Source organism: Spirosoma areae (assembly GCF_054781775.1).
In genome coordinates, this window is record NZ_BAAGTT010000056.1 from 1 (window position 1) to 115,343 (window position 115,343).

90 protein-coding genes (1 of these 90 running past the window's edge) are annotated in these 115,343 nt (G+C 51.1%); 36 read left to right on the top strand and 54 right to left on the bottom strand.

Features of this window, described 5'->3' with window-relative positions; all coding sequences use genetic code 11:
* The first annotated feature begins 378 nt into the window (after positions 1-378).
* The 14 genes from ACYVI1_RS31600 to ACYVI1_RS31665 all read left to right on the top strand — a co-directional run bounded on the left by ACYVI1_RS31600 (position 379) and on the right by ACYVI1_RS31665 (position 24,275).
* Complete coding sequence (locus ACYVI1_RS31600) at positions 379-2,364, top strand: tetratricopeptide repeat-containing sensor histidine kinase (RefSeq protein WP_460915692.1); 1,986 nt, start codon at positions 379-381, stop codon at positions 2,362-2,364.
* A 100-nt stretch (positions 2,365-2,464) separates the two neighbouring features.
* The gene (locus ACYVI1_RS31605; RefSeq protein ID WP_460915989.1) at positions 2,465-5,731 is read left to right on the top strand and encodes a two-component regulator propeller domain-containing protein; all 3,267 of its coding nucleotides are present in this window, start codon (positions 2,465-2,467) and stop codon (positions 5,729-5,731) included.
* A 2-nt stretch (positions 5,732-5,733) separates the two neighbouring features.
* A complete protein-coding gene (locus ACYVI1_RS31610) occupies positions 5,734-7,704 on the top strand; it encodes a tetratricopeptide repeat-containing sensor histidine kinase (RefSeq protein WP_460915694.1) in 1,971 nt (656 codons plus the stop codon).
* A 674-nt stretch (positions 7,705-8,378) separates the two neighbouring features.
* Positions 8,379-9,251, top strand: coding sequence for an AAA family ATPase (locus ACYVI1_RS31615; protein ID WP_460915696.1), 873 nt, complete (start codon positions 8,379-8,381; stop codon positions 9,249-9,251).
* On the top strand, positions 9,217-10,200 hold the full coding sequence (locus tag ACYVI1_RS31620) for a DUF3871 family protein (RefSeq protein WP_460915698.1): 984 nt from the start codon (positions 9,217-9,219) through the stop codon (positions 10,198-10,200). The genes ACYVI1_RS31615 and ACYVI1_RS31620 overlap by 35 nt, the downstream gene beginning before the upstream one ends.
* Before the next feature lie 664 nt (positions 10,201-10,864).
* Positions 10,865-11,164, top strand: a complete 300-nt coding sequence (locus tag ACYVI1_RS31625; protein ID WP_460915700.1) for a hypothetical protein — start codon at positions 10,865-10,867, stop codon at positions 11,162-11,164.
* A gap of 356 nt (positions 11,165-11,520) precedes the next feature.
* Positions 11,521-13,479: a site-specific DNA-methyltransferase gene (locus ACYVI1_RS31630; protein WP_460915702.1), complete on the top strand. Its 1,959-nt coding sequence runs from the start codon at positions 11,521-11,523 to the stop codon at positions 13,477-13,479.
* Complete coding sequence (locus ACYVI1_RS31635; RefSeq protein ID WP_460915704.1) at positions 13,476-15,782, top strand: DEAD/DEAH box helicase; 2,307 nt, start codon at positions 13,476-13,478, stop codon at positions 15,780-15,782. Before ACYVI1_RS31630 ends, ACYVI1_RS31635 begins: the two co-directional genes overlap by 4 nt.
* A gap of 35 nt (positions 15,783-15,817) precedes the next feature.
* Entirely contained in the window at positions 15,818-17,518 is a 1,701-nt protein-coding gene (locus tag ACYVI1_RS31640) for a GmrSD restriction endonuclease domain-containing protein (RefSeq protein ID WP_460915706.1), read from the top strand.
* A 12-nt stretch (positions 17,519-17,530) separates the two neighbouring features.
* Positions 17,531-17,746, top strand: coding sequence for a DNA modification system-associated small protein (locus ACYVI1_RS31645; RefSeq protein WP_460915708.1), 216 nt, complete (start codon positions 17,531-17,533; stop codon positions 17,744-17,746).
* Positions 17,747-17,748: 2 nt separating this feature from the next.
* Entirely contained in the window at positions 17,749-19,749 is a 2,001-nt protein-coding gene (locus ACYVI1_RS31650) for an AAA family ATPase (protein WP_460915710.1), read from the top strand.
* Between the two features lie 21 nt (positions 19,750-19,770).
* Positions 19,771-21,360, top strand: a complete 1,590-nt coding sequence (locus tag ACYVI1_RS31655) for an ATP-binding protein (RefSeq protein ID WP_460915712.1) — start codon at positions 19,771-19,773, stop codon at positions 21,358-21,360.
* A gap of 483 nt (positions 21,361-21,843) precedes the next feature.
* Positions 21,844-22,989 (top strand): cysteine desulfurase family protein, encoded by a 1,146-nt coding sequence (locus ACYVI1_RS31660; protein WP_460915714.1) that lies wholly within the window; start codon positions 21,844-21,846, stop codon positions 22,987-22,989.
* A gap of 164 nt (positions 22,990-23,153) precedes the next feature.
* Positions 23,154-24,275 (top strand): XdhC family protein, encoded by a 1,122-nt coding sequence (locus tag ACYVI1_RS31665; protein WP_460915716.1) that lies wholly within the window; start codon positions 23,154-23,156, stop codon positions 24,273-24,275.
* Positions 24,276-24,578: 303 nt separating this feature from the next.
* On the opposite strand, the gene ACYVI1_RS31670 is transcribed toward ACYVI1_RS31665, so the two are convergent.
* Positions 24,579-24,983, bottom strand: a complete 405-nt coding sequence (locus tag ACYVI1_RS31670; protein ID WP_460915718.1) for an Hsp20/alpha crystallin family protein — start codon at positions 24,981-24,983, stop codon at positions 24,579-24,581.
* A gap of 279 nt (positions 24,984-25,262) precedes the next feature.
* On the opposite strand from ACYVI1_RS31670, the gene hemC reads away from it, so the two are divergent.
* The 3 genes from hemC (at position 25,263) to ACYVI1_RS31685 (ending at position 27,966) form a co-directional block, all read left to right on the top strand.
* Positions 25,263-26,192: a hydroxymethylbilane synthase gene (hemC, locus tag ACYVI1_RS31675; RefSeq protein ID WP_460915720.1), complete on the top strand. Its 930-nt coding sequence runs from the start codon at positions 25,263-25,265 to the stop codon at positions 26,190-26,192.
* Complete coding sequence (locus ACYVI1_RS31680) at positions 26,189-26,626, top strand: GNAT family N-acetyltransferase (protein ID WP_460915722.1); 438 nt, start codon at positions 26,189-26,191, stop codon at positions 26,624-26,626. The genes hemC and ACYVI1_RS31680 overlap by 4 nt, the downstream gene beginning before the upstream one ends.
* A 131-nt stretch (positions 26,627-26,757) precedes the next feature.
* A complete protein-coding gene (locus tag ACYVI1_RS31685) occupies positions 26,758-27,966 on the top strand; it encodes an ABC transporter permease (RefSeq protein ID WP_460915724.1) in 1,209 nt (402 codons plus the stop codon).
* A gap of 77 nt (positions 27,967-28,043) precedes the next feature.
* Here the strand turns inward: ACYVI1_RS31685 and ACYVI1_RS31690 are convergent, their stop codons facing one another.
* The 4 genes from ACYVI1_RS31690 to ACYVI1_RS31705 form a co-directional block, all read right to left on the bottom strand.
* Entirely contained in the window at positions 28,044-29,090 is a 1,047-nt protein-coding gene (locus ACYVI1_RS31690) for an adenylate/guanylate cyclase domain-containing protein (RefSeq protein ID WP_460915726.1), read from the bottom strand.
* On the bottom strand, positions 29,087-29,464 hold the full coding sequence (locus ACYVI1_RS31695) for a response regulator (protein ID WP_460915728.1): 378 nt from the start codon (positions 29,462-29,464) through the stop codon (positions 29,087-29,089). The genes ACYVI1_RS31690 and ACYVI1_RS31695 overlap by 4 nt, the downstream gene beginning before the upstream one ends.
* Positions 29,465-29,662: 198 nt before the next feature.
* Entirely contained in the window at positions 29,663-31,033 is a 1,371-nt protein-coding gene (locus tag ACYVI1_RS31700) for a sensor histidine kinase (RefSeq protein ID WP_460915730.1), read from the bottom strand.
* A complete protein-coding gene (locus tag ACYVI1_RS31705; RefSeq protein WP_460915732.1) occupies positions 31,030-34,212 on the bottom strand; it encodes a cyclic nucleotide-binding domain-containing protein in 3,183 nt (1,060 codons plus the stop codon). The genes ACYVI1_RS31700 and ACYVI1_RS31705 overlap by 4 nt, the downstream gene beginning before the upstream one ends.
* A gap of 201 nt (positions 34,213-34,413) precedes the next feature.
* Here ACYVI1_RS31705 and ACYVI1_RS31710 point away from each other — a divergent pair, with 201 nt between their 5' ends.
* Entirely contained in the window at positions 34,414-37,203 is a 2,790-nt protein-coding gene (locus ACYVI1_RS31710) for a 2-oxoglutarate dehydrogenase E1 component (RefSeq protein ID WP_460915734.1), read from the top strand.
* Positions 37,204-37,295: 92 nt separating this feature from the next.
* On the top strand, positions 37,296-38,954 hold the full coding sequence (odhB, locus tag ACYVI1_RS31715) for a 2-oxoglutarate dehydrogenase complex dihydrolipoyllysine-residue succinyltransferase (RefSeq protein WP_460915736.1): 1,659 nt from the start codon (positions 37,296-37,298) through the stop codon (positions 38,952-38,954).
* A gap of 52 nt (positions 38,955-39,006) precedes the next feature.
* Here the strand turns inward: odhB and gpmI are convergent, their stop codons facing one another.
* The 4 genes from gpmI to eno form a co-directional block, all read right to left on the bottom strand.
* Entirely contained in the window at positions 39,007-40,584 is a 1,578-nt protein-coding gene (gene gpmI, locus ACYVI1_RS31720) for a 2,3-bisphosphoglycerate-independent phosphoglycerate mutase (RefSeq protein ID WP_460915738.1), read from the bottom strand.
* An 83-nt stretch (positions 40,585-40,667) separates the two neighbouring features.
* Positions 40,668-41,144 carry a low molecular weight protein-tyrosine-phosphatase gene (locus ACYVI1_RS31725; protein WP_460915740.1) on the bottom strand — a complete coding sequence of 159 codons (477 nt, stop codon included), beginning with the start codon at positions 41,142-41,144 and terminating at the stop codon, positions 40,668-40,670.
* 80 nt (positions 41,145-41,224) lie between these two features.
* Positions 41,225-41,536 (bottom strand): septum formation initiator family protein, encoded by a 312-nt coding sequence (locus ACYVI1_RS31730; protein WP_460915742.1) that lies wholly within the window; start codon positions 41,534-41,536, stop codon positions 41,225-41,227.
* 43 nt (positions 41,537-41,579) lie between these two features.
* Complete coding sequence (eno, locus tag ACYVI1_RS31735) at positions 41,580-42,860, bottom strand: phosphopyruvate hydratase (protein ID WP_460915743.1); 1,281 nt, start codon at positions 42,858-42,860, stop codon at positions 41,580-41,582.
* 270 nt (positions 42,861-43,130) lie between these two features.
* Between eno and ACYVI1_RS31740 the strand changes: the two genes are divergently transcribed.
* Positions 43,131-43,637 (top strand): hypothetical protein, encoded by a 507-nt coding sequence (locus ACYVI1_RS31740; RefSeq protein WP_460915746.1) that lies wholly within the window; start codon positions 43,131-43,133, stop codon positions 43,635-43,637.
* Positions 43,638-43,812: 175 nt separating this feature from the next.
* A complete protein-coding gene (recA, locus tag ACYVI1_RS31745; RefSeq protein ID WP_460915748.1) occupies positions 43,813-44,910 on the top strand; it encodes a recombinase RecA in 1,098 nt (365 codons plus the stop codon).
* A 62-nt stretch (positions 44,911-44,972) separates the two neighbouring features.
* Here recA and ACYVI1_RS31750 read toward each other — a convergent pair whose 3' ends face one another.
* The 4 genes from ACYVI1_RS31750 to ACYVI1_RS31765 form a co-directional block, all read right to left on the bottom strand.
* Positions 44,973-45,551, bottom strand: a complete 579-nt coding sequence (locus tag ACYVI1_RS31750; RefSeq protein WP_460915751.1) for a hypothetical protein — start codon at positions 45,549-45,551, stop codon at positions 44,973-44,975.
* Between the two features lie 249 nt (positions 45,552-45,800).
* Entirely contained in the window at positions 45,801-47,084 is a 1,284-nt protein-coding gene (locus ACYVI1_RS31755) for a citrate synthase (protein ID WP_460915753.1), read from the bottom strand.
* 136 nt (positions 47,085-47,220) lie between these two features.
* Positions 47,221-48,450 (bottom strand): metal-dependent hydrolase family protein, encoded by a 1,230-nt coding sequence (locus ACYVI1_RS31760; RefSeq protein WP_460915990.1) that lies wholly within the window; start codon positions 48,448-48,450, stop codon positions 47,221-47,223.
* Between the two features lie 20 nt (positions 48,451-48,470).
* The gene (locus ACYVI1_RS31765; protein WP_460915756.1) at positions 48,471-48,881 is read right to left on the bottom strand and encodes a hypothetical protein; all 411 of its coding nucleotides are present in this window, start codon (positions 48,879-48,881) and stop codon (positions 48,471-48,473) included.
* A gap of 119 nt (positions 48,882-49,000) precedes the next feature.
* Between ACYVI1_RS31765 and ACYVI1_RS31770 the strand changes: the two genes are divergently transcribed.
* Positions 49,001-49,570 (top strand): Uma2 family endonuclease, encoded by a 570-nt coding sequence (locus ACYVI1_RS31770; protein WP_460915758.1) that lies wholly within the window; start codon positions 49,001-49,003, stop codon positions 49,568-49,570.
* A gap of 14 nt (positions 49,571-49,584) precedes the next feature.
* On the opposite strand, the gene uvrA is transcribed toward ACYVI1_RS31770, so the two are convergent.
* Complete coding sequence (gene uvrA, locus ACYVI1_RS31775) at positions 49,585-52,443, bottom strand: excinuclease ABC subunit UvrA (RefSeq protein WP_460915760.1); 2,859 nt, start codon at positions 52,441-52,443, stop codon at positions 49,585-49,587.
* Between the two features lie 583 nt (positions 52,444-53,026).
* Here uvrA and ACYVI1_RS31780 point away from each other — a divergent pair.
* Positions 53,027-53,887: an SDR family oxidoreductase gene (locus ACYVI1_RS31780; protein ID WP_460915762.1), complete on the top strand. Its 861-nt coding sequence runs from the start codon at positions 53,027-53,029 to the stop codon at positions 53,885-53,887.
* A 199-nt stretch (positions 53,888-54,086) separates the two neighbouring features.
* Here the strand turns inward: ACYVI1_RS31780 and pcaF are convergent, their stop codons facing one another.
* The 11 genes from pcaF to ACYVI1_RS31835 form a co-directional block, all read right to left on the bottom strand.
* Entirely contained in the window at positions 54,087-55,292 is a 1,206-nt protein-coding gene (gene pcaF, locus ACYVI1_RS31785; RefSeq protein ID WP_460915764.1) for a 3-oxoadipyl-CoA thiolase, read from the bottom strand.
* A 95-nt stretch (positions 55,293-55,387) separates the two neighbouring features.
* Positions 55,388-56,731, bottom strand: a complete 1,344-nt coding sequence (locus ACYVI1_RS31790; protein WP_460915766.1) for a 3-oxoacid CoA-transferase — start codon at positions 56,729-56,731, stop codon at positions 55,388-55,390.
* Between the two features lie 7 nt (positions 56,732-56,738).
* Entirely contained in the window at positions 56,739-58,820 is a 2,082-nt protein-coding gene (locus ACYVI1_RS31795) for a glycoside hydrolase family 3 protein (RefSeq protein ID WP_460915768.1), read from the bottom strand.
* Positions 58,821-58,853: 33 nt separating this feature from the next.
* Positions 58,854-60,050 (bottom strand): 4-hydroxybenzoate 3-monooxygenase, encoded by a 1,197-nt coding sequence (locus ACYVI1_RS31800; protein ID WP_460915770.1) that lies wholly within the window; start codon positions 60,048-60,050, stop codon positions 58,854-58,856.
* A gap of 89 nt (positions 60,051-60,139) precedes the next feature.
* Positions 60,140-61,270, bottom strand: coding sequence for a bifunctional 3-oxoadipate enol-lactonase/4-carboxymuconolactone decarboxylase PcaDC (gene pcaDC, locus ACYVI1_RS31805; protein ID WP_460915772.1), 1,131 nt, complete (start codon positions 61,268-61,270; stop codon positions 60,140-60,142).
* Position 61,271: 1 nt separating this feature from the next.
* Positions 61,272-62,447 (bottom strand): 3-carboxy-cis,cis-muconate cycloisomerase, encoded by a 1,176-nt coding sequence (gene pcaB, locus ACYVI1_RS31810; protein ID WP_460915774.1) that lies wholly within the window; start codon positions 62,445-62,447, stop codon positions 61,272-61,274.
* 115 nt (positions 62,448-62,562) lie between these two features.
* A complete protein-coding gene (gene pcaG / locus ACYVI1_RS31815; protein ID WP_460915776.1) occupies positions 62,563-63,168 on the bottom strand; it encodes a protocatechuate 3,4-dioxygenase subunit alpha in 606 nt (201 codons plus the stop codon).
* The gene (gene pcaH / locus ACYVI1_RS31820; protein WP_460915778.1) at positions 63,165-63,872 is read right to left on the bottom strand and encodes a protocatechuate 3,4-dioxygenase subunit beta; all 708 of its coding nucleotides are present in this window, start codon (positions 63,870-63,872) and stop codon (positions 63,165-63,167) included. The genes pcaG and pcaH overlap by 4 nt, the downstream gene beginning before the upstream one ends.
* Before the next feature lie 49 nt (positions 63,873-63,921).
* On the bottom strand, positions 63,922-65,214 hold the full coding sequence (locus ACYVI1_RS31825) for an MFS transporter (RefSeq protein WP_460915779.1): 1,293 nt from the start codon (positions 65,212-65,214) through the stop codon (positions 63,922-63,924).
* A gap of 115 nt (positions 65,215-65,329) precedes the next feature.
* Positions 65,330-65,788 carry a hypothetical protein gene (locus tag ACYVI1_RS31830; protein ID WP_460915780.1) on the bottom strand — a complete coding sequence of 153 codons (459 nt, stop codon included), beginning with the start codon at positions 65,786-65,788 and terminating at the stop codon, positions 65,330-65,332.
* A 33-nt stretch (positions 65,789-65,821) separates the two neighbouring features.
* On the bottom strand, positions 65,822-65,965 hold the full coding sequence (locus ACYVI1_RS31835; protein ID WP_460915782.1) for a hypothetical protein: 144 nt from the start codon (positions 65,963-65,965) through the stop codon (positions 65,822-65,824).
* Between ACYVI1_RS31835 and ACYVI1_RS31840 the strand changes: the two genes are divergently transcribed.
* A complete protein-coding gene (locus ACYVI1_RS31840; RefSeq protein ID WP_460915784.1) occupies positions 65,959-66,483 on the top strand; it encodes a hypothetical protein in 525 nt (174 codons plus the stop codon). The two genes, ACYVI1_RS31835 and ACYVI1_RS31840, sit on opposite strands and share 7 nt — an antisense overlap.
* A gap of 156 nt (positions 66,484-66,639) precedes the next feature.
* Here the strand turns inward: ACYVI1_RS31840 and ACYVI1_RS31845 are convergent, their stop codons facing one another.
* The 17 genes from ACYVI1_RS31845 to ACYVI1_RS31925 all read right to left on the bottom strand — a co-directional run bounded on the left by ACYVI1_RS31845 (position 66,640) and on the right by ACYVI1_RS31925 (position 89,372).
* Entirely contained in the window at positions 66,640-67,773 is a 1,134-nt protein-coding gene (locus ACYVI1_RS31845; protein ID WP_460915785.1) for an FAD-dependent oxidoreductase, read from the bottom strand.
* 144 nt (positions 67,774-67,917) lie between these two features.
* Complete coding sequence (locus ACYVI1_RS31850) at positions 67,918-68,679, bottom strand: cyclase family protein (protein WP_460915787.1); 762 nt, start codon at positions 68,677-68,679, stop codon at positions 67,918-67,920.
* Between the two features lie 109 nt (positions 68,680-68,788).
* Complete coding sequence (locus ACYVI1_RS31855) at positions 68,789-69,085, bottom strand: antibiotic biosynthesis monooxygenase family protein (RefSeq protein ID WP_460915789.1); 297 nt, start codon at positions 69,083-69,085, stop codon at positions 68,789-68,791.
* Positions 69,082-69,996: a fumarylacetoacetate hydrolase family protein gene (locus tag ACYVI1_RS31860; RefSeq protein ID WP_460915791.1), complete on the bottom strand. Its 915-nt coding sequence runs from the start codon at positions 69,994-69,996 to the stop codon at positions 69,082-69,084. The genes ACYVI1_RS31855 and ACYVI1_RS31860 overlap by 4 nt, the downstream gene beginning before the upstream one ends.
* A gap of 154 nt (positions 69,997-70,150) precedes the next feature.
* A complete protein-coding gene (locus ACYVI1_RS31865; RefSeq protein WP_460915792.1) occupies positions 70,151-70,909 on the bottom strand; it encodes an SDR family NAD(P)-dependent oxidoreductase in 759 nt (252 codons plus the stop codon).
* Positions 70,893-72,200 carry a histidinol dehydrogenase gene (gene hisD, locus ACYVI1_RS31870; RefSeq protein WP_460915794.1) on the bottom strand — a complete coding sequence of 436 codons (1,308 nt, stop codon included), beginning with the start codon at positions 72,198-72,200 and terminating at the stop codon, positions 70,893-70,895. Before hisD ends, ACYVI1_RS31865 begins: the two co-directional genes overlap by 17 nt.
* A 2-nt stretch (positions 72,201-72,202) precedes the next feature.
* On the bottom strand, positions 72,203-73,381 hold the full coding sequence (locus tag ACYVI1_RS31875) for an alpha/beta hydrolase family protein (RefSeq protein WP_460915795.1): 1,179 nt from the start codon (positions 73,379-73,381) through the stop codon (positions 72,203-72,205).
* A gap of 101 nt (positions 73,382-73,482) precedes the next feature.
* Positions 73,483-73,839 carry a four helix bundle protein gene (locus ACYVI1_RS31880; RefSeq protein ID WP_460915796.1) on the bottom strand — a complete coding sequence of 119 codons (357 nt, stop codon included), beginning with the start codon at positions 73,837-73,839 and terminating at the stop codon, positions 73,483-73,485.
* A 98-nt stretch (positions 73,840-73,937) separates the two neighbouring features.
* Complete coding sequence (locus tag ACYVI1_RS31885) at positions 73,938-74,930, bottom strand: VOC family protein (RefSeq protein ID WP_460915798.1); 993 nt, start codon at positions 74,928-74,930, stop codon at positions 73,938-73,940.
* Between the two features lie 59 nt (positions 74,931-74,989).
* Positions 74,990-75,886 carry an alpha/beta hydrolase gene (locus ACYVI1_RS31890; RefSeq protein WP_460915801.1) on the bottom strand — a complete coding sequence of 299 codons (897 nt, stop codon included), beginning with the start codon at positions 75,884-75,886 and terminating at the stop codon, positions 74,990-74,992.
* Positions 75,887-75,904: 18 nt separating this feature from the next.
* Positions 75,905-79,291: a glycosyl hydrolase gene (locus tag ACYVI1_RS31895; protein WP_460915803.1), complete on the bottom strand. Its 3,387-nt coding sequence runs from the start codon at positions 79,289-79,291 to the stop codon at positions 75,905-75,907.
* Between the two features lie 39 nt (positions 79,292-79,330).
* Positions 79,331-81,538: a glycoside hydrolase family 3 C-terminal domain-containing protein gene (locus ACYVI1_RS31900; protein ID WP_460915805.1), complete on the bottom strand. Its 2,208-nt coding sequence runs from the start codon at positions 81,536-81,538 to the stop codon at positions 79,331-79,333.
* Between the two features lie 107 nt (positions 81,539-81,645).
* Positions 81,646-83,364 carry a GH35 family beta-galactosidase gene (locus tag ACYVI1_RS31905; protein WP_460915806.1) on the bottom strand — a complete coding sequence of 573 codons (1,719 nt, stop codon included), beginning with the start codon at positions 83,362-83,364 and terminating at the stop codon, positions 81,646-81,648.
* Positions 83,365-83,473: 109 nt separating this feature from the next.
* Positions 83,474-86,374 carry a TonB-dependent receptor gene (locus ACYVI1_RS31910; RefSeq protein WP_460915807.1) on the bottom strand — a complete coding sequence of 967 codons (2,901 nt, stop codon included), beginning with the start codon at positions 86,372-86,374 and terminating at the stop codon, positions 83,474-83,476.
* Between the two features lie 84 nt (positions 86,375-86,458).
* Positions 86,459-87,394, bottom strand: a complete 936-nt coding sequence (locus ACYVI1_RS31915; RefSeq protein WP_460915808.1) for a helix-turn-helix domain-containing protein — start codon at positions 87,392-87,394, stop codon at positions 86,459-86,461.
* Positions 87,395-87,508: 114 nt separating this feature from the next.
* The gene (locus tag ACYVI1_RS31920; protein ID WP_460915810.1) at positions 87,509-88,339 is read right to left on the bottom strand and encodes a ceramidase domain-containing protein; all 831 of its coding nucleotides are present in this window, start codon (positions 88,337-88,339) and stop codon (positions 87,509-87,511) included.
* 145 nt (positions 88,340-88,484) lie between these two features.
* Positions 88,485-89,372, bottom strand: a complete 888-nt coding sequence (locus ACYVI1_RS31925; RefSeq protein WP_460915812.1) for a Nif3-like dinuclear metal center hexameric protein — start codon at positions 89,370-89,372, stop codon at positions 88,485-88,487.
* 215 nt (positions 89,373-89,587) lie between these two features.
* Here ACYVI1_RS31925 and ACYVI1_RS31930 point away from each other — a divergent pair, with 215 nt between their 5' ends.
* From ACYVI1_RS31930 to ACYVI1_RS31940, 3 genes are all read left to right on the top strand, one after another.
* Positions 89,588-91,636 (top strand): alpha/beta hydrolase domain-containing protein, encoded by a 2,049-nt coding sequence (locus ACYVI1_RS31930; protein WP_460915814.1) that lies wholly within the window; start codon positions 89,588-89,590, stop codon positions 91,634-91,636.
* 119 nt (positions 91,637-91,755) lie between these two features.
* The gene (locus ACYVI1_RS31935; RefSeq protein ID WP_460915815.1) at positions 91,756-94,389 is read left to right on the top strand and encodes a PAS domain-containing sensor histidine kinase; all 2,634 of its coding nucleotides are present in this window, start codon (positions 91,756-91,758) and stop codon (positions 94,387-94,389) included.
* 48 nt (positions 94,390-94,437) lie between these two features.
* Positions 94,438-95,157 (top strand): MBL fold metallo-hydrolase, encoded by a 720-nt coding sequence (locus ACYVI1_RS31940; protein WP_460915817.1) that lies wholly within the window; start codon positions 94,438-94,440, stop codon positions 95,155-95,157.
* A 50-nt stretch (positions 95,158-95,207) separates the two neighbouring features.
* Here ACYVI1_RS31940 and ACYVI1_RS31945 read toward each other — a convergent pair whose 3' ends face one another.
* The 8 genes from ACYVI1_RS31945 to ACYVI1_RS31980 form a co-directional block, all read right to left on the bottom strand.
* Entirely contained in the window at positions 95,208-95,393 is a 186-nt protein-coding gene (locus tag ACYVI1_RS31945; protein WP_460915818.1) for a cupin domain-containing protein, read from the bottom strand.
* A gap of 129 nt (positions 95,394-95,522) precedes the next feature.
* Positions 95,523-95,924, bottom strand: a complete 402-nt coding sequence (locus ACYVI1_RS31950; RefSeq protein WP_460915819.1) for a putative quinol monooxygenase — start codon at positions 95,922-95,924, stop codon at positions 95,523-95,525.
* A gap of 16 nt (positions 95,925-95,940) precedes the next feature.
* Positions 95,941-96,837 (bottom strand): helix-turn-helix domain-containing protein, encoded by an 897-nt coding sequence (locus ACYVI1_RS31955; protein WP_460915821.1) that lies wholly within the window; start codon positions 96,835-96,837, stop codon positions 95,941-95,943.
* A gap of 123 nt (positions 96,838-96,960) precedes the next feature.
* Positions 96,961-97,878, bottom strand: a complete 918-nt coding sequence (locus ACYVI1_RS31960) for an MBL fold metallo-hydrolase (RefSeq protein ID WP_460915823.1) — start codon at positions 97,876-97,878, stop codon at positions 96,961-96,963.
* Between the two features lie 146 nt (positions 97,879-98,024).
* Positions 98,025-98,237 carry a hypothetical protein gene (locus ACYVI1_RS31965; RefSeq protein ID WP_460915824.1) on the bottom strand — a complete coding sequence of 71 codons (213 nt, stop codon included), beginning with the start codon at positions 98,235-98,237 and terminating at the stop codon, positions 98,025-98,027.
* Between the two features lie 6 nt (positions 98,238-98,243).
* Complete coding sequence (locus tag ACYVI1_RS31970; protein WP_460915825.1) at positions 98,244-99,242, bottom strand: aldo/keto reductase; 999 nt, start codon at positions 99,240-99,242, stop codon at positions 98,244-98,246.
* 282 nt (positions 99,243-99,524) lie between these two features.
* Positions 99,525-101,558 (bottom strand): M13 family metallopeptidase, encoded by a 2,034-nt coding sequence (locus ACYVI1_RS31975; protein ID WP_460915827.1) that lies wholly within the window; start codon positions 101,556-101,558, stop codon positions 99,525-99,527.
* 201 nt (positions 101,559-101,759) lie between these two features.
* Positions 101,760-102,710, bottom strand: a complete 951-nt coding sequence (locus ACYVI1_RS31980; RefSeq protein ID WP_460915829.1) for a helix-turn-helix domain-containing protein — start codon at positions 102,708-102,710, stop codon at positions 101,760-101,762.
* A gap of 254 nt (positions 102,711-102,964) precedes the next feature.
* Here ACYVI1_RS31980 and ACYVI1_RS31985 point away from each other — a divergent pair, with 254 nt between their 5' ends.
* The 4 genes from ACYVI1_RS31985 (at position 102,965) to ACYVI1_RS32000 (ending at position 105,709) form a co-directional block, all read left to right on the top strand.
* Positions 102,965-103,423 carry a cupin domain-containing protein gene (locus ACYVI1_RS31985; RefSeq protein WP_460915831.1) on the top strand — a complete coding sequence of 153 codons (459 nt, stop codon included), beginning with the start codon at positions 102,965-102,967 and terminating at the stop codon, positions 103,421-103,423.
* 38 nt (positions 103,424-103,461) lie between these two features.
* Entirely contained in the window at positions 103,462-103,947 is a 486-nt protein-coding gene (locus ACYVI1_RS31990; protein ID WP_460915833.1) for a nuclear transport factor 2 family protein, read from the top strand.
* 14 nt (positions 103,948-103,961) lie between these two features.
* Positions 103,962-105,038 carry an aldo/keto reductase gene (locus ACYVI1_RS31995; RefSeq protein ID WP_460915836.1) on the top strand — a complete coding sequence of 359 codons (1,077 nt, stop codon included), beginning with the start codon at positions 103,962-103,964 and terminating at the stop codon, positions 105,036-105,038.
* An 89-nt stretch (positions 105,039-105,127) separates the two neighbouring features.
* Entirely contained in the window at positions 105,128-105,709 is a 582-nt protein-coding gene (locus ACYVI1_RS32000; RefSeq protein WP_460915837.1) for an SMP-30/gluconolactonase/LRE family protein, read from the top strand.
* A gap of 364 nt (positions 105,710-106,073) precedes the next feature.
* On the opposite strand, the gene ACYVI1_RS32005 is transcribed toward ACYVI1_RS32000, so the two are convergent.
* The 4 genes from ACYVI1_RS32005 to ACYVI1_RS32020 all read right to left on the bottom strand — a co-directional run bounded on the left by ACYVI1_RS32005 (position 106,074) and on the right by ACYVI1_RS32020 (position 110,667).
* Positions 106,074-107,678: a Na+/H+ antiporter gene (locus ACYVI1_RS32005; protein WP_460915839.1), complete on the bottom strand. Its 1,605-nt coding sequence runs from the start codon at positions 107,676-107,678 to the stop codon at positions 106,074-106,076.
* 99 nt (positions 107,679-107,777) lie between these two features.
* Positions 107,778-108,677, bottom strand: coding sequence for a helix-turn-helix domain-containing protein (locus ACYVI1_RS32010; protein WP_460915841.1), 900 nt, complete (start codon positions 108,675-108,677; stop codon positions 107,778-107,780).
* A gap of 56 nt (positions 108,678-108,733) precedes the next feature.
* Positions 108,734-109,507 (bottom strand): hypothetical protein, encoded by a 774-nt coding sequence (locus ACYVI1_RS32015; protein WP_460915843.1) that lies wholly within the window; start codon positions 109,505-109,507, stop codon positions 108,734-108,736.
* Positions 109,508-109,779: 272 nt separating this feature from the next.
* Positions 109,780-110,667, bottom strand: coding sequence for a dienelactone hydrolase family protein (locus ACYVI1_RS32020; protein WP_460915992.1), 888 nt, complete (start codon positions 110,665-110,667; stop codon positions 109,780-109,782).
* Between the two features lie 314 nt (positions 110,668-110,981).
* On the opposite strand from ACYVI1_RS32020, the gene ACYVI1_RS32025 reads away from it, so the two are divergent.
* The 5 genes from ACYVI1_RS32025 to ACYVI1_RS32045 all read left to right on the top strand — a co-directional run.
* Positions 110,982-111,653, top strand: a complete 672-nt coding sequence (locus ACYVI1_RS32025) for a response regulator (protein WP_460915845.1) — start codon at positions 110,982-110,984, stop codon at positions 111,651-111,653.
* 95 nt (positions 111,654-111,748) lie between these two features.
* Complete coding sequence (locus ACYVI1_RS32030) at positions 111,749-113,104, top strand: sensor histidine kinase (RefSeq protein WP_460915848.1); 1,356 nt, start codon at positions 111,749-111,751, stop codon at positions 113,102-113,104.
* Positions 113,105-113,380: 276 nt separating this feature from the next.
* On the top strand, positions 113,381-113,686 hold the full coding sequence (locus tag ACYVI1_RS32035; protein ID WP_460915849.1) for a hypothetical protein: 306 nt from the start codon (positions 113,381-113,383) through the stop codon (positions 113,684-113,686).
* A 37-nt stretch (positions 113,687-113,723) separates the two neighbouring features.
* Positions 113,724-114,824 (top strand): efflux RND transporter periplasmic adaptor subunit, encoded by a 1,101-nt coding sequence (locus ACYVI1_RS32040; RefSeq protein ID WP_460915851.1) that lies wholly within the window; start codon positions 113,724-113,726, stop codon positions 114,822-114,824.
* A 125-nt stretch (positions 114,825-114,949) separates the two neighbouring features.
* Positions 114,950-115,343 carry the start of an efflux RND transporter permease subunit gene (locus tag ACYVI1_RS32045; RefSeq protein WP_460915852.1) on the top strand. It continues 2,810 nt past the right edge of the window, so the window shows 394 of its 3,204 coding nt (coding positions 1-394); it begins with the start codon at positions 114,950-114,952; the stop codon falls past the right edge of the window.

The window sequence follows — 115,343 nt, forward strand, 5'->3', positions numbered from 1 at the left end:
GACGCGGTTTTTTTGGTTGAATTGGACATAACCAAGGTGATTTGAGTGAAACAATTTACTGAATTCTCTCTTCCCATTTTCACCCCTTTTGTCCACTTTCATTTGACGACGTACAGTATTCGCTGTTATCCGTTGTGGAACAAAGAATTTAGTGAAGCTCGGATTGAAATGGCTCAGCATTCACCCAAAAAACGGCCTCTCAGTTCTCCTAAAAGGAGGCTGTTATTTATGGGCTTCACCAATAAAATTGCGGCTTGGTTTAGTCTTCTGTGCGAGTTGCTATTTTACGACGAAAACCAGTACATATGAAGCTAATAATCAGGAAGATAAGTTTAATGAATTTGTCATTACTTTGCTCTTTTCCCGCCCTTCCTGACCATGAAACTCTATCTCCCCACTTTATTGCTCCTCCTGGGTAACACCACCCTTGCCCAAAACCCGCCAGACCTCAATAGTCTACGGCACCAACTCGCCCAAACCCAGCAAGACACCAGCCGAGTACTGTTATTAGCTGAATTATGTAAGCAGTATCGTTGGGTAAATCCAGATTCAGCCATGCTCTATGGAGAACAAGGCTTGTCATTATCCCGACAGATTCACTATCCGAAAGGAGAAATTCGCGCCCTGTCTAATGTTGGGCGCGTTATCCATGATTTAGGCAATCTGCCCAAAGCCTTACAAATTCAATTCAGCGCCCTGCTACTGGCGGAGAAAAACGAGCTACCTGCTGAAACCGCCTGGCCTCTCAATCGAATAGGCTCTATCTACAGCAGCTTAAACGATGTGCAGAAAGCTTATGCGTATCATCGAAAGTCCATGAGCGTTTTCTTGGCGTCTAATGACGAATTAGGGGTAGCTACCACACAGATGAATGCTGGCTTGATGTTCATACGAATGAATCGTTTAGATTCAGCTCTGTATTATGAGAACCTAGCGTATGAGAAGATAATTCGATTAAACTACACCTCATTGCTTCCACTAATCTTAGGCAACTTAGGACAGCTCCAGGTAAAAAAGGGTAACAGGCAACTGGCCTTAAAGTATTTACAGCAGGAAGTTCAAGTGGCTTTTGCCCTTAAAGATCATCGAAGCAGCAGTGGTGCCTATACTCAAATGGCCAGCCTGTACAAACAGGAAAACCAACTCGATTCTTGCATTTATTATGCTCAAAAAGGCCTTGAGGAAGCAAACGTGATCGCTTACCGACAAGGCATTCTGGCCACCAGCTTGCTACTGACCCAAGCTTATCAATCAAAAAGCGATTTTAATAAAGCCTTTGCCTACCAGCAACTTATGGTAGCGGCTAAAGACAGCCTGTATAGTACGGGCAATATCCAGGCCATTGAACAGATGGTCGCTGATGAAGAGGAACGCCAACGAGAAATTGAAACTACCAAAATTGCTTATCAGAATCAAATCCGGCAATATGGGTTACTGGCTGGCTTAGGTATTTTCCTGCTAATCGTCCTGGTTTTGTATCGCAACAACCTCCAAAAGCAGAAAGCCAACACGCTGCTACACCAGCAAAAAGAGGAAATTAACCTCCAGCGAAGCAAAGCTGAACAAGCCTTGACCGAACTTAAAGCGACCCAAGCCCAACTGATTCAGCGGGAAAAGATGGCCAGTCTGGGCGAACTGACAGCAGGTATTGCCCATGAGATTCAGAACCCCTTAAACTTCGTCAATAACTTCTCGGAGGTGTCTGCCGAACTGGTGGGCGAGTTGAAAGATGAACTCCAGGCCGACCACAAAGCCGAAGCCCTCGAACTGGTCGACGATCTGAGCAAAAACTTAGAGAAAATTACCCTGCATGGTCGCCGGGCCTCCTCGATTGTCAAGGGCATGCTGGAGCACTCCCGGAGTTCAACCGGCCAGAGCGAACCGACGAACCTCAACGCGTTAGCGGATGAGTATCTGCGGCTGGCCTATCAGGGCCAATTAGCCAAAGACAAATCGTTTAAGACCGAACTCAACACCCATTTTGACCCCGAAGTAGGTCCGGTTAACATCATTCCTCAGGAGATCGGCCGGGTCTTGTTAAACCTGTTCAGCAATGCTTTCTACGCCGTGCGGGAACGCCAAAAGCAAGGCGATTCCGATTATTACCCCATCGTTACGGTCACTACCTCAAAGGCAAAAAAAAGCACTGAGATTCGGGTAGGCGACAACGGTACAGGTATGTCAGAAGCTGTGCAACAGAAAATCTTCCAGCCTTTCTTCACCACCAAGCCTACTGGAGAAGGCACGGGGCTGGGTCTCTCACTGAGCTATGACATTGTCACCAAAGGGCATGGCGGAATGCTGACCATGAAAAGCTACCAGGGTGAGGGAACTGAGTTTGTTATTTCACTGCCTGAAAGCTAACTAGTTGCTTCTCCTTTGAATCACCTGTGACTACCCCCTTCCTAAAACTATGAAATGGACTAGTTATTTTCTGGCATATGCCCTTTACCTGACCCTAGCAATGGCTACTGCTTTCGGCCAAACCGAGTTTCAGTTTGAGCATATTTCTACTCGCCAAGGACTCTCACAACGAACCATATATAGCATGTGCCAGGATCGGGAGGGGTTTATATGGTTTGGAACCGAAGACGGACTGAACAAATTCGATGGCTATCGTTTTGTGGTCTTTAAGCCCAACCCGCGAGACCCTACTCATTCGCTACGGCACAACATCATCAGTGCCCTCCATGAAGACCGCAAAGGTCGCTTATGGGTGGCTACACTAGGAGGAGGACTCCATCAGATCGATAAGCGCACAGGCAATGTAACGGCTTTCTCTATCAACCCGGTGTCAAAACCCACCTGGAATGTTATATCAGGTATCTATGAAGACCCCGAAGGTATGCTCTGGTTATCCTCAAATGGATTGGCCCAATTTAACCCAGACACCAAGCAGTACAAATTGTTTCCAATGACGAGATTTTTAATTCATTTGATTGCAGGCGACCCCCAGGGGCGGATTTGGTACTCTTATAATGGTAAACTCTATCGATTTGACCCGAAAACAGGGACGTCTCGTTCCTTTCCGCTTCCATCTGCTACCACTATTGTCCGCACCAGTTACATCGACACTAAAGGCATTCTCTGGGTGGGAACAACTCATCAGGGCTTGTTTTGGGCCAATACCCGAACGAATTTACTGAGATTCAGGCCCTTCACTCCGAACACGCCGAATACCAGGATGGCCACCCTGTCCCGGTGCCAGACTATCTACGAAGACCGCAACAATGTGCTGTGGGTGGCAACCGATGAAGGATTGCTAAGAATCAATCGCAAAAACAATGAGGTCTTGACCATTCCCTCAGCTCCCTGGCGGTCAGGGGGGGTAGGCGAAAATTTATCAGCAAAGCTATTCTCTGACCGGACCAGTAATTTATGGATTGGCGGCTACAATGGTATTTATAAGCTGACAGCCTACCCCAAACCCTTTAACTCCTACCAACTTCACCCAACTCCGTCGTCAGTACAATTGGGTAGCAACCGGCTAACCAGCTTACTCCAGGACCATACTGGCTCGGTTTGGCTGGCAAACACCGGTGATGATTTGACTGGATATTCCTTAACCAGCGGATTATATCGGACTGATTCAGTGGGCAAGCCAATGAACCGAATTTTGCTTAATCCCATAAATCAACAGGGTCTGGCCAGTGACACCGTGACGGCGCTTTACGAAGATCACACCGGACGGGTTTGGGCCGGTACGGCAAGCGGCCTGCTAATGTATAATCGAACGACCAGTCTGTTTACTCATTTCCCTGCGCCGTACCTAATCCGCCGTATTAAAGAAGATTTGGAGGGTAAGCTATGGTTTTCCATTGAAGCACCGGAAAAGCGCGGAATTGCGTCGTTCGATCCTGTGACTCAACACTTCAACTATTATTTGTTTAACCCCCAAGACACGACCGGCTTGAAAGGGGGGTCTGTGCGGAACATCCTTGTTAGTCAAACCAACGAGATTTGGCTGGCTTACGGTGGGGCCGGGATCGCTCGCTTGAATCAGCAGACGAGTAAGTTTACCAGTTACCAGGCTAGCCCAACGTTTCAGGCAGGCCATTTGAATGATAAAGATACCCGAGCACTGTACGAGGACTCTACGGGCATAATTTGGATAGGAACGAATCAAGGGGGCTTAAATCGTCTGGATCCGAAAACCGGTAGATTTACCTATTTCTCCACTCAGGATGGTCTACCAAGTAACCACATCGTCAGCATTGTTAGCGATGATCATGGCCACCTTTGGTTAGGCACCAACAATGGCCTCTGCCGATTCACGCCCAGCTCGAAAACCTTCCGCAAATTCGATGTCAGCGACGGCCTGCCTGACAATGAATTTACCTTAGGGACGGTCCAGAAGCATAATGGTCAACTGCTGTTTGGGACTCTGAATGGCTACATGGTCTTCAGCCCCGACAGTATCCGAGATAACATGACCCTTCCGCCCGTTTACATTACCCGCCTGAACGTGCTGGATAAACCCAGAGAGCTATCTTCCGATCACCTCGAACTGCCTTATACAGACAATTACCTCTCGTTTGAGTTTGTTGCCCTCAATTACAATTCGCCTGAAAAAAACCAGTATGCTTACCAGTTAGAAAGGGTCGATAACGCTTGGGTATATAGCGGTACCCGACGATTTGCCAGCTATACCGAGCTAAGTCCGGGTGAGTATGTGTTCCGGGTAAAAGCTTCCAATAACGATGGGGTTTGGAATAAAAAAGGAACGGCTCTGTACATCACCATTCATCCCCCCTGGTGGCGCACCTGGTGGGCCTACGCCTTCTATGCGCTTGCTTTTGCCGGGGCATTACGGGCGTATATTGTTTTCCGTTCGCGGGCCTTCCAGCGGGAAAATCAACTCTTAGAAGAAAAGGTCGTCTTGCGAACGGATCAGCTCAACCGCAAATCGCATGAACTCGAGCACTCCCTTATCAAGCTCCGCAGCACCCAAACCCAACTTATCCAGCGGGAGAAGATGGCCAGTCTGGGTGAGCTTACAGCTGGTATTGCCCATGAGATTCAGAACCCCTTGAACTTCGTCAATAATTTCTCCGAAGTGAGCACGGAGTTGGTAGCAGAACTGGAAGCCGAAGCCCAGGCTGGCCGAATCGATGATGTGTTAGCCATCGCCGGTGACCTGACTCAAAATCTTCAAAAAATAACCCTCCATGGCCAACGAGCCAGTAGCATTGTCAAGGGTATGCTCGAGCACTCCCGCACCGCCACTGGCGATCGAGAATCCACGGAGATTAACTCTCTGGCAGGTGAATATTTGCGGTTAGCCTATCAGGGATTGCGGGCTAAAGACACTACGTTTAATGTCGAAATCAAAACCGACTTTGACGCTGACTTAGGTTTAGTCGAGGTGGTCCCCCAGGAAATAGGGCGAGTGCTGCTGAATCTGTTCAACAATGCCTTTTACGCGGTACAGGAAAAACAAAAGACGGCCTCGGGTTATTACCAACCTACAGTTACGGTGAGTACGGCTCAAGTCGATAGTAACGTGGAGATTCGGGTAAAAGACAATGGAAAGGGCATTCCAGAAGCGGTGAAAACTAAGATATTCCAACCATTCTTCACCACTAAACCCACCGGTGAGGGGACGGGATTGGGACTGAGTCTGAGCTACGATATTGTTACGAAGGGGCATGGTGGGGAGATGCGGGTTATTAGTCAGGAGGGGATGGGTGCCGAGTTCATCATTTCGTTGCCCACTACTAAACCTGCCTGACAATGAAACCCATGCTACTTACTTACTTTCTGCTTTGCGGTTCCAGTGTCTATTCGCAAAACCGGCAAATTGACAGCCTAAAGCATCAACTGGCTATAGTTGAGCAAGACACCAATCGATGCCTGGTTATGGTAGATTTATCCTTTGCTTTTGATGCGATAAGTCATGACTCTGCTCAACGATATGCGAATAAGTCCTTGATATTAGCCCAGGAAATTCAATACCACATGGGAGAAGCGAGGGCTTTAGAAAGAATAGCACAGGCATACTGGATTTCAGGTGATTACCCAAAAGCTTTAGTCGAAGCGTTCAAGGGGTTACAAACAGCACAACAATTTAACTTTCAACGGCAAGTTGCGAGGTGTTTAAATACAATTGGCAATGTTTATATTGAATTAAACGACTATAAGAAAGCCATTAGCTACTTTAAACAGGCACTAAAAATAGCCCATGAAACTAAGAATGATGCTTTTTCATATACATTAGAAGCTAATCTGGCAAAAACCTATCAAAGTAAAAATCAATTAGATTCAGCCTGGTACTTTGCACAAAAATCTTATCCTAAAGACGCCATAAAATATGGGCACTTGTATTCCCATTATATTTATACAGGCTTTGCTAGCATCCAATTTGATCGGGGAAATTATCGCGAAGCCTTTGCCAATATTCGCAAGAGTGTTTTAATCAATAAAACCGCTTACGACCAGCGCCTCCTTTCGGCAGCCTACAATCAACTGGCCCGATTTTTCAGAAAGCTGAATCAACCAGACTCGGCTATCTATTATGCCAAAGCGGCTCTTGCTACCGCACAACAAGTGGGAGTTAAACGGACTGCTTTAGAGGCCAGTACTTTATTGGCCGAAATGATAGAGACGAAAAGCAGCCAGGAAGCACTGTATTATTACAAAATAGTCAGGTCAATAAATGAAGATCTATATGGTTCCGAGAAGGTACTGAGTTTACAACGCATTATTGCCGATGAACAAGAACGCCAGCGAACAATTGAAGTTGAACGAGTAGCTTACCAAAACAAACTCAAGCAATATTCCTTATTGACAGGTCTTGGGGCACTGTTGCTCATCGCCTTCATTTTGTACCGCAATAACCGACAGAAACATCTAGTAAATACCCTATTACACGAACAGAAAGCAAAAGTAGAAAGTACTTTATCGCAACTCAAAACCACCCAAACGCAACTCATCCAAGCCGAGAAAATGGCGAGTTTAGGCGAGTTGACGGCGGGCATCGCTCACGAGATTCAGAACCCCTTGAACTTCGTTAACAACTTCGCCGAAGTAAGTAGCGAATTAGTTGGTGAACTGCGTGAAGAAGAAATCAAACCTAAACGGGATCCTGAACTGATCGGTGAGCTGTTAGATGACCTCAGTCAGAACTTAGTCAAAATTACCCATCATGGTGGCCGGGCTTCTGCTATTGTAAAAGGCATGTTGGAGCATTCCCGCACCACCACCGGCGAACGACAACCCACCGACCTCAACGTGCTCGCTGACGAATACTTGCGGCTGGCTTATCAGGGTTTGCGAGCGAAAGATAAGACATCTACTTGCGAATTAGTCACCGACTTTGATCCCAATTTGGGCTTGGTGGAGGTAGTGCCCCAGGAGATCGGGAGGGTGTTGTTGAATCTGTACAACAATGCCTTTTATGCGGTTCAGCAAAAGCAAAAGACGGCCTTGATTGATTACCAACCTACCGTCACGGTGAGTACGGCTCAGGTCAATGGAAACGTGGAGATTCGGGTAAAAGACAACGGAATTGGCATTTCCGAAGCACTAAAGGCCAAGATATTCCAACCTTTCTTTACCACTAAACCCACGGGGCAAGGCACTGGTTTGGGGCTGAGTTTGAGCTACGACATCATAACAAAAGGACACGGGGGTTCAATAGAGGTAAAAACCCAGGAGGGCCATGGAACGGAAATGATTATGCACCTACCCAAACCATCAGCCTAAACCCCAATCCTATCCCTTATTGAACCAGTTGGCGAATCGGCAACCTCATCGTCCGCAACCGAATCAGCAACCCTTACGGTTGAGAATTTATCCTTTCGATACTCCTCGTCACAGGTGAGGTGAGAAGACGGTAGCCATAGCGCCCATTCAAATTCCATCAATTAACCCAAAACTATTACCTGTTCTTACTCTTTCGGGCCAAATTCACTTGGCACTCATAGACGGCGAACAGCCATACAGCAATAGTTGGCCCATCATTGACAAACTCCTTTTCGGTAGGGTAGAGTTCATAGAAACTCCTTTGCCAAAGTGAGGATGCAACCCATTCTGCTAAATTTATAGTGTATGTATTCATAGGGAACCCCGTTCAGAAAGCCTCCCACGGCCTTCAATGGACTGTTAGGTACCCCCGGCACAACTATACAAAAATAGTCTCTGTCACCTGAGCCCTGCCACGTATTTGTATTTTCCAATCAGTCTATTAGGGGCCTGTAAAGCTCGTTCAGGACTGAGCTGGTCCCACACCCCTTATTAGTAATCCATTGCATTCTCAGCAACTTTATACCCCTTCGCTGAGGCTACGCATCCCCATTTTCAGGCTATACCTCCTCATCCGTAATAGCAGGTGACAGGTCCGCTATTGTCCTTTATGTTTCACTTAATCCATCCTGTTTATGCAACTCAGAAAAGCCGAGCGACGGCAAATTCGCATCAAGATGGGTCTGCAAGGACCCAGTGGCAGTGGTAAAACAACCTCTGCGCTGCTCATCGCCTACGGGCTCTGTCGGGACTACGCCAAAGTAGCTATCATCGACACCGAAGCCCGTGCCGCCGATTTGTATGCCCATCTGGGGCCGTACAATGTCCTACCCCTGGACGCTCCCTTTACGCCCGAACGGTATGTACAGGCTATCCATCTCTGTGTCGAGGCGGGCATGGAAGTCGTCATCCTGGATTCGATTAGCCACGAGTGGGAGTTCATTTTGGAAACCCACGGGGCTACCACCGGCAACAGTTACACCAACTGGGCTAGGTTCACACCCCGGCACAACGCCTTTATTCAGGCCATGCTGCAAAGCCCCTGCCATCTCATCGCCACTATCCGAGCGAAACAGGATTACATCCTAAGCGAGAAGAATGGTAAGCAGGTGCCCGAGAAAGTAGGCCTCAAAGGAGTCACCCGTGAAGGAATGGATTACGAGTTTACCCTACTCTTCGAGTTGGATGTGCGTCATCAGGCCCGAGCCACAAAGGACCGAACGGGTCTATTCAGTGGCCAGCCTGAGTTCATTCCCGTCCCGGAAACGGGTCGTCAGATTCTGGACTGGTGCAAGCTGGGTACCTCACGAGAGCAGGTTGAACAACTCATTCAGCAGACCAATGACATTCCCGCCCTGGTGGGCCTCTACCATCAGTATCCTGAGTTTCGCCAGCCACTGGAATCGCTGTTTATTCAGCGCAAAGAGCAAATCAATGCCAATCAATTCACAAACCAATCAAACCAACAAGTCTATGCAAACCCCCATGCTTCTCTTACCAACCAATGAACAGGACACCAGCACGACTATGGAAACCTCGTCTGAGAATGCATTCATCGTGGCTAATACCCTACCCGCTTCCCTGCGCGAGATTCGGGAGCAGCACATCATTCCAGTCTACAGCAAGGACAACGAGCCATTAATCTCCCATGCTGATTTTATTGAGGCTACCTACGAAACGGTGTACCAGTACTTTCCCCAGGAGATTGTCCTGGAGCCTTCCGTCCGGGTATCCCATCCCATTAAGGGACGTATTCCCTCGGCCCGAAACAAACCAGCCAAAGACTTAGCCGATTGGGAAAAGACGCTCTACTACGAGCGGGCTGCTTTTGCCATTGAGGTACCTACCATTCAGGAGCAGGTAAGCGAGAATACGCTATCGCTGACCATCGGGGGCGTGAAGGCCTATAACCTCGACAGTCTGCATAATCGCAAAGGGACGGATGAGCATTTCAAGGTGTTCATTGGTTTCCAGAACAAGGTCTGCACAAACCTCTGTATTTGGACCGATGGCTATCTGGCGGATGTCCGGGTTAAGACGGTACGGCAATTAATCGAGGCCATCCAAACCTTGATTCAACGCTACCGGGCCAGTCAGCATATTCGGGCTATGCAGGAGTTAACGCGCTACTATCTGACGGAACAGCAATTTGCTCAACTCCTTGGCCGCTGTCGTCTGTACCAATATCTGGCACCCGCGCAAAAACGGGGGATTGCTGCATTACTGTTGGGCGATTCGCAGGTAAACACCATAGCCCGTGACTACTATCGGGATGAATCATTCTGTCGGAGTGAAGACGGCACCATCAGTTTATGGAACGTCTATAACCTGTTCACCGGGGCGGTTAAGAGCAGCTACATTGACACCTTCGTGGATCGTAACGTGAACGCTTTTCAGTTCAGCCAATCGCTGTTAGAGGCAGTACAGGGCGGAAGCAACAGTTGGTATCTGCATTAGTGAGTGGAGCGGGGGCCTGACGAGGTTCCCGCTTTTTTTAGTACCTATTGGGATTGCTTCCCACAGGCAGTAAGCGGTTATGCTGTATTTTGCTGGCCACGGCTTTTGAGACGGTTTTACGCTCTACTCAAAACCACTGAAAACGGTTGTGGCATTTTTTAGTATCCTAACATAGGCGTTGTTCATTTTGTCGTTCTTCCGCATATACCGCTACGTTCATCGGTCTATGCGGTAATTATCATATCAATACGCTATTGCCAGAAGAGCACCAGCAGCTTGATCCTTACATTGGGGCATCAGTGTAGGGAAAATTCTATTAACTGGCGAACAGACTGTTAATCCTGGGATTTATGGACAGGCTTCTGGTCAAGATAATCGTAATTATGAAGGCATATCTGTTTACCTGCCCGTAGGGGTTAGGTATCTATTCACCAAAAATATTGGAGCCTTTGCCGAGTATAACATAGGTCTGGCCTATGGCACCTCTGGTATTGATAAAACCGGGAAACTAGACAAATTCTATAAAAAGCGTCAATATCTGTTGAGTGATCGTGATAGTAAGTTAGCCAGATAACCTGGCTAATTTCGGAGAATAATTACGAGAAATAACAATATATAACAAGTTTATCTTGCTTTTATCCTATTTACTGCGTACCTTTGTTTCATGGTAAAGAAACAATATCTAAGTACTGCTGATCAGTACTACAAGTTAAGCGTAGCAGAGTTGCTACGCTTAATACATGCTGGAATTCTACTCCTTATTCAGGAAGTAATTCAGCTTAAGCTCGCCGTTTTCACCCTCCTCGAATTGCAGGCAGATAAGTTAACCGCTCAAAAGCAAAACAAACTTCACAATACAGATTTTGACCCTGAACCTCTTCCAGCCATCCAACGCATGATCGAAGAGATACAACAAGAGTTAGACGAGGATCTTCGAAACGGTGTCTACGAATCAGGGATTTAATTACTAAAGTTGACTTGATTCTAACATTCATAAGCCCGCCATACTATTCAATAGTGTGACGGGCTTATTTACTACCTACGCTACATCTAATAGACAAAAGTTAGGAATAGCAAGGCCGTTGTGTAAACCTATTATCGCTAGCATCGAAAACAATTTCTTCAATCGTAACAAATGGATCGGCGGCACCAGTGGTGAGTTCGTAGTCTACTTTTACACGTGGCATAGTTGTAGTGGATTACAGAAATTGAAACTACTAAACTTTTTCACCTCTCTTACGAGAAATTTCCCCTTTTTTCATGCCCCTTCATTCCTTTTGTTACCTATTTCGTATTTTCAAGCCTTCATTTAACTTTATTATGATTAAAACTGATCTGGCTCAGAAAATCCGTATGCTTGCCGGCCTGACCGATACCGAACGCTGGGACTTGCTGGCGTTACTCAATGAACAAAAGAAATATGGCCTTATATGGGAAGAAAAGCCCGAACAAGTTGAAGAAGACCTCCGCGATAAACTCCCGATTCTGCGTGAAGTAACCGGTCGACGCATAACCGCAAGGCGTAGTCAAACGTGTACCGTAGCTTCCAGTACCTCGCTCTTTGCGCCACCTAATCAGTTGACGATTGATTTAATTGATATATCTACTGGCCCGACTGATACGGTAATACCAGACGCCAACACAAATACATCCCAAAATAACAAGGGTGTCGCTCCACACCACTTACTTATAGAAGGCGACAATCTTCATGCCCTTACGGTTCTGAATTACACCCATGCAGGCAAGGTGGACGTAATTTATATAGACCCACCCTACAATACCGGCAATAGAGATTTCAAATATAACGACCGCTTCGTAGACCGTGAGGACAGCTACCGCCACTCCAAATGGCTGTCATTCATGCACAAGCGGCTCGAACTGGCCCGTAACCTGCTCAAACCCGAAGGCGTTATCTTTATTTCCATCGACGACAACGAACAGGCACAGCTTAAACTACTATGTGATAGAATAATTGGAGATGAGAATTTTGTAGCGACTGTAATTTGGGAAAAGAATGACAGCCCTAAAATGGATTCTAAGGCATTTTCTGCCCGCCATGATTTTATCCTCGTTTATGCCAACCACATAGAAAAGTCAACAATACGTCAGTTAGCAGTTGATGCGGATGGAGTAGCCCATTATAACAAGACTGATATATCAGGGAAGAAATACTATCTTAAACCTCTTAGAGCAATGGGAGGTCAGGGCGAAACTCGAGAAGCTAGACCAACTCTTTACTATCCAATAACTGCGCCTGATGGAACAGAAATTTTCCCTAAAAGAAAAGATGGTTCTGACGGTGCTTGGCGATGGTCTAAGGAAAAGTTAAGTGTAGAAAGCTCTAGAATAGAGTGGACTAATAGTAAGAATGGCGGTTGGGCACCTAACTATAAAATATTTGCGGAGAATAATGACACTAGGCCGCCGGAAACAATTTGGACGCACCAGGATGCAGGGAGCAATCGACAGGCGAAGATCGAAATGGACGACGTTTTAGGTAAAACTAACTCCTTCAATACACCAAAACCAACAAAACTATTAAAGCAAATACTAAAAATCTCTGCTGATAAAAACGCTCTCATTCTCGACTTCTTCGCTGGCTCAGGAACAACCCTGCACGCAGTAATGTCACTAAATGCCGAAGACGAACTTAATGGTGAACCAAGTTCCCGACAGTGCATCCTAGTCACTAACAACGAAAACAACATTGCCGAGGAAGTTTGTTATGAGCGTAATCGGCGCGTTATCGAGGGCTATACTAATAGCAAGGGCGTGGCCGTTCCTGGCTTGACCAACAACCACCTGCATTATTACCAGACTACATACGTAGGACGGGAGCGTACCCAGACCAACAAACGCGCCCTGATGCAGTTGGCCACCGAGCTATTGTGCATTAAAGACGGTTGTTTCAATCCAATAGAAACTCCGTACAGAACCGCATCAGTAGACCTATCAATACGGTTGTTTACCAACGACCCGACCACACAATATGTAGTCATCATCTATGAAGAAGACGCCATCGAGAACGCGGTAACGCTGATTCAGGGACTTGCGCTTACTGTGGCACCCATTAAAGTATATGTGTTTGCGCCCGGTTCTTATCCCTACACAGACGACTTTGAGGACGTATTAGACAGAGTAGAACTTTGTGCCTTGCCGGAGGCCATCTATCAGGCATACGGTCGTCTGCTACCGCCACAGGGTGAGCCAAAGGCCGTAGACACCGAAGCCGACCTATCCACAGAACCTCAGCAGATGTTACTGCCACTTAACGTATGATTGTTATAAAACCCTACCAAGACAAGGCCATTGCTGGCCTACTGGAAAACGCGTTTGATATTCTATTAAACCCCGGTCCCAGGCGTCAGAAAATGGTCTTTAAAGCCCCAACAGGCTCTGGCAAGACATTGATGATGGCCGACTTCATTCGTCGCCTAACGCTTGAATTTCCACAACGGGCCATGGGCTACCCTCGGTCGCAGGTGGCGTTTGTCTGGTTGGCTCCAAACCAACTGCATACCCAGAGTTTCGAACGGTTTAAACGTGGGTTCGAGAGCGACCAGACCTTGCGCCCCGTTCAATTCGACGATGTACAGAACCACCTGCAACCCGGCGACGTCCTGTTCCTGAACTGGCAGTCGGTCAATAAGGAGAACAACCTGTACATACGCGAGAACGAGGACGATAGAACCCTGCAACAGTATGTGAATCGTACCATAGGCGAAGGCATTGAACTTGTTGTCATTCTGGACGAAGCGCATTTGTTTGCCAACAAGGGCAAGCGAGCGCAGGAATTACTGAATCTGTTGCAGGCCAAGATCGAGATTGACGTGTCGGCTACTCCCCTATTCGATTCCGACTACCGAACGGTAGTAAAACGAGCGGAGGTTATCAAGGCCGAAATGATCAAGAAACAGGTCATACTCAACCCCGACCTCAACGCTATCGAGCAATCCACGCTGGGCGTTTCGCTGGACAAGTACTTACTAACCAAGGCCATTGCCCGGCGTCAGGAACTCAAAGAGGCCTACCAGAAGCTTGGCGTTGCGGTAAACCCGTTACTCCTCATTCAACTTCCAAATGATACGGCGACCATCAGTAGTGACGATCTGATCATCCGCAATGAGGTTACGAACTGGCTGGGTACGCAACACGGCATCACGACCGCCAATGGCAAACTGGCCATCTGGCTCTCTGATGGTAAAGACAAAATCAATCTGGATGGTATCGAAGCCCCGGACAATCTAGTCGAGGTGCTGTTATTCAAACAGGCTATTGCCTTGGGCTGGGATTGCCCCCGTGCGGCCGTACTACTGATTTATCGAAAGCTAAACGCTCAGGCGTTCACGATTCAGACCGTAGGCCGTATTCTGCGCATGCCGCAGCAAAAACACTATCCTATTGACCTGCTCAATGTTGGCTACGTCTATACAGATCTCAGCCGTGACGTCATTCAGGTAGTGGCCGATGATGTAGACTATATAGTTCAGAACCGAGCCACCCGCCGAGTCGACTATGTCGACCTGAATCTGCCCTCTGCCTATATCGAAAGTCGATTAATTCGTAACCGACTAGGGGCTAAGTTTAGACGATGCCTGGAAGATGTTGTAGAGAATCACTGGAACTGGAGCATCAAAGGCGACGACTGGCAGGCCGACAACCTCAACCAGATACGAAAGGTCTTGGTTGAAACGAACGTTGACAACATTGAGATTCCCGTTCCGGCCGATGTCGTTCTAACGGGCGAGATCGAGATAGCACGTGCCGAACACATCGAACGGTTTGCCAAAACATCGGAAGAATTAAGGGTTCTATTCCGGCATTTTTGTCGGCAGAACGTCGGCGGTTACGGTCCCGCCGAATCAACGCCAGTACTGGAAGGCGCTCTCTTGTACATCTTTGAGAAATACGTTGGTTATTCGGCTGGTTCAGGCGAGGTCAAGGCGATTAAGACCATACTATATCCTCAAAACCGTCCTCATTTTGCCGAACTAGTCGAGCAGGCCCTGGCCCGCTACGAAGAGGTAATGCAGCAGTTAGCTAAAAACAAAAGCAAACAGGTTGAACGCTATGCCTGGGATGTACCCGTAGAACGCGCCTACAATGAACTATATGTAGCTCAACCCATAGATACTCACGTTCTGCAACCCTTCTATCAGTACAAATCAGCTTCCAACCCTGAAGTATGGTTTGCCGAGTTTTTGGCCGAGCAGGAACTGAACATCGACTGGTGGTACAAAAACGGTGAAAAGACCAAGGCCGATTTTGCGGTTCCCTATGAGAAAGCAGACGGTACGGCGTCGCTCTTTTACGTGGACTTTGTAATCCGGCTCAATAACGGAACTGTGGCGCTATTCGACACAAAAACGCCCGGTTCCGATCCTGAATTCTGCGCCAAGCACAATGCCCTGATTGGGTATCTGGAAACGCTGAGTCAGGAACGTAGCAAAGACTATATCGGGGGTGTCATCGTGCCCATCGGTGCAGGCGACGATCGCCGTTGGAAGTATTCGCAATTCCGCATTTCATCGGCGACGGACACAACCGGCTGGAGCGCGTTTTTCCCGAAGGAGTACGCTTAATTAATTCTATCCTACCTAAACCAATTACCCCTCTAATGGCCACCCTTGACAACCTTTCTAAAAATTACGCCACACTCGTTCAGGAAATCGAATCAGGTCAGATAAAAATTCCCCAATTCCAAAGGAACTTCGTCTGGGAAAAAGCTCAATCGGCACAATTACTTGATAGTATGCTAAAAGGCTACCCCATCGGTACGTTCATTTTCTGGCGTACCGATGAAGAGTTACGAGCTGTACGAAACATTGGCAATATCGAATTGCCCAAACAGGGTCAAAATGAGTTCGTAAATTATGTCCTAGATGGGCAACAGCGCATTACATCCTTTTTTGCGGCTGTAAAGGGCTCTCAGGTTGAACGAGACCGGAAACGCATAGACGATTTTTCAACTATCTATGTAGACCTTTCGGCTACTCAGGATCAGGAAATCGTTACAGCCGACTTGACGAACCGTGAGGCCAACACGTGTATGGGTGTGAGTGACCTCATGTCCAGTAGCTATTGGAAGAAGCTATCAGGTATTCCCGAACAGTACCACGATAAGGTCGACCAATATCGAAACCTGCTAACGGGATACCAGTTTAACATTATTCTTCTCAAGAATGCATCTATATCGGTAGCAACGGAGGTTTTTACCCGACTTAATGTGGGCGGCAAAGCGCTATCCCTTTTTGAGATCATGGTGGCCAAAACGTACTTAGCACCTGACCATGCCCAGCTTGACTCTACGGGCTTTGATTTGGCAGTACGTTATGAGCAGTTACTCGCCGATTTACGATCTGTCCAATACGACACATTAGCACCAGCAACAGTAATGCAAACGGTTGCTATGCTGGCGGTTAAAGGCAGTACTCGTAAACAGATCCTGGACATCAACAAACAAACGTTTATCGCAACATGGCCACGGGCCGTGAAGAGCATAAAGCTTGCTGTCGATTTTTTACGGGATTACGGTATTCCAGTCTCACAGCTACTGCCCTACAATGCCTTACTGGTTCCGCTCAGCTACTTCTTTGATCAACACCCAACGCGCCCAGCAGGTGATATGCTTCGTCGACTGGAAGACTATTTTTGGCGTTGTTCATTGGGCACCCGTTATTCCTCGTCAGTGGAAGCTAAACTGGCCAGTGATGTGGATAAGATCGATCGAATTTTGGCGAATGAACAGCCTCGTTATGAATGGTCGGTCGACGTATCACCGGAATCTCTTGCCAGAGTAGGCTGGTTTAGTGCTAGTCGCAGCTATATAAAGGCTATTTTATGCTTATTGGCGAAACAACATCCGCGTTCGTTCAAGACCGGATTGAATGTTCGAATCGACAATGCCTGGCTGAGTAAATCTACCTCAAAAAACTATCATCACTTTTTCCCCAAGGCGTTTGTAAAGAAGCAGTTTCCTACTATCGATTATTGGCGAATCAACCACATTGCCAACATCACCATTGTTGATGATTATCTAAATAAAAACGACATTCGAGCGAAATCCCCGGCTCGCTACATTGGCGATTTTTCGCAGGAGAATCACGAAATGAGTCAGACGTTAGCTACTCACCTGATTGGGGACGTTGATGAATTTGGTATTGCCTCCAACGACTATGAGCGGTTTTTTAACGCCCGGCTTCTGGTTATGTCCAAACTGCTCGGTCAGTTCCTGATTAGTCAGGCCACTGATAACCAGATCCAAGTAGAAGATAATGAAGAAATGGAACTGGTAGAAGCCGAAACAATCGATGAATAACACGCCAACTTTATGAAAAAAGGATTAGACCGCACCTTCGTTGCCTATGGCATCCGATCCGAAGACCTCAACCTGATCGAAACGCTCTGTACGCAGCATCAGCTTGATTTTGACTGGCTACAGGAAGAAATCCTAAAAGCCTATCACGACGCACGAATCCGTGATCGCGATTTAGATATGAAAGGTGTAGAAAAACTCATTGAACGCGCCTTAACCCGCCTGCCCTGACCATGTTATTAAAACGAATCAAAGCCCATAATTTCAAAACATACCTGTCTTTAGACGTTGAACTGTCCGTTGAACCCGACAGACCTATCATCTTAATTGGCGGAGCAAACGGGGGAGGTAAAACCACATTTTTCGAGGCCATCTACGGAGCCCTGTATGGATTACCTCTTCGTACCGTAGGCCAATTTCGCGAACTACTTAATGCTGGCGCCTTACGACAGGAAGAAGAAAAGATTACGCTGGAAATTCATTTTTCAGGCCGCGTACTCAATCAGGAACAGGACTATGTATTGAGCCGCACCTACATGCTAAATCCGGAAGGCCGCCCGGTGGAGAGTGTAAGGCTTAACATGAGTGGGACTCTATTTCAATACGGTTCAGCTACCCCGGCTGCTCAACGAGCCGAACAGGAAGCTCAAATTAGCAGGATCATAAAGGCCAACCTGCCAAAAGAACTTAGTCGTTACTTCCTATTTGATGCGATGGAAGCGGGGAATCTGTTGAAAGAGGATCAGTTGAACCGCGTTATTCGGGAGAACATCGAGAACGTGATGGGCTTCAATAAGTACCTTCAATTGGCGCGTGCATCACAGAGCCTGACTGAATCGTTTACAGCGCAACGGTTGGCCGTAGAGCAGGAGAAAAAAGAATACCTGCAACTCTTGGACCTGCGCCGAAAAGTAGCCGAAGATCGCGAAAAGCTACAATTGCAAAAAACAGACTCAGAAGACTTTTTACGGGTTAATCTGGACTTATATCAAAATCTGAAAGCTGGACTAAATCAGGATACCCAGTTACAGAATAAGATTAAGCAACTCGACGACCAGATCAAGACAATCAAGCGCAAGGAAGAAGTCTTCCGTACAGAGACGGACAAATTCACCCATGACCTGGTAACGTATATCTTTCTACCCAAACTGGCTGAGTCATTCCGTACGGAAATCAATCTGGTATTACAAAGCAAAACCCAGACGGAAGCCAGTAGCCGACAGAATCTTAGCGACAATCAGTTGACAGACTTGGTCAACCACGTAAGAAATTTCCTCCATAATCGCCAATTACTGTTTGATGAACGTGATGTACAGGCCTTAACCGACTACTTGATTCAACAGCGAAACCCAACTGAGCAAGGCGACCCTTATGCCTTTCTGGAACCTGTAGAAGTTCGAGCACTGGAAAACCTAATGCTGACGCCCACCTACAATCCGTACCCAACTCTGCTTCAACAGCGACTTGAGCTGAGTATTGCTGTGGACCAATTACCTGGCCTGAATCAGCAGATTGATACCTTTCGGGCGCACATTTCCGGCAAAGACTCGTCACTCCTCAAAACCTATGAGGAAGCAGAAGGTCGACTCAAATTATTGGACAAAGAAATCGCCGATATGGGTCGAACACTGGAGCAACATGACCGCCGACTAAGCCAGTTTGACATTCAGGCATCCGAAGAGCCTGATCCACGGTATGAATCCCTAAAGCGACTAAAACCGTTCTTCGAAGATGTAGCCAATCAGTTGTTAAAGGCAAAGAAACAGCAGATCGAAGTCACGATGAAGCAAGACCTCAACCGCATTCTGGCAGCTTACGAAAACGTAATTGACCGGGTTGAGTTGTCTGAAGACTTACGCGACCTGTCTTTCAGACTGTTTCATAAGGCAGGAAACGAGATCTACCTGAACCAACTAAATACAGCGTCCAAGCAAATTGTGGTGCAGGTCCTACTCAAAGCCTTACACCAATACGGTGACTACGACCCACCAGTTATGATAGATACCGTTATGGGAGTTTTGGACGAAACCAGCCGAAGTCGGGTGCTTGAGAACTACTTTCCGGAGTTATCCCATCAAACTATACTACTCAGTTCAGATAGTGAAATCCACCCCAAACGGGACATGCCGCATCTGGCTTCCTTCGTCTCAAAAACATTTACCCTGCAACGCAACCGGGAACAGCAATGCACTAACGTTGTGCCAGGCTATTTCGGCGAAGATATTGACAGCTAAGCCTACTTATTCCGCATCGTTATGATCACACTATTTGAAATTCGTCAGGCTGAAGGACTAGCCGAAAAGATGCAGGAGCTGCGTTTTCAGCTTGAAGAGCGGTTAAATCCGAAACGGTATTCAACTAACCAGAAGTTAATAACCCCATACGCCAACATGCTGCAACGGATTGCGTTAATGGCGGGTTTATCACAACCAACTGAGCGTTCTTGGACAGAAATTGAACAGATAAAACTGGCCAGCCGGGGCGACCATATTCACGATACAACCTTCACTAAAAACGGTCTACAGGCTTTATATACGGCCCTATTACAATTACGTTACCACAACCTGAAACCAGAGTGGGACAACAACGTTACTCGAAGCAAAATCATTAACGCTGAAATTCTGCGGGGCATAGATCACCTGTTGCAAGGTGATACACTGGATCAGTGGTTACTCCATACCGTTCAATTAGGCGGCCGACAAACAGCGGGCGATATCCCCCGTCTGGATTTACACATTGGTTTCTATGAAGACGAAATCCCGGCCCGACTAGATTTAAACGGAAAAGCTATCTCCAATACGCAGATTCTGATTGCGGGTACAACTGGCTCAGGTAAATCAAACCTACTGGCTGTACTACTTCATGAAATCCGGGCCGCTTCGGTTGAATCGAATTATCCGGTTAATTTCCTGTTATTCGATTATAAAGGCGAATTTGTTGATCCCGCCAACCGCCCTTGGTTACAACTCTTTGAAGTAGACGAACAGGCAGTACTCGACCCATTACATCATCCGCTACCCTTTACTCCATTTAAGAACTTTGTCGGCCGTACACAAAACGAAATCAACCTCTATGCCACTGAGTTAGCAGGAGCCTTGGTTGCTATTGACCGGGCCAATATGTCGGCTAATATGAGCAATAGACTCGCGGAGGCCGTTATCGGCGCATACAAACATACTCATGGGCAGCCTGTAGACTTTGACCTTCTTTTACGGGAGTACATCCATTTACAACCCGAAAACCAGCGGGCTAAAGACGACAGCGTCAGGTCCGTATTAAAACAACTAATACGAAGTAATCTGTTCGAAAAGGAAGATCGCGTTGATTTGATAAAGGAGAGCTACATTATTAAAATGGATGGTTTCCCTAAGGATGGGCCAATCGCCAAAGCCATCGTTTACTTTGTCATCTCCAAATTAAACACAATCTACGAAACGCTACCTAAACAAGCCGTTGGCGAAACTTGCGTTGAACTACGTCATTTTACCATCATTGACGAGGCCCATTATATGCTTGACTTCGATAACCGTCCTCTCCGAGAACTAATCGCCGTAGGCAGGAATAAGGGCCTTAGTATCATCCTGGCCACCCAGAATATGGATAGCTACAAGAGCGACCACTTCGACTTTTACGCTAATGCACAATATCCGCTAATCATGAAACAACAGTCCATCAACGACCGGGTATTGAAAGACTTATTTGGGGTATCAGGCGGTGAATTGTTAGAACTCAAAGAAGCCATTGCAAGTCTTCAAAAAGGCGAATTGATCTTGAAGGACTCTCTGTCAATAAATATGGGATTGGGAAAGAAATTCAAACGGCTTCAAGTCAAACATTTGATTTAAGAAACAATTGTACGCCATCAAACGAAAGTGGACAACCATAGATTAAAAGAGAAAAGCTGAATACGACTTACAATACTTCTGTGTCAATACGGTTTATAAGACAACATCAACTTCTAATACTGGCATGAGATCGTATATCCTCTTTAATCCCTCTACCAGTTTGTTCGAGTTTTCAACTGTTAGGGCTACTATGAATCCACCTAATAAACTGCATGTCAGTTTATTAGGTGGATTTTGTTTTTAGCTGTGTACATATTCGCACACGGAATCCATCTATAGAGTAGCCAGCAGAGTCTGCATAAAATCACCTCACCCTATCTATTTACCATACCGGGCCTGGCATATTTAATCAATCCACTCGGCGCACCAATCGGGACCGCAGGGGTGGCAGCCACCGAGCACCCTGTATTGCACTGAGGTAAATTCATAGATCGTATATTTACCCAGCCTGATTGCTGTATTGACAACAAATCAGGATAAACCATGAATTACCCGGCTTACCTCGATTATAACGCCACCACGCCTGTTGACCCGTTGGTGTTGGAAGCAATGCTGCCTTACTTCGGGCTGCACTTCGGTAATGCAGCATCACGCACGCACGTCTTTGGTGCCAAAGCCGAAGAAGCCATTGATCAGGCCCGGCAACAACTCGCTCACTTGCTGGGTGTTAACCCAAAAGAAGTGGTCTTCACGAGCGGAGCGACCGAGTCGATAAACTTAGCCCTGAAAGGGGCCTGGGAAGCGAATCGACACCGGGGTAACCACATCATTACGGTCAGTACGGAACACAAAGCCGTTCTGGACTCCTGCGAACACCTTTCCCGACAGGGCGCGGAGATAACGTATCTTCAACCGGGTCCTGACGGACTTATTACGGTCGAACAAGTTGAAGCCGCCATCAAATCAGACACCCTGCTGGTATCGGTGATGGCGGCTAACAATGAAACGGGCGTTCTTCAGCCAATTCGGGAAATTGGGACCATAGCTCATAAACATGGCGCTTTGTTTCATACCGATGCCACCCAGGCCATTGGTAAAATGCCGCTTTCAGTCGCCAGCAATGCCATCGACTTGCTGAGCCTGTCGGGTCACAAACTCTACGGGCCTAAAGGCGTTGGGGCATTGGTTATTTGCAAACAGGTCGCCCTCACGGCACAGCAGGACGGAGGCCGACACGAACGGGGCTGGCGTTCCGGTACGCTTAACGTGCCGGGCATTGTAGGGCTTGGTGAAGCTGCCCGCCAAACCCAGCTTCATCTGGCAACTGAAACGGCGCAGACTGCCGCCCTCCGCGACCGACTTGAAGCCGGGATTCTGAGCCAGTTATCCAACGCAGCCGTCAATGGAAACCGTCAGTTTCGTCTGCCCAATACCACGAATATCTGCTTTGCTAACCTGGACGGCGAGATGCTATTGCTATCGCTGAACGAGATTGCGGTCTCCAACGGGTCGGCCTGCACATCGGCCTCCACCGAGCCGTCGCACGTGCTGAAAGCCATGGGAATGTCCGACGATTTGGCTTATAGTTCGGTGCGGTTCAGTTTGGGTCGTTTCACCACTGAAGCTGAGATTGAAGCAGCCATCCGGCACGTTGTAGCGGTTGTCGGGAGACTTATCCATGGAGGCTGACTCAGCATTTTACCGTCATCCTGCATTAAGAAACTTTTTGGCATTGCGGCCGATAAGACCACCCGCAAGCCTATCGTTGAGTATAAAGGACAAACTGTGTATTTCTGCTGTTGACGGCTGCAAATTCTACTTCGCAGCCGTCAACAGCAGAAATACATCCACGCATGAAAGAGATTAAGGCCATCATTGACGGCTATGACCACCTCGACCGCCAGACCACGCAGGCCGCTTTAGCGACGGTGGTGCGGGTGGAAGGGTCTTCGTACCGGCGCACAGGTGCCCGGATGCTGGTCATGAGCGACGGAGTATGGATTGGTGGCATCAGTGGCGGTTGTTTAGAAGGCGATGCCCTCAGACGCGCCCGATTAGCCATTGCCAAAGCCGCTCCGTCCAGGATTACCTACGACACCACCACCGACGATGAGCATCAGATCGGGGTCGGATTAGGATGCAACGGCATCATCGACGTGCTGTTTACGCCCCTTGATTTTACTGATAAAAATAACCCTGTCGAAGTGCTCAAAAACTGCATGAACGCACGTCGCCAAACGCACGTCCTCATTACCATAACCGGCCTGGATGGCCACTGGCGTTCGATCCGGGAAGGAGCGGTGATCCGCTATACCGATTCTGAAAGCCTCAACGTGCTGGCCCACCCGGATTTGCAGGCGCAGTTGGACGAAAAAATTCAGGCCCGCATGGCCAAAGGCGTATCGGCTCCCTATCGGTTTGAGAGCCTGGATGGGCAGGTGCTGGAGGTATTCATCGAAATACTTTCGCCCGAGGTTCACCTGGTACTGTGGGGGCATCAGTACGATGTGTATCCCCTCACGCGCTTGGTCAAAGAAATCGGCTGGCGAGTCACGGTGGTGGCGAATCCGTTAAAGGTAAACCGGAAAATTGCTGCGCTGATCGATGAACTTGTTCTGCCCGAAAACTTCTCGGACATCCTGTTTGACAACAATACGGCCATTGTGCTGATGTCGCACGATTACAAAGCCGATAAACAGAACCTACCCAAAGCCCTGGCTACCAACGCCCCCTACATTGGGATGCTGGGGCCGCGTGTGCGCTCCGAAAAAATCTGGTCCGAATTAGCCGACGAAGGAAATGGCATTGCCGAACACGACTTTCCGCGCATCCACGCCCCTGTAGGATTAGACATTGGAGCCGTTTCGCCCGAAGAAATTGCACTCTCGCTGGCGGCCGAAATCAGGGCTTCCTTTTCAGAGCGGGATGGTACCTTTCTACGCTTACGGCAAAGCACCATTCATGTGCGGGAGTAGCAGACTGACCTGTCCTTACCGCCTTTTTCAGGCGTAAGCGTGCCCAACGCTGTAGGCAGGAACAGGTTTCACAGATAACCCTGGAGTAGCAATAAATTTTCAGCAGTAGTTACGTATAGAATTGCTCAGACAAGCACTTGTTTATGTGTTGCCTGCTGAATGAGCCATTCGATTTCTCGACCAGTCGATGAAGAGTAGTGAGGGCCTGAAAATCAAAAAGCCGCTTCCGTAAAAGCGGCTTTGAACTCATCTATAGGCGACAGGACCGGCATTTGGGTCCCGGAAGGAATGCCTGGGATACGCTTAAAATAAGTTTTTGATGTCGATTCGGCGGTGCAGGTGCTCTTCGTCTTTAAAGGGCAGCATCACCCGAACCTGACCCTGTTCGTGAATGGCCTCGATATGGTCGGCGTCCACAAAGGACGGAATATCCAGAACTCGCAGAAACATGGGTACCGCCAGCCGTTGACTTACGCCATCTTCCTGACGCTCCGATGTGCTAACCAACAAGGTATAGAGAACGAGTTTATTGCCCTCAACCAACACGTTGAATGAGTTGGCTTTTACGCCGGGAGCCGACAGGGTTATCACCAAGCGTTCATCTTCCCGCTCAACGTTCATGGTGGTCTGACTCGACCCACCATAAAGGGTGTTCAGCAAGTCAATCTGCCCGCCTGTTCCCTGAAACACGTTTTCTATCGCTTTCATAGTGGATGTTGTTTACTGGTCAATAGTACTTCTTAGACAAATGCCGTGCCTAATGGATTAACTGGTTTTTTTCGGTCAGGATGGCAGTTCAGGATAAGTCATTTTTTACTAATAATGCCGTTTTGACACTGGATTCGACTGTTCTGCCATTTTTAGTATCTATTTACGTAGAATTCCCAGTGTTGCGATTTATGGGCTGTATGTGGTTCTCTTTCCACACATTGCCACAGTTACTCAGCGCTACAAAAGCTGGCTTTCCTGCCGTATCTTTGTTAAACCATGCACATCAGAATTGGAACGCGAAGCAGCCGGTTAGCAGTCTGGCAAGCGGAACATATACAAACACTACTTCAGACAGGAGGCTTAACCTCCGAGTTGGTCCTCATAGAAACCACCGGCGATTTAGTGCTCGACCGTTCCCTGGCGAAGATTGGCAGCAAAGGCGTGTTTACGCAGGAGTTGGAAGACCAACTGCGGGAGGGCCGCATTGACATTGCCGTTCACAGCGCCAAAGACCTGCCGTCAAGCCTACCACCTGACTTAACCATTATTGCCTTCACCGAACGTGAACTGGCAAACGATGTGCTGGTTAGCCGCAACAAAACGTTATCGCTGCGTGGCCAGGAAGCCTTTCGGATTGGTACCTCATCGACGCGCCGGGTAGCCCTGCTGAAGCATTACTGCCCACACCTGACGGCGGTCGATATGCGCGGAAATTTGCAAACCCGCATTCGTAAGCTCGACGAAGGCCAATGCGATGCGCTGATACTGGCCTATGCGGGTGTTCACCGAATGGGCTACAACGAGTTGATTGTTGAGCATTTGCCCGTTAATGAATTTACGCCCGCCGTTGGGCAGGGGAGTATTGCCATACAGGTAGCGATTTCTTCGTTAGACAGTCAGACGGGAGAGACCCTTTCCCGACTGATTAACCATGAACCGACCGCTGCCTGTTTACGCGCCGAGCGGGCCTTTCTGGCACGACTCGAAGGCGGGTGCAGCATTCCATCCTTCGCCCTGGCTCACTGGGCTGACGAACATACGATTAGCCTGACGGGTGGCCTGGTTAGTTTGGACGGCAGCCAACTGCTTCGCGAGACCTTCACCGGCCCGCCTGAAGAAGCTCAACTGGTAGGCCATGCGCTGGCCGAAAGTATTCTGGAGCGCGGGGGCGATGAATTATTACTCAGTATTCGAGAACAACTATGACCCCAACTATTGCCCATTCTGATGCCAACATTCGGCGATGCCTGCCTGCTATGCTGGCCCTGCGGTCCCACCTGACGCCCGACCAGGCATTTGAGCAAATTCGTTTTCAACAGGCGAACGAAGGCTTTGTGCTCGCCTTTATTGACGAAGGCGATGAGACTAAACCCGCACCCGGCGTAGTGGGCTACCGGACATTGAATTTCCTGTATAGCGGCAAAACGATCTACATCGACGACCTTTCGACCCTGCCTGATGCGCGGGGAAAAGGCTACGCCAGCACGTTACTCAATTTTGTTATTGAACAGGCCCGGCAAACCGGTTGCCAGTGTGTATCCCTGGATTCGGGGCAGAATCCAGCCCGATACGACGCGCACCGGCTCTACCTGAACAAAGGGTTTAACATTACCAGCCATCATTTCAAGCTGGATTTATAATGGTATTTAACACAGAGAAGACAGAGAATAGCGCCGAGAACACGGCAACACAAGGATTCTCATTGCTTTCTTTATCAATTTCTGGGTCCTCTGTTAATCTCTATGCTCTCTGTGTTTAATTTTTGAATACGATGAACCTGTTCCGAATTAGCTGGAGTAATCTGCGGGATAAGCCACTGAGCAGTTTTCTGAGCGGACTGCTGATGACTTTTGGCATCACGATAATCTCCCTGCTGCTACTGCTCAACAAACAGTTAGACGATCAGTTTCGCAAAAATATCCGGGGTATCGACATGGTGCTGGGCGCAAAGGGTAGTCCACTGCAACTGATTTTGTCGAGCATTTATCAAATAGATTCCCCGATTGGTAATATTCCACTCGATGAGGCCGAACGGCTAACGCGCAACCCAATGATTAAAATGGCCATTCCGCTGGCTATGGGCGATAATTACCGGTCGTTTCGCATTGTTGGTACAAATCAGAAATACCTCGACCATTTTGGCGCTACTGTTGGTCAGGGCAAGGTATTTCAGCAGGATTTAGAGGTTGTCATTGGGCCGGGCGTGGCTGCTGGAACAGGGTTGAAACTCGGTGATGTGTTTGCCGGTTCACACGGGTTAGATGCGGAGGGCGAAGTTCACGCTGATTCAAAATATAAGGTAGTGGGTATCCTCAATCCAACAAATACCGTTACCGACCAGCTTATTCTGACCCCTGTTTCGAGCATTTGGGCCATTCATGACCATGGCCATGAAGGGGAAGCGCATGAAAACGAAGAAGCCGGCCATGAGGAAGGCCCGCGCGAAATCACGAGTATGCTCATCAAGTTTCGGAATCCGCTGGGGATGATGCTGGCACGGGGTATCAACAGCAATTCTAAACTTCAGGCGGCTTTACCCAATATTGAGGTAAATCGCTTGTTTTCGCTGCTGGGTGTGGGAGTTGACACCCTGCGGGGGCTGGCTCTTGTGATTATGCTTATTTCCGGCATCAGCGTGTTTGTCTCGCTCTACAATTCGCTGAAAGAGCGACGTTATGAAATGGCTCTTATGCTCTCCATGGGGGCTACCCGGGCACAATTGTTTGGTATGCTATTGCTGGAAGGCCTGGTACTGGCGCTGATTGGCTTCGGCCTGGGTATTCTACTGAGTCGCATTGGGCTATGGTTGTTTTCAAGCAGTGTTTCCAATGAGTACCATTATAACCTGGCTGCCTTTGGCATTCTGCCCGAGGAGTGGGTATTACTGGGCGTTGCGGTACTCGTTGGTGTAGTAGCTGCTGCGCTGCCTGCGCTGGGCATCTACCGCATGAATATTTCCCGAACGCTGGCCGAAGAGTGACATGTTAATGAATAATGAATAATGCCACTTACAGGCATTCATTATCCATTATCCATTATCCATTATTCATTAAGACCTCATCCCACCACATTATAGGCTACGACCGGCGCCATTTTGTTCTTGAGCGTCACTTCGCCGATGCGTTCGCAGGTGAACGATTCGGCCACCTGTTGCTGAGCCGATTCGACAATAACCACCTGGCCCGGATGAGCAATCGACTGCAGGCGCTGGGCCATGTTCACCGCATCGCCAATCACGGTATAATCCAGCCGTCGGAGGGTAGCCGAACCAATATTTCCGGATACCATTTCGCCGGTGTTGATGCCAATAGATACCTGTGGCTGATAACCAGTCTGATTGGAGAGAATATCCTGAGTGGCAGCAATCTGCGCCCGCACGCCCAGCCCGGCTTCGATGGCGCGGTCGAGGTGATACTCTCCGCGGAAGACAGCCATAACCGCATCCCCCATGAATTTGTCGATATAGCCGCCCTGCGCGATAATCTCTTTCACCATAATATCGAAATAGCGATTAACCATCCGAACAACGGTGTCGGCTGTTTCGCGTTCGGCAATAGCCGTAAACCCGCAAATGTCGATGAACATCACCGTTGCGGTAATGGTTTCGCTGGCCGATAGCGATGTTTCAAACTCCGCCCGGCTCATGAACGTTAGCACCGACTCATCCACGTACATCCGCAGGATATCATTCTCTTTAATCGCCTGAAGTGTTCGGCGGATTTGGGCGACGTAGTCCATCGTTTTCTGCATCGTCAACTCCAAATCCTCAAAATTGACGGGCTTCGTCACAAAATCGAATGCGCCCCGGTTCATGGCTGTGCGAATATTGTCCATATCACCATAAGCCGATACAATCACGGCTTTGAGCATGGGGTTCGTTTCGTGTAACTTAACCAACAGTGTCAGCCCATCCATACCGGGCATATTGATGTCGGTCAGCACCATATCAACATCGGGGTGCTGAGCTAATACCTCAAGCGCTTCTACGCCATCGTGTGCGAATAAAAAGTCGTATTGTTTCTCCCGAATCTGTCGCCGAAACTTTTGTTTTATCAGTAGCTCAAGATCAGTCTCGTCGTCAACCACCAATATCCTGGCCTTCATGCTAAATCGCGGAGTTTTTGTTTGAGGACTGAAAAGTCGAGTGGTTTTGTCAGAAAATCATTAGCCCCCAACTGAACAGCCTGTTGTTGTGAATCCGGATCGCCATAAGCCGTAATCATCATGACAATGGGGGGCGGAGGCATGTTGAAATCATCCCGAATATGACGCAGCAATTCAAAGCCACTCATGCCAGGCATGTTAATGTCGGACAAAATCAGCACAACTTCTGAAGGATGCCCTGTGAGGTAGCGAAGAGCCTCTTCGCCAGAATTAGCAAAGTCTAACTTAAATTCTCCGTTCCTGATTTCCCGACGGAAACGCTGCTCGAACAGGTCTTTTACGTCAGTTTCGTCGTCGACAACTAATATTTTCATGCTGATTCAGGGTATGAGCCAAAGATAAGAAATTTGCTATAGGCATCAACGTGCCCAGGCACTACAGGGCAGTGTACGAATAAATTTTGTTCCCTGCTCTCTACGCTAAGCGTCCCTCCGTGTCCTTTGGTGACAATAGCCTAATGCAGTGACAGGCCCCGCTTAAACAACCAATCAGGTGTAGCCCTGGCAACTACGTTAACTGGGTAGCGTCACAATGAACGTCGTTCCCACGCCATCTTCACTTTCCATCGTCAACGTGCCGTCATGCCCTTTCGCAACAATATCATAAGCCAGTGATAAGCCTAAGCCGGTGCCTTCGCCAGTGGGTTTCGTCGTGAAGAAGGGCTGAAAAATCTTTTGCTGTACGGCTTCAGTCATACCTATACCGTTGTCGCTGACGGTGATTACGGCCTGATTGTCGACACATCGCGTACTAACGGTTATGGTTGGTTCATAGCCAGAGAGTCCAGTCTGCTTTTGGCGTTGCTGAACCGCATAAAACGCATTTGTAAACAAGTTGAGCAACACTCGGCTTATATCCTGAGGCACCAGACTAACCTCACCCAATGAGGCATCCAGATCAGTAACAAACCGGGCATTAAACGTCTTGTCTTTGGCCCGCAGTCCATGATAGGCCAGCCGCAGATATTCCTCGCAGAGCGCATTCAGATCGGTTGGTTCCCGCTGCCCGGTGCTGGCCCGCGAATGCTGAAGCATCCCTTTCACGATAGATGAGGCCCGGCTGCCATGATGTGTGATTTTCTGAAGATTCTGCTTTAAATCGGTGAGTAGTTCAGCCTCCAGGTCGGGGTCGCGATTGGCTTTCGTTTGCTCTTCGGTCAATTCATCGAGCAATTCAATACTCACTTCTGAGAAGTTATTCACAAAATTGAGCGGGTTCTGAATTTCGTGGGCGATGCCCGCCGTCAATTCGCCCAGCGACGCCATTTTCTCGCTGTGAATCAGTTGAGTCTGCGTCGATTTCAGGTCGACCAGGGCCTGCTCTAACGCTTCTTTCTGGCGCGTAATTTCGGCGGTTCGTTCGGCTACTAAGTATTCAAGTTCATTTTTTTTAGCCTCAATAAGGCGTCGTTGCTCAGCTTCCAGCTCGTGCTCCTGTTGTTGTTTTTCCAGCGTTTTTTTCTGATTCCTGGCAATAATGGCAAATGTGATGAGCCAGACTAACGTAAACGTAGTGGCCGATTCAAAGTAGCTGTCACTGGCCTCATAAAAAGAAGGCGCCATGAATTTCAGCCCATCACGAATGAAAATAAGCAGTGTGTAGGGCGCAATGGCCAACAGTAGCGTCCGGGCCGGGCGCAGAAAATACAACTGCCAGACGGTATACCCAATCGCCCCGAAAATAAGCAGCCAGAACCAGGTTAGCCACGGATCTGGCATTATCTCGCCGATGGCCATCAGGAGAAAACCCGATAGCCAGGCTATTTTCAGGTATCTATCCCAACCGGGCAACCGCGTGGGCGTATCCAGCAGTTTCCGAACCTGCCCGATTACAACAGCAGCGATACCAATCGCCAGGTACGATTCACCATCTGACCAGTTCATACCTTTCCTTCGTTAGCGGTAGCCGACTGACGGGCGATGAGTTCATTCTGCCGACGAATACGCCCCGACAAACTCCGGACGATACTCCGCAACACTTCGCCCCGCTCCTCCATCAGGTCGTAGAAATCGTCCTGGTCGATTCGCAGCAGCCGCACGTCAGTGATGGCTTCGGCGGTGGCCGAACGCGCTTCGGTGTCGAGCAGGGCCAGTTCGCCAAAGAAATCGCCCCGCCCGAAGCGAGCCAGTTCAGTGTCGCCGTCCAGAATAACGACTTCGCCGGTGTAGATCACATACATACCTGTGCCGAGGTCGCCTTTGTGAAAAATAGGCTCACCGGCTGCGTGGCTCTCTTCTTTCATGATGGGCGTGATACTGGCCAGTACGTTCTCGGGCGTTTGGGAAAACAAACTGGTTTGAGCCAGCAGCAACACCCGGTCGTAAGCGGAAATCTGGTCGGTCGTCTGGGATGAATGGCTCATTAACAAAAGAGGTAAGTCAGTAAAACGAGATTGTAATGACTGGCGGGCAATCAGTGCTTCGGCAGCAGACAGGCTCCGCAACACAACGCTGACCGTCCAGGCTGAGAAGACCGTTTCGCCCATCCGCAAAATAAACGATTTTATGGGTTCGGTAGCTTGAAATGGATCGAGTTCGTTATCGAGAATCCGAACCTTTTCGGGCCGGGGCAGATCATCGACCAACACCTGCAGGGTTTGATAGGTAGCTCTGGGAATCAGGTTATCGAGCATTTCGAGGGAGTTGGCCCGACGCTCGCGGGCAGGGTGGCTAACACCCATGCGTGCGCCGGCAATGGCCTCCGTATCATAGAGTTGAGCCAGCACATCGAAGAGCCGCTGCACCAGCACCGACAGTTCATAATCCAGCGTTTCGGTCAGGCTGGGTTCGGTCAGGCTCCCGTGCAGCAGTCGCTGGGCCAGCAGCACTTCCTGATGCATCACCACCCGGAACAGCGCATCGTCAGCCGCTTCATTAGGAAAACGGCGCAGGGCATGCAAGGCTGCACCCCGCACGGCTAAATCAGGCTGTTGGGCCAGTTCATTCAGCAGTTGGCGACTATCGGTCGTGTAAATATGGCCGCAAATGGCCGCTATGCGCTCTATGGCGAGTCGGTCGGTTGTCGACTGCCGAATCTGTCGCAAGGTTGGAATTAGTTCAGGACCGCCTGCTTTTAGGGCCTGTACAACCAACCGGCCAATGCGTTTATCGGTCAGATTGGTTAGTAAGTACGTTGTCAGATCAGCATTGGCTAAGTGACCAGCCGTCATGATGGCAGCCTTGCTCACGTCGGGGTTTGTACTCGTCAGCCGCTGGCTTACTACGGGTGCAAAATCGTTTAGTCTTAATTCAGCAATCAGGTTCAGCGCTATTTGCTGATGCGCCGGTTCAGTATCATTCGCCAGTTGAGTCAGGGCCAACCGGGCCGCTGCATCGCGCGGATTCAGTTCCAAAACACCTTTTATGGCGCCCTGCCGGATATACAGATCAGAATGATGGATAAGCGGAGCCAGTTCGGCAGCTTCGACATTGATTCGCCTGCCCAGCAGATAGGCGGCCTGCTGGCGCAGCAACGGCTCATCATCGGCCAGCGCGATGTGCGTCAGTTGATGCGTTGGCACCGACTGATGCTGATGACCCGCAGCGGCCAGCGTTCGCCGACGCACAGTCGCACTGGCATGACCCAGAAGCAACGGTAGCTGTTTTCCTAACTCAGCCGGATTGTGGGCATCGAGCCAACCAATAGCCGTTATGATGTCATCGGGTCGATTACTGTGCAACTGGCTGATGATGCTTGTCTGGGCGGCCTTCGGCATAGCCAACTGGTCGCGCTCCAGAAATCGACGCCCAATGGCGTCATTCAGTTCATGCAGATACCGCTGGTAGGTATGCCGCAGCGTCCACATGGCTCCAGCCAGGAGGACAACCCAAACCAGCGCCCCACCCGACTCGAAGGTTGCATGAAGAACATAAATCAGCAGGCCGGCAAACCCCAGGCCAATGGGTTCATACAGGGCTTTTGCCAGCGTATGTCCTTTGAGTCGCTGGGGCGGCAATAAAGGCTGAAACAGCACCAAAAATACCGGGTCGAATAACGCCCGGCGCGCTACTTCAAAAACCAGGTATAAACCACAGAAATAAATGAGCAGCACCGCATCGCTTTTCACAAAATAGTTCAGAACCGTTAAGCCAACCAGCCCGGTCAGAGCAACCCAGGGCAACACCAGCAGCGATGACTGCACACCAAATCGGTCGAGTACCTGCCGCGACATGAGCAGCTTGGCCAGCATAGCCACCCCATAGGTTAAAGCCAGCACATAGCTGACGTACCGAATCACATCGGTCTGGTCGTGGAAGCGATGCTTAACATTGATGAAGAAATTATATTCGATTTCGGTCGCTACAGCCGCCAGCATGGCTAAACTCAGGCACATATAAAAGATGAGTTCACTACCGCCAAACCGCTTGCCAATAAGTCGCGATGGCTCCCGCCGGGCCGCCCGGCCCGATTGCTGGGGCGTATGAACATCATGCGATTGAATGGTTAGCCGCAAAACATACAGAGCCGCCAGAAACGCGCCAAAGGCGACCAGCAACAAGCGAAGCACATCGGCATGAGCATGAACCAGGGCGGTTAAAATGGCCCCCAGCGCTTTGGCGGGCATATCGCCTGAGCTGATAACCCCAAACAGACGTTTGCTTTGCCGCGTATCGAACACCACCGCCGAAACGCCCCAAAACTCCAGATTCGTGAGCAGATAAATGATTCGGTAGCCGGTCATAATAGCCACTGCAGCCGCTACTGAATGGCCCACAACAACCAGAACGCCCACCACCACCGTCATCACCACCGCCGACAGCAGCACCCGGACAGCCAGGCTCCGCAGGGCCAGATGATGCTCAAAATAGGCGTAAACGCGCCCTACCCCAATCATGGCCGCTGCCGAAGCAATGTAGGCAAGGGGCAGGCTCGTTTCAGGGGTATTTTCCAGCAGAATCGCATTGGCAGCCACATAGATCAGGATGGTACCAACGCCCAGCAGAAAATTATGAAGAAAGAATAACCCCACCGTTCGGCCTTCCTCCGGTCGGATCCCCAACACACGCTGCCACCGCTGTGTTGGGGATGAGGATGGATAGGCAGGGGCGGCACCAACAGTCATAAGCAGGTTTTACAACATAATTTACCGTCAAATATAGCATCGGTGACTGAGAAGTGACCACAACTAAACTCATGCCTGTATTGTTGACAGGCTAAGCGGGTCGTTAGGCGGAGGAAACAGAATAAAAAACAGAAACTTTTGCAGTAAACTGTTTGGCCGAAACGCTACCTTTGCGGGTCAAAACAACGACGCGCCCCCGTCATGGATCAGTACTCATATATCGCCAATTCCGACGCGGCTTACGTGGATCAACTTTATCAGTCTTATAAGCAAGACCCTCAATCAGTTGACGAAAGCTGGCAGCAATTTTTTAAAGGATTTGAATTTTCGCTTACCTACAGCGACCACTCAACCGGAAAAACCAACGGAACGACTACAAATGGTGTTTCGGCCAACGGCCAATCTGCTCAGGCCACCACTGCAACTTCAGCCAAACCGGTCGATGCCCGCCACGCCGAGAAAGAAGTCTCTGTGGCCAGCCTTATCAAGGCGTATCGGTCTCGTGGGCACCTGTTAGCCAAAACGAATCCGCTAAAAGAACGCAAAGACCGCCAACCCCGCGTCGATTTGCCCGACTATGCCCTGTCGGATGCGGATTTGGATACGGTGTTTGAGTCGGGCAAACTGCTCGGCATTGGTCCCGCCACGCTGCGGGTTATTATGGACTCGTTGCGGAAAATTTACGCGGGCGACATCGGCTTCGAGTACATGTACATCCGCGAACTGGATGTAAAGAACTGGCTGCGGAACAAAATTGAAAAGGAAGCCCTCGTTTTCATGCCAACGCTGGATGAAAAGAAGCGCATCCTCGAAAAACTGAACGAAGCAACGGTTTTTGAAAACTTCCTGGCAACCAAATATTTAGGTCAAAAACGATTCTCGCTCGAAGGGGGCGAAGTCACGATCCCGGCGCTTGACACGATCATTAGCCAGGCGGCCGACATGGGCGTTGAGGAAGTCATGATTGGCATGGCGCACCGGGGACGGTTGAACGTACTGGCCAATATTCTGGGCAAATCCTACGAGTCGATCTTCGATGGTTTCGAAGGAAACGTACCAGAGCAGGTTCATGGCGATGGCGACGTTAAATACCACCTCGGCTACTCCAGTTTGACCGAAACCAAATCGGGTAAGCAAATCAGCGTAAAACTGGCCCCCAACCCATCGCACCTGGAAGCAGTCAATCCTGTAGTCGAAGGCTTTGTGCGGGCGCAGGCTGACGAAGAATACAATGGCGATTTCAGGAAAATCATGCCCATCCTGATTCACGGCGATGCCGCCGTAGCCGGGCAGGGTATTGTGTATGAAGTAACGCAGATGGCCAAACTGGCGGGTTATCAAACCGGCGGTACGGTCCATTTTGTGATTAACAATCAGATTGGCTTCACAACCGATTTTGAAGACGCCCGGTCATCAATCTATTGCTCCGACGTCGCCAAAATCGTTGACGCCCCCATTTTCCACGTCAACGGCGACGACCCCGAAGCCGTTATTTTCTGCGCGAAACTGGCCGTCGAATTTCGGGAGAAATTTAACCGCGACGTGTTTATCGACATGGTTTGCTACCGCCGATACGGACACAACGAGGCCGACGAACCTAAGTTCACGCAGCCAACGATGTATAACATCATTGAAAAGCATGCCAACCCACGCGAACTTTACAAAGACCTGCTCATCAAACGGGGCGATGTGGATGCGGAACTGGCCCAACGGATGGATACGGAATTTAAGAAGCAGTTGCAGGACCGGCTCGACCGGGTAAAGCAAAAAGCCGAGATTCCGTACAAGCCGCTTCGGTTGGACCTCGACTGGGCTGAACTTCGCTTTAGCGAACCTAACGATTTCGATCAATCGCCCGAAACGGGCGTCTCGCCAAACGTACTGCAAACCATTGGGAAGGCCCTTGTTACACTACCGGAAGGATTTAAGCCACTTAAGCAGATTGATAAGCTGCTGAAAGACCGCCATACCATGCTCACCGACACGAAGATGGTGAACTGGGGAACGGCGGAGTTACTGGCTTACGGTTCGCTGCTGCTCGAAGGCAGGCCCGTTCGACTAAGCGGTCAGGATGTGCAGCGTGGTACGTTCTCCCACCGCCATGCTGTTCTGCATGATTCGGAAACCAACGAGTCTCACTCGTCGCTCGATTTCATTCAGAATGGGCAGGCGAAGTTTCAGGTTTATAACTCGTTGCTGTCAGAATATGGTGTGCTGGGTTTTGAATATGGCTATGCCATGGCCAATCCCCATGCGCTGGTCATCTGGGAAGCGCAGTTTGGCGACTTCTCAAATGGCGCCCAACTAATTATTGACCAGTTCATTGCGGCTGGCGAATCGAAGTGGGGTATCCAGAATGGCGTGACCCTGCTACTGCCGCATGGCTACGAAGGACAGGGCCCTGAGCACTCAAACGCCCGTCCCGAACGGTATTTACAATTGTATGCTGCGGAGAATATGGTCGTTGCGAACATTACCTCGCCCGCCAATTTCTTTCACCTCATGCGTCGGCAGTTGGCGTGGCCCTTCCGCAAGCCCCTTGTGGTCATGTCGCCCAAGTCGTTGCTCCGGCACCCCAGGTGCGTATCGCCGTTGGACGAACTTACGAAAGGATCTTTTCAGGAAGTGCTGGGCGACAGTTACGCCCAGGCCAAAAAAGTGAAGCGGGTGTTGCTCTGCACCGGCAAGGTGTACTACGACCTGCTGGAAAAGCAGCAGGCCGACCAGCGCGATGATGTCGCGATTGTGCGGGTAGAGCAACTGGCTCCCTTTCCTAAAAAGCAGTTAGACGCCGTGCTTGGTCAATACAAAAAGACGGAGTTGTTTTGGGTGCAGGAAGAACCGGAGAACATGGGCTACTGGACATATCTGCTCCGGGTTGGTATGAACCTGCCCATTATTTCCCGCAAAGCTGCGGCTTCGCCTGCCACCGGATACCCAAAAATACATACTCAGGAACAAGCCAGTATTGTTCAAAGAGCGTTTGAATAAACTCAGTTGTAAGTTGTAAGTGATTAAGTTGTAAGCCGATGACTATACGTACAACTTAATCACTTACAACTTGCTCACTTACAACTCGATATATGGCCGTTGACATGAAAATTCCTCCTGTGGGGGAATCCATTACCGAAGTAACCGTTGGCACCTGGTATAAGAAAGAAGGTGATCACGTGAAAATGGACGATGTGCTTTGCGGACTTGATTCCGATAAAGCCACGTTTGAACTAACGGCTGAGGCCGATGGTATTCTGCACATTCTGGCGCAGGAAGGCGATGTGTTGCCCATTGGCGCCAGCATCTGCACCATTGACAACAGCGCCGGTGCGCCCAGTGCTGTTCCCGTTGCCAGTTCGGCAACAGCAGAAGCGCCTAAAGCATCATCCGCTCAATCAACACCTGCTGTTCAACCTGCTCCGGCAATGCAATCGGTAGCCGAACCGGCACAGGCCCCCGTTGCTACCAGCGCAGCAAGTGTAATTGAAATGAAAGTTCCGGCCGTAGGTGAGTCCGTTACAGAGGTCACCATTGCGTCGTGGAGTAAAAAAGATGGTGATCAGGTCGTGCTCGATGAAGTACTTTGCGAACTCGAATCCGACAAGGCAACCTTTGAGCTCCCTGCCGAAGCTGCCGGCACGCTGCGTATTGTGGCCCAGGCTGGCGAAACGCTGCCTATTGGTGCACTAATTGCTAAAATTGAGGTTGGTGCCGGTGCGTCGGTGGCTCCAACGCCCACCACTTCACCGGCTCCTCAACCAGTGGCCAGCACGCCCTCATCCGAAACTCCGGCGGCTAACGGGCAAAACGGGTACGCGGCTCATCATGCGTCGCCTGCAGCCGCTAAAATCCTGGACGAAAAAGGCGTTAACGCCCAACAGGTTCAGGGTTCGGGCGTAGGGGGTCGCATCACCAAAGAAGATGCTCTGAAAACACAGCCCGCACCGGCCCAGCCCGTGGCTCCGATTCCAACCGCCCCACAGGCTGCGCCAAAACCAACGACTCCAGCAGCCGCTCCGGTGGCTGCGAGTGACTCGGTACCAGGAAGCCGTACTCAGCGCCGGGAGAAGATGACGTCGCTACGCCGAACCATTGCCCGCCGGTTGGTGGCGGTTAAGAACGAAACGGCCATGCTGACCACCTTCAATGAGGTGGATATGAAGGCCATTATGGAGTTGCGGAACAAATACAAAGACAAGTTCAAAGAGAAAAACAGCGTGGGTCTCGGTTTCATGTCGTTCTTTACCAAAGCGGTTTGCATTGCCCTGAAAGATTTTCCGGCCGTGAACGCCCAGATCGACGGCGACCAGATGATTTTCAACGACTTCTGCGATATTTCCATTGCTGTATCAACAGAACGGGGTCTGGTAGTACCGGTTATTCGGAATGCCGAGCAGCTAAGCTTTGCCGGTATTGAGAAAGAAATCGTGCGGCTGGCCGGTCTTGCCCGTGATAATAAGCTGACTATTGAGCAAATGACCGGCGGCACGTTTACCATTACCAACGGCGGCACGTTTGGTTCGATGTTATCGACGCCTATCATCAACGCACCACAATCGGCCATTCTGGGCATGCACAATATTGTGGAACGGGCTGTTGTCGTTGACGGTCAGATTGTGGTCCGACCCATCATGTATCTGGCGCTTTCCTACGACCACCGGATCATCGACGGCAAAGAGTCGGTCAGTTTCTTAGTGCGCGTGAAGCAGATTCTGGAAGACCCATCGCGGATGCTGTTCGATATGTAAGCGCAAGTTGATTTCACAAAAAAGCCGCCCTGAGTATTTCAGGGCGGCTTTTTTATTCTTTTATCAGGCTTACTCCGCCCATTTCGGGGGGTTGGGGGAGGCCCATAAGCTGCAGAATTGTGGGGGCAATGTCGGCAAGTTTACCATTGTTAAGCGCCGGATGGTAATCCTTATCCACCAGGATGCAGGGGACCAGGTTTGTTGTATGGGCGGTATTGGGTGTACCATCGTCGTTTATCATGTATTCGGCGTTCCCGTGGTCGGCAATGATAATGGTTGTATACCCATGTGCCAAAGCAGCTTCGGTAACGGCACGGGCGCAGTCGTCGGCAACTTCGGCAGCTTGTACAACAGCTTCAAACACCCCCGTATGACCCACCATATCGGTGTTGGCAAAGTTTAAACAAACAAAGTCGACTTCTTCCTTCTCCAGCTCAGGAATGATTGCATTCCGGATGTCGTAGGCCGACATGGCAGGTTTCTGATCATACGTTTTTACCGGTATTGTAATCTCTACACCCCGGTCATCTCGAATAACCACTTCTTTCGGCGATGGGCACAATAGTCTTTTTTCACCCAAAAACGGTTCTTCACGCCCCCCCGAAAAGAAGAACGTCACATGCGGGTATTTTTCCGTTTCGGCAATCCGTATCTGTTTCCGGCCTACTCCTGCAATGACTTCGCCAAGTGTATTGCTAAGGTTATCTTTATCGAAAATGACGTTTACGCCTACGAAATCGCTGTCGTAGTTGGTCATGGTGATGTACTCCAGATTGAGTTTCTTCATGCCCTGTTCCGGGAAGTCTTTCTGGGTCAATGCCTGGGTGATTTCGCGGCCCCGGTCGGTGCGGAAGTTAAAACAAAGCACTACATCGCCTTCTTCGATAACGGCGACTGGCGACCCATTGGCTTTGGCCACAATGATTGGCTTCACAAACTCATCGGTCACGTCGGCATCGTAGGATGCCTGCAGGGCTTCTGTAACATCGGTCGCGGCCACTTTTTTGCCTTCGCCGTGTACCATTGCATCGTAAGCAACCTTAACCCGCTCCCAGCGATTATCGCGGTCCATGGCATAATACCGACCAATCACGCTGGCAACCTGCCCGGTCGTAGCGGCCATATGCGCTTGCAAATCGGCTAAATAATTAACGCCACCCTTAGGGTCAGTGTCGCGCCCGTCTGTAAAGGCATGAACAAACACGTCTGTCAGGTTGTGGGCGTGAGCAATGGACAATAACCCTTTCACATGCTCAATGTGGGCGTGAACACCCCCATCAGATACCAGTCCGATGAAATGGATTTTCTTACCGTTGGTTTTGGCGTAGTTCAGGGCATCAACCAGAACTGGCTCCTTATCAAGCGTATGCTCCTCAACGGCCTTGTTCACCTTAACCAAATCCTGATAAACTACCCGACCGGCACCCAGATTCATGTGGCCCACTTCGGAATTGCCCATCTGACCCGCCGGAAGCCCAACTGCCAGCCCCGACGCTTCGAGTGTGCTGTTGGGATACTTAGGATACAGGGAGTTCATGAAGGGCGTGCGGGCGGCTGCAATAGCCGACACCTCCGGCTTAAGCGGGATACCCCAGCCGTCGAGAATAATGAGTATGACTTTTTTGTCCATAGTTTCAATGAGTGAATTGCGAATGAGTGAATGAGTGAATAGTATGCGGCAGCTATTCGCTCATTCGCAATTCACTCATTCGCTCATTGATTAAGATACGTTAGCAATTGTCGGCAGCAGCGCAGGGCAATCTGATAGATTTCTTCAAACACTTCGGGTCCTTCGTAATAAGGGTCAGGCACGTTGGGTTGGTCGCTCACGTCCGGGTCGAATTCGCGGAGCAGAAAAATCATGTCGTTTGAATACAAACCTGTACTGCGGTAATTAAGTTTTTCGATGGCTTCGAGGTTCATTTCATCCATCGCCACAAAATAATCGAACTGCGCCAGGTCGTCGCCAGTGAGCCTCCGGGCGCGGTGCGTCAGCGTCAGGCCGTGTTCGAGGGCGTTTTCGCGGGTTCGGCGGTCGGGTAACTGACCAATATGGTAGGAGGCCGTTCCTGCTGAATCACAGCTAATTTTCCCGTCCAGACCAGCCTCGGTCACTAACTGCCTAAACACACCCTCCGCCACCGGCGACCGGCAAATATTGCCATAACAAACGAAGAGAACGTTAAGCATAATGATGAATTATAAATGATGAATGATGAATGATAGGCCATACCAGTTATGGAGTAGGCTTTATCATTCATCATTTATAATTACTTTTCCAACGGTTCATTCTGCTCATCGACAATCACGAATACGTCTTCTTCGGGTCGTTTCATCAGGTATTTTTCGCGGGCGAATTTCTCGCGTAAGCGATCATTACCGAGTAATTCCCGGCGTTCTTTCTGAACCGCTTTGATTTGCGCCTGATAAAATTTAGCGTCCTCGTCCAGTTCATACAGCTTCCATCGATTTCGGATCTGAGTTGGCAGATCGTTCGTGTCGAAGAACGTAATCCAAACCAGCAATCCTAAGCCGGTAGCGACGTAGAAATTGCGAAGCCGATGGAGGAGTTTCTGGAGCATGGAGCAGGGAGCAGGAAAAATTACTTATTAACCTCGCTCCCTGCTAAAATTTAAGTCCGGGGAAATAGGCCGTTTCGCCTAATTCCTCTTCAATACGAAGCAGTTGGTTGTATTTCGCCATGCGGTCGGAACGCGAAGCCGAGCCGGTTTTAATCTGACCCGTATTGAGGGCAACGGCGAGGTCGGCAATGGTCGAGTCCTCGGTTTCGCCCGACCGGTGCGACATCACACTCTTGTAGGAGTTCCGCTTGGCCAGATTAACCGCGTCGATGGTTTCGGTCAGCGAACCAATCTGGTTGACCTTCACCAGAATCGCATTGGCAATGCCTTTATCGATACCTTCCTGAAGGCGCGTCACGTTGGTCACGAACAGGTCGTCGCCCACAAGTTGAACGTTCTTGCCTTTCAGTTCATCAGTATGGGTTTTCCAACCTGCCCAGTCGTCTTCGGCCATGCCGTCTTCAATCGACAGGAGCGGATATTTATTTACCCAGTCTTTCCAGAAACCGGCCATTTCCGATGAGGTCAGTTTGTCGCCGGTCGATTTTTTGAAGTAATAAACACCAGCTTCGGCATCGTAGAACTCCGACGATGCGGCATCCATGGCAATCCAGACATCTTCGCCGGGCCGATAGCCCGCTTTCTCAATGGCCTGAATGATGGTTTGAATTGCCTCCTCGTTCGACTTGATATTCGGCGCAAAACCGCCTTCGTCGCCTACATTAGTAGCAAGGCCCATTTTCTTCAAGACGCCCTTGAGCGTATGGAAGATCTCGGTACCCATCCGCAGCGCTTCTGAAAAACTTGGCGCATTGGCGGGCATTACCATAAACTCCTGGAAGTCAATGGAATTGTCGGCGTGCGAGCCACCATTCAAAATGTTCATCATCGGCACGGGCAGCGTGTTGGCATTTACGCCACCAATGTACCGATAGAGCGGCAAACCTGCTTCCTGAGCAGCCGCTTTAGCTACGGCCAGCGAAACGCCCAGAATAGCATTGGCTCCTAAACTGCCTTTGTTGGGTGTGCCGTCCAGTTCGAGCATGATTTTGTCGATGATGCTTTGCTCGAAAACCGACACCCCGACCAACTCCGGGAAAATCAATTCGTTGACGTTGGAAACAGCTTTCAGAACGCCCTTGCCAACATATACCTTTGGGTCATTGTCGCGAAGTTCAACCGCTTCGTGTGTTCCGGTCGATGCGCCCGATGGCACGGCGGCCCGGCCCAGATAGCCATTTTCGGTACGGATGTCCACTTCAACCGTTGGATTACCACGTGAATCCAGAATCTGCCGGGCATGAATGCTTTGTATGGTACTCATTGCAAAGAATAAGAAGGGTGAACAATAAAATAGGTATCGGTCCGGCGCACCGGTTTATGGGGTGTAGCTCCCAGGGGATTGGGTTAGCCAGCTTACCAGCCGCAAAGTAACGAAATACCCGCCAAAACATCAGAACAGAAACCCGAAAAGCCTGTTTATTAGTGAGTGACCTTCTGATAAATTAAAGGTCTATACATTCCTGAAACGGAAGTTATCAGAAATTTTTGTCTATTTGTGTGCTCGTAAAGCACCACTAAACCAATCTCACCTATGCGAGGGCTACTGTATTTTCTCTTGTTTTTATTAGTTGTATTCGGTGTACTCTACGCACTCACCGGCTGGAGTTACAGCGACGGCGAACGCGCCGGAACCGTCTCTAAATTCAGTCGCCGGGGTTTTGTCTTTAAAACCTATGAGGGCGTTTTGAACGTGGGCGGGTTTTCAGGCGAAACCGGTTCGCTAACTCCGCAGTATTTCGATTTTTCGGTGAAAGACGATGTCGTCGCTACGCAAATCACCCAGGCCGTGAAGACGGGGCAGCGCGTGACGCTGCATTACGAAGAAAAAATCCTGAAACTCCCCTGGAATGGCGAAACCAAATACTACATTACCCAGGTAGAAGTTGTTGGCCCACCCGTGCGCCCCTACGGCGACGGGTCCACTTATCCAGGCTATCAGCCCGCCCAGCCGCAGCAGGTTCAGCCGCAGCAGCCACAAACTCAGCCTCAGTCGTCGGCCCCGGTTGAGCAACCGGCCCCTGCCGATTCGACGCTGTAAGCTAAAATCTGTAAAAAGCCCGTCTATGGCCCTATTTTGGCGCTAATTGACGGGTCTTTTTTAGCCTGGTTTTTTTATTGAAAATCACCCGCAAAAAGCCCTGTCTATTTTCAAAAACGGTTTGGTAATTTGCCCATTTTTGGGTAATTTTATCTGTTTAAACAACCATCCTAACATGGCAAAATCAGATACGGCGCAAGCCATAGCATCTGCTAATGACAGTAAATTAAAAGCTCTTCAGACAACCATCGAGAAACTGGATAAAGCGTTTGGCAAAGGCACGGTTATGCGCCTGAGCGAAACCAAAGTTGTCGACGTTCCCGTTATTTCGACTGGCTCACTGGGGCTGGATTTAGCCCTCGGCATCGGCGGGTTACCGCGTGGTCGGGTCGTGGAAATTTATGGCCCTGAATCGTCGGGTAAAACGACCCTGACGTTACACGCCATTGCCGAAGCACAAAAAGCAGGGGGCCTGGCCGCGTTTATCGATGCCGAACATGCCTTCGATCGGACCTATGCCGAAAAACTTGGTATTGATGTTAAGAATCTGCTCATTTCACAGCCCGACAACGGCGAACAAGCCCTCGAGATTGCAGAGCATCTGATTAGCTCCGGCGCTATCGACATTATTGTTATCGACTCGGTTGCCGCGCTCGTGCCTAAAGCAGAGATTGAAGGTGAAATGGGCGAAAGCAAAATGGGTTTGCAAGCCCGTCTGATGTCGCAGGCATTGCGGAAGCTAACGGGTACGATCAATAAAACCGGCTGCTGCTGCATTTTTATTAACCAGTTGCGCGAAAAAATCGGGGTCATGTTCGGTAACCCCGAAACCACAACGGGCGGTAACGCGCTAAAATTCTATGCGTCAGTTCGACTTGATATTCGTCGTATTGGCCAGATTAAAGAAGGAGCCGATAACATTGTGGGTAACCGCACTAAGGTGAAAGTCGTGAAAAACAAACTCGCGGCTCCTTTCAAAGTTGTTGAGTTCGACATTATGTATGGACAAGGCATCTCTAAAGTTGGCGAAATCCTCGACCTGGCCGTTGAGATGGAGATTGTCAAAAAATCAGGTTCGTGGTTCTCGTATGGCACCAGCCGCTTAGCGCAGGGTCGCGATGCAGTGAAAGAATTACTGCTCGACAACCCCGAACTGATGGCCGAACTGGAAGGAAAAATCAGAGCAAAAATTTCGGAGGATGACGATGCACTGCTTGACCCGGCCCTTGCTACCGATGCTGCCGCTGACGATGACAGCTTACTTGATGATTAATTTCTGAAGTGGTAGACTTTTTCTATTGAGAAAGGGCAGGCGTAAATGCCTGCCCTTTTCGTTTACTGTTTATATAGCCCGTTACTTCCTTTCAACTTCGTAGCAAACCGTCCATTCTTAATTTGAAAGGTATCAGGACCTGTGGTTTTCTTCCGCTTGTCGGGAATCATCGTTATACTGAATGTGCCTTTAATGTCGCCGGATAGGCTATCGAAGGACTCAATGGAGAGCCAGGTTGCTACGCCATTCAGGGGTTTGTAGATACCCCAGGGCAATTCTTCTGTTGTTGCGGTGAAGGTGCTTCCAATGGTATCGGTGCCGCAGTACAATGACTGGTAATCCACTTTAAACCGAACTGACACACCCGGCTTTTTGGGCACGTTCAATAAAGTTAACGACGTCAGTTTCTCGCCGTTGCTGGCAAACTCGGTAATGAACAGGTCGAATTTATGTTGCGTACAGGGTGCGCGGGAAGCAGCCGCAATCCGGGCGTTTTGTAAAGGTTGACCCTGGCGAAGGGCGGAAACTTCGCCCCAATACTGGTCAGAATACATACCCGGAAGCTGAGGCACTATAGCTTGTGGCGTTGTGCAGTGGATCAATCCCGTTACAATCAGAACCAGTATGAGTATATGTCGCATAGCTGTCAACCGAAATCTAAATTGAGTAGACAGTAGACGAGTTACTATCAAGAAGGCCACTTCTATCATTAAGAGATAGAAACGGGCAGCCAGTTTATCAAAAATACTCTATTGATTATCAGCTTATTATCAGGGCTGACTAACTGGGCTTAAGAAAACAAAAAACGGCAACCCATACACAAATGGGTTGCCGTATCTACCTGTTATAGTTAACTGACCAGCTAAAGATTGCTGGCGCCTGATGTTAATTTACCGGGTTTCAAGCGGTACAAACTCCCGCAGGGTTGCACCGGTGTAAATCTGGCGCGGGCGACCAATCGGCTCTTTCTGCTCGCGCATTTCCTTCCACTGAGCAATCCAGCCCGGCAGTCGGCCAATGGCGAACATCACCGTAAACATGTTGGTTGGAATACCCAGCGCCCGGTAAATAATGCCCGAATAGAAGTCGACGTTTGGATAAAGTTTGCGCGATACGAAGTAGTCGTCGTGCAGGGCAGCTTCTTCCAGGCCTTTGGCAATTTCGAGAACAGGGTCATTTACGCCCAGTTTGCTTAGCACATCGTCGGCGGCTTTCTTGATGATTCGGGCGCGGGGGTCAAAATTTTTGTAGACCCGATGGCCAAAGCCATACAGCCGGAAACCCGTTGTTTTGGCGTTTTTGGCCATATCGACGTACTTCGACACGTCGCCCCCGTCGGCTTTGATGTCTTCAAGCATTTCGATGACTTCCTGATTGGCCCCGCCGTGCAATGGCCCCCACAACGCACTAATACCCGATGAAATAGACGAATAGATATTGGCCTGCGACGAACCCACGAGCCGCACGGTTGAGGTCGAGCAGTTTTGTTCATGGTCGGCATGAAGAATCAGCAGTACATTCAGGGCTTCGGTCACGACCGGATCGACCTTGTAGTCCTCGACTGGCAGCGAGAACATCATATTCAGAAAGTTCGGAATATAGCCGAGGTGATTTTTGGGATAATTGGCTGGATGGCCCAGTGACCGCTTATACGACCAGGTTGCAATGGTGGGTAGTTTGGCCAATAGCCGGATAATGTGTAAGTCGGTCTTATCCTCTTTGTCACTCTCTAAATCAGGGTAGAATGCACTCATCGCACTCACCAGCGATGATAACACGCCCATTGGGTGAGCATTGACCGGAAAGCCGTCGAAAATTTTCCGCATATCCTCGTTCACTAATGTGTGCCGACGGATGGCATTTTCAAACTGGGCAAACTGGTCTTTGGTCGGCAACTCGCCGTAGATAAGCAAATAGGCAACTTCCAGAAAGGAGGCTTTCGCGGCCAGGTCTTCAATCGAATAGCCCCGGTATTGGAGGATACCCTGTTCACCATCTAAAAACGTAATGGCACTTTTGGTAGCACCGGTGTTTTTATACCCCCGGTCTAAGGTCACGTAGCCAGTCTGATCACGTAGATTTGAGATGTCGAAGGCTTTTTCATGCTCGGTTCCCTCCAGCGTAGGGAATGAATAGGACTTGCCATCGACGGTTAATTCAGCGGAGTTTGCCATACAAAAAACAGGGTAGAGTTAATCAGAGGTGGCGAAATTAGCCCAAAAATCCAAACTACAGATGAAATTGTATTAAAAATGCCGTATTACGTTTGTATTACGTTGGAACTGCTCAATTACACGATAAGTTTTTTGGTTATCGTTTGTAGAAAACTCCTCCTTTCATAACTACCCTAATTCGATGCAAATTGGCAATTAGCTGGCTCGGATCGCCCTCTACCGCCACCAGATCGGCCAGTAAGCCCGGCCGAAGACGTCCCCGGTCGGTGAGGTGAAACACATCGGCATTTACCGACGTAGCCGAACGCAGCACATCAATGGGTTTCATTCCATAATCGACCATCATGATCAATTCGCGGGCGTTATCGCCATGACGGAATACGCCCACATCACCCCCGGCGCAGATTATCACGCCCGCATCCAACGCCTGTTTAAACGTCACTCGTTTTTGTGTAATCCGCTCGGGTTCAGGCTCCTGGCCTTTCTTCCAGCCACGATACTGACTGACAGCATCGCCAGCCGCCAGTGTGGGGCAGAGCGCAGTACCCTGCTTTTTCATGAGCGCGAAAATTTCTGGTGTTCCGGCATCGCCATGCTCAATGGTTTCGCAACCGCCCAGAATGGCCCGGCGCATGCCTTCTGCCGTGCTGGCATGAGCTACCACCGCCCGGCCGCTGCTTTTAGCAACGTCGACAATGAGTTTGATTTCGTCAATGGTATACGTCGGACGGGCTTCGGCCATTAATCCCCAGCGATAGTCAGCATAGATTTTTATGGCATCAGCTCCTTTGCCAATCTGCCGCCGAACCGTTTGCACCAGCGCATCGTGTCCGTCGGCTTCTTCGGCTCCCTGCGGCACGTCGATATCAGGACTGAATCCTTTTGGGGCGTAGCTGCCTGTAGCGATAAGCGCCCGCGTAACGATGATCATGCGCGGACCGGGGATAATGCCCTGATTGATGGCCTGTTTCAGACCCACATCGTCGTAGTCGGCACCTTCCGTGCCCAGATCGCGCACGGTCGTAAAACCCGCCAGCAGCGTCTTTTGGGCGTGAACCGTTGCCCGCGCTACCCGCAGCGACCGGGCTTCTTTGAGCACCTGATCATCCCAGGGAGTTTCGTTATAGGGATGCAGGAGTAAATGGGAATGCCCTTCAATCAGGCCGGGCAGCAGGGTTGTACCTTTCAGTTCTACCACTTCGGCGCCATTGGCTGGAACAGTTACGGCTGGCCCTACGGCGTCGATTTTATCACCCTTTACACGCACCACCCAGCCTACATGAATCGTCTCGCCGTCGAAAACGCGGTCGGGTTTAAGCAGGTAGTTTGGTTGAGCAGTGATTACCACACTTGCCCAAAGAGTCATGCAAAGCGTTACCAGGTATCTCATTGGCGACGTGGTTTATTTTGGAAGCGATCAACCGTGCTTTTTCCGAAGACCAAAACCACCAATCCCGGCAGTAAAATCGCCCCGGCCCGAAAGCCTGCACCAGTGAGTTTGTAAATGCCCGTATTGTACTGCGTACAACTCTGAACTAAATAATAAACGGAAGCTGCCAGCAAGGAAACGGTAAGGCTCATCGCAAGGGGTTGGCTCAATCGCTTAGCCAGCCAGGTTAGTAGTATGGATATACCAACGACTACCGAAACCGTTCCAATTGCCTTCGGAAACGTTTCGATAGTCGTATAATCAAAAAAGAAAACCCCAGCCTGACCAATCAGATTGGGGTGCGCCAACAGCCAGCCATCCAGAACGACCAGCACGAGGAGTAATACGTAAAAGAAGGTGTTACGCATGAACTAATTACGTTTCAGATTCAGTAAGATAAGCGAAAATAAGCGATTTCAGGCTTGCGAAAAGCCCGGCAGCAAATCCAGCGGTTTTTTGTAAATTTACCCTAAAACGCCAAAGAAGTATGGAAAGCGCACTATTGGAGCAGGAAGACGTTGACCTTATTCGTATTCCCATGTCGAAAGCGGCATTTATGAACTGGAATCCAGACGACGGTTTCCTGTATGAATACGACAACGGCTTTGCCGAGCAAACCACAGGTATGAAGAATAAAGAACTCCACATTATCAGCAACATTCAGGATAAGTTTGCAACAACACAAATTTCGCGTGAACGGGCTAAATTATTTGAAGAAGCTGATGTGTGGGTGAGTAATTCGCAGAAACGAATCCCGGACATGGCTTTGTTCACCCGTCAGCAAGTCTTGGATGCCGCGAACGATAGTGAGCCTATTCCGGCGTTTGTCGTTGAACTAATTTCACCTTCTGACAAAGCCGATAAGATTGAAACGAAAGTTATTGAGTATTTCAAGGCTGGCGTGCAGGTAATCTGGCACGTTTTTCCGGCCCTGCGAATGGTCCGGGTTTTCACCTCCATTAAGAGCAATACGACGTATTTTGAAACCGACAGTTTTAACGCGGCTCCTGCCCTGCTCGATTTGCAAATGACTGTTGATGAAGTGTTTGCCCGGTAATCATTTCACAAACGCTACCCCCCCAACTCCACCTTCAGAAACTTACCGGTATAGCTTCCCTTCACTGTTGCCACTTTTTCGGGCGTGCCTTCAGCAATGATGTAGCCACCTTTATTGCCGCCTTCGGGGCCGAGATCGATGAGGTGATCGGAGACTTTAATGACGTCGAGGTTGTGTTCAATAATCAGGACGGTGTTGCCCTTATCAGCGAGTTTGTTAAGCACGTCGAGCAGGTGAGCGATGTCCTGAAAGTGCAGGCCGGTGGTCGGTTCATCAAGGATATACATCGTTTTGCCGGTGTCTTTCTTCGACAATTCTTCGGCGAGTTTTACCCGTTGCGCTTCGCCACCCGACAGCGTGGTGGCATGTTGACCGAGGGTAATATAGCCTAAGCCGACATCGTTCAGGGTCGTTACTTTCCGCAGGATTTTGGGTTGACTGGCAAAGAAATCCAGTGACTGTTCAACGGTCATGTCGAGCACGTCGGCAATGGATTTGCCTTTGAAGCGAACCTCCAGCGTTTCGCGGTTGAAGCGTTTGCCCTTGCAGGTTTCGCATATGACGTGAACGTCGGGCAGAAACTCCATTTCGATTTTCTTCATGCCTGCCCCTTCACAACCTTCGCAACGGCCGCCTTTCACATTGAACGAGAACCGACCGGGTTTATACCCGCGAATTTTAGCTTCGGGCAGTTCGGCAAACAGCGTCCTGATTTCTGAAAACATCCCCGTATACGTTGCCGGGTTCGAGCGGGGCGTGCGACCAATGGGCGACTGATCGACCTCGATCACTTTATCTAAATACTCCAGCCCTTCGACTGTTTTGAAGGGTAGGGGCTCCCGCTTCGATTTATAAAAATGGCGATTCAGCACCGGAAACAGCGTTTCGTGAATTAGCGATGATTTGCCGCTGCCCGACACACCCGTGATGGTAACCATACGGCCAAGCGGCAGTTTCAGTGTTACGTTTTTCAGATTATGGCCCGTTGCATTCTTGATTATCAAAAACTTACCATTACCTATGCGCCGTTCGGCGGGCACGTCGATGTTTCGACGACCGCTTAGATAATCGGCGGTGGTGCCGCCATTTTTCAGAAACTCCTCGGGCGTTCCAACACTAACAACCTGCCCGCCATGCCGCCCTGCACCGGGGCCAATGTCGAGAATATAGTCTGATTCGAGCATCATTTCCTTGTCGTGTTCAACAACCAGAACGGTGTTACCCAAATCGCGCAGATTCTTCAGCGAATCAATTAGTTTGACATTGTCGCGCTGGTGCAGACCAATGCTCGGCTCGTCCATAATGTACAGTACGCCAACTAATTGCGTCCCAATCTGCGTAGCTAATCGAATGCGCTGCGCTTCCCCTCCCGACAGTGTTCGCAGGGGACGGTCGAGCGTAAGGTAGTCCAGACCAATATCGAGCAGAAAGCCGATGCGCTTGCGGATTTCTTTCAGAATTTCTTTCGCGATGATGTTCTGCCGGTCGGTCAGGCGGGTTTCCAGCCCGGTGAACCAAACAACCAGTTCCGAAATATCCATGCGGGCCAGTTCAGAAATGTTTTTCTGGTCCATCCTGAAATACAGCGATTCTTTTTTCAGCCGCGCTCCTTCGCATTCGGGGCAGGTTTTCACGACCATAAAGTCCTTGAGCCACTCCTGAATTTTATCGGTGCTATTTTCCTGCTGCCGCTTCAGAAAATTGACTATTCCTTCAAACTTGAACGAATAGTAATCCTCGCCGGGGTATTTCTTCGACGGAACCGTCGCTTCATCTTCCGTACCATGCATGAGCGCGTGCAGCAAATCAGCCGGAAATTTAGTGACGGGCGTCGTGAGGTTAAGCTTGTATTTTTTCAGAATAACTTCAATTTCCTTGAAAATCCACAACTCGCGGTACTCGCCCAGGGGCGCAATGGCTCCCCGACTGATACTCAGCGATTTATCAGGAATGACGGATTCTTCGGTAATTTCTTCCACCACACCTAAGCCATTGCAAACCGGGCAGGCCCCATAAGGTGAGTTGAACGAAAATGAGTTCGGCGACGGCTCATCGTAGCTGATGCCTGATTCGGGGTCCATCAGGTTCTGCGAAAAATACACCAGCGTTCCGGCCCCGTCGAGCATCTGCATTGCACCTTTGCCCTGCCGAAGCGCCGTTTGCACCGACTGACTCAACCGATACCGGTCTTCGGATTTCGGGACGAGCCGGTCGATGACGATTTCGATGTCATGGATTTTGTAGCGGTCCAACTGCATCTTCGGCACAATATCCTGCACCACGCCATCTACCCGAACTTTGGTGTAGCCGGTTTTGGCAATCTGCACAAACAGTTCGCGGTAATGGCCTTTGCGGCTTCTGATAACCGGAGCCAGCAAGGTCAGTTTTTGCCCGGCATACTGCTCCAGAATGGTGTCAATGATCTGATCCTGCGACTGCCGTTCCATTTTGCGGCCTGTCAAATAGGAAAAGGCCTCCCCCGCGCGGGCATAAAGCAGCCGAAGGAAGTCATAAATCTCAGTGGTTGTGCCGACCGTTGAGCGGGGATTTTTGGAGGTCGTTTTCTGCTCAATGGAAATTACCGGGCTAAGACCGTTGATCTTGTCTACGTCGGGCCGTTCCATGTCGCCAATGAACGAGCGGGCGTAGGCCGAAAAGCTCTCCATATAGCGTCGCTGTCCCTCAGCGTAAATAGTATCGAATGCCAGCGACGACTTGCCGCTACCGCTAATACCCGTCACGACCACCAGTTTATTGCGGGGGATGGTAACGTCGATGTTTTTGAGGTTGTGTTCACGGGCACCGAGGACTTCAATGTGGTCGTACCCCGTCAGGTCGATATCGGTAAGTAATGGCTTCTCTTCAGTCGTCACGCTGGCATTGGCTTATTCTAAAGAACAACGTAAAACGGGTAGGTGTAGTTTCCGGCGGGACGACTGGTTTTACCAATAGAACTTATTGCAAATTGTGTATATTTAGCTGTACTGCCTGTAGTATGACCGTTACCACCGGCCTGGATAACCCGGATTAAAGCCATAACGGCCTATCATCAGCTCACAGTACCCACCCGGTCAATTCATCGCCGAAACGCTGCCTGTGTCTCCCAATTAGTTACGTGTATTGCTTCCTGCCTTGACCGGGCAAACTACCCATCCACCTATTCAGGATAAACTCAAAGAAAAAGTAAACAGCAAATTAGTTAACAGGAAAACCACTCGTTCGCCATTGGCATTTCGGCAGTCGTTCAATCAATTGTCCGCTCATTAGCCAGGAAATGACTACAACAATCTGAGATCAGGCTAAGCGAATAAACCCTGGCCTGTAGACCTTTACATGCACTACCCCCGGCAGTATCGTGCGCCATGCAGCCAGCGATGAATCTTTGGCGACCGCAACCTCTCACAGGTCTTCGGCGCTGCCATTGTTACTTGATTTTTACCAAAAAAGTACACAAACATGATTTTAGTAACAGGCGCTACGGGCCATTTAGGAAAGGCAGTAATCCAAACTCTGCTTCAAAAAACATCAGCCAGGCAAATAGTGGCATTTGTGCGTGATGAGCATAAAGCCGCTGATTTAACCGAAAAAGGAGTGAATATACGAGTGGGTACCTACGATGATACAGCCTCGCTCGACAGGGCCATGCAGGGGGTTGAAAAGGTCCTGCTCATATCCGGTGGTGATGCGGATAATGCCGTTGAGCAACACCAGAATGTCGTGAATGCCGCTAAAAAGGCGGGCGTTCACTGTATTGCCTACACCAGTCGATGTTTGAAAGATAGAAACACGTTAGTCAATCAGTTGATGCAACGTCACTTTCAGACGGAGGATTACATCAGGGAGAGTGGGTTGAACTACGTCCTGTTTCGCAATATCCTGTACATGGATACCCTTCCGCAGTTCGTGGGACAAAATGTGTTTGAAACAGGCATCAACCTGCCAGCCGGTCAGGGAAAAGTATCCTTTGCTCTGAGAAGTGATATGGGAGAAGCCATGGCGAATGTATTAATAGAGGATAGCTGCGCCAATAAGATCTACAACTTCACAGGGGGTGAGGCCTATTCGTTTGACGATGTGGCGGCTACGCTGACCGACTTATCCGGCAAGAAGGTAAACTATACGCCCGTTGAACAATCCGCCTTTGAGGCACAGATGAAGGTACGTGGCGTAGCTGACCTGATGATTCAGCGGGTCTTAGGTTTTGTAACCGACATAAAAAACGGGCAGGAAGAAGAAATAAGCGATGACCTGAGCTATAGCCTCGGCCGAAAACCGGCGTCGCTCAAAGAAGGGTTAAAAGCTTTTTACAATTTATAAAGAAAAGGGAAAGACCATAAAGAAGGCCAGCAGACTTGTTGGCCTTCTTTAGTCAATCTCAGCCAGGATTTACATTGACGGACGTTAAAACCAGACCGCTGCGATGCACCGTCGAACGACCGATGGCTTGCTCCATGATGTCCGTAGCTTCCTGCATCGAGTAGGCGAACCCGCTGGCGTTATTGCTCAGTCATATGGGTTAATCAGTGCGTTCAATAATAACGGCATAACCCATTCCTACCCCTACACACATGGTTGCTAAGCCATACCGCTTCTGTTGATGACGTAGTTCCAGTGCCAGCGTCTGTAGCAGCCGGGTCCCGGACATACCCAGCGGATGACCAAGCGCAATAGCCCCACCGTTTGGATTGATGCGGGGGTCGTTGTCGGCCATACCGAGTTGCCGGATGCAGGCCAGCGACTGGGCCGCAAAGGCTTCGTTAAGTTCAATCACGTCGATGTCGGTCAGTCGCAAACCAGCTTTTTGCAGCACTTTTTGCGTGGCCGGAACCGGGCCAATGCCCATAATACGCGGTTCGACGCCGACGACGGCGGAGGCCACAATCCTGGCTCTGGGGGTTAACTGGTGACGCTTTATGGCCGCTTCGCTGGCGATGAGCATGGCAGCCGCCCCGTCGTTCAGTCCCGCAGCGTTGCCCGCTGTTACGCTTCCGTCTTTTTTAAAGGCAGGTTTCAGGCTGGCCAGCACCTCCAGCGACGTTTGTGGTTTCACGAATTCATCAGTCTCAAAAATCGTAGTTAGCCCTTTCTTCGCCGGGATTTCTACGCCGATGATTTCCTCGGACAACCGACCCGATTGTTGCGCTTTGGTGGCTTTCTGCTGGGACGTATACGCAAACAAATCCTGGTCCTCGCGGCTGATGTGGTACAGCTCAGCCAGATTCTCAGCCGTTACGCCCATCGCATCCGTGCCGTACAGGTCCTGCATTTTGGGATTGATAAATCGCCAGCCAAAGCTGGAATCGAACATCTGGGCATCGTTCCCAAAGGGTTTCGATGTTTTGGAAATGACCCACGGGCCACGCGTCATGTGCTCCATGCCACCGGCAATAAACACCTCACCATCGCCCGCTTTGATAGCCCGATTGGCATGAATCACCGCCGACATCCCCGACGAACACAGGCGGTTGACCGTTTCGCCGGGCACCGACGGGGGTAAACCGGCCAGCAACAGCGCCATTCGGGCTACGTTCCGGTTGTCTTCCCCCGCCTGATTGTGGCACCCCAGTATCACATCGTCAATTGCGTCGGCTGAAAGTGAGGGATTGCGTCTGAGTAACTCCCGAATCGGCAGCGCAGCCAGGTCGTCGGCCCGGACGGTGGAAAGACTGCCCCCAAAACTACCAATTGGGGTGCGGATGGCGTCAATGATGAATGCGCTCATAATGATTTCGGATTGGGAATTAATAGAACGCTGATTGTTATGATTTATATGGTTAATCATGATTCATCTTAAAAATCATGACAATCAGCGTTCCATCAATCCAGAATGGCAAAATTCGCAGTTGTCTTCGCCTGTACTTCTTCCAGCGTAGCACCCGGCATGAGTTCCAGCAAGGTTAACTGACCGTCCGGGTAAGCGAATACGGCCAGGTCTGTAATGACTATATCGACCACGCCCGTTGCCGTTAGTGGGAGTGTACATTGGGGAACAATCTTGGACGAACCATCGGGATTAACATGGGTCATCGTAATAATCAGCCGTTTGGCCCCCTTCGCTAAATCCATCGCGCCCCCAACGCCTAATAAGGGTTTTCCGGGAACGGCCCAGTTCGCTAAGTTGGCCGCTTCGTCTACTTCCAGACCGCCCATAATGGCAACGTCGACATGCCCGCCCCGAATCATGGCAAACGAATCGGCACTGTCGAAATAGCTGCTTCCCCGTAAGGCCGTAACCGGAATTTTCCCGGCATTGACCGGATAATTCATCGCTCCCCCGCCATCGACCGGAACCGGCCCAACGCCCAGCATACCATTTTCGGTATGCAAAATGATGCCGTGCTCATCGGAAATCAGGTCGGCCACTAAGGTCGGAATGCCGATGCCCAGATTGACCACATCGCCTTTTTTTAGTTCAGCTAAGGCTCGCCGGGCCATGTTCATCCTGACCTCGTCTACCTTCTTTGAACTCGACACCGAAGCCGAACTGCCCAAATCGTCCAGCGTCAGGGTTGCCTGCACTAAGTAATCGACGAAGCAGCCGGGCGTATGCACCGCTTCCGGCGCGATTTGCCCGACCGGGACAATTTCTTCTACCTCGGCAATGACGATGTCAGCAGCCGTAGCCATCGCCTTGTTGAAGTTGTTCTCCGTCATCCGGTATTGCAGATTGCCCGCCGTATCGGCCCGCCAGGCGCGTACAAAGGCCACATTACCCCGGATACTTTTGACGAACACCTGCTCGGCGCCATCAATGACTTTCGTTTCACGACCCTGAGCCAGTGGCGTTCCGGCTGATGTAGGCGTGTAGAAACCACCAATACCAGCCCCGCCCGCCCGAATCGCTTCGGCCAGTGTGCCCTGTGGCAATAATTCATAGGCAACCTGACCACTTTGAGCGGCTTTCACCGCATCGGGGTTAGAAGTAAAAAAGGACCCAATCATTTTTTTGAGTTGACCATTTCGTAGCAAACGTCCCCCACCGAGGCCCACTTCGCCCGTATTGTTACCGACAAAGGTGAGGTCTTTGGTCCCGGTTTCGGCCAGGGCGTGCATCAGGTGAACGGGGTTGCCCGTCATGCCGAAGCCGCCCTGTAGGAGTGTATCACCGTCTTTGACCAAAGCGGCTGCCTGCTGAACGGTTAGTTGAGGTACTGTTTTCATAAACGAATCAATAATGCAGCCCTTCGGCATACTTGAACAGGGCGTAGCCGGGGCCTTCTAAATTGCCCGGCACGTCGGTTTTCTGGGTTTGCACAACAGCCTCCGAAACGGGCGTTGTAAACGGCATTTTCCCCGTCGGCTTGAACGTACCCGTCACAATGTCTAAGAGGGCATCGGTAGTGGTGCCGAACGTGGCGATTACGCCTTTAATCCGGCCCTGCGTGGTAGCGTTATACACCTCGTCAATCACCCAGGGATTAGTGTAGTTGATAGCCAGAATGGTTGGTTTTTTCGCCGTGAGCGCGTTGATGTAGGCCACATCGACCTGATTCTTAGACAGCGACAGGTAAATCGGCGACCCGTCGGACGCAAACAGCGGCTTACTGCCGGGCGTAATCCAAAGCAGCACGACGTCGGCCTCTTCGGGGGTTTTCACAAACTCCAGGTTGTGTTTTTTAGCCTCATCGGCATACACCTTGCTGGCACTCGCTGCCGGATTAGGCGTAGCCACAGCACCCGGTCTGGAGGGACTTTGTTGATAATACGATTCAAAATAAACCTTCGTTTTGGGCTTTAGTGGCAGCGTTTTGGTCTCGTTTCGCAGAAGCACAATGGATTTCCGCATGGCTGCGTCGGCCCGCGCCTGAAACTGGGCACTACCCACAATCCGCTCGGCGGCATCCTCATCGACGTAGGGGTTTTCAAACAGGCCGAGGTCGAATTTTTCCAGCAGTAACCGCATCACGGAGTCGTCGATGAGTTTACGGTCAACCATGCCGGTGCGTACTGTTTCGAGGAGTTTGGCTGGGTCGGCGGTGCCTGAATAGAGGTTTACACCCGCTTCGAGGGTTCGTTTGTAGCGTTCGGTAACAGACAGGTTCTCGGCCCCCCAGGGCATCATTTCGATAGGCCCCGTATCGGAGTTGATGATGCCCGTGAAGCCCAGTTCGTTCCGCAGCAAATCCTGAATCACGCCCTTGTTGTAAGCGTAGGCAATCTTTTCGTATTTGGTATCTAACGGTAATGAGTAGTAGGGCATGATGGCCGACGTACCCGCTTTGATAGCGGCTTTAAACGGAATCAGGTTGTTGGTGAACATGCCCCCCGCAAACCGTTCGGTCTTCCCCCAGTCGAAGTGCGGGTCCTGTCCGCCTTCGCCTGCGCCCCCGCCCGGAAAATGCTTAATGGTGAGGGCCACCGATGACGGACTTAGTTTTGGCCCCTGAAAGCCCAGTACGATTTCGGTGATTATCCGGCCTACCCAGTCGGCGTTTTCGCCAAAGGTGCCTTCAATGCGCTGCCAGCGGGGTTCAGTGGCTAAATCGGCCATGTACATATAGCCTTTCCGCAGGCCCACGGCGGCCCATTCCTGCCGGGCAATGTCGGCAAACTCACGCACGATGCTGGGGTCATGGGTGGCCGATAGCCCCAGTTCGCCGGGCCAGGTCGAGAAGACGGTTTTGCCGACGCTGAGGCCAATGGACGCATCTTTGGTGATGTGGTTGCGGGGGTTAGAGGCCACAATAGCCGGAATGCCCAGCCCGTCGCTTTCGCAGAGGGCCTGTAGTTTGTTGGCCCATTCGGCGGTGGTGCGTGCGCTGACATTAGCCCGCAGAATGAAGTGCCTCAGGTGAAATTCCTTCACCCCTTTGGTGGTGCCAACGGCATTCAGGATGGGCGTAGGCAGCGGCTTTCGGGTGAACATGTTCGTCTCCGCCACCAAATCCTGTTCGTTGAAATCGCTGGTAATAGGGTCTTTGCTCGGGGGACCTTCAAACGCCCGGTCGTTTTTAAGCCGGGTGGTACTGATGAGCATAAAACCGACTTTGTCTTCCAACGACATTTTTGCCAGCAAATCCCGGCTCCGCTCCACCGACGATAACCGCCAGTCTTCGTACTTGTCCAGGGTTCCGCTTTTGTTTAAATCCTTGAATTTCAGCTTATCAACCGTCAGTAGCTGTACCGACCGAACCCCCAATACCGGCTGCGTTTTTGCTTGTGGACGCGGCTGGCCTATGGCAGGATAGGATAGACTGAGCAGGGTTACGAACGCGCTTAGGACAATGGTTTTTAGAAGTAACTGGCTCATGGTTTCATTGATTGATTTAGAATTTAGGACTGATTATGCAATCTCACTGGCCCGTTTAGCTGCCATGCCAACGTAGTTTTCAGCAATTACAGTCGAAGCCGCCTGACTGGGACTGGTTATCAATTGGTTAAAACGGGATTCCTGTACATGCTGGTCGAACGCGGACTTATCGCGGTTATGATGCAGCATCTCGGTCATGAAGTTGGAAAATTCCTGCACCCGCCACACCCGGCGCATACAATGAGTCGTATAGTAATCTAAATCGGCAGTACTGCCGTCGCGATACCAATTCGTCAGCGCGTCGAACAACTGACCCGTATCGGCCACGGCCATGTTTAACCCTTTGGCTCCTGTTGGCGGAACGATATGCGCCGAATCACCGGCCAGAAACAGCCGACCGTACTGCATGGGTTCACTCACGAAGCTCCGCATCGGCGTGATAGTTTTCTCCACAATTGGCCCTTCCTGCAAATGCCAGCCTGCCGTACCCAGCCTGATTTGAAGCTCCGACCAGATACGCTCGTCGGGCCAGTCGTCCACTGTATCGGTTACGTCGCACTGCACGTAGAGCCGGGAAATTTCGGGCGACCGCATACTGTGCAGGGCAAACCCCCGCTCGTGGTAGGCGTAAATCAGTTCGTGCGTCGAAGGGGGTACGTTCGCCAGAACACCCAGCCAACTGTACGGGTAAACTTTGTCGTAAACAGTTGTTAAGGATTCGGGTATGGTCTGTCGGGAGATGCCGTGGAACCCGTCGCAACCCGCCACAAAGTCGCAGCTAAGGGTGTAATTTTCGCCATTATGGGTGTACTGAATCGTTGGCGTATTTCCGTCTACTCCTTCGATGAGTTTCGCTTCGGCCTCGAACAAAACGGGGTTGCCGGTTTCTTCCCGAAGGCGAATCAAATCTTTCACCACCTCAGTCTGGGCGTAAATTGTTACGCAGGAACCGCCGGTCAGCCCGGCTAAATCAATGCGGTGACGCTGGCCGTTGTAACTCAGGATGACGCCCTCATGAACGAGTCCTTCCCGGTCGAGCCGGTTAGCCGCGCCCGCCTGCCGGAGTCGGTCAACAGTGCCCTGTTCAAGCAATCCCGCCCGCTGCCGACTCTCGACACGCTCCCGCGACCGGCTTTCCAGCACCACCGATTCGATGCCCTGCCGATGCAACAGTTGCGCGAGCAGTAACCCCGCTGGTCCGGCCCCGATGATGCCAACTTGTGTTTTCATGATTTCGGATTGATGGAACCGCACCGGCGGACCGGCTGATTGTTATGATTTATATGGTTAATCATGATTCATCTTAAAAGTCATAACAATCAGCGGTCCATCAATTCCAAATCCGAAATCCAATGAAAGGCGGCATTGGCGGCTGGCAGGCCACAATACAGCGCCGAGTGCATGATAACTTCTTTGATTTCATCCACGGTGACGCCATTGTTGAGGGCGGCCCGAACGTGCATTTTAAACTCGGTTTCACGGTTTAGTGCAATCAGCATACCCATCGTAATGAGGCTTCGGGAATGACGCGGGAGACCGGGTCGCGTCCAGATTTCGCCCCAGGCGTAGCGGGTTATGAAGTCCTGAAAATCAGCATTGAAATCTGTAACTCCCGCGTTAGCCCGGTCGACATGTTCATTACCCAGCACCTCACGACGCACCGCCATCCCTGCATCATACGTGACCCGGTCCGGTGTTGGCTCGCCGAGAAAGATATTCAGAGCCTGAGTGAACGCATCCGCTGCTTCCACCGCCGACAGGTGCGCGGCTGGCAATTCACACAGTTGGGCATTGGGGATTTTTTCCTGCATAAACGCTCCGTCTGCAACGGTTGTCACGGGGTCATGGGTGCCCGCGATGATGAGCGTAGGCGCTTTGATGCGCTGAATCTCGTGCCGAAAATCAGCATCCCGAATGGCCTCGCAGCAGGCTACATATCCGTCGGCAGCGTTAGCCCGAAATTGGGTTATCAATCGGTTCAACACGTCCGGGTTGGCCTGACGAAATTCAGGTGTCAGCCAACGCTCAAGCACCGCATCGGCAATGGCCGACAATCCCTGCTGACGAATCGTTTCAATCCGTTCATTCCAGATGACAGGCGTTCCGATTTTGGCGGCTGTGTTGCAAAGAATCAGTTTTTCAATACGCTCAGGATGATGAATAGCCAGCCATTGGCCGATTAATCCACCCATCGACAACCCACAGAAACAGACCGTTGGAATACCCAGCGCATCGAGTAATCCAATTACATCCTGACCCAAATCGTGCATACTGACGGGACCGTCCGAAGCGGGCGTCTGCCCATGTCCGCGCGTATCGTAGCGCAGGATTCGGAAATGCGACTTGAGCTTGTTCGCCACCTCATCCCACATGCTTAAACCCGCCCCTAATGAGTTGGAAAACAGCACAACCGGCCTGGCTTCCGGGCCATCGAATTGGTAGTGAAGCATGTTAAGATTTCGGATTTGGGATGTCGGATGTCGGAATTGGGGATTTTGGATTTACCTCCGGCAGCAAATGACGCGCCAACAAATCCGAAATCCCCAATCCCAATTCCGAAATCCCTTGTTTCATTCGTTCCGTATCGACTTCAAGATTGGAAATCAGGTCGTTAGCATGGTGCAGGTTGGCCGCCGTTAGCTTGACTAATTCGCGCATGACGGGCCACTCACTATGCCAGGCACCAGCGGCTCGTTCATGCGGTTGTACCATCGCGCCCAGCAACGTGGCAACTAAGGCGGGGGTACGTTGGGCGATGGCGACCATAAATGTCGACGTGACCGGATTGCGCTTGTGGGGCATGGATGAGGAACCGCCTTTACCTTCGGCGGCTCCTTCGCGCACTTCGCCCACTTCGGTCTGCATCAGCAGGATTACGTCATTCGCCAGTTTGCCCAGCGACCCGTTCAGAATGCCAAGCGTAGCGGCCAGTTCAACCAGCCGGTCACGTTGCGTATGCCAGGCCATTGTCGTCGTTCCTAAATTTAGCGTTGCCGCCACCTGCGCCCGAATCGTGGGGCCGTGTTCGCCCAATGACGCTCCGTTGCCGACCGGGCCACCCAACTGTACGACGAGGCATTCGGCCATCACCCGGCTCAGGCGTTCTTGCGAGCGTCGTAGTCCGTCGAGCCAGCCCGTCACTTTGTCGCCGAAGGTGATGGGCAGCGCCTGTTGCAGCAGGGTTCTACCCATCATTGGCGCCTGCCGGTGGGTTTGGGCGAGGGCCGTCAGCAGGTTATTTAACTGGCCTAAATCGGCCTGAAATTGACTAAATGCCTGTTTTAGCTGACTCATTAGTGCCGTGTCGATAATGTCCTGACTGGTTGCTCCCTGATGAACGTATTGAACCGCTTCGGGACTTTTTTGGCCAACACGCTCTTTCAGTAGGTTGACAACCGGAATAGCCGGATTACCCGCCAGCAGGGTTTGCTCCCGAATTTGTTCCGTATCCCAATCGGTTTGCCGACAAACGTCCGCGATAATCGTTGCCGCTTCGTTCGGGATGACGCCAACGGTTGCCTGCGCCGTAGCTAAGGCCGATTCAACCGCCAGCATGTGGTGCAGTTCGGACGCATCGGAGAAGATAGCGTCTATTTGGGGCGTAGTGAAAATCGAGTCGGCGAGCATTGATTAATTCAGATAGGTTTTTTCGACAGGATTTACAGGATTTACAGGATTAACAGGATTTTTATCGGCAAAAACAATCCTGTTAATCCTGTAAATCCTGTCAGAAAATAATCTTCTACAAGTCAAAAAACACAGTTTCGTTTGGGCCTTGCATGTAGATATCGAAAACATAGCGGGTTTCGCCATTGACCTCCTGCCGGTGGGCCAGCAACGTAGCGCGTCGGTCGGGGGAAACAGCATTCAATAGCGCATCCTGAGCATTGGCGGCTGGTTCGTCCGGGAAATACAGGCGGGTGTACAGATTTCGTAACGACCCCCGCATTAGCAGCATAATGTTGATATGCGGAGCCGACCCATCGTCCAAAGCACCGGGTTTCAGGGTTGTAAATCGAAATTGCCCATCGGGTAGCGTACCCGTCCCCATTCGTCCGAAACCCAGAAATCCCCGGTCAGTGAAGGACGCGGTGTTGTGCTCGATGGGCGTGGTGCGGTAATGCCCCTGCGGGTCGGCCTGCCAGAGTTCAATCAGCGCATCAGGAATAGATACGCCATTTCCGTCGAATATTCGGCCGGTTATAAAAATTCGCTCGCCGGGCGTATCATTGCTCACCAGCGAATGATTCATCAGGCTGTCGTAAGGATACCCATACTGCTCAGCGGTCAGTCCGTAAGCGAAAAAAGGCCCGACGGTTTGCGAAGGCGTTTGCCGTAACTGTTTCATGACTCAAAAGGTGTCTTTTGGCGACCATTCAGGACAATATCGAACTGGTAAGCTAAGGCAAATTCGGGTTCTGTCCAGTCCATGCGGAATTTGGCAATCAGCAGGTCGCGGGCGTGTTCGGGCACGGATTGGAAAATCGGGTCATAGGCAAACAACGGGTCACCGGGGAAATACATCTGAGTCACTAACCGATGCTCGAACTGATGGCCTATAACCGAAAAATGAATGTGATTGGGCCGCCAGGCGTTGTAGTGATTGCCCCAGGGATAGGCCCCCGGCTTGATGGTATGGAATGAATACCGGCCCTCGGAATCGGTCAGTACCCGGCCTCCGCCCAGAAAATTCGGGTCGAGGGGCGCATCATGAATTTCGGCTTTGTGAATATAACGTCCAGCCGCATTCGCCTGCCAGATTTCGATGAGCACGTTAGGCAACGGTCGCCCCGAATCGTCCATTACGCGGCCTGCTACTTTGATGCGTTCGCCAATCGGTTCGCCGTTGATGCGGGCGTTCTTGGTCAGGTCGTTATCAAATTCACGCAGCACCGACTGACCAAAAACGGGCATACTCAGGTCGCGGATAAGTTCCCGAACAGGAATCAGCGGCTGGGTCGGACTCCGCAGAATCGTGGATTTATAGGCGGGCGACAGGTGCGGTGGGTGAACCTCCCGGTCAGGAACGAGTACGTCAGGTTGCGGATTCATATGGGCAGTTAGTTCTGGAATGTAGTTGGTTACGTCGAAGCCGGTTTAGTTAGCCAGGCACACCCATTGCTTCCGGCTTTTTCGGGTTGGGCGAAAGTAGCTGGATAATTAAAAAGGAAACAATATAGGCCAGCCCACAAACGACGAAGAGTAAATTATAGCCTCCTTCGAGGTTATGGTTTGATTTGTAAACATCCAGCAAACTGCCCACGGCTTTAGCGAACAGAATGCCCCCCAGGGCACCTGCCATTCCGCCGATACCAATGACCGAACTGACCGCCTGGCGCGGAAACTGGTCGGTCACTTTCGTCAACAGTGTTCCCATCCAGACGGTTTGGGCCGAGGCCGCCAGGGCAATGATGACTACGCTGAGCCAACTATTATCGCTGTAGCGGATGAGCATAATGGGTAACGCGAAAAGCATACAAATCAACAGCGTAGCATTTCGACCTTTGGCGACGCTCCAGCCAATCCGCAGAAAATAAGCTCCCAACATCCCGCCCACGACCGAGAGGGCTGCCGTAATGGAATACACCAGCATAATTGGCAGTGCTATTTCGGTCATGCTCATGCCGTGGCTGGTCAGGTAAGAGGGTAACCAGAACAGGTAAAACCACCAGATAGGGTCGGTAAGCAGTTTGGCCAGCAGAAAACTCCACGTCGCTTTTTTGGTCAGTAAAACCCGGTAAGGCACTTTTTCTTCGGGTGCGTCACCCACAAGGGCTTCCTGGCGGCCTTCGTTGATGTAAACTCGTTCCGCAGGCTGTAATCGGGTTTGCCGTTCGGGTTTTTCGTAAAACCAATACCACAACACCAACCAGGCCAGCCCAATGGCCCCCGTGACGACGAACGCCGTCTGCCAGCCATACGTAACGGCCAGCCAGGGCACGAGGGCTGGTGCCATAATCGGCCCGACGGTCGTACCAGCCAGCATAATACCCGTTGCCGTTGACCGCTCACTGGCGGGGAACCACTCGGCAATAGCCTTCATAGCCGCCGGAAAATTGCCCGCTTCGGTAAAACCCAACAGGCCACGCGCCACCGAAAAACCCAGCGTCGAGCGGGCCAGGGCGTGCCCCATCGCCACCATACTCCAAAACAAGACCGACAGGCCATAGCCCAATTTCGCCCCCACGCTATCGACAAATCGCCCGGCCAGTAAATAGCCCAGGGCGTAGGCGACCTGAAACCAGACGACAATCGTACCATAGTCCGATTCCGACCAGTTAAAGTCTTTTTCGAGCATGGGCTTGAGCAGACTGATAATCTGGCGGTCGATGTAATTAATGGTCGTGGCTAAAAACAGCAAACCGACCACCGTCCAGCGAAATTTTCCGTTCATGCCGCCATTCAGTTTTTGAGGTGTTTATCCAGAAAGTCCAGCCCTTTTTTCACGTTTTCGGATTGGCCGAAGGCTGGTATGAATTGGGTAAGCATTTGCATAGCCTAAATATACCTTAGCCAATCAGCTTAGCTCGATTCACCGCAATGAACGATGCGATAAAGGCCACGAACGCCCCTACTACACCCGATAAAAGCAGGGCCGATAGCTTGGGAAGCTGCACATTCGCCATCGAGGATTGAAGCAGCCACAGCAGCCCGAAACTCAAACCCGCGAAGGCCAGACCCAGGCCAATCGACGTCAGCAATGCCGTTGGCAACCAGGTGGTATGGGTATCCAGCGGAGGTTCCAGTTTATGGGCCATGCGCTGTTTGGTCATTGTTACGAACGTAACCAGGGTGGTGGCAAAAACCGAAATCAATACGGTTGGTATCAGCATACTAACTACGGTCGGACTCTCGCCCTTGAGGTTGATAAACTCGTATTTGTAGAAGATGATGAACGGCGCTACCGTATTGATAATCAGATTGAATACGGTAGCTGTGATGGCGTTACGCTGCGTAAACTGGTTCATGGTGGTAAGAGGAAGTTTTGAGAATTCTACGCATCAGGCAAAGGCTCCACCATCGACGGGTAAGGTGAGACCGGCCATAAATGTCGATTCATCGGAACAAAGCCATAGCGCTACGTCGGTAACTTCAATGGTTAACTTATGACCAAATCCTAAAAAACTAATTTTGTCGAATGGCAAAACAACGAACAGTTGATAGTGAGATTGACAAGCTTACCCGCTCTATTGAAAACGCTATTTCAGGCGACAGTTTCAACACACAGATTCTTGAGTTGACTTCGGATGACCTTAAACGCATAAAAAAATCTGAATGGCTCTTTGATTGGAAATATGAAGCCAAACAGACGGACAAAATCATTTACAAACTTGTTATTGTAGAGAATGACACTATTATTCAGGGACTCATAAGTTTGCAGGACAGGAGCGATCACATGTTTATGGCGCTTATTGAAAGCAGTAAATTTAATCGTGGCGTTAATAAACTTTATGTAGGTGTTCCGGGTAACCTTGTCGCCTTCGCCTGCAAGCTTTCGTTTAATAAAGGGTATACAGGCTACGTTTCGTTTGAGAGTAAAACAAAACTTAAGGAGCACTATCAAAAAGCATTGGGCGCTCACATATTGTTTGGCAACGTTATGGCGATTGACACGAAAGCTGCTCATAAACTTGTTAATCAGTATTTCCCCGAAAAGTCGTAACTTACCTCTATGATAAAGGAACCGAAAGACATTGACTTCGCTACTTCAGGCAGACAACTGTCTATTGAGGACTTTGCTCTGATTAGCCAGTGGATTGCAACGGATAAGAAAAAGCAGTCTACTGGACGAGTAAAGCGCCAGGGCGTAAAACAGAACTTAAATCGGAGCGCCTAAAGCACCCAGCGTTTTACCCATCAGGGCACCCATGTTGGCGCCTTCGGGAAGTTGCCCCTGCCACTCCAACTGTTCCCACTCGCCGAGCGTATTCGACGCATCGACCACCATTTTGCAGCGGTCGTACCGGCGGTTCATGAATTTATCCAGCACTGTTGGCAAGGGGTCGTCGGATTGAATCAACTCGCCCAGCACTACGGCATCCTCGATGGCCAGCCCCGCGCCCTGTCCCAACTGGGGAATGGTGGCATGAACGGAATCGCCGATGAGCAGGACCCGGTTTTTGTACCAGGGAGAAGGTAGCAGCAGCGTTTCGAGTGGGCGGTAAATCACGCCTTTCGGGTCGGTAATCTGGTCAATAACGGCCCGCACCATCGGCGCTTCGTACTCCGAAACCAAGGCTTTCAGACGAGGCACTAACTCCGATTCCGGGATTTTGGGGTCTTCGCCTTCAGCCGATACCACGAACATATACATCATGTCGGCGGTCATTGGAATCAGGCCCACTTTACTTTGTTTGCCCAGAAAAATGTAGCCGGTATCGAGTTCGGCGGGTCGGGGAAAAGCGTATCGCCAAACCGACTGCCCGGTATAACGCGGTTTGTACTCACCCAGCACCAACGAGCGTATTTTAGAATAAACTCCATCCGAACCCACAACTAAGTCGTAGCGGCCCGTGCTGCCATCGGTAAACGTTACGGTCACCGCGTCGGGGCCATTGTCGAGCGCAGCTACCGTGATGCCCATCCGAACAGGAACCTGATTGGCAACGGCTCCGTCGTGCAGCACCTGATGCAGAATCCGGCGCGAGATGCCATTGTGAACGGGCAACCGGCCCATTGGGGGCGTACCGACCTGGGCAACCTGAAAGCCGGTACTCGTACACATCTTCACCGGACCGTAGGGTGAACCCCGTTCCATACAGCGGTCGGCAAGTCCCAGGGTGTCCAGTGCCCGCAGCGCATTAGATGGCTGAATAATGCCCACGCCGTAGACGTTGAACTCGGGCTGGAGTTCGATGACCTCCGCGTCGACGCCCGCTTGTCGCAGCGCAATACCCGCCGATAAGCCGCCGATGCCGCCCCCTACAACTAAGGCTTTTTTGATTGATGTCATGTTTTGTATGGTTAAAGTTACCTGCAAACACCCCCAACCCCCTAAAGGGGGCTAAACCATCCGATTCCAAAAGCCCCCTTTAGGGGGTTGGGGGTGTTTGCAAGTCAGTTAAGAACTGATAATCAGGCTATTTCTTAAAAAAAATCAGTTGTCGAAGATGGCTACGGCCCGGCACCAGCCCGCACTGCCGCCTTTAATTTTAGCCGGGAAACAACTCACTTTAAAGCCAAACGGGGGCAACTGGTCGAGATTGGCCAGTTTCTCAATCTGGCAGTATTCTTTCTCGCGGCCCACATAATGCGCGGCCCAGATGACGCCGGGGCGTGGATTCTGGTGGTAATCGGCGGCCTGAATGTGCAGGGGAATGTCCCAGCCCCAACCGTCGGTCCCCATCACCTTAATGCCCTGGTCGATGAGCCAGTGGGTCGCTTCGGCGGACGCGCCGACATGTATTTTTACGAAATCGTCGTCGTGCAGACGTTTATCGGCATCGCACCGAATCAGGACAATGTCGAACGGCTTGAGCGTATAGTTGATGGCGGCTAACTTTTCCTTCAGGTCGTCGGACGAGAAGCAGTAGCCATCGGGTTTATCGGTAAAATCCAGCACCACACCATCGTGAAAAAACCAATCCAACGGCATCTGCTCGATGGTGCGCGACGGTTTACCCTCGCTCGTGGGGAAGTAGTGCCAGGGCGCGTCGATGTGCGTTCCGGCATGGCCGGTCAAGTAGAGGAACTCCCCGGCGGGGCCGTTGCCCTCAAGAAAAACCCCTTCCGAAGCTCCACCGAAGAGTTTGGAACCCATCTTTTTGGCCCCTTCTTTATGGTCTTCGTAATCAATTTTAGTCGGTAGCGGCTCTTTTATGTCCGCCGAAATCGTTACAGATAAGTCTATGATTTTCATGTTGTTAGTGGTTTTATAGAGTTGTTGCACAGAGATGCACGGAGTAAAAGGAGATGCACAGAGCTATTTTTTCTCCGTGAATCTCTTTTAAACTCTGTGTATCTCTGTGTCATAATCCTTCAATAAACTCGAAATGGTCAACAACGGGCGGGCTGGCAAAAAACGGCCCGATGATGGCCCGCCATTCCCCAAATAGAGCCGACTGCCGGAAGCCGACGGTATGGTCTTCCAATGTCTGCCAGCGAATCAGCAAGAGGTACGTGTCCGGCGTTTCGATGCCCCGGTGCAGGTGCAGGTCAACGAACCCATTAGCCTGACTGATAACGGCTTTGGCGTTGGGGAACTGCTGTTCAAACTCGGCCTGCCGACCCGGTTGAATCGTGATGAGGGCGTGTTCGATAATCATACAATCTGGTTTTTCAGGATGCCAAGTCCATCAATTTCCAACTCGATTACGTCGCCGGGTTCGAGCGCACGATGAGCCTCAAAATTGGTTTCAATCAGGCTTCCCCAACCCACGGTACCGGACCCCAGCATATCGCCGGGATACAGCGTTACGTGGTTTTCGGATGCCCGCTCAATCATTTGCCCGAATGTGTAATGGACGGTGTTGTAGTTGCCATCGCAAATCGTTTGGCCGTTGATGCGCGAGGTCATGCGAAGATTGAACCGGCCCGTCTCATCCCGGTACGGCTCCAGTTCGTCTTTCGTGACGATATACGGCCCGATGGCGTTAGCAAAGTCTTTGCCTTTGGCCGGACCGAGGTTGCACTTCATCTCGCGTGCCTGAATGGCCCTTGCCGTAAAATCATTGAAAATCGTGTAGCCAAAAATGTGGGCGTCGGCCTGGTCAGCCCGGATGTTTTTGCCGGGTTTGCCAATAACACAACCCATTTCCAGCTCATAATCGAGCCGGGTTTCGCCCATCGGACGGGGAATATCCTGATTCGGACCGTAGATAGCCTGATGGTTGGTGAAGTAAAAAATCGGCATCTCGTACCACTCCGGGGCAATCTGATGACCGAACTTCGACGACGCATTTTTGAGGTGTTGCTCAAAGCCGATGTAATCCCGAAAACTACGCGGATTGGGCAGAGGAGCCAAAAGCGTTACGGCATCCATCGCATAGGTCGGTTCAGCATTCAGCCAGTTATTGGCCTGAATGAGTTCGACATACCGTTCGTGGTCGTCGATGAAACTGAGCATGTCGGCGGGTAAAACGCCCTTGCTCAGCGCGTGCATATCCACTACGCCGTTCTGCGTTAGCCAGCCCGCGCGAGCCGGGGTATTGTCGGTTTGAAAGGTTACGAGTTTCATATTAAATTTATTAATACCAAATGGCACGCAGATGACACGGATGCCTGCGGCAACGCGGATAAAAACGGATTTTTAAATCAGCGAAAATCCGCGCTGTGTCAGCATTCGTGTCATCCGCACGGTCCGCCGTTGCGGTGCCAACGTTTTCAATAGTTCATCGCAACGGCCTTCCCCCGTCGACCGGAATAATGCTGCCCGTGGTGAAGGTCAGCGTCGTGGCTAAGGCCAATATTGCGTTGGCGACATCATCGCCCGTAGCTAATCGCCCCATTGGCGTTGCGTCGACCTGCGCCTGCAAATAAGCGGGGTCAACGCGATTCGCGTACTCACCCATGACCCAGCCCGGCGACACCGAAACGACCCGAATCTGCGGGGCCAGTGCCCGCGCCAATGAGCGCGTCAGGCTGTCGATGGCGGCTTTGGAGGCACAGTAGGCCACATTGCTGCCGATACCCGTTTGTGCCGCCACCGACGAGATGTTTACGACCAACCCGTCACCACTCGCCAGCAACAGGGCTTTACAGGCCCGAATCATGGCGAAACTGCCGCGCCAGTTGGTCTGGAAAATCCGGTCAATCCACGCATCGGTCAGGCCGTCCAAATCATCGTGCGGTACGGGCGTCGTGATGCCCGCGTTGTTCACCAATAGGTCTAACCGCCCGTAGCGTTCGGCCACAAAATGGGCCAGCCTGCCCAGCGATTCAGTCTCCGTTACCGATGCCTGAACGACCGCGTGGCCATCGCCGGGAAGCGTTTCCAGCAGCGCATTGGCTTTCACCGAATCGCTGTTGTAGGTCATGACGACGGTTGCCCCGGCCTGCGCCAGCGTCCGGCTGATGGCCGAGCCGATGCCGCCCGCACCACCTGTAACGATGGCGACTTTGCCGGTCAGCGGGTCAGGTAGCTGGTTCATGTTCTACCAGCTTAGGCTGGCCGTATCGTTCTACCCGTAAATCGGCCTGGGCTTTATGGCCCCAGAAGTTTTCGATGGCGCACAGCCGCGAGCAGTATTCGCCAATCAGCGCACTGGCTTCGGGGGTTCTGATTTCCTGATACGTGCAGGTTTTCAGGAACTTACCCACCCACAAGCCGCCGGTGTAGCGGGCCGCTTCTTTGGTGGGCAGCGTATGGTTGGTGCCAATCACCTTATCGCCAAACGCTACGTTCGTTTTATCGCCCAGAAACAGGCCGCCATAGTTGGTCATTCGGTCCAGAAACAGGCGGGGGTTTTCGGTCATGACCTGTACGTGTTCGGAGGCAATGCGGTCGGCTTCGGCAATCAGTTCATCCACCGTATCGACCAGAATGACCTGTCCGTAATCGCGCCAGGCTACACTCGCTACGTCGGCGGTGGGCAGGGTCTGAAGTTGACGGTCAATCTCGGCCTGAATTCCATTGGCAATTTCTGGACTGCTGGTCAGGAGAATAGCCGGTGAAGTAGGACCGTGCTCGGCCTGTCCGAGCAAATCCGTCGCGCAGGTTCTGACGTCGCAGGTATCATCGGCGATGACTAAGGTTTCGGTTGGACCGGCAAACAGGTCGATGCCTACTTTGCCGTAAAGCTGTCGTTTGGCTTCAGCTACGTAGGCATTGCCCGGCCCCACCAGCATATCGACCGACTGCACGGTTTCGGTGCCGAGGGCCATCATCGCGACTGCCTGAACGCCCCCCAGCAGATAAATCTCGTCAGCACCCGCCATTGCCATTGCCGCTACCGTTGCTGCCGGAATCTCGCCTTTGATGGGTGGCGTACAGGCAATTACCCGCTTCACGCCTGCGACTTTGGCCGTCAGCACACTCATGTGAGCGGAGGCCACCATCGGGTAGCGGCCACCCGGCACATAACAGCCGACGCTGTTAACCGGAATGTTTTTATGCCCCAGAAATACGCCAGGCAACGTTTCGACTTCCACATCGCGGATAGCTTCGCGCTGAATTTGGGCGAAGTTGCGGATTTGGGTTTGGGCGAAGGTGATGTCGTCAATTACCTGTTGCGGCAAACTGGCAATGATGGCCTCTATTTCATCTTTCGCCAACCGGAAGCTGGCAGGTGACCAGTTATCAAGCCGTTCCGATAGGGTACGAACAGCCGCATCGCCCCCGGCGCGAACGTCGGCCAGCATCTGCTCGACGGTAGCCCGCACCTGGGCATCTGCCTCCCCCGATTCAGCATAGGTAATTCCTTTTTTGATTTGCTGTATCATGGCTATATTGGTGGTTGAGCGTTTAGTTTTTTCGCTATCCAGTCATACATGTTAAACGTCTTGGTGAAGTCGTCAATCTGACAGTGGGCCGAGCCACTTTCTTCTTTTGGCACAACCTCCAGCACGTGTTCGACTGTCAGGGCAGCATCCAGTTTGTACGCGTTTTCGACAAAATTCTGCCGGTCGTCTTCGCCGTGCAGAATGTAGGTCGGCATCGAAATTTTTTCGGCTACGTCGTCCAGGGTGAATTTTTTCAGTCGTTCGCGGGCATCGGCCATGTTATCGGTTCCCACAATATGTTGCACGATTTCGGCCAATGGGTGAGTGTCGGGCCGGTTTTTCCAGATGTCGTAGTAACTCCACACCGCGCCGAACACCATACATACTTTAAAACGAGGCTCAAAGGCCGCACAGCGGGCCGCCATGTAGCCGCCCATCGACACAGCACCAATGCCGATTCGACTGGTATCTACATAGTCTTTCAGGTTCTCGATAGCCCAGTCCAGCACGGCAGTACCGGCCACGTTATAATCGTAGCGCGTTAAAATATGATTGACTCGCAGGGCATACCCTTGTCCGGGGCCATCCATCGCCAGCAGCGCAATGCCGCGCTCGTTGAGGTGTTGCGAGATACCGAAATACAGTTCTTCGGCTAGACTGTCTAACCCACCGAACATAATCATCAGGGGAGGGTTTTGGGATGTCGGATGTCGGATGTCGGATGTCGGATTTGCTGCCGCCGGAGGTACATCCGAAATCCCATATCCCATATCCGAAATATCTTTCGCCGGAGCAAACAGGTAGCCCGGCAAAAACGACCCTTCAAACGGTACTTCGACCTGTAGGGGCTTGTGCTCGAAATGAGCAATAGCCTTCAAAAATGCCTCCCGCGATTTCAGGTAGGTGGGCATTTTACGGGCATCGTGCGGTTTCAGAAAGAACTCAGCCGTGCGGAGGTAGTTGAACGCCCGCAAAAACGACCGTCGGGCCGTGACGAAATTCTGGCTCGCCAGAGCGGTTTCGCCAATGTCGAAGACCTTGTTGCCCATGTTAACCCAGGCGTGGTGAAAACTTTCGTTATCGCCGGGGGTAATCTGACCCGCAACTTCGAGACATTCAGCAAATTCGCCCCCGCCGTAATGGGCCTGCGTCAGTGCGCGGTTAACTTGATAGGAGGGCATATACTGCCCAGGAAAATAATGCCACATGGGATTTTGGATTGGGGATTTATGATTTCGGATTTATTCTTCCGGCGGCTACTGATATGTCAGCAAATCCGAAATCATTTGAGTTTTCTTTTTATTGCATTAATGGATGCGACAATGATGGATAGCAGTTCATTACCTTCTTTCCAGAATGGGCTAACTATACTGCGCTTCGTTTCATCAAGTCCAACGGTAAATTCCAGCCAAAACAGGGTTTCATCCAGTTCTTCTTCGACAATTTCCAGCTTGTGTTTAAAATCGGCGGTCGATTTTCCCCGGCAGGCAGCCCGATAATTGGCAGCCGCCGACGGGCCACTTCGAACAATCTGATTTCTTACGGTTCTAAACCCGAGCGATTCGGGAAGGCTTTCGGCAAACCGGACAATATCAATGGCAAATAACTTGAGCCGGTCCTGTAAGTCTTTTTTAGTCATTTCGGATATCTGATTTCGGATTGGGGATTTATGATTTCGGATTTGTAAAATTGCCACCGTTAGCACGAAATCCGAAATCCCATATCCCCAATCCGAAATCAGATATCCACCGGTTTCACGACGCCATCGGTGAGGCCGAGTTTCTTGCCTTTGCCCATTTCGGCGAAGGGGTTGGCTGTACCCCAGGCATCGTTCGGGTTGTCTTTCAGGTAATGCAAATCCGGGCCGTGGTCTGGTGCGAAAATCAGGCGGGCAGCCGCATAAAACTCGAACAGGATGCCGCTGCCGGGGTCGATGATGTAGATAAAGAACCCCTCGTCGGCTTTGTGGCGCGTGGGCGCTCCCATTACACTTTTAAACCCTTTTTCGGTGAAATAATCGAGGGCAAGCAATACCTCTTCGCGGCTGTCGAAATTGAAAGCCAGGTGGTTGAACACGCCCTCGCCCGGCCCAATGTTGGGGTCCGTAAACACCGCAACGTCATGTGAGAGGTTGCCGATGGTCCAAAGGCCACCAATGGGTGGAATTTCGTCGCTCATGCGTACCTCATCGGGATTTTTCAGGCCCATTCCCTGCCAGAATGCCTTTTCTTTGCCATACTGGAATTTAGCCACCATGTAGGTGACATGGTCAAATCGGCGGGGGTTTACGCCGATGCGTCGGTTGCTGGCGTAGCGGTCGGCGTAGATACTGCCCTTCTCACCCGTTTCGCGCAGCCAGACGACATCCCAGAACACCTCGTGCATATGACCATCAGGTGATTGGAAGCGGTAGGCCCTGCCATGCCCTAAATCTCCATCGACCCAGCCCAGCCCGGCACCGGTCTGTTCGAGATAGGCCACGCATTCTTCCAGTGCTTCGGGGCTGTCGGCCCGCCATCCCAAATGGCCTAAGCCAGCCGTTTCGCGATAAGTAATTTTGAGGGTATGGTGGAAATAATCGCCCCAGGCTCTGAAATACACTGAATTGTCGTCGCGCCCGGTTTCATCCAGACCAACGATGTCGCGGAGAAAGTAGACGGATTTTTCCACATCGGGCGAATAAAGCTCGAGGTGGGCAAGTTGAGAAAGGTAATGCGGGTTCTTCGCCATTTGATTTTAAGAATAACGTGTTAATGGTTTATCGAAATAATTGGGAACGGTTCGTTTTTTTAAGGCTTCGATTTGGTTAGATACCCGTTCAGTTTCAGCCAATCGCCGAATCGGTCAATCCACGTATCGGTAGGCAGGTTCTGTTTACGCATTCCGAATCCGTGCCCGCCTTTCAGGTACATGTGCAGCTCGGCCGATTTGCCAGCCGCTATCCAGTCACTATAGAGTTTCGTGCTGTGGGGAGCTAAGCCCAACTGGTCGTCGGTGGCGGCACAGACAAACAGCGGGGGGGCGTCGGCCGGGACTACCTGTTTGGCAATTGCGCCCGTGCCGAGGTACGGATAAATCGGAGCCAGAAAATCAGGACGACTGCCGGACGAATACGCAAAACCCACGCCCATCGTAACGGTACCGCCCGCCGAGAAGCCCATCAGCCCGATTCGGTTGGGTTGGATGTTATATTCTTTGGCATGTTGTCGCACATACTCCATTGCCCGCCTGCCATCGGCAATGGCTAAGGGAACAACGGGCGCGTTTTCCTCGTCCAGCTTTTTGAAATCAGCCATTTTAGCTGTTAATTCGGCAACGGGGTCATTGGTCAGGCTATGCACCACACGATATTTGAGCACGAAAGCCGCGACGCCTTTGGCGGCCAGCCACTTCGCTACGTCGATGCCTTCGGAATCAATTGAGAGGGTATGAAACGCACCACCCGGCACAATAACCACTGCCGTACCCGTCGCCAGGTCAGCGCTGGGCAGATAGGCCGTGAGCGTCGGGGTGCTTACGTTATAAACAACCCGCGTTTTGAACTGATTGGTGCTGTTCTCGGCCTCCTCCCACGTCCAGGTCTCGGAGCCGGGAGCTTTGCCCTCGTATAAACGAATAACCTGCTGGGCCTGGGCAATCGGGCTGACAAGCACACTCAGGATGACTAAAAAACGGCGTAATGGCATAGTTTTAAGCGTTCAGAGTTACTTCGACAAAACCCGCACCGGCCCCAGCAAACCCGATGGCAGCAGGGGCGAATCGGCTTTATAAAACGGCATGGTGGTAAACGTAATCTTGTTGGTAACGCCTGGCTGTGCATCGCCAATGAGCCGGTTTACCCACAGGTTGGTAACCTTGATTTGTACGGTGTTTTGGCCGGACTTCAGGGCGTCCGTGATGTCTACCTGGAAGGGTTTCTTCCAGGCGATGCCCACGTTTTTTCCGTTGACAAGTACCTCGGCCATATTCTTAACCTCCCCTAAATCAAGAACGTACTGCTTGTTTTTGGCGACCGTTGGCACATTAACCGTATTCTCGTAGGTGGCAGTACCCGAAAAGTATTTGATGCCCGCGTCGGTGTTCTCCGACCAGGAAGCCAGTTGGTTGAACTGGGTCTGTGCGGGAGCACCCCGGCCTTCCTGAAACGATACCTTCCAGTTTCCTTCCACGCGGGCGACAGTGGATTCCGTAACGGCTGGTTTGGTATAAGAAGCCACCGTCGTTTTCTCGGCAAACACGATAAAGTAAGCCTCCCACGACTCGAACTTGAGGGGTATAATGGTACGACCGTCTTTAATCTGGTACGATACGGTTTCGGTTTTGCCCGTTTGGGGGTTCCACAATTGGGGAACTTTGCCCGTCACCCGGAAGCTAATGGTAGCCTCGTTGGTGTCGTCGCTGCGGTTATCGAGCCAATACAGGTCGGTCGGTCGGAATGCCGCACCACCCCCGTCGCGGTCGGCGGTTTGGCGGTGTACGTAAAGGATTTTCGACTTAGCACCCGTTATGTCTACGTCCTTCTGCACACCCATTTCGCTCAATACGGACTCTACTGGCTTTGTCGATACGTTCGGGTTGCTCCAGATTTGGTTGACCAGAGCGGTAAACTCGGCCGGGTTGTCGCTCAGGCTGGGCGAGCGTTCGGGTTTCGTTCCGGCCACTTTCATACCCGCTTTGACTAATTCGCCCAGCTTTTTCAGGACGGCCAGAGTCATGGTTTGGGCCGTGGCATCCAGCACCAGCACCCTGTATTGCTGACCACTCGGCGTGACGAGCTTACCCTCTTCGACGCGCAGGGCCTCTTTCAACACCGTCGCATTGGCAAAGTCGAACGCGTAGCCAGAGATGGCGGGCAGTTTGTCGGCAAAGGCTGAAGTGATGTTGTTGTTCTCACCGTAGTAATACAGCACGTCCACCACGGGCTTGCCCTGTTGCAGCAGATAGCAACTCCGGCCTAAGTAGTCCATCCACGCCTTCGCCGGTTCGGCCCAGGTTTCCTGCCGGGTGAAGTACTGGCCGAAGGGACCGAGCGAAAAGCCGGGCTTTTTGTCATCGAGTGGCTGGTGAACGGACGTGTGAATCACAAACCGGTTCAGGCCCGAGGCCATTTCGAGGTCGGCGGTGCGCTTCAATTTTTCGGGGTGCCAGCTAAACGCATTCCCAATGGAGGTCATTGACTCGGCAGCTACTAAATTCTGCCCGTAGATGTGCGCCACCGAAGCCGCTTCCCGGATGTCAGCTTCGCTGCGAACTTCTTCGTCGGCGCCACCGGCCAGACTTCCCGGCGTCCACATAGCCGACATTGGCACATCGGCCCGGCGTTTCACGTCCATGCCATCGGCTAAGTAAATCCGGCCGTTCTCGTGCGACTCCGTATAGCGTTTCATACCCCGTGCGTGCAGCGCGTCGCCAATCACCTCGTAGTGGCTCTCAACGATTAGCTCGCCGATGGTCTTACGGAAATCCCACAGGAACTTTTCGCTCGCGTCGGCACTCCTGATAACACGGCCCGTCAGCACCGGAAGCCAGGGTTTCAGGTCATAACCGCGCCGTTTGAGGAATTCGTCGGGCATGGTTTTCGTCCAGGTCATGTGGCCCGCTTCGTAGGAGTCCAGCACCATGTACTCCAGCCCTTTCGCGCCTAATTGGCCAGCCGTGGCATCCTTGTACATGTCTAAGTACGTATCGATGTATTTTTTCACGGCCACTTTGTCGAGCTTATCCACTTCTAAGCCTGTCGCTTCGGGCGAAGCGGGGTGGTTTTTGCGGCCCGTAATCGAATAACCCAGGCGCATAACCACCCAGTTACCGTCGGGAAGGGCAATTTCGGATTTGGGATTTATGATTGCGGATTTATTGGCAACGATGTTGATACTTCCGTCAGGCTGCATGAAGGAGGTCAAATCAATCACGTCCTCAGTCGGAATAGCATCCTTAAATCCCAAATCCGAAGTCCCCAATCCCAAATCCCCCTTGCTTTCTTTCCAGGGACTGAAACCGGCTTTTTGCTCAAACAGGTCCACGCGGTCGGTGTTGTACAGCACTAATTCCGCAACGGGAACGCCCTGCGGCTTGCCGGGTTCGGCGCTGCCTCCCATCATAGCAGCAAGTCCATTGGCTTCGGGCTTCTCGGTCTTAAATGTAAACCGGAAATACCTGGCCGTTGTGGGCAGAATGCCCATCGTGCTTTGGGGTACCGTGCTTCCCCGGATAATAACCACATCCCGGAAGGTTACGCCGTCGTTGCTCACTTTCAGCATCCGGTTATCGGGTGCTCCCCGGAATTCGGCCAACTGACCTGCCGGGGCCGCGCCCACGATGGTAAACGCCTTGATGGTCTGCGGGCTGTCGAACTCGTATTGAATCCACGCATCCTGCCCGACTTCCATCGGCGGCAACGTTTTGGCAGTAGCCAGGTCGCCGTCGGTCAATTCGGCTAAGCTGAAGGTGCCGCCACTCGCGGTTATTTTCGGATTCAGCGATAAAACTGGCTTTTCGGCAGCAGGCAGTCGGTAGGCAATAACGGCGGCATCGGCGTAATAGCCCGGCACGGCACCCGTCGGTCCGCTGAATGTATCCGCTGTCAGCGCAACATTCTGGAATTTGCCCGTTGTGTTTGGTGGCTGAGGCAGTTTCCCCGAAAACGCCTGACCGCCCGTCACACGCGTTTCGGTCCAGACGTATTTTTTCATGGCATCGGGCGGCTGAACCCACGGCCCACCCGTTACGCTCCATCCCGGCGACCCGGCAATGGCCATTTCGAGTTGCAGTTTTTGGGCCAAATCAGTCGTGTGCTTAAACGCATCTTTCCATTCGGGCGTCATGAACACCAGCTTTTTGGGCGTTACGTTGGGCGTAAACAGGCTGGCATCGAAGTTCTGAAAGCCGCCAATGCCCACCCGCTTCATCCATTCGAGGTCTTTGGTAATGCCCTCTTTCGTGACGTTGCCGTTCATCCAGTGCCACCAGACGCGGGGTTTGGCCGCATTGGGCGGAGTCATGAAGCCCGCTTTGAGTGCATCAGGCGCTGGCTGACAAAACACAGATGCCGATGGACCGAAGACAAGCAGGAATAGTAATATGTATTTCATGACGACAGCTTTTAAGTGGTTGGCTTATAATGAGTTAACCTACTTTATCTGCATTGTTTTTTGCAGCCGTGAATCCGTTGAGGACCCACCTACCATAATCGTAACCGGCCCTGCTTCTACTTCCCAGCCGTTAGTTTTTTCATTCCACCAGGCCAATGATTCAGCTTTTAGCGGCACCGAAACGATTTTTGTTTCGCCCGGTTTCAGGGAGACCCGACTAAAGCCTTTCAATTCTTTGGTGGGGCGCACCACCTTAGATTGGGGATACTGAACGTAGAGTTGAACTACTTCATCGCCCTCCCGACTTCCCGTATTTTTCACCGCAACCTGAACCGTTGCCGCGCCATTTTTGGCAAGGGTCTCCGCAGGTAGTTTAAGGTCTGAATACTCAAATTTGGTGTAGCTCAGCCCGTAGCCAAATGGATATAGCGGAGCCTCTTTGCTGTATAAATAGGTACGACCCTTCCGAATGTCATACTCCGACAGGGGTGGAAGTTGGTCCAGTGATGTAGGCCAGGTTTGGGTCAGTCGCCCAGCCGGATTATAGTCGCCAAAAATGACATCGGCGATGGCCGCTCCCTGTTCCTGAGCCGTATGGGTCGTATGAAGAATAGCGGGAATATGCGCCTGTGTCCAGTTAATTGAGTAAGGAAAGCTGGAGATGAGCACGACAATCGTGTTGGGATTGGCCGCATATACTTCCTTGACTAAGTCTTCGGAAGGTATGTCCAGCGATTGGCGGTCACGTCCTTCCCGACCATCTCCGTTTTCGGGACAGGGCTTGGTACTGCCATCGCGATTAAAAGCCTCACCAATGTTCGTGACGCCACACATGGGGTCGTTGCCGATGACAACAATGGCCATGTCGGCTGTCCGGGCTGCGTTTACGGCGGCCTGCCCCTCGTTATCAGCCGCAAAGTTTACCGTTACCGAAGCACCCAGCTTGTCTTTAATACCCTGCAACACACTAACCGCATACGGCGTGGGGCCACCGTAGAAATCCGTCGACACCAGTGCGGCCCGTGGCCCAATGACCGCTACTGACTTAATCGCCGTTTTTGTCCGGGGTAAGAAATCACGCTCATTTTTTAGTAACACGACCGACTCGCGGGCAACCTGTCGGGCCACCGCTTTATGCTTCTCGGACTGCCAGGGTTCAGGTTCGCCGGACTGCCCGATTTTGGCGTAGGGCACTTGCCCCGGCGGGTCTAAGACACCCAGTTTGATAAGGGTTTTAATTTTCCCACGCAGGGACGCATTCAGGTCGTTCTCCGTCAATTTATTCTCGGTAATGGCCCCCTTGATGATACTGGGAATCGAATCGCCGAACGTCAGGAACTGGTTCATGCCCAGCTTGATAGCAGCCGCGTAGCCCTCCCGGTTCGTTTTGACATACTTATGCTGATTAATCAGGTGACTCATGGCACCGGCATCCGACGAAACAATGCCGTTAGCACCCCACTCCTTCGCAAGAACCTCTTTGAGAACGGGGTGAATCGTCATCGGAATCCCATTCCAGGCATTGTAGGCCGCCATGTACGACGCTGCGCCCCCTTCGGTAAAAGCCATTCGGAACGGCACCGAATAATACTCGCGCATCAGGCGAACGTCGAAGTTGGAAGATGACCGGGCGCGGGTGGTTTCGTTACTGTTGGCGAAAACGTGTTTCAGCAGCGCGGCCGCCTGCCAGTAGCGCGGGTCGTCGCCCTGAATGCCTTTGGTGAGCGCCACCGCCATCGTTCCGGTTAAAAAGGGGTCTTCGCCAAAACTCTCGTCGTTGCGGCCCCAGCGCGGGTCGCGGGCCAGGTCGGAGGCTGGCCCCCACAGGACCAGCGTGTTTCGTTTGTAGTTCTCGTTCTGGCTCAGATACCGGGCTTCGTAGCCCATGACGGCTCCGGCCCGTTTAATCAGGTCGGGATTCCAGGTTTCGCCCATGCCATACACCTGCGCGAAGGACGTAGTCTGGATGGTTTTTTTGGTTAGACCCGGTCGGTCGTAGAGCTTTACCTGGTGGATGGCTTCGGCATTGCCCGGCGAGCTGATGCTCAGCCGGGGTACGGCAAAGTCGGTAATCAGCCCAATTTTTTCGTCCAGCGTAAGCAGCGATACCAGATTGTCGATTCGCTTATCCTGGGCCAGATTTGGGTTCTGAAACGGATACGTCGTCTGAGCTTTCAGCGGTAAGATACCAACCAATCCCAGCAGAATTCCAGCAATCCATGTACAGAAGCGTGTTCGATTTGTCATTTGAATGTCGGATTTGGGATGTCGGATTGCGGATTTATTGCTGACGCGTGCGTCAGCCTACTCGGGCGTCAGCAATAAATCCGCAATCCGACATCCTCAATCCCAAATTAAAATTTATAGAACTTGATTCTGACAATGCTATACTCATCCGTGGCATTTTTAGGAAAACGCAGGGTTCCTACTTTCGTGTTTTTCAGGGCAAAACTGCCAATACTGCCTCCACCGGTGCCTTCATCGCCGTTCAATCGTCTGGAAACGACCCATTTATCGTTCACAAATGTTCCTTCTTCCAGAAACTCAACATCGACCTGTGCTCTTTTAGGGTCTGCCTTTGTGGGGGTAAACGTTAGTTCGTAATCCTTCCCAACGGCGATGAACTCGTCCGGCCCAAGGGCAAAAACAAGTCCCCCGGCCATTGTTGGTTTTTTTCCTGTGTAAGCAGCACCCGCAAATCCTCTGGGTACCACCAGGTCAGCCTTTACGCTATAGCCCGGTAACGAAACTGTTTGTGAGCTGGCCGTCGAGTCGACAAACACACCGGCCATCGTGCCCTTGCCCTGGTGTTGCAAAATCAACGTCTGCACCTGCGACAAAGCCGCGAAGGTTTTGGTGAAAGGGTCCTGCTCAGCAGGAATGGCATCAATGCCGAAGGGCGCCACGCAGATGGCATCATGCTGACCATATATCCAGAAAGCCAGATTGGCCGCTTCTAAGCCTTGCTTCAGTTCGGGGATAAATACCGGATTGCCGGGGCGGTGGTATTGCTCGACTAACGCATAAACACCTTGTTTGGGCGCATACACATTCGGCGTAATGAAATCAATTGCCGGGGCATTGGCCCGCCAGATATCCAGCGTGTGCGGCACGGGTCCCCCACTGGGATATTTGCCGGCGATGCCCGTAAACCCAATGGCTTTTGGCCAGGCGTTGACAAACATGGGTATCGGATAAGCTTCTTTCCCCGCAGCGGCCAATTGTCCCACAAATCGGGCATAGTGGTAGGCGGAGAACAGCTCTTCCGGCAGATAAGACAGCACCTTCGGGTTCTTCTCATCCAGCACGCTTTTACCAAACACTTCTTCCCAACTTCCCGATGTCTTATAACCGGTTGATTTCCAGGCACTATCAAGTTCGGGTTGCAGTTTCCCCCTGTTCGCTGTCAGATAACGCATCAGGTCAGCCGGAACCCCTTCCTCGTAGGCCTTACTGGCTTCCGGGCTATACTCACGAGGGCTGTTAAACAGACCCACCTCGTTTTCCACCTGCGCCATAATCACCGTCTGGTACATCTCATCAACCTGCCGGATGTGTTGCATCAGCGTTTTGAACGCTTTGGCATCCGCTTTCAAATTTGCTTCGGAAAAGACAGACAGCAGGGGCAGAGATTCGCCCTGTTTATTCTTAGCCCGTGGATACTTCTCTGTATTGGTCTTGACCCAGGTGGGTACGTAGGTGGAATAGGTAGTTTTGAAGGCGCCAAACCAAAGAATACCCACATGCAGATTTTGTTTTCTGGCCCCGGCAATCATACTATCCACCAAAGCGAAATCAAATGTTCCTTCTTTTGGCTCAATCAGTTCCCAATACACCGGTGCCAAAACCGTGTTGACGTGTTTCTGCTTCATCAGTGACCACACCGGCCGCATGTACCCCGCACCAGAAACCGTGGAGTTGTGGAGTTCACCACCCAGGGCTAAAAAGGGCTTGTCTTTCACCATCAATTGCACCGTATTCCCCTTTTTCTCCAGATGAGGAGGTTTATACGATTGGGCAACGAGCGAAAAGCCACTCAGCAGGAGAAAGACTAAAAAAATGGAAAACCGCATAGCAGGATTTCGGATATAGGATGTCGGATTGGGGATTTGTTGCTGACGCCAGAGTAGGCTGACGCGTGCGTCAGCAATAAATCCGACATCCCCAATCCCCATTCCGCAATTAAAATTTATAGTTTGCCGTCAGGAAATACGCACGGGGCATGGAGCCTTGCGTAGCGTAGATTGCGTTCGGGTTAGCGGCAACGAAATCTTTTGTGAACCCCTGCCGATTCAGGGCCGCCGGAAAGCCACCCGGCCCCGACCAGCCCAGAATCCCGTAGGTGTTGAACAGGTTGTTGACGTTCGCCTGCAAACTGAACTTCCGGGTGAAATCGTACCCGAACGACAGGTCGGCGATGCCGAAGGCGGGCAGTCGGAACGCATTGGGAACATTCGCCTGCCGGGCACCCATGTAGCTGTAATTGAGCGAGGCAAAAAACTTGTTGCCGCTGTAGGTCGGGTTCAGGTTAAAAATCGTTTGGGCGTTGTTGTCGGTTTCGTTGCCCGAATAATCAACCAGCACATCATCCTGCGGACCGGCAGCATTTTCGAGGTAGGCTTTGTAAGTCGTAGCTTTCGACCCCTGGAACGTGGCCCCGGCCCGAATGGCGAGTTGTGGGGTGATGGCATACGTGGCTTCGAGTTCAACCCCCTTCGTCGTGTATTTGGCAAACTGCGTACCCGGATTGTAGTTGGAACCGTCGGGATTAGTGAAGGTCTGGGCGTTCGGTACGTTGCTCAGGATGCTGTAAAAAGGGGTGACAAACAGTTTAATCCGTTGCGAACTGACTTTATACCCGGCTTCAAGCTGCTCCACTTTCTGAGCAGCCGTGGGGGTATTGTTTAGGAGGAAATTCGTGTTCAGGCCCTGAAAAAAGCCTATATCCGGCGATTTATTGCCGTTCGAGTAGCGCACATAAACCGCCTGTTTATCGTCGAGCCGGTAGTTTAGTCCGCCCGAAAATGAGACCGTATTGATGCTCCGGTTGTAATCCAGATGCTGGCCTTCGGTGCCGCCCCCGTTGTCGTACAGCGTCAGCGGATTGCCGTCGCGACCGCCATAGGTTGGGTCATTGCGTTTTGGATTGGGAACGCCCACGGAATTAAAGCCTTTCACCGTCACGCTTTCGTAGCGAACCCCCCAATCGAAATTCAGCGCGGGGCTGATTTGCCAGTCATGACCAAAGAACACAGCGAACTGATTCTGGGTAGCCTTAGCCACGCCCTGCCCATCCCGGCCGACATCCATAAAGCCGTTGGGGTCGGTTACCTGATAGGTTTTGCCATCCAAACCCGTCAGTGTAATGTCGGTCAGGTGCGGCCGGTCCTGCATTGTACCCACGCCGATGCCCACGTCATTCGATATGCCTGCGATGTCGATAGTCGAACTGCTTACGAAACTACCGAGGGTGAAACTCATCCTGTCGAGTTTCTTCGCGATTGAAAACTGGTCAGTAAACTCACTGCGGTCGTTCTGTGAATAGAACAGTGGCAGGAAAAACAGCGAGTTCTTCTGCACATTCGAGCCGGGAAAGTTGTTCTGTTCGCCCGGAATGAACTTAAAGCCCGCGAAGTTGCCATTGATGATGTTGGGTAACTGCGTAACTGTCCCCAACTGTTGGCCTGTTACGCGGTCTTTGAAGGTATAGGTGCCAAACTTGCCGAGGTTGTGCGGAATGGCGTAGAACAACAGTACGTCGGTGGCAAAAGGCGTGACAACCGCCGGTACGTTCTGCGACAAACTCTTAACCGAATAGCGACCATCATTTTTGAGCGTAAAGCCCTTTCCGAGGTCCTGCACCCAACTCAGGCCCGCCGTAAACTCTTTGGCGTGAAACTTGTCTTTCGACCGGAAGGTGGCTGTCTGGTTTTCATTGATTGGAACTTGCAGGGTTACGTCGGGCAGGTAATAGGAGTCGGTGGTGGAGAAGCCTGCCGGAATCTGGGGGTTGTCCCAGCCCTGCGTCGGGATAAATTCGGACACGGCATTGCGGTCGTTGAGGTATTTAGCATACACTTTCAGGGAACCGGTCGCGTACGTTTTCAGGATATTGGCCCGCACCTGCCCGCCATTGTTCATGGCGTAACCGGGGTAGCGTGCTCCGTTGGATGTGCGGTAAAAACCACCCACGTTGAAAGTCAAATCTTTGGCTTTGTTCAGGGGTCCACCGACGTTCACATCGGCGCGGTAGTAGGGGTTCTTGCCGTCACCTTCCAGCCCGTATTTGGCCCGCACCTCGCCCGTGAGGGTTTTACCGCCGGTTTTGCTGATGTAGTTAAAAATACCGCCCGGCGCGTTGGCCCCGAGAATCGAGGCTGAACCACCCCGCACAGCCTCAACCCGCGCCGTGGTGGCATCCGCCCGAAGAAAGTTATCGACTCCCGAATTCAGGTTGGTAACGGGCAGTCCATCTTCCTGCATCGAGACATAGTAGTAGCCCGATGCGTTATCAATCGAGCCCGCCGAAATACCCCGTGAGTACACCGTATTCCAGATTTCGCCCCGCGCCTGATTGACATACACGCCCGGAATGTTCTTGAGCAAATCGGCGGCACTGGTAGCCGCTACCCGCTCTATCTGCTTGGTATTCAGGGTGCTGATGGCCACCGACGCTTCCATTCGCGACCGCTGGTCAAACAAACCCGTTACGACAACTTCGTCCAGCGACTGATTATCATCGACAAGCGAAACATTGAGAGTAGTGCGGGTTCCCACCGTAATTTCCTGGGATTTATACCCGACAAAGCTGAACACCAATACCGCATCGCCGTTGGGAACACTAATCGTGTAGCGACCGGCGGCATCGGAGGAAGCACCGCGTAAACTGCCCTTGATGATAACGTTTACGCCTACTAAGGCCTCGCCTTTGCGGTCGCTGATTTTCCCCTGCACCGTGATGTCGGCAGGGGAAACCGGACGGGATTGCGCGACCCCGGGGCTGAAAAGACACGCAGTAACGAGGACGAGTAACTGGCCGAGTTTCTGGATAGGGAACAGTCGAATGAGAAGACGGAGTTGCATTCGGTTGAGGAGTTTAATACGATACAAAAGTATCCTCGTAACGAGTGCAATTTTTTATCAGAATCAGGCAATGGATAGTCAAAATCAATCCACTTCCCGATAGGCCTTCGGTGTTATACCCATTTTGGTTCTGAAAAAGCGGCCAAAATTGCTGGGGTCCTGTTTTCCGATTTGCCAGGCAATTTCGCTAATGCTTAAATCCGTCTGGGCCAGCAGCACTTTGGCCTCCAGCAGAATCATTTCGTCCAATAAATCCCGCGCCGATTGACCGGTGGCGGCCTTCACGCATTTGTTCAAATGATTCGGGGAGATATGGAGCAAATCGGCATAATCGGCTACCTGTTGTTTCTCGTAAATAAACTGGCTCAGGGCATTCTTATAGAGTTGCGTAAAGCGCAGCGCAGCGTTATCGCTGCGGTCGGTGGCCGTACTGTCGCCGAATTGGGTGGCTCTTTTTAACTCGGTAAACAGCGCAAGCAGGTAGATTCTGAATATATCGACAGAATCGGCCCGGTTTTTTTTGTACTCGATGTGCAGCCTGTTCACTAAGGGCAGTATCTGCGTAAGCATTTCAGTATCAACATCAACCAAAGGATTTCCCAGGAACTGGAGGAAGGGGAATTCATGTTCGAGGTCCTGCTTCTGCCAGCGTTTGGTGAGCAAATTGGTATCGAAGTGGCAGTAGTAGCCCCGGATGTCCTCACTCATCCACTCATCGAAGCTAATCTGGTGGGCGGGCAGGAAAAAGAAGGTATTCGCCAGCACTTCGTAGCGGGTCAATCCCTTCTGCCGAACCATACTGCCGTGGGTGATTAAAATAAAATCAATGACGGTTTTGCGGTGCGGGGGCATCGGAAATTTCATAACCTGACGCACATCTTCAATCCGATTGATATGAAACGTATTGTAGTAAGGCCCCTGCATGGACTGCCAGCCCGCAACCTTAAATACCACTCCGCCCAGGGTATCGGGCGTTAGGGTTGGCACCTGCCCTGACTTGGCTTTTGTCCTATTATTCATTGAACGTGTACTTTTTCACCGGCGAGGCTTTTAGGTAGCTTCACCAATCAAAAGTAAACGATTAACAGTCAAAACCAATCTACGGAGGATGGACTCTGGTAAATTCTAAGAACGTCAACGAAGGATGCGGCCCGTGAAGCGGAAGAAGGAGTAGCTGCAAAATGTGCTTAAGGCGGTCAACCCATGCCAAACGGCATGACCCTGGAGCAGTGAATGAGGATCACAGTCCACTTTCTGAACGTCGAGCGTCCGAATCCTGATAGCTATCACAATCAATACAAGGCTAAGGAGGGCTACACCAAGCGAACGCTCTTTTCGGAATTGGCCATAATTGAGTAGCATTAACCCGTTTAACAGCAACAGCAAAGCCGGTACCAGCCGGGCGCTGGATAGCCACAGGGCTACCTGTAAAAAGACGACCACCAACCCCACAACCGACAGCACCCAACCTGTTTTTTGCAGCGGTGTCAATCTAAGTCCGGGTAAAACATGATACAAAGCGATGCCCACCAGCGACAGCAGAACAGCATAGGTCCCGTTCATATCTACGCGCTGGCCAGCATACGTCAGAGACGCATGAAAAAAGGCGCTGCCAACGCTCAGGTACACCATACAGGCCCCCAGTAAAGCCGAAAGCATAGGAAAATTCTCCAGTTGGTTTTGCCCCGGTTTCCCTCTATTCCGGGCATCCTCCCCGGCAATGCCTACTAAGAAGATACCGAAAAAGAAGTACGCCAGGTTCGAGTAGGTATTCACAGGCTGATGAAAAAACCGATTCACCTGGTTAAACTCGCAGTACTCTACCGTTATGGCCGATTGGCTGATTCGCATGCCCGACCAGATGCTTCCTCCCAAAGAGGTATCCAGTCCAATCCAAACCACCAGCATCCCTATCGTGAAACAGGTTGAGCGAAGCAACAATCTGGACAAAACGGATAGCGTCACAACAAAGCAGGTTAAACGGGGGTCCTAACGCAAATCAACTTTTTTTCAGCAACTGGCGGAGTGTACGTTCCATCCAGTCTGGTCTTGTTGGACAAGGAAAAATGACGGATGAAATGACGCTCGGCTTCCGGTGTCCCTAAATGGGTCATTTAACCCGCTGATCAGGCCGCCAATAGGGTTCGCCCGCTGCAATGAACTCAACCGGCACTTCGGGCATGAACCCCTTCAGCCATTCGGCACAGTACTTCATGCCAGCCTGCTCGGAGACTAAATGCCCCAGGATAACCAAGGCCTTCTTTTGACCTGACGTAATCGCGTCCTGTACATACTCTACTAACTCCCATTCGTGGGTCTCGCCAACCACCAGCACATCAGCCTGAGCCAGATACGGAATACCCGGCATCAGGCTGACATTCCCCCAACTGGCCATTACCCGCTTAACCGGCAACTGGGGATCGCCAATGACCCGCATGGTTCGGATAGTCAGTTTGGTGGCCATTCCCTGAGTGAGAAGCACCAGCGGTGTTTCCGGAAAGGTGAACAGGCGCGGGTTTTGTGGATCGGCATTTTTCTCCCAGCCCAACTCCCGGATCATGCCCGTGGCGATACCGTCGGGTCGGCGTCCGTGCCAGTGATCGTGGAAATGAAAGACTGCCATGCCCTGCTGCCGGATAAAGTCGCGCTTGAGCTGATAGAGTGAATCCTGCTGGATAGGCTCGGTCCGATCCTGATGAGAGTAGTAGGTTGGCTCATGGGTAATGACCATATTCAAGCCTTTGGCGGCCGCTCGCTGAAGTACATCCAGAGTGGCCATCATCGTCGAAGCAATGCCTTTAACCGGCATCTCCGGGGTACCTGCAATCAGGTTATCGACGGTCTGCTCCCGCCAGGGAATGCCCACGTTGGTTTTAATGCGGTCAACGACCTGACCAACCGTGAGTGATTGCCTTTCGGCTGCCCGGACCAGGCTGGCAACCGAAAGGCCCAGGGAGGCCATCAGGAATGTGCGACGGGACGGGTTACAGGAAGTCATAAGGAAAGAGCCATGAGCCATCCATACACAAAGGTCAACGAGCGTCAATCTTTACCTGTAGGCGGCTAAATAGCGATTGGCTGTTCATGCTTAACCGCTGCGCTGGTCTATGACAGCCCGCCGGCATTCGGCCAGTGCCGTCGGACCTGTCAGCTGGGTTTAGCTGCCTGAGAGTAGGTTAGCGGAGTAACCGGTTTATTAGGAAAAGAAGCGTCATGACTACACTGAAAGCGGTTCTACCCCCAGCCATCAATGCTTACCTGCTGACTGTCGCTTTGTTGGCTGGCCAACTGGTTCAGGCCCGTATCGTCCGTATCGAAATCACGAACAGGCAGTCGCCAACGTTTGAGGGGAAACGTTTCGGGCAGGTGGGCGCTTATGAAAAACTTCGCGGAAAAGCCTACGGCGAACTTGACCCGACTCACCCGCAAAACGCCATCATTACCGATATCAGGCTGGCCCCGCGCAATGCAAAAGGCATGGTGGAGTACGTAATGGATATATACATACTCAAGCCCATTGACCTCAACAAGGGTAATCACAAACTCTTTCTGGAGGTTAACAACCGGGGTGGAAAACTCTTCGGTGGTTTTAACAGGAGCAGCGGAGGCAACGACCCAACTACGGCCACCCAGGCTGGCGACGGGTTTCTGATGAATCAGGGCTACACGATTGTCTGGAACGGATGGGACCCGTCGGCAACGCCCGAAAACAACAACATGACCATCCGCATACCCGTTGCTAAACAGCCGGATGGGTCGCCGATTACGGGACCTTCCTACGAATACATTGTGTATGACAACGCTGCGTCGGCAAGTCATGCGCTCGCCTACCCTGCCGCTACGGCTGACAGGGGGCAGGCAACCCTGACGGTACGCGACCACTTACCGGATTCGCCCACGGTTATTCCGGCGGATGGGTGGGAGTACGTCAGTGAGCGAATGATTCGGCTGCTCCCGGCCGGAACACCGTTTAAACAAAGCGCCATTTATGAGTTTAAGTATACAGCCCGCGATCCAATCGTGGCGGGCATTGGTTTGGCGGCTACGCGGGACTTCGTTTCGTTTTTACGCCACGCCCCAACCGATGCGTTCGGCAATCCGAATCCATTGGCAAACGACGTTCGGTTTACTTTCTCGTTTTCGGTCTCCCAACCGGCCCGCTACCTGAACGATTTCCAGACGCTTGGTTTCAATGCCGACGAGCAGGGCATGCGCGTTCTGGATGGCATCGAAAACTGGTTAGGTGGAAGTAGCGGAATCGGCCTGAATGTTCGGTTTGCCCAACCGGCCCGAACCGAGCGTAACCGGCAGAATCACCTGTATCCCGAAGCGATCTTTCCCTTTGCGTACCCAATTCTGACCGATCCGATAACGGGAAAAACAGCGGGTCGACTTGCAGCCTGCTCGGCCAGCCATACGTGCCCCAAGGTTTTCGAGATTAACTCAGCGAACGAATACTGGGTGAAAGCGGCTTCGCTCCTGCATACCGATACGAAAGGAAATGACCTGCCCGACCCCGAAAATGTCCGTTTCTTTCTCGTATCGGGTGCTCAGCACGGTGCGGGCAATGCCACGTCGCGGGGCATCTGTCAGCAGTTTCAGAATCCAACGAATGCCGAACCGCTTCTGCGGGCGCTCTTTCTCGCGCTGGATGATTGGGTGACGAAGGGGGTTGAGCCGCCCAGGAGCGCCGTCCCCCGACAGGCTGCCGGAACCGCCGTAGCCGCCATTCCACAACCCGGTTCGCAAACGGGTGTAGTGCCGCAGGCCGCTCTGGGCTGGCCAGCAATTCCAGGGGTAACCTATAGCGGGCTTGTTACGACGCGTTACCAGCTTGACTTTGGCTCCTCGTTCAATCAGGGAATCATGGCCAACGCTCCACCCACAACAGCCAACCGCCCGGTTTACGTGAATTTTGTGGCCAAAGTTGATGCGGATGGTAATGAAGTGGCGGGCATTCGCTTACCAAACGTAGCCGTAGCAACGGCTACAACTACAGGCTGGGCCTTACGCCGGACTGAATTTGGTGAAAATGAGGGGTGTGAGGGTGCCGGTCAATACATACCGTTCAGGACCACCAAAGCCGAACGAGTAGCGGCCAACGACCCGCGCTTATCGCTGGAGGAACGGTACAGCACCCATGCTGGCTATGTAGCAGCCGTTTCGCAGTCGGTCCATGAACTACTGAAACAACGTCTGCTACTGGCTGAAGATGCACAGGACTATATCAACAGCGCCGAAGCCAGCCGTATTCTCAAATGATGCGTTGTAACCGGATAATTACCCGAACAATGTTCCTATTTTTAATTGGCTGTCCGCACGTTTATCTTTAAGAAAATTTACCGTTCCGGCGGTACTTTAGCGGAACGACCAGCTACTTTGTGAACATCTTTTCTCAACTCTATTCGGATCAATCAGCCGACCGGCCTCCTCTGGCCGACATGGCCATGCTGGCGCTCGAGTTCAGCCCGGATTCGGTTTCGCCGGTTCGGGTAAAGCAGGCCAATGCGGCTGCTCAGGCCCTGATCGGCCCTTTATCCTTTCCTTTGGCAGGCGCTGCATTAGATCAGTTACCCCCACCCTTCAACGGGCCGGAATTGCGCGAGCAGGTAAACAAACACTGCGGTCGCCCCGGCAGTTCCTCCTTTCAGCTCAGGCATCTTAACCAACCCGACGGGGCCGTTCAGGTCTATACGGGTCAACTGCTAAACGTCGATCATCAACTGCTGATATTGACCTTGCAGCCTATGGGGCCGGACGCTCGGATGGAGACCCTTGGGCAGGTTATGGAACGGATGCCAACCGGCCTGATCCTGTTTCAGGCGATACGCGATACCCACCAGACCATTATTGATTTTCAGGCAGTTCTCTGTAATCAAATGGGGGCGGCTCTATCCCGCCAAAGCCGGCAGGACATCCTGACCCGTCCCATCAGCGAACGCTACCCCAACATGGAGGCCTTTGAACTCTTTCATCGCTACGTAGCCGTTGTCATGACAGGTCAACCCCACCATCAGCTTCTGTATCTGCCGACTCAGGACATCTGGCTGGATGTATCCGTGGTCAAATATGAGGATGGGCTGCTGGTTTGCTTTCAGGATGTGACCCAGGGCCAAAAGACGGCTTCTCTGCTGGAAAGCGTGATGAGCAGTTCACCCGCTTCGGTACGCTATTACGAAGCCATTCGGGATGAGTCGGGTCGGATTATCGATTTTATGACCAGCACGGGCAATGAGCTGGCGGCTTACCGGCCATATCGGGCACTCCAGTCGACAACGGGTCAGCGGTTGCTGGTACTTTATCCATACCTGAAGGACAACGGGCTGTTTGATCGCTACGTAGCCGTGGTGGAGTCAGGCCAGAGCGACCAGTTTGAAACCAGTTATCCCCTGCCGACGCATCTGGTTTGGTTCGACTGCCGGGCCGTCCCACATGGCAACGGTCTGGTACTGACGACGCTCGATATTACCACCCGGAAAGAAGCTCTGGTAGCCCAGCAACAACAGGCGACCCTGCTGCAATCGGTGTTGGATCATTCCCTGACGGGTATGGCCTGGCTACAGTCAGTTTTTGATGCACAGGGGCAGTTGGTCGACTTTATCCTGGCCAAGATCAATGCAACTTTAGCCCAGGTACTTCAGCAGTCGCCCCAGGACCTGGAAGGCAAGCTCCTATCTGATCAAATGCCCCATCAGATGGTCGCTGGTCTCTTCGACCGGTATGTCCAGGTGGCGCGTAGTGGGCAGTCCCAGCGGTTTGAGTGGGCCAACCCAGCGGGTACGATCTGGTTTGATGTGTCTGCGGTGGCCATTGAGGGTGGCCTGATCGTTACGTTTATGGACATCACGGCCATCAAACTGGCTCAGTTGACTCAGCAACGCCAGGCGGATCTGCTCCAGGGGGTGCTCAACAGTTCGACCAGTAGCATTCTGGTACTGGAGCCTCTCTCGGACGAAGCGGGTCTTATCGAAGATTTTCGGATTAGTTTGGCCAATCCGGCATCGTTACGCTTATTTTCTTACTTTGTTGAGACCCATGCCACTCCCCATGAGTTGCAGAATCATTCCCTACTGAGCATTTTCCCGACCGTTAAACAACGAGCCTTGTTTCCGGCCCTTCTGACGGTGGTGAACACGGGCCAGCCCATCCATACGCCAGTGGATTACCCGGCGCTGGGGTTAACCTATGCCTATGACCTCAGTCCCTTCCGTAATGGAGTCTTAATGATTACGACTGACATTACGCCCCTGCGGGTCTATCAGCAGCAACTGGAAGCGAACAATCTGGCGTTAAGTCGCTCAAACGACTATTTGCAGCAATTCGCCTATGTGGCTTCCCACGATTTGCAGGAGCCGCTGCGTAAAATTGAGGCTTTTGGCGATCTGTTGCTGACCCAGCATGCTGAGGGCCTTGATGCCAGGGGTCAGGATTTGCTTCGGCGCCAGCAGCAGGCCGCCCAGCGGATGCGTACCTTAGTGAAAGACTTGCTGGGCTATGCCCGGCTGACGACACAACTCCCTCCCTTTGAGGCAGTTTCCCTACAAACCCTCATTCAGGACGTTCTGGGCGATCTGGAGACCACGATCCGGGAAACAAATGCTCACGTGACTGTAAACGAGCTGCCCATCATCCCCGGCAATGCAACCCAGCTTCGGCAACTGCTGCAAAACCTGGTGGGTAATGCCCTTAAGTTCGCCAAACCGGGCCAGCCGCCCCAGGTGCGGGTGGACGCATTCCGGCTGAGGGCTGATCAATTGCCCCAGCCCAGCCTTTTGCCCTATCAGGACGAGTGGGTCGAGCTGCGGGTGGCCGATGAGGGTATCGGCTTCGAGGAGTCGTACCGGGAGCGCATTTTTGAGTTGTTTCATCGGCTTCACGGCCGTAGCCAGTACGTGGGAACGGGTATTGGGTTAGCCGTGGTTAAAAAAGTGGTCGAGAATCATCAGGGCTTTATCACGGTCCATAGTCAGACCGGAGCCGGAGCTACGTTTCGGGTCTATTTACCGATGGCCTAACCGAACCTTCATTTAATTTACTTACTACCCGAACCAGTTCCAGATAGTATGTCCCCGTTCCAGCAAATTACGCCTTCTTTATACCAGATCGGCCTGGGTGTGGTTAACGTGTTTGTCATTAAAGACAAGGACCTAACCTTGATCGATACCGGGTACACGGGCAGCATGGCCAAAATTTTTTCGGTACTTCAGCAGGCGGGAGAAGACCCAGGGGCAATCAAACGGGTGATCCTGACCCATGCTCACCCGGATCATGCCGGTAGCGCTGCTGCTATCAAACAGACGCTGGGCGTGCCGGTGCTGGCGCATCATCGGGAAGCGCCCCTGCTCGAAGCGGGCCTTAGTGGAGCGGGGCCAATCCATCGTTCGCCGGGTGTGCTCAATTGGTTAATTTACCAGGCGTTTATCAAGAGAGGGACGAGTCGCATTACGCCGGTGGGTGTTGATGAACGGCTAAACCATCAGGACCTCCTCCCCATTGCCGGGGGGCTTGAGGTTCTTCATACCCCTGGCCATAGTGGGGGGCATCTGGCCTTCTGGTTAAAGCAGGAAAGTGTGCTGATCGCTGGCGATGCGTGTGCCAATAGTATGGGGTTAGACCTGAGCACCGTTTATGAAGATCGGGCGGTCGGGCTGCAAAGCCTGCTGGCACTGGCCGAGCTGAACTTTGAGAAAGCCGTCTTTGGCCACGGTGGTCCGATTCAACGCCGTGCCAGTCAACGATTTAAAGCCAGGTTTGGAGCTGCCAGCCCACGCCAGTTGTCTTAGTCTGACATAAACAGCACGTTTTTCTGATACCTGGATGAGCAGGAGGTAACCTATTCCTGGCAATAACCTGGGGCCGCCGTTGCTACTAAGATTTGTCTGTTCGGATGGGTATGCCCGTTATTTCGCGTGCCCGGCTCGAACGTTACGTCACTCACGACACAATCGGCCTGATCGTTAATGGGTACGAACGTTTTCACCCAGGTTACTCCCGTGAAATAATCGGAAGGTGCCCGCATTGCCCCTTCCGGGGCAGTCGATTGTTGTTCGGGTTAGTTCATGTGCTGGCATGTTTGTCCCTCCCTGACTGATAAGCCCGGCCAGAAGCACTGTCCACCAGGACAGGTTAGGAAAGAGTTAATAGCTCGTCATTTTATTTTCATACCAGGCACAAGCGGAACGGTATCTACCAGTTCTAACGACTGAACCATTTCCTTTGTGCCGGTCTTGTATTTTAGAAAATGCGGAGTCTGAATGTGTGCCTTATACGCATTGGTATCCGCGTAGATTTCTAAAATCGTAAAGTGCGTGGGATTGTCCTTTTCAGAAACGGCATACAAGGTCAGCACGCCAGGTTCAAGGCGCACCGACGCTTCGACTTCCTCTTTGAGGGCCGCTTTGTAATTTTCCAATTGAGCGGAATTAACCACAATTTTTGACAACCTGACCATTTGGCGTTTCTCCTGGGCAAAAGCATTACTATAGCAAACCGCTATCAGCATGGTTACGATGAGGCTGAAGGGCACTAAGCTCGTTTTATTTAGTTTCATTTTAGTTTGTTTACCATCAGTTAAGCAACCTGTATTGGCTGGGCGATTGACCAACTACCTGCTTGAACAGCCGGGTAAAATGTTGAGGATACTGGAAACCTATTTCGTAAGCAACCTCACTCAGCGACTTACTGGTATCAAAAATCTTTTCTTTAGCCACGTCGATCACTTTGGCCTGTATCAATTCATGGGCTGATTTTCCCGTTTCCCTCTTTACCAGGTCGCCGAAATAGTTGGCCGATAAATTCAATTCTCCGGCGCAATAACTTACGGAAGGCAAACCGAGGGTTTGCGGCTTATCGGAACTAAAATAGTCATCCAATAACCGCTCAAACCGGACTAACACATCTTTGTTGGTATGCTCGCGGGTGATAAACTGCCGGTCATAAAAACGGACGCAATAATTCAGAAGCAATTCAATATTGGTGACAATCAGCGTCCGGCTGTGTTTGTCAAGGGCATGGTCTAATTCGTACTGGATTTTGTGAAGGCATTCCAGTACAAGCTGCCGTTCGCGGGCCGAGAGGTGAAGCGCTTCGTTCGCGCCGTAGGCGAAAAAACTGTACTGGCTGATGTGCCTGCTCAGCGACGTTCCGCGAATCAGATCCGGGTGAAACGCCAGTGCCCAACCGGTCGGCTGTATCCGGTTTGCGGCCTCGTTGAACCCAAAAACCTGGCCCGGTGCAATGAAAAGCAGCGTTTCGTCCTGGTAATCGTAGTGACTGCGACCGTATGCCATGTCTTCGCACTTTAGGTCTTTCAAAAAGATGATGTACAGTCCCGACATCGAACGGGTTGCCTGAATGGGCGTTGATTTTGACTGATCCAGCACACTGACCAGGGGGTGCAGGGTTGGCTGCCCCCGCTCGGCATTGAACTGCGCGACGCTTTCTATTTTTATGATTTTGTTCATTTTCTACATGGGCTAAAAATCTCCAATCTGCTCACGACCTTATTTAACGTGAACTCGGGATTCGTTCAATCGCTACGGCCCGATAAGCTACTGAAATACAGCCAATGTAATCCCGAGTTCATGCTATTTACGGTTTTTTAGCCGTTTAAGCGTAAACGCTTCACCCGGTGCTAACACCTGAATCCGTTCCGGGTTGATTATCAGTTTAGCTAACTGCTTCGGGTCACCGTTGAAGGGAGTAAATTCGGGCGCGTCCACCGATCCCCAATGACAAAGCAGAAGCGGAGTGTTTGGGTAGGCATTGGCCACTTTTACGGCTCCTTCCAGGCGGAAATGCCATTCACTATCCGAGAAGTCAAAGAAAATAGCATCCGGCGTGGGCATAGTCAAGTGGCCCGGTGTTAACCGCGAATCGCCGGGTGCCCAGATGGTGCCATCCGGTGTTTCGATCCAGAAACCACAATAGTCTTCGGGTTTGAAGAATCGTTTGCTGGTTCCAGGATACGCATTTTGCCACTGGTGATCCGCTGCTGTTAGCTTGACCCGCACCGGGCCAACGTTGAACGTATCACCAATGCCATGCCCAAACGAGGGAAGCCCCTCGTTTTTCATTAAGGAATCAACGTAGACAGTCGAGTGATAGGCGCGAGTTGCGGAGGCCATCTCACGAGTCGTTGGCACACTGTAATGGTCGTTATCGCTGTGCGTAATTAGTACAGCGTCCAGACGGGGTACATCTTTCGGGGCGATGGGTGCATCGACCAATACGGGCATATCAAACGCTTTCAGTACCGGATCAACCATCAGGGTTGTCCCACGTGCATTGATAAAAAACCCGGCAAAGCCTAACCACCGGATGGTTGTCTGGTTCGATTTCGCAAACGCCTGGGTACCAAACGGCTGCGTTTTAGGGGCGCGGGCCTGATATTTCTTTTCTGCTTTTTTTGTGGTCGCGCTACTGTCAGAAACTGATTGCGCCTGTACGCTGAGCGTCGCAACGACAATAGCTATTATTGGAAATAGTAAACCGTTCGCTTTCATAAGTCCTTTCCGTTTTGGCAAAGGTCATACTCTATTTTCGGCAGACGGTTATACAGATTACGGGATTACTTACCCATATTACTGGTGGCTACGTGATGGAATCTATTAAAGAAAGCCTCTTAGCCCTAAACAGGTTTGTGAGTCGGTTAAACGGCTTCCAGACTGAAGGGGATTTTTCGGATGCGCTCCCCGGTCAGATCAAAGATGGCATTCGTCAGGGCAGGGGTGAGGGCTGGTAAACCAGGTTCGCCAACCCCACCGGCATCGTTCTCCATGATGTGCAACTCCACCGGCGGGGCATCCATGATGCGGGGCGTTGGGTAGTTGTAAAAGTTGGTTTGAAAAGTATCATGGTTCAAACAAACTCAAAGCCCGGTCGATTTCTCCATCTGCTCGGTGTAGCGCGTACCTACCACGTCAATCTGAGCCGAAGCGGCCTCCATTTCCTGCAGTTCATCCGCCGTTAGCTGAATGACCGCAGCTCCGTTGTTTTCTGTCAGGCGGTGCAGCTTCGTGGTGCCCGGAATCGGCACAATCCAGGGTTTTTGCGCCAATACCCAGGCTAAGGCAATTTGCGCGGTTGTGGCATTTCTGCGTTCGGCAAACGTATCCAGCAAATCAATCAACACCTGATTCGCCTTGCGGGCTTCTTCGGTGTATCTCGGCAGCGTGTTCCGAATATCCCCGGCGGCAAATGTGGTGGTTTCGTCAATTTTGCCGGTCAGAAACCCTTTCCCCAGCGGGCTGTACGCCACCAAACCGATGCCCAGTTCTTCAATCGTCGGAATGATTTCCCGCTCGTGCTGACGGGTCCAGAGCGAGTATTCGCTTTGTAGGGCCGTGACGGGCTGCACCGCATGGGCCCGGCGGATGGTTTGCGCCCCGGCTTCCGACAGGCCGAAGTGCTTTACTTTTCCTTCCTCAATCAGGTCGCGTACTGCCCCCGCTACGTCTTCGATGGGTACGCTGGGATCCACGCGGTGCTGGTAAAATAGGTCAATGACGTCCACACGGAGCCGTTTCATCGAAGCTTCGGCTACTTTTCGAATGTTCTCCGGGCGGCTATTCACCCCGGCCATTTTACCATCCTGAATGTTGAAGCCGAATTTGGTGGCAATGACGACTTCACCCCTGAACGGCTCCAGAGCTTCGCCGACGAGTTCTTCGTTGGTGAAGGGGCCATACACTTCCGCCGTATCGAAGAAGGTAACGCCCTGTTCAACGGCTGCCCGAATCAGGGCAATCATGTCAGTTGTGTCCTTAGCGGGGCCGTAGCCGTAGCTCATGCCCATGCAGCCCAGCCCAATGGCCGAGACGTCCAAATTTCTGTTTCCCAGCACGCGCGTTTGCCTAATTGTCTTCATAACGATGTGTTTCTAAGCAAGATACAAATCTACCTGCTCAACTATTTAGAAAAAAATTAATCGGGTGGCACCGCCAGTGCGGTGCCACCTTGATTGGTTTTCCAACCGTGGGCCACCCCGCGCCGAAGCGACAATACGTTGCTGACCGCGCCTGTTTGTTATGGGTTGCGGGCAGATTGCGGTCACGTTATCTTCATATCCGGCAGCCAATCCAGGACGATGGGTTGACTCACTGAATCAGACCATCGTCTAATCGCGCTCATTGGACCACCGTCAACGGCTTTACCAAACGGTTATCCTTTCCGTTTCGGGTTTATACATCTTATCGCCTGGTTGCAGATTAAAGGCTTTGTAAAAAGGCGTAAAGTTCATTAGCGGTCCGTTCACCCGCCACTTAGCCGGTGAGTGCGGATTGGTGTTGACGTACATACGCAAAAACGCATCCCTTGTTTTTACCCGCCATATCCTGGCTATCGAAATGAAGAACCGCTGATCGGGGGTGAAGCCATCTAATTCCGTTGTGTCTTTGCCAGGCGTGGCCCGGCCTTGTTCGGTCAATTTGAAGGCATCATAGGCAATGGCAACCCCCGCAATATCGGCGGTGTTTTCCCCCACCGTTAAGGCTCCTTTCACATGCACCGAATCGAGCACGGTAAACAAATTGTATTGGTCAATCACCTGCTGGGTTTTCGCTTTGAATTTGGCATAATCCGCTTTTGTCCACCAGTTTGTCACGTTGCCGACTTTATCATATTGGGCCCCCTGATCGTCAAACGAGTGCGTTATTTCGTGACCAATCACCATGCCGATGCCGCCATAGTTCAGCGCATCATCGGCAGACAAATCGAAATAAGGAGATTGTAGGATGCCAGCCGGGAAAACAATTTCGTTGAGCGGAGGATTGTTGTAAGCCGTTACCGTTGGCGGAGTCGTATGCCATTCGGTTCTGTCGACCCGCTGTCCTGCTTTAGCCAAACTGTAGCCGTACTCATGTTTAGTTGCGGCCAGCCGGTTTTCAAAATAAGCGTCTCTTTTTACGTCAACAGTTGAATAATCCCGCCATTTGTCGGGGTACCCAATTTTCTGATTGAACGCGTACAGTTTTTCTTTCGCCTTTGCCTTCGTGGAATCGCTCATCCAATCCAGCTTATTGATGCGGGTTTCAAAGGCTTTTTTGAGGTTATCGACCAGGGCCGCCATCCGTTTCTTAGCCTCTTCCGGAAAATATTTTTTTACATATAACTGAGCCAGCGCATCGCCCAGCGAGCCATCAACCGCTTGCGTCATTTCTTCGGCCCGTGTTTTCTTAACGGCCTGTCCGGTCAGAATTTTTGTGTACGCAAACGACGCATCAACAAACGGCTGGCTTAAGAAATTCGAATAGTTGGTCAGCGCGTGCGCTTTTAGATAGACTTTCCACTCGTCGATGGAAACGGCTGTTAGCATCGCATTCAGCTTATCATAATAAGCCGGTTGCCCTACGTTGACTGAATCGACCTTTAGGCCTAAGCCGTTTACCAACGTCGTCCAGTTTAGGGCAGGCTGTTTTTTTGCCAGCTCAGCAACCGCCAGTTTGTTGTAGTTCGCCTTTACATCCCTGAGTTCAATGTTGGTTCGATGGACAGTAGCCAGTTGTTTTTCAATTTCATAGGTAACGGCTGCATTTTTCCCGGCCGCCGTTGCCTCCGTCCCTATCAATTCAAACAAGCGGGTGAGATAGTTTTTATACCCTTTTTGAATAGCGAGGGTGGATGAATCGGTCTTGACATAATAATCCCGTTCCGGCAAGCCAATTCCGGTTTGATAAAACTGAGCAATATTGACCGTGCTCTGTTTATCATCGGGGCCTACATCAACGCCAATGATGGACCCATCTCCTACTTTTTGTTCGTCAGCCACCACCGTTAACAGCGAAGAAACATCCGTTACGGCATCAATGTGGGCGAGCAGGGGCTTGATGGGTTCATAACCGCGTTTATTAATGGCGGCTGTGTCCATACCTGACGCATAAAAATCACCCACCTTTTGTTCGATGCTTCCTGCCGGATTAGTACGTGTCGAAATGCTATCCAGAATTCCCTGCAGCCGTATGCGTTGCGGATAGTTCAAAAAGGAATAAGAACCTACGCCGGTTTGACTGGCCGGTATCCGGGCGGTATCGGACCAGATGCCGTTGGCGTAGGCAAAAAAATCATCTCCGGGTTTTTTGGACGCGTCTATTCCGGTTAGACCCACGCGTTTTGTATTCGGAATAGAAACGCGCTGACAGGCTCCGGCTACCAGCAGCGCTATAGAGAAATAGACAAGTTTTTTCATGGTTTGTACCTTAATTAGCAGCAGGCAATGTACACCGACTATTTCAACCCAAAATCAAAACAGGAATTAAGCTAACCTGCTCTGAAATGATTGACGGGCAAAAAACAAGTTTACTGATTCTGCCTGGCAAATTATCCAGAAAATCCTTGCTAACAAACGCAAATGCAACGATTCGCTACGAGCTATCGTCAATGCCCTGCTTTACATCACCAAAACGGGAAGCCGGGCCGACGTATCCGTTCGTTCAGCATCCGCATCGGCGGTCCGACGATATTCATTGGGCGATTGGCCGACCCGTTGTTTAAACGACCGGATAAAATGCTGGGGATATTTGAAACCCAGTTCATAGGCGATTTGACTAACCGATTTACTGTGGTCAAATATTCGTTCTTTGGCTACATCCATCAGCTTCGCCTGAATGTATTCCTGCGCGGTTTTACCGGTTTCTTTTTTAATCAGGTCGCCAAAATAATTGGCCGATAAATTCAATTTATCCGCACAATAAGCGACTGATGGCAACCCAATCGTCTGGGGTTTATCGGTTTGAAAATACGCGTTCAATAACGTCTCAAACCGCTCTAAAATTCCCTCATATACATGGTTGCGGGTAATGAACTGGCGGTCATAAAACCGGACGCAATAATTCAATAGTAGTTCTATAGTGTTGACAATCAGCTTCTTGCTGTGTTTATCAATGGCGTGCTGTAATTCAAAATCAATTTTCGAAAAGCAATCCAGGACCATTTCCCGTTCCCGTTTGGACACATGCAGGGCTTCATTGGATTGATAGCTGAAGAACGTGTAGTCCTGAATATGCCGTCCCAGAGCTGTGCCGTGAATTAAATCAGTATGAAAGACCAGTGCATACCCTTTCGGCTGGTAAATCTCTCCGGTGATGTCAACGTTAATTACCTGTCCGGGTGCTATGAATACCAGCGTTCCTTCCTGATAATCATAGGTACTTTTTCCGTACCGCAAATCACCACAGTTGACCTCTTTTAAAAAGACCGTGTAAAAACCAAAGTACATGTTGGCGGATTGCCGTGGGTTTGCCTTCGACATGTCGATTACACTGACCAACGGATGCATCGTTTCCTTGTTATTGAATACGTTGTAATCACCAATTGTCTCAAATCGTCGCAGGGTATCCATAGGATTACTAATTTATCTACATCTAAATTACTGCTTTTTTCAGCCCTCCAGGGATAGCTGCTCCCAATCAGGAATATTGGTAGTCAAACCCGTAATCTGTATACCATTCAGGCCAGGAAATGGAGAGACCTTTGCCTGACAGTTAAATTGGTGGACGAATGAACGCAGCGACGTAATCAGGAACCCTGGTTGGATTGGTTCTCTGCGTTTCGACAACCCTCACTATCGAGTTGAACTAACACACAACGAAACCTATGAAACGAGTCGTGTATATCACCCTATTGCTGATGGCCGCGCTGACCTGCCAGGCGGTGGCACAGGACAGTACTATCTTTCCCAAAGGTGCAAAATCGCCCGATGGCGTTCATCATGTGGGTAATGTCTGGCTGAATGAGTTAAGTGAACCCGACAGTGTCTTTACGTTTAGCACGGCAATGGCAACCTTTGACCCCGGTGCCCGCTTAGACTGGCACACGCATCCGGCCGGCCAGATTCTGATGATTACGGAAGGTATTGGTTATTACCAGGAGAAAGGTAAGCCTAAACAAACCGTCCGGAAAGGGGAGGTAATCAAATGCCCTCCCGGCATAGAACACTGGCACGGGGCAACCCCTACAAGTGGCTTTGGCTATTTAGCCACTTCACCCACGCATAAAGGAAGAACCATCTGGTTCAAACGGGTAACCGATGAGGAATACGCACGTGAAAAATAATGAACGTAACCAGCAATCGTAAACAGATAAAAATCAGCATGAAAGCCTTACTTCCCGGACTGTGTTTCTTAATCATGGGTGTGCAATCGTCCTTCGCCCAGGCAATTAAAACAAGCGCTGCGGCCTCAAACAGCACGAACGCGGAGCAGGAAATCATCAAGCTCTCGAAAGACAAATGGCGCTGGATGGCCGAGAAAAAAGCAGATACACTGGCGGCTCTCTTTCACGAAAAGGCAGTTTTTGTCCACATGGGTGGCTCCTGGGGAAAAGACCAGGAAGTCAATAGTATCAGGTCTGGCGGTATTCACTATAAGAAAGCGGATATCCAGAAAGTGTCGGTGAATATCATCGGAACAACAGCCATACTCCTGAATAAAATCACCCTGTTGGCAGTTGTGGGCGGCAATGAGGTCACTAATCCGTTCGAGGTTACGGAAGTGTATGTGAAAGAGGGCAGCAACTGGAAATTAGGCTCGCTCTCGTTCACCCGGCTGCTTTCAACTATTCAACCCGAAAAGCATTAGCGCCCCCAATACCCATGCAGCATACGAATAATCCCAAAGCGAATACGGATTTAAACCGGCGCAACGTACTTAAGGCCGGATTGGCACTGGCAGGTGGGGCCTTGTTAGCCCCTGAAGCGAAAGCACTTCGGGATACCGTCTCATGGAGGCAGCACGCGTCGCCTGCTCCGAACGCCATTCGGGACAAGCGCAAGCTTGGTACACTGGAAGTTTCCAGCGTTGGTCTTGGTGTGCAGAATATGCATCGTACCTATCAAACGACGATCCCCTACAGGCCCGAAATGGTCAAAATCATCAGGAAAGCGTTCGATAGTGGTGTCACCTTATTCGATACGGCAGAAGCCTACGACCCCTTCGAATGCGAGCGGATTCTGGGTGAAAGCATTGCACCTTTCAGAAACAAAATTGTGATCGAAACAAAGTACGGCTGGAACATCGACCAAAAAACCGGTCAGCGTCTGCCGGGCCTGAACAGCCGTCCTGAACACATTAAAGAGGTCGTTGAAGGCATGCTGAAACGTCTCCGCACCGACCGCATTGATCTACTATATCAACATCGTGTCGATCCAGCGGTTCCCATCGAAGACGTTATTGGGGCCATCAACGATCTCATTAAAGAAGGGAAAGTGTTGCATTACGGACTTTCTGAACCCGGACCACAAACCGTAAAACGAGCACATGCCATTCATCCGGTTACGGCTATTCAGAACGAATATTCGCTTCTATGGCGAGGGCCGGAAGAGGTCATCCTTCCACTCTGCCAGGAACTGGGCATCGGCTTTGTTTGCTGGAGCCCACTTGGCGTAGGTTTTCTGACCGGAGCCATCGACTCAAGTACCCGGTTCGCGCCCGGCGACATTCGCGGCATTGAAGAACGGTTCTCCCCTGAGAATCTACCCAACAACCTGGCACTCGTGAACCTGGTAAAAAGCTGGGCTGCACAAAAACAAGCTACTCCCGCTCAAATTTCGCTGGCATGGCTTCTGGCGCAGAAACCGTGGATCGTGCCAATTCCAGGCACAACACAAATGGCGCACATGCTGGAAAACGTTGGCGCAGTTCAATCAGGAATTATCGACTATTTCGATTAAGGGTTTGCGTCTGCCACAAGCTGTTTTAAATTTCTCTGACGTTGAAGCGCCAAGTAAGAAATAAAAGCTTAATCCTAAATTCTATTACTATGGAAAAGTTATTGTTGTTAGCAATCGCGGTGCTGACGTGCTCACCAGTATTTGCTCAACACAGTCTCGAGAAATTATGGGAGTCCGATTCGGTCACATTAAAAGGGCCGGAGTCGGTATTATTTGATTCAAAATCAAATTCACTCTATTTGTCCAGCATGGGTTCGGGTGCTGTGGTGCGAATGGGTCCTGATGGCAGGGTTATCAAAAATGACTGGGTAACCGGTCTTGATTCCAACAAGGGGTCGGCTTTGTTTAGCGGTTTATTTTATACAGCCGAAACATCAGCGATTGCTGTTATCGATGTTAACAACGCATCAATTATAAAACGCATTCCGATTGAAGGGGCTGTCATGTTAAATGATTTAGCGGTGGATTCGAAAGGAGTTGTTTATGTAAGCGACACGCAAACAGGCAAGGTATACAGGATTGAAGGTGACAAACCCACCCTTTATCTCGAAAACATCTCAGGCGCAAATGGTTTGTTGACAGTTAATACCGACTTATACGTAGCGGGATCGACCACTTTTCAAAAAGTAAATGCCAATAAAGAGATCACAAAAATTGCAGACGGTTTCTAAAGCGGACTCGATGGCATTGTGATGGTCGCTGAGAATGAATTTATTATTAGCAACTACAAGGGTATTTTATACTATGTGAAGGTTGACGGAACAAAGCAATTGTTGTTGGATAGTCGTGCCAATCGAATAATGGCAAACGATATTAGTTACGACAGCAAAACAAAAACGCTTTACGTACCCTCATTTGGCACGAATCGTATTAGTGCATATAAAGTAAAATAAGGTTTTTATGAAGTAAAAGCCATCGACGGTTTCAAAAAATAGTTGACGGTTGCCCCAACATGGACGAAAATAGGACCAGCACTTCCGTGATTTCATTGATGCTTAGGCCTGCATCCAATCCGCCAGCCAAAGCCGGTGCTGGTTATTCCTCAACCAGCTTCTCCCGAACCTTATATTCGTCCAGGTCAATAAAAGCAAGGTATTTCCGGATCAATTCTTCATCGTACTCAGCCCGGTGGTTCAGCTCGTTCAGCGCGCTTCGCTGCCGCCCTAACAGGCTCAGATACGTCCGTTGATAGCCAGGCCGGGCATTTCCAGCTATATTGATCATTTCTCCTTCTGCCTGATTGAGCAGACGTAGATCAAGTTGCAGACGTTCGTGCAGATTGGCGATATGTTCGTTGGAAAGTGCCTCATGACCAGCCTCCTCCAGAAACTGAAGTGAGGCCCGTATAATCGTCTCCTGAATGAGTCGCTCCTGCTGTGGTTCCGGTATAGCGGTGTGCCTATCCTCCATCTTTAGGCTCCGAATCAGCCAGGGAAGGGTTAATCCCTGAAATACTAAAGTCACCAGAATAACGATGAACGTGATGAAGAGAATCAGGTTGCGGTGGGGAAACGGCTGGCCCGCCCCGATGAGTAAGGGTATCGACAGCGCAGCAGCCAGCGATACCACCCCGCGCATACCGGCCCAGCCCAAAATCAGGGGGCCTTTCCATTCCGGGTTCGCATCGGCCACGGTGATGAACCGACTTATGAACCGGGTGAAGAAGGCAGCGCCGTAGGTACAAAGTAGTCGGGTTAGCATCAGCACCAACGAAATGGCTATCCCATACCCGATGGCACTGCTCAAACTGACCGTGCCAAGTTGCCGAACGATAGGGGGCAGTTGCAGACCAATAAGCAGAAAAACCAACCCATTCAGCACAAAGACTAAGTTGGTCCATACGTTGACGCCCTGAATTCGACTCACATACGTCAGCAGGCGTTGGCGCTGCGTGGATAAAAACAACCCCCCGCTGACGACGGCCAGCACCCCCGAAAAATGAAAATGCTCCGCCCCGTAATACATGCAGTACGGCGTCACCAGCGTGAGCACGATTTCGATAGAGGGGGTGGTGGGGAGCCAGCGGTGAATGCCATAGAAAATGGCGCCCACCAGCAGGCCAATTCCGATGCCCATGAAAACGACTAAGCCAAAACTGGTAGCGGCCTGTTGAAAATCAAACTGCCCGGTCACCACAGTGGCTAAGGCAAACCGAAACACGATCAGCGACGACGCGTCGTTGAGCAGGCTCTCGCCCTCGGCGATGCTGACCAATGACTTGGGTACGTTTACCTGCCGCATGATGGTCGTTGCCGAAATGGCATCGGGCGGAGAGATGATGCCGCCCAACAAAAAGCCCAGGGCCAGGGTGAAGCCCGGAATGAGGGCATTAGAAGCCAGGGCAATCACGCACGACGTGATGATGACAATAGGAAACGCAAAGCTGGTAATCACCCGTCGCCAGCGCCAGAATTCCTTCCAGGAGACTTGCCAGGCAGCTTCATAGAGCAGTGGGGGCAGGAACAGAAAGAAGACCAGTTCCGGGTTGATGGTAATGTTGGAAAATTGGCCCGACAAACTGAGCGCCAGCCCACCCACGACCAGCACAATCGGGTAGGCTAACCGGAGCCGATTGGCCAGCATGACCAGCGCCAGAATAATCAGGATCAGATAAACGTATTCGATCAGTAAGCTTTGCATGAAGTGAATATGACAAAAAATAATGAAAGCCCAACTATGGGCTTTCACGGGGGCACGTCTTCATAAATGGACTAAACAGGCAAATTTATTCTACGAATTTCAACCCTTCCTGAATTTCATTGGGCTTCGCTGCATATGTTTCTTAAAGAAGTTGTTGAAATGCGTTACCTCCGTAAAGCCTAAAGCGTAGGCAACTTCTGAAACGCTCCAGGCGCTGTGTTTGAGCAGGATTTTTGACTCCTGTAACACTCGCTCGGCAATGAGTTGGGAGGTTGTCTTGCGGGTCGTTTCCCTGATCGCCCGGTTCAGGTGGTTTACGTGGACGTTTAGCTGGGTGGCAAAATCGGAGGGTGAGCGAACGTTTATTTTCTGGTGGTTGTCATCAATTGGGAACTGACGCTCCAGAAGCTCTGAAAACAGTGTAGCAATGCGTTGCGATGCGTTGATGGGCTGTTTATCGAATGTTGATAACGGCTGTATTTTCAGGGCGAAATGCAACAGTTCAAAAACAAGGTTTCGCAAAACGTCGTACTTGTGAATATAATCTGAGTTGATCTCCTCAACCATACGCTCGTAAACCTTCTCGATTTGGCTCACCTGCTCGTCCGACAGTTCGAAAATGTGGTTGCCATTGGGCTGGAAAACCGAATACTGATTCAGGTTGCCGAACTGATGAAAAAAGTGCTGATTGAAAATACAGAAGAATCCTCTCCGAATACTATCTGTGTGCTCCCACTTATAGGGCAGTTGTGGATTAGAAAACGATAATGCCTGCTTCTGTACAGCAACTACCTTATCGGCGTAATGGACCTGGCTACCCCCAACGCTCAGCATGATTTTGTAAAAATCACGCCGTTTATAGGGAACGGGCTTCGCTCGGTCGCCCACGAAGGGGTCTAACGGAAACACGTTGAAATGCCCGATTTCGTTCCGGATCGTATCGGGCATCCAATCCAGTTTCCTGTTATAAAATTCTTCGATTGACTCGACCATATCCATGCTGTAAACGTACAATTTTCAAACAGAATCGGGCCTAAATTGACAGGAAACCTTAGCTACATTCGGGCATAATTTTTCGTAAACGAGTACACTAACGTTGCATTCCAGACAAAATCTTTACTGGCCGTAATAGTTGTGTGAATGGTTTTATTACCAATGGCCGAGAGAGAAAGCGGAAAATTTCGCTTTGTTAGTGTAACCGTCGAATTAACATAAAATCCGTCCTGCTCATCTAATTTCAGGTAGTAGACTTGCGGATTACTCCGCAGGAAAAATTGATTGGAGAGTTTGATGTTTGACAAACTACTGTTGACGGTCAGAAAATGCGTGTTCTTGGTGGCGCCCTGATCAAAGCCATGCGAATACAGGTAGTACATGCCGACGCTGATGGTTTTGGTCAGGAAATAATTGGGAGCCAGTTCTCCAGCCAGATAGCGTCGCGTCACGAGCACGTCATGAACATCCCCATTAATGGCCATAAATGTGGTTTTGAAATTAAGGGCAGGATGCGCCCCAATCGTAACGCGAAGCTTATTTGCATGTAGCAGTTTGTAGCGCCACCAAAACAGGAAAGACCAGGGTTTTCCGTCCAGTGAAAATCGAAATTGCGGTTCAAAACTGAGTTTTCGGCCTCCCACTGACAGATCGAATATAGCCGCCGGTTCGCCCAGTGAAAACGTGGGTATCAGGGATATTCCGTTATTGGTAACGCTGACAGCCCCTCCAAAATGACCGATATACCTGCTGCTATCGGTCGTCTGCGAAAAAGAAAGATGAGCGATAGTCAGCAGAATAAACAGGGGTAATACTTTACTGTAATTCGGTTTCATCAACGTGTTTGCTTAGTGTCTCCGTAGCAAAAGTAGCTGATGGTCAACCGCTTATTTAACGAATTTCAAAGCAATACTTACGAAAATCAAACAGCATTTCAATACATAAGCGGCCGTCGGGCAAGTACAACCGTCGAAGCTTACTGCGGAACATGGTTAGTTAATTCATACCGACCGCTGCTAAAGAACGGCGGTCGGTATGAATGGAGGCTTATGATAAAAATAAGGCTATTGACAGACACCTCCTGTTACGCCCTGGATGGCTCTCTTGGTTACGTCAATTTCGCCTTGAAAAAGTCAATGGTACGTTTCCAGGCCAGTTCGGCGGCTGCTTTATCATACCGAGGGGTCGTATCGTTATGAAAGCCATGATTGGCATTGGCATACACATAAGCCGTGTAGTCTTTATTATTCTGTTTTAAAGCGGCTTCATAGGCTGGCCAACCCGCATTGACGCCTTTATCCAGCTCACCATAATGCAACAGGAGAGGAGCCTTTATTTTTGGAACATCTTCGCTGGCTGGCTGACCGCCATAAAACGGAACGGATGCCGCTAAATCGGGGATGTGCACGGCCATCATGTTGGCAATCCACCCCCCAAAGCAAAAACCGACAACACCAATTTTCCCATTAGCGGCTTTATGCGTTTTTAGATAGTCATTGGCGGCTATAAAATCTTCCAGCATTTCATTCCTGTCCCGTTTGCTTTGCAGCGCGCGGCCCTCATCGTCAGTACCCGGATAGCCGCCCAGGGGGGTTAGCGCATCCGGGGCAATCGAAATAAAGCCAGCCAGAGCCGCTCGCCTGGCTACATCGGCAATGTGGGGATTTAACCCCCGGTTTTCGTGTACAACAACAATGCCGCCGAGTTTCGTTTTCGCATCCGCTGGCATCGACACCAGGGCTTTGATGGTGCCGCCCCCTTTTGGAGAGGGGTAATTGACGTAGTCTGATTTTAAGCGAGGATCATCGGCTTTAATTTGGATAGCGCCATTGTAATCGGGCATGAGAAAGCCCATCAGTGATGCCACGGTAAGGCCGCCCACCGCATAGGCAGACAGTTTCTGCACAAACTCACGCCGATCGACCCGGTTGTGGGCATAGTCATCATAAAGGTCAAACACTTCCTGTTTGATATCTTCTTTTTTGATTTCGTTCATGTTCGTCTGAATATGTAGTTGCCTAAATTTACTTAATTTCAGGTCACCGGAATTTATTTTCATAAAAACAGGGGCCGATTAGGCAAACAGGGGGTCGAACCGGCCCCCAGAACACCAATGGCTTCATGAAGCGGCTGGTTAATCTACTAAAACAATAGGTTAGCCAGTGATCATAGACTACCCTGCCCGAAAACTAATCCTGCGTATCTTTGCTTCGCTTGACGAGTCCGGCTGACCTGGCTCACCGGCAAAGCAAAGGCCGGAAACGTAAGCCAATACCAATGTAACGCACTCATTCACCAATAGCTGTGTTCATGAAAATCCTTTTGGTTGAAGACGAAGAGCGGCTGGCCTCGTTTATCCGAAAAGGTATGTCGGCCGAAGGCTACGAAGTTGAAATAGCTTACGATGGACGTATCGGCCTGTCGCTGTTTCGCCGGGATGTTTACGATATTATCCTGCTGGATGTCAATCTGCCACAGATGAACGGCTTCGAGTTGTGCCGGTTGATTCGGTCAGAAAATGAGGCCGTACCCGTGCTGATGCTGACCGCGCTGGACAGCCTGGCCGACAAGTCGGATGGCTTCAACGCCGGGGCTGATGACTACTTAGCTAAACCGTTTGAATTTCAGGAATTGCTTTTGCGCGTTAGGGCATTGACCCGCCGGAACGGCTCCAGGCAGAAGCAGGTACTCCGGCTGGCCGATCTGGAATTGAACTTAGATGGCAAAACCGTGACGCGGGCTGGCAAACGCATCGACCTGACCACCCGCGAATACGCTTTGATCGAATACCTGATGCTCAATAAGGGAAAAATTATTTCGCGGGTGGATATCAGCGAGCGGGTCTGGAGCCTGAATTTCGATAGCAGCACCAACATTATTGACGTGTATATCAGCTACTTACGCAAGAAAATTGACAAAGATTTTTCGCCTAAGCTGCTGCACACTATCGTTGGCATGGGGTATGTTCTGCGGGAAGGCTGAACTAGACAGGATAAAGGCTGTATGAACGATAAGCTGACCGTAGCCGTGCATACTTCATACAGCCTTTATCCTACACCACGCTTACAAACCCAATTATGCTCATTCGGAATCGCCTGACGATCATTTTCACGTTGCTGGCTACGGCCATCCAACTCACCCTGTCGATACTGGTGTGGTACTTCTATTCGCTGTACCGACAGGAGGAATTCTACAGTCGGCTGGAGTCGAAAGCCCGCGTGGCCGGACGGGTCCTGATTTCCCGGCGGCATTTGCACGATGACTTCTTTAAGAACATGGTGCGTACCGACCTGCTCACCATCGTGGAGGAGCAGATCAGCATTTACGATGACCAGCACAATCTGGTCTTTACGAACCGAACCCTGAAAGAATCGGATTATTATAAAGAAAAGATACCGCTGCTGGCCACCGAATCCTTATTCGAATTCAAAAATGGTCACCTTGAGTCCATTGTGATTCCGTACCGGGACCGGGGGCAACTGTTTTACATTTTTGCCTCCGGCTATGACCGGATCGGCTTTGCTAAACTGAGTGCACTGCAACAGATCCTGCTGCTGGCTAATCTGCTGGGCTTTACCCTGATTGTGCTGGCCGGCTGGTATTTCTCGGGGCGGGTGCTGCAGCCCATCTCCCAGATTGTGGATGAAGTAGAGCAGATCACCGCTACACATCTGGATAAACGGGTGAATGAAGGGAATCGCCGGGATGAAATCGCTCAACTCGCCATGACGTTCAACCAGATGCTGTTTCGGCTGGAAGATGCGTTTGTTTCCCAACGCAGCTTTGTGGCCCATGCATCCCACGAACTACGCACTCCGCTCACCAACATGCTGGGTACGCTGGAAACCTCCCTACGCTACGACCAGAACCCCGCCGACTGGCACGACAGTATGGAAATCGCCGTTGATGAGCTAAAAAAAGTGATTGCCTTAACCAACGGACTGCTGGGTTTAGCCAAAGTCACCGACGGAACCGTTGCCCTGACGGCCGTTCAGGTGGACGATTGCCTGCTTACCGCCATTGGACAGGTGCAGGCTAAATATCCGGGGCGGAGCCTGCCGCTTCGATTTATAACGGCTGAGGAAGAATCGTTTACGGTAAAAGGCAACGCGACGCTGCTGACGACGGCTTTTTTGAATGTGCTGGATAACGCCTGCAAATACTCCACCGAAGCGGTTTCCATACGGCTAAAAGTCAACAAAGAACAGGTTATCGTGACGGTGGTGGACCAGGGGCGCGGCATTGCCGAAGCCGATGCCCCGCACATACTTGATCCGCTTTACCGGGGGAAAAATTCGGATGGCGTGCCTGGCTATGGGATTGGTCTGGCCCTAACGCAGAAAATTATAGACCTGCACCAGGGGAGCATCCAGATTACTTCCGACGTAGACCAGGGGACTTCCGTTGCTATTCGTTTGCCCAGTCAGGCGTAAATATGCCAGCCTCGGCTCCTACCCCGGTTCTGCTTCGGGCTACTCAATTCGGGTAAATACTACTTACAGGCTGTTGCTGTGTTTTACCGTGTGTCAGGCGGGAGAAGAAACAAATTAGCTATTTAAGATAATAAATATAATTATTTTAATAGAAAAATACTAATAGACTTCATGCTTTCACTATAAGTTGAATCTTTCTAATACATTCTAATTTCCTTCTCACGTCGTTTTAATGTTACAGAGCTTGCTTTGCATCCGTTAAGACGGATACAAGTAATGCGACGCCGGTATTTTCCTTCGATTTTGCTCTATGGCTTTGGGCTGGCCCTGGCGCTTTCTCTGGCGTTCAATGGATTTCTGCTGTCTAAGCAAAGCCGTCAGCGAAGCATCTATGACGATGAGTCAGGCAGTTCAGTCCACGCGGTGAACGACGGACTTTGGCAGCGGCAACTTTCCGATTGCCAGCAAGTCAACCCATCGAAAGACAGCCGCGTCGTTGGTTCGGCTGATTCATCAACTGGGCAAATGCCCCGCCCACTGCCGGGCCAGGTCGTCACCGTTCAGCATACCCCTTCTAACTAATCCTTTTAACCTTACAACAACTCCTTACTGTTTAGTTATGCCACGTAAGATTGATTTAAACCGAGTTTTCCTGCTTTCAAGCTTATGTGCCTTGCTGAGCAATGTCGGCTGTTCATCAAAAGCAGAAGAAAAAGCAGAAGTAGTCGAGTATCAGGTAACCAGCCCGTTGAAGAGGGATACAACGGTTACCAAAGACTACGTGTGTCAAATTCATTCAATCCAGCACATTGAACTGAGGGCTTTGGAGAAAGGCTACCTGCAAAAGATTTATGTGGACGAAGGGCAGCACGTGAAACAGGGGCAGCTTATGTTCCAGATAATGCCCGTGATTTACAATGCGGAGCTGCAAAAATCACAGGCCGAAGCCAACTACGTGGGTATCGAGTACCAGAACACCAAACAATTAGCCGACAGCAACATCGTCTCAAAGAATGAACTGGCACTGGCTAAGGCCAAGTTCGATAAGGTAAAGGCCGATGTATCGCTGGCCCAGACGCACCTACAGTTCACCACGATCAAAGCACCCTTCAGCGGCATTATGGACCACTTCCAGGTCCGGCTGGGAAGCTTAGTCGATGAGGGCGATCTGCTGACGACGCTATCCGACAACAGCAAGATGTGGGTGTATTTCAACGTACCGGAAGCAGAATACCTGGATTTTAAAACCCACGCCGATCAGGACAATATAAAGCACGTCAATTTAATGATGGCGAACAATCAACTGTTCGACCAGCCGGGTGTTGTGCAAACCATCGAAGCTGATTTCAACAATGAAACCGGAAATATTGCGTTCCGGGCCACCTTCCCGAATCCGAAAGGGCTCCTGCGCCACGGCGAAACGGGTAATGTTCGCATGACCATACCGCTTAAGAATGCCCTGATTATCCCGCAGAAAGCCACCTTTGAAGTGCTCGAAAAGAAATATGTCTACGTAGTGGATAAAGACAACAAGATTCGCTCACGGGAAATTACCATAGCCGCAGAGATGCCCTACATCTTCGTGGTCAAAACTGGCCTGAATAAAGAGGACAGGATCCTGTTGGAAGGCCTGCGTCAGGTACGGGAAAACGAAAAAATACACGCCAAGTTCGTGCAGCCTAACGCTGTCATTTCTCATTTAGATCTATACGCCGAGTAAGGAAATGCACAATGGATAATGCAGAATGAATAGTGAATACCCGGCTGTATAGCAGAGATTTAGTTGTTCATTTTACATCATTCATTACTCATTATTCATTACTCATTATCCATTCAATAGAAGACATGTTTTCTAAATTCATACGCCGACCGGTATTCGCTATTGTCATATCGGTCATGATCGTCTTTATAGGTGTTCTGGCGATCACGAAGCTGCCCATTTCTCAATTCCCGGACATTGCGCCCACAACGGTCAATATATTTATTGCTTATCCCGGATCCAGTGCCGATGTCCTGGTGAAATCCACGCTGATTACGCTGGAACAGGCGATCAACGGGGTCCAGGATATGCGCTATATCGCGACCGATGCCACCAGCGCGGGTGAGGCTACCCTCCGAATTATATTTGAACCCGGTACGGACCCGAATGATGCCGTTATTCGGGTAAAAACCAGGGTGGACCAGGTGATGCCGCTCCTGCCCGAACTGGTGCAGCGGGAAGGGGTAATTATTACGCCTA

What these genes read in the sequence shown, in the direction of transcription:
- ACYVI1_RS31600 (WP_460915692.1), top strand. Translation starts at nt 379, where the DNA reads ATGAAACTCTATCTCCCCACTTTATTGCTCCTCCTGGGTAACACCACC.
- ACYVI1_RS31605 (WP_460915989.1), top strand. Translation starts at nt 2,465, where the DNA reads ATGGCTACTGCTTTCGGCCAAACCGAGTTTCAGTTTGAGCATATTTCT.
- ACYVI1_RS31610 (WP_460915694.1), top strand. Translation starts at nt 5,734, where the DNA reads ATGAAACCCATGCTACTTACTTACTTTCTGCTTTGCGGTTCCAGTGTC.
- ACYVI1_RS31615 (WP_460915696.1), top strand. Translation starts at nt 8,379, where the DNA reads ATGCAACTCAGAAAAGCCGAGCGACGGCAAATTCGCATCAAGATGGGT.
- ACYVI1_RS31620 (WP_460915698.1), top strand. Translation starts at nt 9,217, where the DNA reads ATGCAAACCCCCATGCTTCTCTTACCAACCAATGAACAGGACACCAGC.
- ACYVI1_RS31625 (WP_460915700.1), top strand. Translation starts at nt 10,865, where the DNA reads ATGGTAAAGAAACAATATCTAAGTACTGCTGATCAGTACTACAAGTTA.
- ACYVI1_RS31630 (WP_460915702.1), top strand. Translation starts at nt 11,521, where the DNA reads ATGATTAAAACTGATCTGGCTCAGAAAATCCGTATGCTTGCCGGCCTG.
- ACYVI1_RS31635 (WP_460915704.1), top strand. Translation starts at nt 13,476, where the DNA reads ATGATTGTTATAAAACCCTACCAAGACAAGGCCATTGCTGGCCTACTG.
- ACYVI1_RS31640 (WP_460915706.1), top strand. Translation starts at nt 15,818, where the DNA reads ATGGCCACCCTTGACAACCTTTCTAAAAATTACGCCACACTCGTTCAG.
- ACYVI1_RS31645 (WP_460915708.1), top strand. Translation starts at nt 17,531, where the DNA reads ATGAAAAAAGGATTAGACCGCACCTTCGTTGCCTATGGCATCCGATCC.
- ACYVI1_RS31650 (WP_460915710.1), top strand. Translation starts at nt 17,749, where the DNA reads ATGTTATTAAAACGAATCAAAGCCCATAATTTCAAAACATACCTGTCT.
- ACYVI1_RS31655 (WP_460915712.1), top strand. Translation starts at nt 19,771, where the DNA reads ATGATCACACTATTTGAAATTCGTCAGGCTGAAGGACTAGCCGAAAAG.
- ACYVI1_RS31660 (WP_460915714.1), top strand. Translation starts at nt 21,844, where the DNA reads ATGAATTACCCGGCTTACCTCGATTATAACGCCACCACGCCTGTTGAC.
- ACYVI1_RS31665 (WP_460915716.1), top strand. Translation starts at nt 23,154, where the DNA reads ATGAAAGAGATTAAGGCCATCATTGACGGCTATGACCACCTCGACCGC.
- ACYVI1_RS31670 (WP_460915718.1), bottom strand. Translation starts at nt 24,983, where the DNA reads ATGAAAGCGATAGAAAACGTGTTTCAGGGAACAGGCGGGCAGATTGAC.
- hemC (WP_460915720.1), top strand. Translation starts at nt 25,263, where the DNA reads ATGCACATCAGAATTGGAACGCGAAGCAGCCGGTTAGCAGTCTGGCAA.
- ACYVI1_RS31680 (WP_460915722.1), top strand. Translation starts at nt 26,189, where the DNA reads ATGACCCCAACTATTGCCCATTCTGATGCCAACATTCGGCGATGCCTG.
- ACYVI1_RS31685 (WP_460915724.1), top strand. Translation starts at nt 26,758, where the DNA reads ATGAACCTGTTCCGAATTAGCTGGAGTAATCTGCGGGATAAGCCACTG.
- ACYVI1_RS31690 (WP_460915726.1), bottom strand. Translation starts at nt 29,090, where the DNA reads ATGAAGGCCAGGATATTGGTGGTTGACGACGAGACTGATCTTGAGCTA.
- ACYVI1_RS31695 (WP_460915728.1), bottom strand. Translation starts at nt 29,464, where the DNA reads ATGAAAATATTAGTTGTCGACGACGAAACTGACGTAAAAGACCTGTTC.
- ACYVI1_RS31700 (WP_460915730.1), bottom strand. Translation starts at nt 31,033, where the DNA reads ATGAACTGGTCAGATGGTGAATCGTACCTGGCGATTGGTATCGCTGCT.
- ACYVI1_RS31705 (WP_460915732.1), bottom strand. Translation starts at nt 34,212, where the DNA reads ATGACTGTTGGTGCCGCCCCTGCCTATCCATCCTCATCCCCAACACAG.
- ACYVI1_RS31710 (WP_460915734.1), top strand. Translation starts at nt 34,414, where the DNA reads ATGGATCAGTACTCATATATCGCCAATTCCGACGCGGCTTACGTGGAT.
- odhB (WP_460915736.1), top strand. Translation starts at nt 37,296, where the DNA reads ATGGCCGTTGACATGAAAATTCCTCCTGTGGGGGAATCCATTACCGAA.
- gpmI (WP_460915738.1), bottom strand. Translation starts at nt 40,584, where the DNA reads ATGGACAAAAAAGTCATACTCATTATTCTCGACGGCTGGGGTATCCCG.
- ACYVI1_RS31725 (WP_460915740.1), bottom strand. Translation starts at nt 41,144, where the DNA reads ATGCTTAACGTTCTCTTCGTTTGTTATGGCAATATTTGCCGGTCGCCG.
- ACYVI1_RS31730 (WP_460915742.1), bottom strand. Translation starts at nt 41,536, where the DNA reads ATGCTCCAGAAACTCCTCCATCGGCTTCGCAATTTCTACGTCGCTACC.
- eno (WP_460915743.1), bottom strand. Translation starts at nt 42,860, where the DNA reads ATGAGTACCATACAAAGCATTCATGCCCGGCAGATTCTGGATTCACGT.
- ACYVI1_RS31740 (WP_460915746.1), top strand. Translation starts at nt 43,131, where the DNA reads ATGCGAGGGCTACTGTATTTTCTCTTGTTTTTATTAGTTGTATTCGGT.
- recA (WP_460915748.1), top strand. Translation starts at nt 43,813, where the DNA reads ATGGCAAAATCAGATACGGCGCAAGCCATAGCATCTGCTAATGACAGT.
- ACYVI1_RS31750 (WP_460915751.1), bottom strand. Translation starts at nt 45,551, where the DNA reads ATGCGACATATACTCATACTGGTTCTGATTGTAACGGGATTGATCCAC.
- ACYVI1_RS31755 (WP_460915753.1), bottom strand. Translation starts at nt 47,084, where the DNA reads ATGGCAAACTCCGCTGAATTAACCGTCGATGGCAAGTCCTATTCATTC.
- ACYVI1_RS31760 (WP_460915990.1), bottom strand. Translation starts at nt 48,450, where the DNA reads ATGACTCTTTGGGCAAGTGTGGTAATCACTGCTCAACCAAACTACCTG.
- ACYVI1_RS31765 (WP_460915756.1), bottom strand. Translation starts at nt 48,881, where the DNA reads ATGCGTAACACCTTCTTTTACGTATTACTCCTCGTGCTGGTCGTTCTG.
- ACYVI1_RS31770 (WP_460915758.1), top strand. Translation starts at nt 49,001, where the DNA reads ATGGAAAGCGCACTATTGGAGCAGGAAGACGTTGACCTTATTCGTATT.
- ACYVI1_RS31780 (WP_460915762.1), top strand. Translation starts at nt 53,027, where the DNA reads ATGATTTTAGTAACAGGCGCTACGGGCCATTTAGGAAAGGCAGTAATC.
- pcaF (WP_460915764.1), bottom strand. Translation starts at nt 55,292, where the DNA reads ATGAGCGCATTCATCATTGACGCCATCCGCACCCCAATTGGTAGTTTT.
- ACYVI1_RS31790 (WP_460915766.1), bottom strand. Translation starts at nt 56,731, where the DNA reads ATGAAAACAGTACCTCAACTAACCGTTCAGCAGGCAGCCGCTTTGGTC.
- ACYVI1_RS31795 (WP_460915768.1), bottom strand. Translation starts at nt 58,820, where the DNA reads ATGAGCCAGTTACTTCTAAAAACCATTGTCCTAAGCGCGTTCGTAACC.
- ACYVI1_RS31800 (WP_460915770.1), bottom strand. Translation starts at nt 60,050, where the DNA reads ATGAAAACACAAGTTGGCATCATCGGGGCCGGACCAGCGGGGTTACTG.
- pcaDC (WP_460915772.1), bottom strand. Translation starts at nt 61,270, where the DNA reads ATGCTTCACTACCAATTCGATGGCCCGGAAGCCAGGCCGGTTGTGCTG.
- pcaB (WP_460915774.1), bottom strand. Translation starts at nt 62,447, where the DNA reads ATGCTCGCCGACTCGATTTTCACTACGCCCCAAATAGACGCTATCTTC.
- pcaG (WP_460915776.1), bottom strand. Translation starts at nt 63,168, where the DNA reads ATGAAACAGTTACGGCAAACGCCTTCGCAAACCGTCGGGCCTTTTTTC.
- pcaH (WP_460915778.1), bottom strand. Translation starts at nt 63,872, where the DNA reads ATGAATCCGCAACCTGACGTACTCGTTCCTGACCGGGAGGTTCACCCA.
- ACYVI1_RS31825 (WP_460915779.1), bottom strand. Translation starts at nt 65,214, where the DNA reads ATGAACGGAAAATTTCGCTGGACGGTGGTCGGTTTGCTGTTTTTAGCC.
- ACYVI1_RS31830 (WP_460915780.1), bottom strand. Translation starts at nt 65,788, where the DNA reads ATGAACCAGTTTACGCAGCGTAACGCCATCACAGCTACCGTATTCAAT.
- ACYVI1_RS31840 (WP_460915784.1), top strand. Translation starts at nt 65,959, where the DNA reads ATGGCAAAACAACGAACAGTTGATAGTGAGATTGACAAGCTTACCCGC.
- ACYVI1_RS31845 (WP_460915785.1), bottom strand. Translation starts at nt 67,773, where the DNA reads ATGACATCAATCAAAAAAGCCTTAGTTGTAGGGGGCGGCATCGGCGGC.
- ACYVI1_RS31850 (WP_460915787.1), bottom strand. Translation starts at nt 68,679, where the DNA reads ATGAAAATCATAGACTTATCTGTAACGATTTCGGCGGACATAAAAGAG.
- ACYVI1_RS31855 (WP_460915789.1), bottom strand. Translation starts at nt 69,085, where the DNA reads ATGATTATCGAACACGCCCTCATCACGATTCAACCGGGTCGGCAGGCC.
- ACYVI1_RS31860 (WP_460915791.1), bottom strand. Translation starts at nt 69,996, where the DNA reads ATGAAACTCGTAACCTTTCAAACCGACAATACCCCGGCTCGCGCGGGC.
- ACYVI1_RS31865 (WP_460915792.1), bottom strand. Translation starts at nt 70,909, where the DNA reads ATGAACCAGCTACCTGACCCGCTGACCGGCAAAGTCGCCATCGTTACA.
- hisD (WP_460915794.1), bottom strand. Translation starts at nt 72,200, where the DNA reads ATGATACAGCAAATCAAAAAAGGAATTACCTATGCTGAATCGGGGGAG.
- ACYVI1_RS31875 (WP_460915795.1), bottom strand. Translation starts at nt 73,381, where the DNA reads ATGCCCTCCTATCAAGTTAACCGCGCACTGACGCAGGCCCATTACGGC.
- ACYVI1_RS31880 (WP_460915796.1), bottom strand. Translation starts at nt 73,839, where the DNA reads ATGACTAAAAAAGACTTACAGGACCGGCTCAAGTTATTTGCCATTGAT.
- ACYVI1_RS31885 (WP_460915798.1), bottom strand. Translation starts at nt 74,930, where the DNA reads ATGGCGAAGAACCCGCATTACCTTTCTCAACTTGCCCACCTCGAGCTT.
- ACYVI1_RS31890 (WP_460915801.1), bottom strand. Translation starts at nt 75,886, where the DNA reads ATGCCATTACGCCGTTTTTTAGTCATCCTGAGTGTGCTTGTCAGCCCG.
- ACYVI1_RS31895 (WP_460915803.1), bottom strand. Translation starts at nt 79,291, where the DNA reads ATGAAATACATATTACTATTCCTGCTTGTCTTCGGTCCATCGGCATCT.
- ACYVI1_RS31900 (WP_460915805.1), bottom strand. Translation starts at nt 81,538, where the DNA reads ATGACAAATCGAACACGCTTCTGTACATGGATTGCTGGAATTCTGCTG.
- ACYVI1_RS31905 (WP_460915806.1), bottom strand. Translation starts at nt 83,364, where the DNA reads ATGCGGTTTTCCATTTTTTTAGTCTTTCTCCTGCTGAGTGGCTTTTCG.
- ACYVI1_RS31910 (WP_460915807.1), bottom strand. Translation starts at nt 86,374, where the DNA reads ATGCAACTCCGTCTTCTCATTCGACTGTTCCCTATCCAGAAACTCGGC.
- ACYVI1_RS31915 (WP_460915808.1), bottom strand. Translation starts at nt 87,394, where the DNA reads ATGAATAATAGGACAAAAGCCAAGTCAGGGCAGGTGCCAACCCTAACG.
- ACYVI1_RS31925 (WP_460915812.1), bottom strand. Translation starts at nt 89,372, where the DNA reads ATGACTTCCTGTAACCCGTCCCGTCGCACATTCCTGATGGCCTCCCTG.
- ACYVI1_RS31930 (WP_460915814.1), top strand. Translation starts at nt 89,588, where the DNA reads ATGACTACACTGAAAGCGGTTCTACCCCCAGCCATCAATGCTTACCTG.
- ACYVI1_RS31940 (WP_460915817.1), top strand. Translation starts at nt 94,438, where the DNA reads ATGTCCCCGTTCCAGCAAATTACGCCTTCTTTATACCAGATCGGCCTG.
- ACYVI1_RS31945 (WP_460915818.1), bottom strand. Translation starts at nt 95,393, where the DNA reads ATGCGGGCACCTTCCGATTATTTCACGGGAGTAACCTGGGTGAAAACG.
- ACYVI1_RS31950 (WP_460915819.1), bottom strand. Translation starts at nt 95,924, where the DNA reads ATGAAACTAAATAAAACGAGCTTAGTGCCCTTCAGCCTCATCGTAACC.
- ACYVI1_RS31955 (WP_460915821.1), bottom strand. Translation starts at nt 96,837, where the DNA reads ATGAACAAAATCATAAAAATAGAAAGCGTCGCGCAGTTCAATGCCGAG.
- ACYVI1_RS31960 (WP_460915823.1), bottom strand. Translation starts at nt 97,878, where the DNA reads ATGAAAGCGAACGGTTTACTATTTCCAATAATAGCTATTGTCGTTGCG.
- ACYVI1_RS31970 (WP_460915825.1), bottom strand. Translation starts at nt 99,242, where the DNA reads ATGAAGACAATTAGGCAAACGCGCGTGCTGGGAAACAGAAATTTGGAC.
- ACYVI1_RS31975 (WP_460915827.1), bottom strand. Translation starts at nt 101,558, where the DNA reads ATGAAAAAACTTGTCTATTTCTCTATAGCGCTGCTGGTAGCCGGAGCC.
- ACYVI1_RS31980 (WP_460915829.1), bottom strand. Translation starts at nt 102,710, where the DNA reads ATGGATACCCTGCGACGATTTGAGACAATTGGTGATTACAACGTATTC.
- ACYVI1_RS31985 (WP_460915831.1), top strand. Translation starts at nt 102,965, where the DNA reads ATGAAACGAGTCGTGTATATCACCCTATTGCTGATGGCCGCGCTGACC.
- ACYVI1_RS31990 (WP_460915833.1), top strand. Translation starts at nt 103,462, where the DNA reads ATGAAAGCCTTACTTCCCGGACTGTGTTTCTTAATCATGGGTGTGCAA.
- ACYVI1_RS31995 (WP_460915836.1), top strand. Translation starts at nt 103,962, where the DNA reads ATGCAGCATACGAATAATCCCAAAGCGAATACGGATTTAAACCGGCGC.
- ACYVI1_RS32000 (WP_460915837.1), top strand. Translation starts at nt 105,128, where the DNA reads ATGGAAAAGTTATTGTTGTTAGCAATCGCGGTGCTGACGTGCTCACCA.
- ACYVI1_RS32005 (WP_460915839.1), bottom strand. Translation starts at nt 107,678, where the DNA reads ATGCAAAGCTTACTGATCGAATACGTTTATCTGATCCTGATTATTCTG.
- ACYVI1_RS32010 (WP_460915841.1), bottom strand. Translation starts at nt 108,677, where the DNA reads ATGGATATGGTCGAGTCAATCGAAGAATTTTATAACAGGAAACTGGAT.
- ACYVI1_RS32015 (WP_460915843.1), bottom strand. Translation starts at nt 109,507, where the DNA reads ATGAAACCGAATTACAGTAAAGTATTACCCCTGTTTATTCTGCTGACT.
- ACYVI1_RS32020 (WP_460915992.1), bottom strand. Translation starts at nt 110,667, where the DNA reads ATGAACGAAATCAAAAAAGAAGATATCAAACAGGAAGTGTTTGACCTT.
- ACYVI1_RS32025 (WP_460915845.1), top strand. Translation starts at nt 110,982, where the DNA reads ATGAAAATCCTTTTGGTTGAAGACGAAGAGCGGCTGGCCTCGTTTATC.
- ACYVI1_RS32030 (WP_460915848.1), top strand. Translation starts at nt 111,749, where the DNA reads ATGCTCATTCGGAATCGCCTGACGATCATTTTCACGTTGCTGGCTACG.
- ACYVI1_RS32035 (WP_460915849.1), top strand. Translation starts at nt 113,381, where the DNA reads ATGCGACGCCGGTATTTTCCTTCGATTTTGCTCTATGGCTTTGGGCTG.
- ACYVI1_RS32040 (WP_460915851.1), top strand. Translation starts at nt 113,724, where the DNA reads ATGCCACGTAAGATTGATTTAAACCGAGTTTTCCTGCTTTCAAGCTTA.